This is a genomic window from Roseospirillum parvum (assembly GCF_900100455.1).
GTDB lineage: Bacteria > Pseudomonadota > Alphaproteobacteria > Rhodospirillales > Rhodospirillaceae > Roseospirillum > Roseospirillum parvum.
Genome location: NZ_FNCV01000007.1, coordinates 1 through 115343, shown reverse-complemented (window position 1 = coordinate 115343; position 115343 = coordinate 1). Strand labels below are relative to the sequence as shown.

Genomic DNA, 115343 nt, shown 5'->3' with positions numbered 1-115343 from the left:
GATTGGCCGGCCAGCCTCTGCCCGACAGCGTGCGCCGCGTGCTGAGCTGCGGCGCCCCCCTCTACCCGGACATCGCCCGACGCTTCCTGGCCGGCGCGCCAGGGGTCGGCCTGACCGTGGTCTACGGCTCGCCCGAAGCCGACCCCATCGCCCACCTGGCCCTCGAAACCCTGGCCGAGGACGCCTGGACCCGCGCCGCCGGCGGTGGCGGCCTGCCAGTCGGCCGACCGGTGCCCGACATCCGCCTGCGCCTGATCGACGGCGAAATCACGGTCTGCGGCAACCACGTCAATCCGGGCTACCTCGACCCGACCCGCGACGCCGAAACCAAACTGCGCCAGGGCAACACCATCTGGCACCGCACCGGCGACATGGGCCGCATCGACCCGCTGGGCCGCCTGTGGCTGCTCGGCCGCAAGGACGACAGCCGCGACGGCCTCGCCCCACTGGCCGTGGAAGCCGCCGCCCGCCTGTGGCCCGGCGTGACCAACGCCGCCCTGCTCGCCGACCCCGACCAACGCCCCAAACTGGCCCTCAGCGGCGATGCCCACCACCTGAAAACATGGCACAGCAACGCCCAACGCCTGGGCGACCTGGAAGTCCACCACCTGCCCACCATCCCCATGGACAAACACCACCCCCCCAAACCCGACCTCCCCACCCTGCGCAAACTGCTCCCCTGAGCCTCGGCAAACGGCCTGTGGCGGCCCACGCAAAGGGGCGCTGCCCCTTTGAACCCCGCTGGGGAGGCCGGGAGGCCTCCCCAGACCCCACCATGAGTCAAAGCCGTGAAGAGGGGGGTGTATCCGAGCGCGCTCGGATACACCCCCCTCTTCACGGCTTTAAGTCGCGGCGGGGGTCCGGGGGGGCCCCTGGTCCCCCCGGCGGGGGTTCCAAGGGGGCAGCGCCCCCTTGGCATGGGTCGCCACACGCCGTCTGTCGGGGGTCAGGTGAGCAGGTCGGGCAGGGGGAGGAAGGTCAGGGGGGTTGTGGTGTTGATGGGGGGGCTGTCGGCGGGCAGGTCGATCAGGCCGTCGGCCATGGCCAGGCCGGAGAGCATGGCCGAGCCTTGGTTGGTCAGGGCGTGGACCCTGTTCTGGTTGTCCAGTCGGGCGCGCAGGAAGGTTCGGCGGCCGGCTTTGGCGGCGATGGGGGCGGCGGCGGGCAGGGTCAGCCGGCGGGGTTCCAGGGGCTGGCGTCCTTGCAGGGCGAGGACCAGGGGGCGGCCGATCATCAGGGCGGTGACCATCACCGAGACCGGGTTGCCGGGCAGGCCGAGGAACAGGGTGTGGCCGATGCGGCCCAGGGCCAGCGGCTTGCCGGGTTTGATGGCCAGTTTCCACAGGCCGAGGCGACCGATGCCGGTGAGGGCCTGGCGCACGTGGTCGGCCTCGCCCACCGAGACGCCGCCCGAGGTGACGATCAGGTCGACCTCGGGCGCGGCCTCGGCCAGGGCGGCGGTGATGGTTTCCCGGTGGTCGGGCAGGATGCCGAGGTCCTTTACCGTGCAGCCCAGGCCGGTCAGCAGGGTGGCCAGGGTCAGGCGGTTGCTTTCCGGGATGGCGCCTTCGGGGCAGGGCTGGCCGGGCTCGACCAGCTCGTCGCCGGTGGCGAAGACGGCGACGCGCACCGGCCGGCGCACGGTCAACTGGCCGACCCCGAGGGCGGCGGCCAGCCCGATCTGGGCCGGGCCGAGGCGCACCCCGGCTGGCAGGGCGGTCTGGCCGGCGGTGAATTCCTCGCCGGCGCGGCGGATGTTGGCGCCGGCCTTCAGGGTCGGCGGCAGGTGGACGTGGGCGCCGTCGAGCCGGCAGTGCTCCTGCATGGCCACGGCGTCGGCGCCGGCTGGCAGCGGCGCCCCGGTCATGATGCGCACCGCCGTGCCGGCCTCCAGCGGCGCCCCGGCGGGCTGGCCGGCCAGGATGCGGCGGACCACCGGCAGCGGGCCGGTGGGGGCGTCGGCGGCGCGGGCGGCGAAGCCGTCCATGGCCGAGTTGTCGAAGCGCGGCTGGTTGGTGGGGGCGATCAGCGGGTCGGCCAGCACCTGCCCGGCTGCCTCGGCCAACGGCAGGCGGCGGGTTTCGGGCAGCGGCGGCAGGTCGGCCAGACGGGCCAGCAGATGGTCCAGCGGCCAGCCACCGGGCGGTGCCTCGGGCGAGTCGGGAAAAAGCGGGTCGGGAAACTGGGGGTGGGGAAACTGGGAGTCGGTCATGGGGCCCGAGTGTGGCCCCGTCGCGACGCCTCGGCAAGGCTCCTGCCCTTTTCCCCTGAAAGCAGCGCGGGTACAGTCGGGGGGCCTGTTGTTTCGCGCCCGGGAGCCGACCCATGATCCGCGACGCCCTGATCCTGGCCATCGACCAGGGGACCACCAGCACCCGGGCGATGATCTTCGACGGCTTCGGCCAACCCATCGCCAGCGCCCAGAAGGAGCTCGATCAGCATTATCCGGGCGATGGCCTGGTCGAGCACGAGGCGGAGGACATCTGGTCGGACACCCTGGCGGTGTGTCGCCGCGCCCTGGCCCAGGTGGCGGTGGACAAGGTGCTGGCGGTGGGCATCACCAACCAGCGCGAGACCGCCGTGCTGTGGGAGCGCGCCAGCGGCCGGCCGCTGCACCGGGCGATCGTCTGGCAGGACCGGCGCGGGGCGCCGCTGTGCCAACGGCTGGTCGCCGAGGGGCATGAGGAGATGATCCGCCAGCGCACCGGACTGGTGGTCGATTCCTACTTCTCGGCCACCAAGCTGGCCTGGCTGCTCGACACCCTGCCCGGGGCGCGCGAGCAGGCGGCCCGGGGCGAGCTGTGTTTCGGCACCGTGGAAAGCTTCCTTGTGTTCCGCCTGACCGGCGGCGCGCTGCACGCCACCGACGCCACCAACGCGGCGCGCACCATGCTGTTCAACATCCACACCCAGGACTGGGACGACGACCTTCTGGCCCTGTTCGAGGTGCCGCGCGCCGTGCTGCCCCGGGTGGTCGACTGCGCCGGCCGCTTCGCCGACACCGAGGCCACGTTCTTCGGCCGGCCACTGCCCATCTGCGGGCTGGCCGGCGACCAGCACGCGGCGATGATCGGCCAGTTGTGCACCGAGCCGGGGATGGTGAAATGCACCTTCGGCACCGGCGCCTTCATCCTGGGCAACACCGGGGCGACGCCGCTCAGCTCGCGCAACCGGTTGCTGACCACCCTGGCCTACCGGCTGGCGGGCACCCCGACCTATGCCCTGGAGGGCAGCATCTTCAACGCCGGCACCGCCATCAAGTGGCTGCGCGACGATCTGGGGGTGCTGCGCGAGGCCTCGGAAAGTGCGCGTCTGGCGGCCGAGCTGCCCGACAACGGCGGGGTCTACATGGTGCCCGCCTTCACCGGCCTGGGCGCGCCGTGGTGGGAGCCCGGGGCGCGCGGCGCCATACTCGGCCTCAGCCGCGCCTCGGGGCGGGCCCATCTGGCCCGGGCGGCGCTCGAATCGGTGGCCTTCCAGACCGCCGACCTGCTCGCCGCCATGGCCGACGATGGCCTGCCCGATCCGCCGGGCCTTCGGGTCGATGGCGGCATGGCGGCCAATGACTGGATGCTCGGCTTCCTGGCCGGGCTGCTGGAGCGCCCGGTCAGCCGGCCGGCCTGCATCGAGACCACGGCGCTGGGCGCCGCCCTGCTCGCCGGACTGGGGGCGGGGCTGTATCACGGGCTTGCCGACATGGCCTCGGCGTGGCGCGATTCCCGGACCTTTCAGCCCCGCATGGAGGCCACCCGCCGCCGCGAGCTGCTGGCCGGCTGGCGCGAGGCGGTCCGCCGGGTCTTGCCGGCCGGGTGAGCCCCGCGCCCTCGCCCATACTACATCTAAGGCGCGAGTAATCCCACCCCCACCCCATCTTGAGGCTTATTCGGCAATGCCGCGGGTCCGTCCCGGGCCGGAGGTCGAGGTCCATGGCGCGGGCCCACATTTCCGTTTTTCAGCGGCGCGGGCTGATGTACAATTCAGCGTCTTTGTATCTTGTCTCTTCTTGAGGGTTCGTGAACGTGTCTGATTTTGATCGGGGTCCCGCCGGGGCGGGGGCGGGGGTGTCGGCCCAGGTTAAGTGGTTCAATGGAACCAAGGGCTTTGGGTTCGTGGCACCGAGTGACGGCTCGGCTGACGCCTTTCTTCACATTTCGGTTCTGGAGCGGGCCGGCGTGCGCGATGTCGCCCCCGGCACCACCCTGGTCTGCCGGGTCGAGCCCGGGCCGCGCGGCCCTCAGGTGAGCGCCATCGTCGACATCGACGAGAGCACCGCCACGGCGCCGGCCGGCGGCCCGCCGGGGGGCGGCGCCTACCGGCCCGACGGCGGCGACCTGGAGACGGTCGACGGCGAGGTGAAGTTCTTCTCGGCCGAGAAGGGCTTCGGCTTCGTGGTCCCGGATCTGGGCGGCAAGGACGTCTTTGTCGGGCGCAATGCCCTGCAACGCTCCGGCATCCAGAACCTGGAGCCCGGCCAGCGGGTGCGTCTGGCTACCCGCATGGGCAAGAAGGGCCCGATGGCCGAGCAGATCTCGCTGATCTGACGAGGCTCGGGACCCAGCCCCCCCGAACCGCCCGGCAACGGAGCGGCGGGGAGGGCGTTTGCGGAAGGCCGCCCGCCAGGGCGGCCTTTTCTGTGTCTGTCCGGGGCCGACGGAGGTCCGTCTACCCGCAGCCGGCCGGGGTGCAGCCGTCGCCGAGGTCGGCCGGTTCGACGGCGGAGTCGGCGGCCTGCCCCGCGCCATCGGCCAGCACATGGCCGCGTTCCGGCGTCGGGCGGTAGACGGTCAGGCCCTTGAGGCCGCGTCCGTAGGCCTCGCGGTAGAGGTCGCGGAAGGCCTCGAAGGGCATCCCGGCCGGCACGTTGACGGTTTTCGAAATGGCGCTGTCGATCACCTGCTGGGCCGCCGCCTGCATGGCCAGATGGTCCTCGGGCTTGAGGTCGGCGACGGTGACGAAGGCCTCCGGCAGCGGCGCCTCGGGGCCATGCATGTCGCGGAAGCGGCGGTAGGCGTGATCGACCAGCTCCACCTCGTCGGCCGTGCCGTCGGGATTGAGCAGGCGGCGCCGCTGGCGCAGGCTGAAGATGGGCTCGATGCCCGACGACACGTTGTCGGCAACCAGCGAGATGGTGCCGGTCGGGGCGATCGAGGTCAAAAGGGCGTTGCGGATGCCGTGCGCCGCGATGCCGGCCCGGATGTCGGCCGAAAGGTGGGGGATCGTGCCGGCGGCCAGATACCGCGCCCGGTCGAACAGCGGGAAGGGCCCGCGCTCGCGGGCCAGCTCGATGCTGGCCCGGTAGGCGGCGTCGCGCAGGGCGCTCAGCCACTGGGTGGTCAGCCGCACCGCCTGGGGGCTGCCATAGCGCACCCCGAGCAGGGCCAGCGCATCGGCCAGCCCGGTCACCCCCAGGCCCATGCGCCGCTTGGCCTTGACCTCGGCCCGCTGGGCGGGCAGCGGGAAGGGCGACAGGTCGATGGCGTTGTCCAGCATGCGCACGGCGGTGGCGGTCAGCCGGGCCAGCGCGTCGAGGTCGAGGTGGGCCTGTGGGGTGAACTGGTCGACCACCAGCCGGGCCAGGTTGACCGAGCCGAGCAGGCAGGCTCCGTAGGGCGGCAGGGGCTGTTCGCCACAGGGGTTGGTGGCCCGGATGGTCTCGGCCCAGGACAGGTTGTTGGCGGCGTTGACCCGGTCGATGAAGATCACCCCGGGCTCGGCGCTGTCGTAGGCGGCGCGGCAGAGCCGGGCCCACAGATCGCGGGCCGGCAGGGTGCGCCACACCCGACCGGCGAAGACCAGCGGCCAGTCGGCGTCCTCGTCCAGGGCCCGCATGAAGGCGTCGGGGACCAGCACCGAGAGGTTGAACATGGTCAGCCGGCCGGCGCCGCGCTTGGCCTCGATGAAGGCCTCGATGTCCGGGTGGTCGATGCGCAGGGTGGCCATCATGGCGCCGCGCCGGGCCCCGGCGCTCATCACCGTGCGGCACATGGCGTCCCACATTTCCATGAAGGAGACCGGGCCCGAGGCCTCGGCTCCCACCCCGCCGACCGCCGCCCCCCGGGGCCGGATGGTCGAGAAGTCGTAGCCGATGCCGCCGCCCTGCTGCATGGTCAGGGCGGCCTCTTTCAGATGATCGAAGATGCCGCCCAGGGAATCGGGGATGGTTCCCATGACGAAGCAGTTGAACAGGGTGACCCGCCGGCCGGCCCCCGCCCCGGCCTGGATGCGCCCGCCGGGCAGGAAGCGGAAATCCTCCAGCGCCGCCTTGAAGCGCTGCGCCATGTCGGCCCGCCGGTGGGGCGACTCGGCCTCGGCCAGGGCGCCGGCGATGCGTTCCCAGGTTGCCTCGATGTCCGCCTCGGCCCGGCCGTCGGGGTGGGTCAGGCGGTACTTTTCCGCCCACACCCGGCGCGACACGGCGGACATCGCCTCAGCCATGAGGGGCCTCGCGGGGACCGGGGAGCTTGGCCCCGGTGGCCTCGATGCGATCCTGAAGCTCGGTCAGGTAGGCCCGCCGATCCAGCCCCTTGCCGACCGGCGGCATGGGCGGCAGGAACTCGATGACCACGTGGCCCGGCTTCTTGATCCACGCCTCGCGCTTCCAGACGTGGCCGGTGTTCAACGCCACCGGGATCACCGGCACCTCGGGGAAGCGCGCGGCCAGCGCCACCACGCCGGGATGGTAGGGCTTGCGCTCGCCGGGCGGGGTGCGCGTGCCCTCCGGGAAGATGACCACCTGGGCGTCGCGTTCGAGCGCCTTTTCCGAGTGCCGAAGCATGGTCTTCATGGCCGAGGCGCCGCCCTTGCGGTCGATCGGGATCATCCCGGCGCGCAGCATGTAGAACCCGACGAAGGGAATCCACACCAGCTCCTTCTTGAAGATGTAGACCGGAAAATCGAGCAGGGCGTGGAACAGGAAGGTGTCGAAGGCCGACTGGTGGCGCGAGGCGATGATGGCCGGCCCCGGCGGCACGTTCTCCAGCCCCCGAACCTCCCAGGTGATGCCCAGGATGTAGCGCGCCATGCGCCGCATGCCGGCCATCCAGAAGCGCATGAAGGGCAGGAACCAGCGGGTCGGCAGCAGCAGGCCGGGGATGTACAGGGTGGCCAGGACCAGGGTCCAGGCCCATTGGGCGGCAAGGTAGACGAAGGAGCGCAAGGCGGTCATCGGACGCGATCTTCACGGGTTGGCGATGGGGGGCGCCGTCAATCCCAGCAGGTGGCGGCCCCGGGTCAGCAGATATTTCGTGTATTCGCCGGCCAGAAGCAACGAGGTTCCCGGCCAGCGCCACCAGTCGCCCTGGCGCACCGAGGCGGGAAACACCGGGTGCGGCACGATGCGCACCCCGGGCAGGGCGCGGCGCAACTCGAACAGGCTGCGCGGCATGTGATAGGCGGCGGTGACCAGGATCAGGCCGTCGATGCCGCGCCGGCTGGCCCAGGCCGCCACCTCGGCGGCGTTGCCCGGGGTGTTGCGGGCGGCGTGGCCGATCTCCAGGCGCCCCTCGGCCAGCGCCGCCTCGGCCGCCGGGCCAAGCTGGTGGGCCAGGGTGGCGGCATCGACCGCCCGGTTGACGCCGGAGATGAAAAGCACGCGCTGGCCATCCTCGGCCAGCAGGTCGACCCCGGCGGTCAACCGCTCGCTGCCCCCGGTCAGCACCACGATGGCGCTGCCCGGCGGCGGCGCGCGGTGGTGCCAGGTGTCCTCGCCGGGCAGCGCGGCGACGAAGGCGAACAGCCCGGCCAGCCACGCCCCGGCGATGACCAGGGCGGCGGCCAGCCCGGCCTTGACCAGCGCCACCAAGGGGCCGGTCGGGCGACGCGGGGGAGGCGCGGCCAAGGGCGAAGGGTGGGGCACGGGCAACCTCGTCAGGGCAGGCGGGTGAGCACCCGCAGCACGGTCAGGCGGGCCGTCAGCATGGCCAGCACGCCGCTGGCCAGGGGCAACGCCAGGACCGGCCACAGGTCGGCCACGCCGAGGTGAAGCTCGGGGATCAGCGCCCCTTCCAGTCGCCCGGCCAGCCAGCCGAGGACGATCAGGGCGGGCGCCGCCAGGGCCAGCCCGACCACCCCGCCAAACAGCCCCAGGCGCAGCCAGCGCCCGGCGTACTGGCCGGCGATGTAGCCATCGTGCGCCCCCACCTGATGCAACACGGCGATCTGCTCGCGGTGCACCGAGAGGCTGGCATGGGTGGCATGGACCACGGTGGCGGCGGTGGCGGTCACCACCAGGGCCATCACCGCCAGGGCCAGCAGGCGCAGGCCCTGGGCCAGCCCGGTCAGGCGGGACAGCCACAACTGGTGGGCATCGACCGTGACATCGGGGGTGAGGGCGCGCAGGCGGCCGGTCAGGGCCTCCACGTCCAGTTCCGTCCCGTCGTCGAGCCTGACGTCGATCAGCCGCGGCAGGGGCAGGTCGCGGACCAGCGGATCGTTGCCCAGCCAGGGGGCGACCAGCCGGGCCAGTTCACTTTCCGACAGCACCTCGGCGCGGACCACCCCGGGGGTGGCCTCCAGGGCCTTCAGGATCTCGCCGAGGCGCACCTCGGTGGCGGTGCGGGCCGCCTCGTCGGCCCCGATGACCGGCATCACCTGGACCGTCAGGGTGCCCGCCGCCTCGGCCCGCCAGCCGTCGATCAGCGCCTTCAGGCCCAGCGAGGCGGACAGCCCGAGCGCCGCCATGAAGACCATCACCGCGACCAGCCAGGGCAGGAAGCGGCTGCCGGCGTCGCGGGCGATCATCAGGTCGGTGCGCAGCGAGAACAGCATCGGGGCCGGGTTTCCTTGGTGATGTTCTTGCCAAACTGGGGTGATGTTCTTGCCAAACTGGGCCGATCTTGGCCGATCTGGGCCGATCCGGTCAGGTGGGGTCGCGGCGCAGGGCACGGCGCCAAGCGGCGCCGCTACGCGGCGCCGCATCGGGAGAGGCATTGGCGCCGCCGCGCGGCGCCGCATCGGGAGAAGCATTGGCGCCGCTGCGCGGCGCCGCATCGGGAGAAACATTGGCGCCGCTGCGCGGCGCCGTGTCGGGAGACGTATTGGCGCCACCCTGCGGAGCCATTTGGGGAACAGGACCGGCCCCGCCCGGCGGGACACCACCGGCCGGTCCGGCATCGGCCAGCGGCGGCAGGCGGGTCAGTCGGCCCTGTTCCAGGTGCAGGCGGGGAAAGCGGAAGGTGCGCACCACCGATTCGTTGTGGGTGGCGATGACCACCGTGGTGCCCAGCTTGTTCAGTTCGGCAAACAGATGCAACAGGCGCACGGCGATGCGGTCATCGACGTTGCCGGTCGGCTCGTCGGCGAGCAGCAGTTGCGGCCGGTTGATCACCGCCCGGGCGATGGCGACCCGCTGCTTCTGCCCGCCGGAGAGCACCGAGGGTCTGGCGTCCAGATGGTCGGCCAGACCGACCCAGGCCAGAAGTTCGGGCACGTGGCGGCGGATCTCGCCCTCGCCCACCCCGGCGACGCGCAGCGGCAGGGCCACGTTGTCGAGCGCCGACAGGTGATCGAGCAGGCGGAAGTCCTGGAACACCACGCCGATGCTGCGCCTCAGGGCCGGGTAGGTCTGGCGCGGCACCAGGGCCAGATCGCGCCCGAACATGGACAACCGGCCGCGCGACGGGGTGCGGGCCAGATACATCAGCGAAAGCAGCGAGGACTTGCCGGCCCCGGACGGTCCGGTCAGGAAGTGGAACGAGCGCCCGGGCAGGGTGAACGAAACGTCCTGGAGGATTTCCGGGCCGTTGCCATAGCGCAGGCCAACCCCCTCCATGGCCACCACGGCCTCGCCGCCGGCCCCGACAGGGGGAACGGTGGAAGCCTCGGCGGCGGAGCGGGTGGCGGGGTTTCCCCAGCGGGGGTCGGGGCGCACGGCGCGGCAGCTCTTGATATCGGTGGGCGGCTGGGCCGGCAGGACCGGCCCCTGGTCAGGCAGGTTTACATGGGCGCCCGCCCGCCGTCCACCCGGGCGACCCCCGCCTGGCCGGCGGGCCGGGGCAAGGTGGGGACAGGGTGGGGACAAGGTGTCGCGGTTGTGTCGGCCATCACAGCCTCCTATAAAGGCTCTGGTAAGACATGCCAGCCCATAGTTGCCGGGGTGGGATGACCTGGGCGCCCGAAGGTGCCCATGCCCCCCCACGACAGGAACGTTCCAGGCCGAAGTGGACATCTCTTCGGCGGTCAAGAGACGGCGTGGATGCCAGGTCCACGGCGCACTGGCGGAGCCCACCGGGCCCGACCGCGCCGGGGGGCGCGCGGGGACCACGCGACGGGGTGCCATGATCATCCAGTGCCCGAACTGTCAGGCCCGTTTCTCGCTGCCCGATCACGCCCTCGGAGCGGCGGGCCGCTCCCTGAAATGCGCCCGTTGCGGCCACCGCTGGCACCAGCCCCCAACCACCGAGACCGACTCGCCGCCGCGCCAGCCCCCGGCGCCGCCCCCGTCGTCGCCGGTCGAGGCGCCGCCGGCCGACTGGGCCGCCGCCGAGGCCGCCCCGCCCCGGCCCGACGTGCCGTTGCAGTCGGAAGACGACGAACCGACCGACCTTGAAGCCCTCTCGGCAATGTTGGCCGCCGGCCAGAGCCGCGACGAGGGCGACGACGAGATGACCGACTTCGAGGCCCTCGGCGATGACGATGACGAGGCCCTGCGCAACATCCTCGGCGGCGACCGTCCCTCGCCCTTCGCGGAGAAGAAGAAGTCGCGCTGGTGGCTGTGGCTGCTGCTGACCGTGCTGCTGGTCGGCGGCGGCGGGGCGGCGGGCGGCTACTTCCTGCGCACCACCGTGGTCGAGACCTGGCCGGCCACCGAGGCGGTCTACACCCGGCTCGGCATCCCGGTCGAGGTGCTGGGCGCCGGGCTCAGCTTCCAGGGCTCGCGGCACGAGTTCCTGCCGCTGGACAACGGCAAGCAGCTGGTGGTGACGGGGACCATCGTCAACCTCTCGGAAGTGCCGCGCGAGGTGCCGTTCATCCGCCTGATGATGTTCGACAAGCAGGACCGCATCCTGCAGGACGTGCTGACCCAGCCGCCGACCGACAGCCTGGAGCCGGGCGCCACCGCCCAGTACCGCATCGCGCTGGACAACCCCTCCGACGCCGCCAGCCGTTACGAGGTGGATTGGAGCCCGGGGCCGCAGGGAACGGGAGAGGACTGAGAGCCCAGGGATGGGGCCTGGTCACGCAACATTGGCCTCCCATCCCCGTGCGCCCGGACTGCGCGCCTGGACTGTGCGCCTGGACTGTGACCATTGCCCGGGGACAGACGCGTCCACTCTCCCGGACCTGCCCGAAAGATCCCACCGCCGCGCCCGGTCCCGCCGCCCGGCGGTGACCGGATCGCCGTTGCCGCCGGCAGGTTCTGGGCCCGGCAGGTTCTGGGCGATGTCGTTCTCCAGGCGCCGGGTCGGGGTTCCATCAGCTCGGCCCGGAGGCCGAGGGTTGACGCGCTTGACCGCGATCCGCTGTGATGCCGGTGACGCACAGCGACCTGTCCCGCCCGCCGACTGACCGGTGGGGGGCATCGCAAGGGGGAGGACCGCCGGCCGATGGATTTTGCCCCGTCGCCCAGGGTGAGCGACCTGCGCCGACGCCTCGGCGCCTTCATGGAGGCCCATGTCCATCCGGCCGAGGACGAGGTGGCGCGGTGGCTGGAGTCGCGGCCCGACCGCTGGGCCGCGCCGCCGCCCCAGATCGAGGAGCTGAAAAGGCGCGCCCGGGCCGAGGGCCTGTGGAACCTGTGGCTGACCGAGCCCGGGGTGTACGATGCCCAGGCCCCCGGCCTGACCCATCTGGAATTCGCCCCGTTGGCCGAGATCATGGGCCGTTCGCCGCTGGCCCCGGAGGTCTTCAATTGCGCCGCCCCGGATGTGGGCAACATGGAGTTGCTGCGTTGCCACGGCTCGGCGGAGCAGAAGGTGCGCTGGCTCACGCCCCTGCTGGCTGGCGAGATCCGCTCCGGATTGGCGCTGACCGAACCGGCGGTGGCCTCGTCGGACGCCACCAACATCGAGGGGCGGATCGAGCGGCTGGGCGATCACCTCATCCTCAACGCCCGCAAGTGGTGGGTGACCGGGGCCGGCGATCCGCGTTGCCGGGTGCTGCTGGTGATGGGCCGGATCGATCCGGCGGCGCCGCCGCGCCGACAGCACGCCATCCTGTTGGTGCCCATGGATGCTCCTGGCGTCAGCGTCCGGCGTGCCCTGCCGGTGTTCGGCTTCGACCACGCCCCGCAGGGCCACATGGAGGTCCACTTCGAGAATGTGCGGGTGCCGGCCGATCATCTGGTCGGGGCGCCGGGCGAGGGCTTCGGGATCGTTCGCGAGCGTCTGGCCCCGGTCCGTGTGCACCAGTGCATGCATCTGATCGGCATGGCCGAGCAGGCCCTCGCCCTGGCCTGCCGGCGGGCCCGCGCGCGGGCCGTTCTGGGCAAGCCGTTGGCCGACCAGGGTGGGGTGCTGGAGCGCCTCGCCGACAGCCGGGTTGAGATCGATCAGGCCCGCCTGCTCACCCTGCGCGCCGCCTGGACCCTGGACACCCAGGGCGCCACCGAGGCGCGCCGCGAAATCGCCATGGCCAAGCTGGCGGTGCCCGCCATGGCCTGCCGGGTGATCGACCGGGCGATCCAGATCCATGGCAGCCTGGGCCTGTGCGAGGATACCCCGCTGGCCCGCGCCTACGCCTGGGCCCGCGCCCTGCGGCTGGCCGATGGGCCGGACGAGATGCACGCCGCCCAGCTCGGCCGCCTGGAACTGGCGCATCATCAATAGGCGCGCCCGGCGCCCTCCGGTGATGCTTGTCGGCCGGCCCGGCTGCGGGTAGGGTCTGGCGACTCCCCGGACGGCGGGGAGTCCCCGCATCCCTTCAACTGGCGTCCATTCGGGAAGGCTTTTCCATGTCGATCATCGCCGAGCGTCTCTCCGCCATCCAGCCCTCGCCGACCATCGCGGTCACCACCAAGGCCGCCGAGCTGCGCGCCGCCGGCCGCGACGTGATCGGCCTGGGCGCCGGCGAGCCCGACTTCGACACCCCGGAGCACGTCAAGGAAGCCGCCCGGCAGGCCATCGCCGCCGGCAAGACCAAGTACACCCCGGTCGCCGGCACCCCGGAGCTGCGCCAGGCGATCTGCGACAAGCACCGCCGCGACAACGGCCTGCAGTACACGCCGGACATGATCAGCGTCGGCTGCGGCGGCAAGCAGACCATCTACAACCTGATGATGGCCACCTTGAACCCGGGCGACGAGGTGGTCATTCCGGCCCCCTACTGGGTCAGCTATCCGGACATCACCCTGCTCGCCGGGGGCACGCCGGTGGTCATCGCCGCCGGCCAGGAAGCCGGCTTCAAGATCAGCCCCGAGGAACTGGACAAGGCGATCACGGCGAAGACCAAGTGGGTCGTCCTCAACTCGCCCAACAACCCGACCGGGGCCGCCTATTCGGCCGACGAGCTGGCGGCGCTGGGCGCCGTGCTGGAGCGTCATCCCCACGTCTGGGTGATGAGCGACGACATGTACGAGCATCTGGTCTACGACGGCTTCACCTTCGCCACCATCGCCCAGGTGACCCCGTCGCTGTTCGAGCGCACCCTGACCTTGAATGGTGTCTCCAAGGCCTGGGCGATGACCGGTTGGCGGCTCGGCTGGGCGGCCGGGCCGGTTGACGTCATCAAGGCCATGAACAAGGTGCAGAGCCAGTCCACCACCCATGCCTGCTCGATCAGCCAGGCTGCCGCGGTGGCGGCGCTGAACGGGCCGATGGATTTCCTGGCCGAGCGCAACGCCACCTTCGTCCAGCGCCGCGACATGGCGGTGGAGATGCTGAATGCCGCCCCCGGGCTGTCCTGCCACAAGCCGGAGGGGGCGTTCTACGTCTATCCGTCGTGTGCCGGGGCAATCGGCAGGAAGACCCCGGCTGGCAAGGTCATCGACAGCGACACCACCTTCGTGGCCGAACTGCTGGAGGCCGAAGGGGTGGCCGCCGTGCCGGGCAGCGCCTTCGGTCTGGCGCCGTACTTCCGGGTTTCCTACGCCACCGCCACCGAGACCCTGAAAGAGGCCATGAGCCGCATCCAGCGCTTCGCGGCCAGCCTGGGGTGAGCAAGGGGGCGCTGCCCCCTTGACCCCCGCCGGGGGGACCGGGGGCCCCCCCGGACCCCCGCCATGACTTAAAACCCCACCGAGGGGGGCAAGCCCCCTCGGTGGGGTTTTGATTCAGGGTGGGGTCTGGGGAGGCCCCCGGCCTCCCCAGCGGGGTTCAAAGGGGCGGCGCCCCTTTGCCGACCCTCAGACTTCGCCGCGTTCCGTCAGCCGTTCGACCAGCTCCGCCGGCACGGAAACGGGCCGGCCGGTGGTCTGGTCGGTGTTGACCCAGACCACCTCGCCGGTGGTCAGCAGGCGGTCGCTGTCGGCCAGGAAGATGGCCTGGGCGAAGGTCAGGCTGCTGCGCCCCAGGCGGCCGATGCGCACCCCGATGTCGAGCACATCGTCGAAGCGGGCCGGGGCCTTGTACTCGACCACGCTGCGCACGGTGTGGAAGTCCTCGCCCGTGCGGTCCACCTGCCCGATGTAGTCATAGGGCAGGTGGCGCATGAACTCGGTGATGGCGCAGTCGAAGTAGGTCAGATAGTGGGCGTTGAAGACCACCTTCTGCCCGTCGATCTCGCTGTAACGCACCCGGGTCTGCCAGAAGAAGCGGAAATCGGCCCGGGTGGGCAGGGTGTCCGTGCTCATTGAGCCCTCGGCTTGCGGGCATGGACCACCTTGGTCATGCCGGGGATCAGGCTCATGGTGCGGATGCTGGTGAAGCCGCTCTTCTCCAACAGGTCGGCCAGGAAGCCCGGGGTCAGCGAGGCGGCGCGCGGCGTGAACACCATGTGCTGCAAGGCCCACATGGCGGCCAGCGGCGGACCGGCCCGATCATCCTCGACCATGAAGTCGTGCAGGATGATGGTGCCACCCGGGGCCATGCGGTCGAACGCCGTGTCGAGCAGGCCGGGGATGGAATCGCCGGGCACGCCGCTCATCAGGTACGACATCAGGATGGCGTCCTGCTGGCCCGGCCACTCGGTCTTCAGCGCGTTGCCGCCGATGAAGCCGATGCGCTTGGCAAGGTCGGCCTCGGCAACCAGCTTCTCGCCCAGCTTGATGACGTTGGGGAAGTCGAGCACGGTGCAGGTCAGCTCGGGATAGCGCTTGGCCATCATCATCGAGAAGGCCCCGGTGCCGCCGCCCACGTCCAGCAGGGTCTTGGCCTGCGAGAGGTCGATGCGCTTGGCGACCACCGCCCCCGGACCCAGCGAGCCATGATGCTGGCTTTCGCTGAACAGGCGGGCCTGCTCCGGGTCGGCCATCCAGGTCTCGTAGTCCTCGTACTTGATGCGCTCGGTCTGGCCTTTCAGCGCGTCGACCAGATGCTCCATGAACGGGTACATCTGGCGGTCGATCTGATAGCACAGGTAGTCGCCGTAATAGTTGGGCTTGCCGCGCACCAGATAGGTGTCTGACTCGGAGGCGTTCAGGTAGGTGTCGTCTTCCTTTTCCAGAAGATCGATGGCGACCAGCCCGGTGAGCAGGGTTTCAAGCTGCGGCGCGTCGGCCTCGGTCAGGTTGGCCAACTCCTCCAGGGTGCGCGGCTGCTCGGCCAGGCGGTCGAAGACGCCCAGGTGCAGGGCCGAGAACAGCGCCTTCGAGGCCATGAAGCCGAAAGCAATGCCGGAGATTTTTTCAACGTCGCCCAAAGGTTTCATGGGAAGCCCTTTCGTTGTTGATGGCCAGTGCGTCGGAAAAATGACAAGGTCGGTCCAGAACGGACCCGGCGCACCGCTTGTCCTGCTGCCCTGTGACTGATTCCAGGGCGCACACCACGCCGGCCGTTTTTGCCGTCCGGAATGGCGCTAGATCAGGGTGTGTGGGTGATACTTATGACACCCCAGGACTATGCTTTTTGTAACCTTGAAAATGTTCGGGCTTTGGCGTATGGTGCGCGGCTCTCTTGATCGCTGCACCGCACAACGAGCCGGCGCCCGCCGGCCCGCTTCCGGCTGCCAGAATGGGTTGCCCCAATGGGTTGTCGGCGCGGTTGCCCTGAACGCCCCTCGGGGGGTATCAAGAATTGGGCGCGGCACGTCATGGGCCGTGCCATCCAGACGCGGGCGTGGCGAAATCGGTAGACGCAGCGGGCTTAAAACCCGTTGCCTTTCAAAGGCATGGGGGTTCGAGTCCCCCCGCCCGCACCAAACCCCACCCGGGCCGAGGCCCCGTCATCCTGCCCGTGAGCCGGCCGGCTCTTCGGGAGGCTGATCAGGCGGTTTCGGGCGGCTTGGTGGCCAGGGTTTCCAGCATCACAAGATTGCCGACCAGGGGGGCGGCCAGCCGGTTGAGCCAAGGCTGCCTCAGCGCCGCGCCAAGCAGCCGGCGCAGGGCGCGGGGGCCGTCGTAGGCATCCTGATCGCCCAGGTGGACAAAGAATCGCTGAAGCGTGAGGTCACGCACGGCGCCGATGTGGCGACGCGCCAGCCGGCGATGGTGCCAGGGCCATCTGAGATGAAGATGTCCCGGCACGGGCCGGCCGATGATCCGGCCAGCCCGGTGGTACAGCGGCTTCGGCAGGTAATGGATGAGCCAGGTGCGGGTGTGGGAGTCATAGGGCACCAACCGGTGCGGCACGTAGTGAAGGGCGATCCCTCCGGCCACCAGAACCCGCCCTTCCTCGGCGTAATAGGCGTCCAGTTGGGCGTCCGTCACATGCTCCAGGACCTGCTGGCTGAACACCGCGTCCACGCTGCCCGTGGGCAGGGGCAGGTGAGTTCCGTCGTAGCCCAGCAGGCGGGGTTCGGCATGGCCGAAGCGTTCGGCCGCGATGGCATTGAGCTGGCGGTGGTAGGGGAGGTCGCCCATGTCGACCCCCCAGAAATCGGTGTATCCCAGCACGGCGAGATAGAACAGATTGCGTCCGCCCCCGCATCCGTGGTCCAGCAGGCGGTACTCGGAGCGCTCGCGCGGGCCACGGGCCTGCTCCAGGTGCTCCAGCAGGAGCTTGAGGTGGTAGGGTGGGTTGTGCCGCGTGGCCTCGACGGCGCGGGTGAACTCGGCCCACAGGGCGTCGGCCTCGGGGCCGGTCGGGGGCGCGCTTTGCAGGTTCTTGAAGCAGCGCCCGATGTCACTCCAGGCCATGGCGGCGTTCTCTCTTTCGGGGTTCAGGAACTGCCCGTGCTTCGGATGGCTGGCGGCAACGACTTGCGACAGGAGGCCGGGAACAGGGCAGGCCATTCCGTCTTGTGTCACCCGGCCCCAGGATTGACGGCTGGGCCTTGAGCGATACCGGTCGGCCCGCACCCACGGCAGGGGTTTGAGCGCGTCCAAAAATATCCGATTTGTCCCGGATCGACCAGGGTCGGTGGATAATTATGTTGGGAGGGCACGCCGGCGCGGCTCTCCGCCCGGTTCCCTCAAGCCCCCAACACATCCCTCAGGCCGGCGACCAGCGCCTCGGCCAGGGGGGCGGCGTGGGCGAAGGCGGGGCGTGGCGCCAGGGTGATCGGGTCCATGTACAGCGGGCGGGCCACCTCGACCTGCACGGCGTGCACCTTGTGGCCCGGGCGGCCATAGTGCTGGGTGGTGTGGCCGCCGGCGTAGGGCCGGTTGCGGACCACCCGGAAGCCGGCCCCCTTCAGGCGCTTTTCCAGCCCCGCCACCAGCTCCGGCGCCGCCGAGGCGCCGTGGCAGTCGCCCAGCACGATGTCTGGCCCCTCGCCGCCACGTCCGGCCCCGCCGGGCATGGAGTGGCAGTCGATCAGCACGCACAGCCCGAACAGGTCCCGCGTCTCGCCGATCAGTCCGCCCAGGGCCTGATGATAGGGCCAGTAGAAGTCGGCCAGCCGGGCCTCGCCCTCGGCCACCGGCAGGCGGTGGTCATAGATTGGCTCGCCGCCGGCGACCACCCGGGCCAGGGTGCCCAGGCCATGGCGCACGCGCAGCGAGCCGCTGTTGGCCTGATCGGGCAGTTGCCCCTCGAACAGCGCCGGGTCCCACTCGTAGGGCTCGCGGTTGACATCGACCAGGGTGCGCGGGAAGCGGGCCGCCAGCAGCGGCGCCCCCAGGGCGGGCACGGCGGCCATCAACAGGTCCATGTAGGCATCCTCGCTGTGCCGCAGGCGGTCCAGCGAAACCCGGCTCTGGGCCAGGAATTCCTCCGGGTAGAGGCGGCCCGAATGGGGCGAGGCGAAAACCGCCGGCAGGCTGTGCGGGGCGGGGCGGGTCAGGCCGAGCGGGGTTGCCACCAGTTCGGCCAGGGGCAGGCGGCGCGGCCGCCAGTCGGTGGGATCGACCTCGGGCCGGGTGGGGGAGGAGGGCGGCCGGGCGTCCATTGCCGTCAGCGGTTCAGCAGGTTGTCGAGCACGCCGCGGATGATCTGCTCCTCGGGGCTGGCCGCCGGGGCGGCTGGCTGCTGGGGCGTCTGGCGGGTCGCCTGCCCGGTGTCGATGCGGATGCGCTCCGGATCGTCCAGGGTGCCGGCGATCTCGATGCCCACCGTCCGGGGCACCTTGACCTGGCTGGCCAGCAGTTGGGTCAACAGGTTCTGCGACAGGTGGGCCTGCCCGGCGGCGTCGATCCGCCAGTCGACCAGATCGGCCGTGCCGGCCAGCTCGCCGGTGTAAAGGTTGGAGGCCAGATCGAGCCCGGGGAAGCGGACCACCCCCTGGTTCACCGTGAACGGCCCGCTCAGCGAGGCCAGCCCGGCTCCGGCGCCGCTGCCCAGGGCGCCGGCCAGATGGTTGAGGGCGCCCAGGGCGGCGAGCGCCCCGGCCTCGTCCTCCTGGCGGATTTCCAGCGCCTTCAGGGCCAGCTCGCCGTCGCCGCCCAGGCCGCCCACCCAGTCGGCCAGCGAGCCGCCGGCGGTGGACAGGCGGGCCGACAGATCAACCCGCCCGCCGGCCCCGGCGCGCCCCCCGGTGGCGACCAGGGCGCGGGCCAGATCCATGTCGGAAAGCGTGAAATCGGTCCCCAGGGTGCTGTGACGGGCCCCCTTGAGGCGCGCCGTGGCGCTGAGTTGGCCGCCGTAGAGGGTGCCGGCGATGCGGGTCAGGTCGAGGGTGGCGTCGCTCAGGTGGGCGGTGATCTCGGCATCGCCCAGGGTCAGCCCGCCCAGGCCCAGGCTGACCGCGGCCAGTTCCAGGTCGGCGTCGAGGCGGCCCAGGGCGGCCAGATCGATCGGGGCCTCGGACCAGCGACCGCCGCCGGCCGCCTGGGCCACCTGATCGGCTTTCGGCGCCGGGCGCTTCCAGGCGGCGGGGACGAGCAGGCCCTGCGGCGCCGTGTCGTTGTCGGCCGTGTCGCGCGGGGCGGCGCGGAAGCGGTCGAGGTCCAACTCGTGGGCTTGCAGGCGGCCCGACAGGTGGGGGCGCGCCCCGTCGGCCAGGGTGACCGAAAGGTTGCCGGCCAGCCGGGCCGGGCCGGCCTGCAGGCGCAGATCGTCGAGATCGAAGGCGGCCGGCCGGCCGTGCGCCCGGGTGCTCAGGGCCAACGCCCCGAGTGGCCCCTCGGCGGCCCGGTAGCCCGGCTCGAACAGGCCGATCAGGTCTTCCAGGCTGGCGTGGCTGGCCTCCACGGCGAGGTCGAAGCCGGGGCTGCGGTGCAACTGGCTGAGGCTGCCGTTCAGGCGGACCACCGCCCCGGCCAGCTCGTTGTGGCTGTCCACGGTGAGGGCGGCGAGGCTGCCGTTGAGGGTGCCGGCCAGGGCCAGCGGGGCCAGCCGCTCGGCCGGCAGCGGCAGGGCGAGGCCGAGCCGCTCGACCAGTGCCTCGGGGCGCGGGCTGCGCAGGGCGTAGGCCAGATCGTGGAAGCGCGGCGCGGCGCCGAAGCCGGACAGGCCGCCATGGAAGCTGGCCTCGGCGCCCTCGCTGGTCAGGGTCAACTGGCTCAGGTCCAGGCGCCCCTGGACCAGACTGCCCTCGGCGGCCAGATCGCGGAAGCCCTGGTGGCGCCAGGTCAGCCGCTCCAGGCTGAGCTTGAAGTTGGCGTCCAGGTCGTTGAGCACGCCCAGCCCGGCCAGCAGGGGCGGTCCGGCGATGCCCGGATCGGCGGGGGAGGGGGTCCCCGGGGCGGGGGAGCCGGCATCGGTGGTCGGTTCTGTTGTCGGTCCGACTGTCGGCTGGTCGTTGGCGGTCGGCTGGCTCGGCGGCAGGTAGGAGTCCACGTCCAGCCGGTCGACCGCCAGATTGATCCCGAGCGCCGGACGCGGCCCGGGGATCAGGGTCATGGCCCCGGACAGGCTGGTCGAATCGAGCCTCAGGCGCAGGTTGTTGACGGCCAGCCGCTGCGGCCCGCCGGCCACCCCGGCGCTCAGGGTGAAGCCGAGCAGGCGATCATCGGGTACCGGGGCGGTGTCCACGCCCAGCCAATCGAGCAGGCGCGACAGGTTGGCCCCGGTGGCCTCCACGGTGGCGTCCAGGTGGGGCTGGCCGTCGCGCGCCCCCAGGAAGCCGAACACGGTGACATCGGCCCCGGCGGGCAGCAGGGCGGCCCCCTGGTGCAGGGTGATCTCGCCATCGGCCAGGGCGGCGTCCAGGCGCACCTGGCGGATCGGCTTGCCGTGCCAGAGCAGGGCATCGACCGCCACCTCGGCGCTCAGGGCAAGGTTGGTCGGCAGCGAGAAGTCGGCCGGGGGGGCCGCCGTGTCGGCTGCCGGGCTGGCCGAGGGCGCCGGCTTGGCCGCCGTCGTGCCGCCTGTCTTGTGGCCGCTGCCGGGCGTCGCGCCGAGCAGGGTGTCCAGGTCGAGGCGGGTGAAGGCCAGCCGCAGGGTGCCCCGGGGGACATCGCCCGACCACTCCAGGCCGCCATCCAGCCGCCCGTCGACCCGCGACTCGCCCTCGCCCAGCGAGAGGGTGGCGCTGTCCAACCGCGCCTTCCTGGGGTCGATCTCCAGGGTGCCGTCCAGGGCCAGCGGGGCCGAGGGCAGGTTCGGCGGCGCGGCGCCGAGCAGCGGCGCGAGGCGGGCCGCCAGCGCCGCCGGATCGGCGCTGCGCGCGCTCAGGGTGCCGCGCAGGGTGCGCCCGGCCGACAACTCGGAGAGCAGGCCGCTGACCGCCACCGTGTCGTCACCATCGGGATGGCCACCTTGGGGCAGGGACAGGGTGAGGCTCAGCGGCACCGCGTTGTCGCCGCCCAGGGCCCCGGTCTTCAGGTCGACGCCGAGCGGCAGGTCGCCCAGGCGGGCCTGCCCGGACAACTCGAAGGGGCCGCTCAGCGAGCCGGCGGCAAGCCGGGCGTTGATGTCGCCCACCGTCACCTGGCGCCCGTTGGCCAGGTCGCGGTAGGTCAGGGTGCCGTCGGCCACCTCCAGGCGGTCGAGACGGATGTCGAGGTCGCCGCCGGGCAGGGCGGGCGCCTCTTCGGCCTCGGGATGCAGCAGGCCGCCGGCCCGCCGGCCGCTGTCCTGGCCGGCCACCGGCGCGTCGCCAGCGGGGGCCGGCTGCCAGCTCAGGCGGCCGTCGGGGTGGCGCTCCAGGTGGACATCGGGCCGCTCGATTCGCACCGAGGCGACCTGGATGCGGCCGCGCAACAGGGGCGCCAGGGCGACATCGACGCGGGCCCGCTCGATGCGCGCCAGATGGGGCGCCGGGCTGCCCGGTGGCGCCGCCAGCACCACCTGCCCGGCGCTCAGGGTGGGGCGGGGCAGCAGGCTGGCCGACAACTCGCCCTCGATGGCCAGCGGCTGGCCGAGGGCCCGGCCAAGCTGCTCGGCCACCGGCTCCTTGTAGCGGTTCCAGTCGATCAGCGAGGGGGCGGCCAGCAGCCCGGCCAGCGCCACCAGCAGCACGGCCCCGAGGACGATCAGCAGGCGGCTCACGGGTTTATTCCTTCACGCCTCGGGGCGCCGGCCGGTCCTCAGACCGCCACCCCCAGCTCGCCGGCCAGCCGGTCGAGGCCGCGGGTGAAGCCGTCGAACAGCTCTTCCACCTGGGCCGGCTCGATGATCAGCGGCGGGCAGGCGGCGACCGTGTCGTTGGCCAGCGGGCGCAGCAGCACGCCTTCCTCCTGGCACAACTGGGCGGCCCGGGCGCCGATCTTGCGGGCGGCGTCGAAGTTGCGCTTCCCGGCCTTGTCCTCGACCAGCTCGACGGCGCCGATCAGGCCCACGCCGCGTGCCTCGCCGACCAGCGGGTGCTCGCCCAGGGCCATCAGGCGTTCCTGGAAGCGGCCCATGACGGCGCGCACGTGGCCGACGATGTCGCGCTCCTGGTAGATGTTCAGGGTTTCCAGGGCGACGGCGGCCGACACCGGGTGGCCGGTGTAGGTGTAGCCGGTGCCGAAGGTGCCGGCCTCGGCGCTGCCTTCCTTCAAGACCTGATAGATCTCGTCGCTGACCATGGCGCCGGCGATCGGCAGGTAGCCCGAGGAAAGCTGCTTGGCCACCGTCAGCATGTCCGGCTTCAGGCCATAGGTCTCGCAGGCGAACATGTTGCCGGTGCGCCCGAAGCCGCAGATCACCTCGTCGGCGATGAACAGCACGTCGTGCTTTTTCAGCACCGCCTGGATTTTCTCGAAATAGGTGGCCGGCGGCGGCATCACCCCGCCGGCGCCCATCACCGGCTCGGCGATGAAGGCGGCGACGGTGTCCGGGCCCTCGGCGACGATCATGTCATCCAGCATCTGGGCCAGCCGGCTGGCGTAGTCTTCCTCGCTCTCCCCCGGCTCGGCGCCGTGGTAGGGGTGGGGCGCCTCGGTGTGCAGGAAGCCGTCCAGCGGCAGATCGAAGAACTTGTGGGCGTAAGCGAGCCCGGTCAGGCTGGCCGAGGCCAGGGTGATGCCGTGGTAGGAGCCCTTGCGGGCGATGATCTTCTTCTTCTCGGGCCGGCCGCGCACGTTGTTGTAGTAGCGCACGATCTTGACCTGGGTGTCGTTGGCCTCGCTGCCCGAGTTGGTGAAGAACACCTTGCTGATGCTGTCCGGGGCCAGCGAGATCAGCTTCTCGGCCAGATCGATCACCGCCGGGTGCGAGCGGTGGGCGAAGCTGTGGGCATAGGGCAGCTTGCGCATCTGCTCGTAGGCCGCCTTGGCGAGGCGCTCTTCCGAGAAGCCGAGGCCGGTGCACCACAGGCCGGCCAGCCCTTCCAGGTAGCGTTTGCCGGAATCGTCGAAGACGTAGACCCCCTCGCCGCGCTCGATGATCAGCGGGCCCTGCTCCTCGTGGGCCTTGAGGTTGGTGTACGGGTGCAGGTGATAGCGAACGTCGCGGGCGTGCGGCGAGTTGGGCTGAAAGGTCATCGCGGCGGGCTCCGGCAAAAGGGAAAACGCCCGGAAGACGCCCCTGGGGCGGCGTCCGGTCAGGCTTCCATGGTGTAGAGAGGCTTCCGGGGCCCGTCAAGGCGGGGTGGGGGGGCTACTCCACCGTCACGCTCTTGGCAAGGTTGCGGGGTTGGTCGACGTCGGTGCCTTTGTGGACGGCGATGTGGTAGGCCAGAAGCTGGATCGGCAGGGCGTACAGCAGGGGCGTGACGAAGGGATCGACGGCGGGCATCTCGATGGCATAGAGCGCCGTGTCGCCCATCCGCGCGATGCCGGCGGCGTCGCTGAACAGCACCACCCGGCCGCCCCGGGCGACCACCTCCTGCACGTTCGAGGCGGTCTTCTCGAACAGCCCGTCCGACGGCGCGATGACGATCACCGGCACGGTCTCGTCGATCAGCGCGATGGGCCCGTGCTTCATCTCGCCGGCGGCATAGCCCTCGGCGTGGATGTAGCTGATCTCCTTCAGCTTCAGCGCCCCTTCCAGGGCCAGCGGATAGCTCGTCCCGCGGCCCAGGTAGAGGACGTCGCGGGCCTCCGCCAGATCGGCCGCGATGTCGCGGATGCGCTTGTCGTGGTTCAGCACCTCGACGGCGCGCGAGGGCACCTCGGCCAGCGCCGCCGACAGCGCCGCCACCCGATCCGGCGCCACCGCGCCGCGCGCCTCGGCCAGGGCCAGCGAGAAGCAGGCCAGGACCATCAACTGGCTGACGAAGGTCTTGGTGGCGGCGACCCCGATTTCCGGCCCGGCGAGGGTCGGCAGCACCGCGTCGGCTTCGCGCGCGATGGTGCTTTCCGGCACGTTGACCACGCCGATCACCCGCTGCCCCTGGCTTTTGGCGTAGCGCAGGGCGGCCAGGGTGTCGGCGGTCTCGCCCGACTGGCTGATGAACAGGGCGACGCCGCCTTCGGGCAGGGGCGGGCAGCGGTAGCGGAACTCGCTGGCCACGTCGACCTCGACCGGCACCCGGGCGACGTGCTCGATCCAGTACTTGGCCACGCTGGCGGCCAGCGAGGCGGTGCCGCAGCCGATCAGGGTGACCCGCGAGATGTCCTTGAGGTCCATCCCCAGGTCGGGCAGGGTGATGGTCCGCTCGGCCGGGTTGAACATGGCGTTCAGGGTGTCGCCCATGACCTGGGGCTGTTCGAAGATTTCCTTGGCCATGAAGTGGCGGTGCTCGCCCTTGCCGATCATGGCGCCGGAGAAGGCGGTCTGCACCACCGGGCGCTCCACCGGGGCGCCCTCGGCGTCGAACACCCGGGCCCCCTCGGCGCTCAGCACGCACCAGTCGCCGTCCTCCAGGTAGGCGATGCGGCGGGTCAGCGGGGCCAGGGCCAGGGCGTCGGAGCCCAGGAACATCTCGCCGTCGCCGTGGCCGATGGCCAGCGGGCTGCCCCGCCGGGCGCCGATCAGAAGATCGTGCCGGCCGGCGAACAGCACGGCCAGGGCGAAGGCCCCCTCCAGCCGCTTCAGCGCCGCCGCCACCGCTTCCTCGGGGTCCATCCCCCGGCCCAGGTGATGGTCGATCAGGTGGACCACCGCCTCGGTGTCGGTGTCGGACTCGAAGACCTGGCCGGCGGCGGTCAGTTCCTCGCGCAGCTCCCGGAAGTTCTCGATGATGCCGTTGTGGACCACCGCCACCCGCGCCGTGGCGTGGGGATGGGCGTTGACCTCGTTGGGCACCCCGTGGGTCGCCCAGCGGGTGTGGCCGATGCCGATGGTTCCGGCCACCGGGGCCTCGTCCAGGCGGGCCTTGAGGTTGGCGATCTTGCCCTCGGCCCGGCGCCGCTCGATGCCGCCGTTGACCAGGGTGGCGATGCCGGCGCTGTCGTAGCCCCGGTATTCCAGGCGCATCAGGCCCTCGATCAGCAGCGGGGCGACCTCGCCCTGGCCGATGATGCCGACAATTCCGCACATGGTGGGATCGATCCTTGAGAATGGAGAACGGGATAAGGAAAAACGGTCAGTGGCGCAGCCGGCGCATGGCGGCGCGGAAGCGGGACGCCCAGCCCGGGCGCACCTGCTGGCGGCCCCGGGCCAGGCCCAGGGCGTCGGCCGGCACGTCCTCGGTGATGGTGCTGCCGGCTCCGACCATGGCGCCGTCGCCGATTTTCACCGGGGCGACCAGGGCGCTGTTGGAGCCGATGAAGGCGCCGGCGCCGATGTCGGTGTGGTGCTTGGCAAAGCCGTCGTAGTTGCAGGTGATGGTGCCGGCGCCCACGTTGGCCCCGGCGCCCACCCGGGCGTCGCCGATGTAGGTCAGGTGGTTGACCTTGGCCCCGGCCTCCACGCTGGCCTTCTTCACCTCGACGAAGTTGCCGATATGGGCCCCGGGGCCGATTTCGGCGCCGGGACGCAGGCGGGCATAGGGGCCGACGGTGGCCCCGGCCTCGACGGTACAGCCCTCCAGGTGGCAGAAGCCCTTGATGGTCACCCCGGCCTCCACCGTCACTCCGGGGCCGAAGACGGTGAACGGCCCCACCGTGACGTCCTGGCCGAGCCGGGTGTCGGCGCTGAAATGCACGCTCATGGGGTCGGTCAGGGTCACCCCGCCGGCCAGGGCGAGGTTGCGGGCCCGGGCCTGGAAAGCGGATTCGGCCAGCGCCAGGTCGGCCCGGTCGTTGACCCCCAGCAGCTCTTCCTCGTCGCCCTCGACCACCGCGCAGGGCAGGCCCTCGGCGCGGGCCAGGGCGACGATGTCGGTCAGGTAGTACTCGCCCTTGGCGTTGTCGTTGCCGAGTCCCTCCAGCCAGCCGGCCAACCGCGCCCCGTCGAGGCACATGACGCCGGAGTTGCACAGCGGCACGGCCAATTCCTCGGGGCTGGCGTCGCGCGCCTCGACGATGCGCTCCAGGCCGTGGCTGCCGGTGATCAGGCGGCCATAGGCCCCGGGCTCCTGGGGCCTGAAGCCCAGCACCACCACCGCCGGCCCGGCCCGGCGGGCTTCAAGCATGGCCGACAGGGTCTGTGGGCGGATCAGCGGGGTGTCGCCGAACAGGATGAAGACGTCACCTGGGCTCTCGGGCAGGGCCGGCAGGGCCTGGCGGGCGGCGTGCCCGGTGCCCAGGCGCTCGGCCTGGATGACCGTCGGGTGAGGGGCGACGGTGCGCGCCAACTCGTCCATGTCGGGGCCGATGACCACCACCGCCGGGTCGGGGCGCTGGCCGGCCGGCAGGGCCGCCAGGGCCGCCAGCACATGGCCGACCAGCGGGCGGTGGCCGACCGCATGCATCACCTTGGGGCGGCGCGACTTCATGCGCGTTCCCAGGCCGGCGGCGAGCACGATTGCGGCGGTGGGGCTGGCAGGGGTGGCGGTGGTGGGCACGGAAGCGGGGCTCCCCGGGTTCGAGGGCTTGACGGGTTGGCCGGGAGCGGGCAAGGGAGATCGACCCCACGCCCACCCGGCGATGCGGAACCTGCCACAGGCCGGGCCCCTGGCCCAAGTCACTTTGTGTTTCTCCAGGTTACAGAACCGGGTTTTACAGTCTGGGCACCTTCATCTTTCTGTCACGGATCCGCCACTGATGCCCGACTTTCCCATTTCGACCGTGGTCTTCGACCTGGACGGTACCCTGGTCGACAGCGCCCCCGACCTGCACGCGGCGGTCAACCAGGTGCTGGGCGGCGGGCTGGGGCGCCCACCGCTGCCCATCGAGGCCATCCGTGGCATGGTCGGCCAGGGGGCGCGCCGCCTGATCGAGCAGGCGCTGGAGGCCACCGGCGGCCCCGCCGAACCCGGGCTCGATGCCTGGACCGAACGCTTCCTCGACATCTATGGCGCCGACCCGGCCCGCCTGACCACCGTCTGGCCGGGGGTGATCGACCAGCTCGACCGCCTGGCCCGGCAGGGCGTGAAGCTGGCCGTGTGCACCAACAAGCCGGAGGCGGCCAGCCACACCCTGCTCAAGGCGCTCGGTCTGGCGGGCTATTTCGGGGCGGTGGTCGGCGGCGACACCCTGGCGGTGAGGAAGCCCGACCCGGCCCCCCTGCTGGCCGCCATCGAGCGGGTCGGCGGCGATCCGGCCGACGCCGTGCTGATCGGTGATTCCGCGCACGACGTGGCCACCGCCCGCGCCGCCGGGGTGCCGGTGATCGCCGTCAGCTTCGGCTATTGCAATATGCCGCCGGCCGAACTCAAGGCTGACCGGCTGATTGACGCCTTCGCCGAGCTGCCCGGCGCGCTGGCCGCCATCCGTGCCGCTTGACACTCCCGCCGCCCGACCGTATAAGTCCGGCCTTCCCCGACGGGGGCGCGTAGCTCAGCGGGAGAGCACTCGCTTCACACGCGAGGGGTCGCTGGTTCAATCCCAGCCGCGCCCACCATCCCGGCCGCTTTTCCCTGAAAAGACAAGCGGCTCTCCGTCACGGGACACCCGCCCGGGAGCCTCCGACAGGTGCCGCCCCTTGGGCCCACACTTTTAGTCGGATATCGTCCCGGACACCACCCGACGGCGCCAGCGTTACCATAACTCGAAAGGCCGCCCCCCACTGTGGGCGTGCCGAGGCCGCCGTCCCCACGAAAGACTCCCCCTAACTTGACATCCTTTGAAAGTCTCGGCCTCGCCGAGCCCCTGCTTCGCGCGCTCGCCGCCGAAGGCTTTTCCACTCCCACGCCCATTCAGGCCCAGGCCATTGGCCCGCTGCTCGAGGGCCGCGATCTGGTCGGCATCGCCCAGACCGGTACCGGCAAGACGGCGGCCTTCGCCCTGCCGTTGCTGCACCACCTGGACAGCCGCCCGGCCAATCCCAAAAGCGCCAAGGCCCTGATCCTGGCGCCGACCCGAGAGCTGGCCGCCCAGATCGCCGACACCTTCCGCACCCTGGGCCGTCACAAGCGTCCCTCGATCGCCCTGGTGGTCGGCGGGGCGCGGCCCGGGCCGCAGGTGCGCGCCCTGGCCCGGGGCGTCGATATCCTGGTCGCCACGCCGGGCCGCCTGATCGACCACATGAACAGCGGCGTGGTGAACCTGTCGGGCACCGGCCGCTTGGTGCTGGACGAGGCCGACCAGATGTTCGACCTCGGCTTCCTGCCGGCGATCCGCAAGATCATCGGCCGCCTGCCCACCCAGCGGCAGACCATCCTGCTGTCGGCCACCATGCCGGGGCAGATCCGCGCCCTGGCCGACGAGGTGCTGAGCGACCCGGTGGAAGCCTCGGTCGCCCCCGCCGCCCGGCCGGTGGAGCGCATCGCGCAAAGCGTCATCCATGTCGAGCGGGCCGCCAAGCGGGCCGCCCTGGTCGACCTTCTGCGCGACGGCGTGGAGCGGGCCATCGTCTTCACCCGCACCAAGCGCGGCGCCGACCGGGTCAGCGAGCACCTGGAGCGGGCCGGCCTCAACGCCGCCGCCATCCACGGCGACAAGAGCCAGGGTCAGCGCGAGCGGGCGCTGGGCGCCTTCCGCAACGGCCGGGTCGGCATCCTGGTGGCGACCGACATCGCCGCCCGGGGCATCGATGTGGATGGCGTCTCGCACGTCATCAACTTCGAGCTGCCCAACGTGCCGGAAGCCTACGTGCACCGCATCGGGCGCACCGCCCGGGCCGGCCGCGACGGCATCGCCGTGTCGCTGTGCGACGCCGAGGAGCGCGGCCTGCTGCGCGACATCGAGCGCCTCATCGGCAAGCCCATCGAGGCCACCGGCGATGTCCCGCCCGAGCCGGCCAGGGCGCCCCGCAAGGGGCCGCGCGGCAACGGCAAGTTCCAGGGCAAGCCGCAGGGCAAGCCGGGCGGCAAGTTCCAGGGCAAGCCCCAGGGCAACAAGCCCCAGGGCAAGAATCCGCAAGGCAAACCGGGCGGCGCGCAGGGCAGCCGGCGCCGCCCCGCCAACACCACCAACGACCAGGCCCGCGCGGCCTGATCCTTCCTTTACATATCCGAACACCCCCACACCCCCGAAACGTCCAAACAGGAGAGACGACAATGAGCACGGGTGCCGTCAAATGGTTCAATTCCACCAAGGGCTATGGTTTCATTTGCCCGGATGAGGGCGGGGCCGACGTCTTCGTCCACATCAGCGCCGTCGAGCGCTCGGGCATGGGCACCCTCAACGAGGGTCAGCGCGTGTCCTACGAGATCGAGGTGGACCGCAAGCGCGGCAAGTCCTCGGCCGTGAACCTGAAGGAGGTCTGAGCCCAGGCGCGGATTGCCGCGCCAGGGACCGACCCGACGAAGAGGGGCGCCGGTGCCAAGCCGGCGCCCCTTTTCCGTTTGGGGGGGAGGGGGCGCGGACGAGGTCGGTCGCCCGCAGCCTTGCCCCCCGCAGCCTTGCCGAGGGTGCCATCGGGCACCGGCCCGCCCCAGGACACGCCGCGTTTCACGCGCTGGCCTACCGCTCGCGCAGGCGCTCGGCCGTGCGCAGGTCGACGCCGACCAGCTTGGAAACCCCGCGCTCGGCCATGGTGACGCCGAACAGGCGGTCCATGCGGGCCATGGTCATGCGGTGGTGGGTGATGACCAGGAAGCGCGTCGCCCCGGCCGCCAACTCGCCGACCAGGGTGCAGAAGCGGTCCACGTTGGCGTCGTCCAGCGGCGCGTCCACCTCGTCGAGCACGCAGACCGGGGCCGGGTTGGTCAGGAACACGGCGAACAGCAGGGCAACGGCGGTCAGCGCCTGCTCGCCGCCCGACAGCAGTGACAGCACCTGCAACCGCTTGCCCGGCGGGCTGGCCATGATCTCCAGCCCGGCGAGCAGCGGGTCGTCGTTCTCGACCAGGCTCAAGTGGGCCTTGCCACCCCCGAACAGGCGGCTGAACAGGTTCTGGAAGTGGCGGTCCACCGCCTCGAAGGAGGCCAGCAGGCGTTGCCGGCCCTCGCGGTTCAATTCGCCGATGCCCTGGCGCAGGCGGGCGATGGCGGCGATCAGGTCGTCGCGCTCGGTGTTGAGGGTGGTGATCTGCTCGGCCAGTTCCCCGGCTTCCTGCTCGGCCCTCAGGTTGACCGGGCCGAGGGCGTCGCGGTCGGCCGACAGGCGGGCCAACTGGTGGGCCAGGGCGTCGACCGGCGGGGGATTGTCCGGGTCCTCCAGGGCCGCCCGCGCGGCCGCCTGATCGGGCGTGGCGTCGAGGCGTTCGGCGATGTCGCGGGCCACCTCGCGCACCGCGGCATCGGCGGTGCTGACCTGACCCTCGGCGCGGATGCGGTTCTCGCGCGCCGCCGCCAGGGTGCTTTCGGCCTGACGCAGGGCCTGATCGGCCCGGCTCAGGGCGGCGTTGCCCTGGGCCAGGGCGTCGCCGGCGGCGCGCCGCGCCGCCTCGGCTTCCTCCAGGCGGTCGACCAGGGCCGTCCGGTCGCGCTCGATGGCCTCCGGACGTCCCTCCAGGTTGGCCAGGGCCTCGGCCACGGTGGCGGCGCGGGCCGCCAACTCGGCCTCCTGGCTGGCCGCCTGGGCGCGCCGGCTCTCCCAGGCGGCGATCTCCTCGGCCAGCGCGGACAGACGACGGCGCCGGGTCTCGGCGGCGCGGGCCAGACCGTCGTGGCGGCTGCGCGCCTCGACCAGGGCGCCGCGCGCCTCGGCCACCTGTTGGCGCAGGGCGGGGAGCTCGGCGCTGGCCGGGCTGTCGGCGCCGAGGGCGGCGCGGGCCTGCTCGGCGGCGCTTGTCTCGGCCTCGGCCTCGGCCACCTCGTCGGCGGCCCGGCTGGCCGCCTCGGTCGCCGAGTCCAGGCGGCCCCGGGCCTGGGTGGCGGCGGCCAGATGCTTCTGTTCGACCCGCCGGGCCTCGGCCAGCGCCTGCTCGGCGGTGCTCAGGGTCTGGCGGGCGGCGCGGTCGGCCTGGGTCGCCGCCTGACTGTCGTCGGCGGCCCGCCGGGCCGCTTCGGCGGCGGCGGCGTGGGCGGTCTCGGCCTCGGCCAGATCGGCTTTCAGGCCGGCCAGCCGGTTCTTCTGGGCCAGTCGGGCCGCCGCCGCCGAGGGGGCGCCGGGGGCCCGGCGCAGACCGTCCCAGCGCCACAGCCCGCCCTCGGCGGTGACCAGCCGTTGGCCGACCGCCAGCGCCCCTTGCAGCCGCGCCGCCTGGGCCGCGTCGGCGGCGATGCCGACCTGAGCCAACCGGCGAGCCAGGACCGGCGGGGCGGTGATCACCTCACCGAGCGGGGTGACGCCGGGGGGCAGCGGTGGGGCATCGTCCAGCGGCGGCAGGGCGACCCAGCCGGCGGGGCCGTCCGGGGCCGCCTCCGGGGCCTCCAGATCGTCGCCCAGGGCGGCGCCGAGGGCCGCCTCGAAGCCGGCCCGGGCCTCCATGCGGTCGATCACCCCGGGGCCGGCCGAGGCATCGGACAAGGGCTCGGCGAGCAGCGCTTCCAGGGCCCCGGCCTCGGCCCTGAGGCGGGCCGCCTCGGTCTCCCGGGCACGGGCCGTATCGGCGGCCTCGCGGGCCGTGGCGGCGGCGGTCTCGGCCCGCTGGCTGGCCGCTTCCCGGGCGGCGCGGGCGGTGGCCTCGGCGGCTTCCGCCTGGGCGACGCCGGCCCCGCCCGCCTCGTTCAACTCGGCCAGGGCCAGGGCCGCCCGTTCGCGCTCCGCCTCGGCCTGGGCCCGGCGCTGCTCGAGCCGCGTGCGACGCTCGCCAGCCGCCTGGACCCGTCGCTCGGCGGCCTGCACCTGGGCGGCGTGCTGGGCGACCTGCCGCTCCGCCTCGGCCAGCCGGGCTTCCACCTGATTGAGCGTCTGACTGGCTGTTTTGAGGTCGCTGGCGGCCTGCCCGGCGGTGCCTGCCTCGGCCGCCTCGGCCTGTTCCAGGTCGGCCTTTTCGCCGGCCAGCCGTTCCAGCGCCTGGGCGGCGTCGGCGGCGCGGGCGCGCTCGCGCTCCAGGTCGGCGGCGATCTGGTCGCGGCGCCCCTCGTTGTCGCGCCGCGCCGCCGCCACCCGGCGGGCGTCCTCGGCCAGCCGGTCGCGTTCGAGGGCCAATCTTTGGCGCCGTGCCCCGGCCTCGGCTTCGGCCTTGCGCAGGGGCTCGACCGCCTCGGCCGCCTCGGCCTGGGCGGTGGCGGCGCGGCCGGCCTCGGCCTCCAGATGGCCGGCCCTGGTGGCGGCCTCGGCCAGGGCGCGGCGGGCGGCGTCCAGCTCCTGCATGGCTTGGCGCCAGCGCAGGTAGAGCAGGCGGGTCTCGGTCAGGCGGATGGAATCGGAAAGCTCCCGGTAGCGCGCCGCCTGACGGGCCTGGCGCTTGAGGTTGCCCAGTTGCCCATTCAGGGTGGAGAGCACGTCATCGAGCCGCGACAGGTTGGTTTCCGCCCCCTTCAGGCGCAACTCGGCCTCGTGGCGGCGGCTGTGCAGGCCGCTGATGCCGGCCGCCTCTTCCAAGAGGGCGCGGCGCTGGGCCGGCTTGGCGTTGATGATGGCGCCGATGCGCCCCTGGCTGACAATCGCCGTGGAGCGCGCCCCGGTGGCGGCGTCGGCGAACAGCAACTGGGCGTCCTTGGCCCGGATGTCGCGCCCGTTCAGGCGATAGGCCGAGCCCGAGCCGCGCTCGATGCGCCGGGTGACCTGCAACTCGTCGGCGTCGGCCAGGGAGCCTTTCAGCCCCCGTTCGCGGTTGTCCAGCCACACCGAGACCTCGGCCAGATTGCGCGCCGGGCGCTGGTCGGTGCCGCCGAAGATGACGTCGTCCATCTCCGAGCCGCGCATCTGGCGGGCCGAGCTTTCGCCCATCACCCAGCGCAGCGCCTCGACCAGATTGGACTTGCCGCAGCCGTTGGGACCGACGATGCCGGTCATCCCGGGCTCGATGAGAAGCTCGGTCGGCTCGACGAAGGACTTGAAGCCGCTCAGCCGAAGGCGGGTGAAGTGAACCACCGTCGCCAGTTCCCCCGCCAGTTCCCCAGCCTGCTCCCCAGCCTGGGAGAGCCGCTACTCGGCCGCCCCGCCCTTGGCCTTGAGCAGGGTGTTGAGCACCCGGGCGAAGTAGTCGTAGCCCTGGTTGCCGTTGTGCACCGTGCCGTCGATGACGAAGGCCGGGGTGCCGTCGATGCCCCACTTGGCCGAGGCCTCCTCGGACACTGTCGCGATCTCGTTGAACAGTTCCTCGTTGTTCATGCAGGCCTGGAGATCCTCCGGGGCCAGCCCGGAGAGGCGGGCGTAGCCGGCCAGCCGGGCCAGCGGATCGGCGGCCGACATCCAGCTCTGCTGGCTCTTGAACACCGCGTTGACGTAGGTGAAGTAGCTGCGCTCGGGCAGGCAGCGGCCGATCAGCGCGCCGGCCTGGGCCAGCGGGCCGATGGGGTAGTCGCGGAAGACCCAGTAGACCTTGCCGGTGTCGATGAACTCTTGCTTAAGGCGCGGCAGCACGTCGGTGTGGAAGTTGGCGCAGTGGCCGCAGGTCAGCGACGAGTATTCGGTGACGGTCAGCGGGGCGTTGGGATCGCCCAGGGCGCGTTCCTCATAGGCCGCGGCCGGCCGGGGAACGGCGGCCACCAGAACGACCAAAAACAGGGCGGGCAACAGGAGGCGCGACAGACTGGACACGGGTGGACTCTCCGATCACGGGTAGGAAAAGGGGCTCCCACATTGGCGGCGCATTGTGGCCTTTTTTGGCCGGCGCCAACAAGGGGGGTCAGCGTTGATCGCGGGCGGCCAGGGTGCGCCCCAGGCGGCCCAGGGCCTCCTTCACCGGGCCGTCGGGCAGATCGGCCAGGGACTGGCGCAGCCGGGCCTCGGCGGCCGGCGAGGGAACGGGCGGCGGCGGGGCGGGGCGGGGCGGGGTGATGCCGCCCTGGCGGAAGGCGAGGCGGGCCAGTGCCGGGCGCCCCAGGTAGGTGTTGACGCGCTCGATGATCTGCCGGTTGCGGTGTTCGAGCAGGGTGGCCACGGCGCCCGAGGTGACGGCCACGGTCAGGGTGCCGTGGCTTTTTTCGCCCCTTGGGAAGCTCAGGCGCAGGGGCAGGCAGAGGCGGGCCAGATCGGGCCCCACCATGGCCGGCCAGTCGGCCTTGAGGTCGGCCACCGAGAGGCCGCGCTTGCGCATCAGCGGCCGGGTCAGGCGCTGGCTGATCGCCGACAGGGCGCGCGGTCCGGCCAGGGTGGTGCCGGTGGTGCGACGGGGGGGGACGGTCGTGGGGTCGCTCATGGGGCGGAGTATATCCCGTTGTGGCACCGCCCGGCCAAGGCTACATGACGGGGATGAGCCCGCCGCCGCCCCGCCCCGACCGTGTTGCCCCGGCCCTTGCCCGGTGGTACGCCGCCAACGCCCGCGTCCTGCCCTGGCGGGCCCGCCCCGGCGAGGTTCCCGACCCCTATCGGGTGTGGCTGTCGGAGATCATGCTCCAGCAGACCACGGTGGCCACGGTGGGGCCCTACTTCCACGCCTTCACCGGGCGCTGGCCCGATGTGCACGCCCTTGCCGGGGCGGACGATCAGGCCATCCTCACCGCCTGGGCGGGGCTCGGCTACTACGCCCGGGCGCGCAACCTGATCCGTTGCGCCCGGGTGGTGGCGGGGGAGCTGGGCGGGCGCTTTCCCGACAGCGAGGCAGGGCTGGCCAAGCTGCCCGGCATCGGCCCCTACACGGCGGCCGCCGTCGCCGCCATCGCCTTCGACCGCCCGGCGGCGGTGCTCGACGGCAACATCGAGCGGGTGATGGCCCGCCTGTTCGCCGAGGAAACCCCGCTGCCCGCCGCCAAGCCCCTGTTGCGCCGCCATGCCGCCGCGCTTACGCCCACCGTCCGGCCCGGCGACCATGCCCAGGCGCTGATGGACCTGGGGGCGCTGATCTGCACCCCGCGCCGTCCCGACTGTCCGCGCTGTCCCCTGGTCGGCGACTGCCGGGGGCACGCCCTGGGCCTGGCCGCCGAGTTGCCGCGCCGGGCCCCGAAAAAGGCCAAGCCGACCCGCCTCGGGCTGGCCTATGTGGCGATTCGGGCGGGCGACGGGGCGGTGCTTCTGGGTCGCCGGCCGCCCAGCGGCCTGCTCGGCGGCATGGCCGAGGTGCCGGGCAGCGACTGGACGGAGCAAGGCGCGCCCGCCCCCCGGCCGCCGCTGTCGGCCGACTGGCGGCGGCTGTCCAGGACGGTGCGCCACACCTTCACCCATTTCCATCTCGAACTGACCGTGCTCCGGGCGAGCGTGGCCGCCGCCACGCCGGCCCCGGCGGGTCTGCTCTGGGTGCCGCCCCAGGCCCTGGCCGGGCACCCCCTGCCCACCGTCATGCGCAAGGTGCTCGCCGCCGGTCTGGACAGCCCGGGCGGGAAGCGGATACCCTCCCGTGTTCGAAATTCTTGACGCCCCTCGCGACGGAGCCCCCTGCCATGTCCCAGCGCACCCTTGACGGCGACAACCGGCTCAATCTGGCCGCCCACTGGATGCCCTTCACCGCCAACCGCCAGTTCAAGGCGGCGCCGCGCCTGCTCGTTTCGGCCAAGGACATGCACTACACCAGCCACGACGGGCGGCAGGTGATGGATGGCACCGCCGGCCTGTGGTGCGTCAACGCCGGCCACGCCCGGCCGCGCATCGTCGAGGCGGTGCAGAAGGCGGTGGCCACCCTGGACTACGCCCCGGCCTTCCAGTTCGGCCACCCGGGGGCCTTCGAGCTGGCCTCGCGGCTGGCCGACATGATGCCCGGCGATCTGGACCATGTGTTCTTCACCAACTCGGGCTCCGAATCGGTCGACACGGCGCTGAAGATCGCCCTGGCCTATCACCGGGCCCGGGGCGACTCGGCGCGCACCCGGCTGATCGGCCGCGAGCGGGGCTATCACGGGGTCGGCTTCGGGGGCATCTCGGTGGGCGGCATCGTCAGCAACCGCAAGACCTTCGGCCCGCTGCTGCCGGGCGTCGACCACCTGCCCCACACCTACAGCCTGGAACATCAGGCCTTTTCGCGCGGGGAGCCCGAGTGGGGGGCGCATCTGGCCGACGATCTGGAGCGCATCGTCGCCCTGCACGACGCCTCGACCATCGCCGCCGTGATCGTCGAGCCGATGGCCGGCTCGACCGGCGTGCTGCCGCCGCCCAAGGGCTATCTGAAGCGGCTGCGCGAGATCACCGAGAAGCACGGCATCCTGCTCATCTTCGACGAGGTGATCACCGGCTTCGGGCGCCTCGGCACGCCCTTCGCGGTGGACTGTTTCGGGGTCCAGCCCGATCTGGTGACCACCGCCAAGGGGCTGACCAACGGCACCCAGCCGATGGGCGCGGTGTTCGCCAGCGGGCGCGTCCACGACGCCTTCATGCAGGGGCCGGAGCACCTGATCGAGCTGTTCCACGGCTACACCTACTCGGCCCACCCGGTGGCCACCGCGGCGGCCCTGGCCAGCCTCGACACCTACCAGGAGGAGGGCCTCTTCCAGCGGGTCGCCGAGCTGGCTCCGATCTGGGAGGAATCGGCCCATGCCCTTAAAGGGCTGCCCCACGTCAAGGACATCCGCAACCTGGGGCTGGTCGCCGGCATCGAGCTGGAAAGCCGCCCCGGCGAGGTCGGCAAGCGGGCCTACGAGGTGATGGTGCGCTGCTACGAGGCCGGGCTGATGATCCGCGTGACCGGCGACATCATCGCCCTGTCGCCGCCCTTCATCATCACCCAGGGGCAGATCGCCGAGCTGTTCGACACCCTGGCCACGGCGATCAAGGCAACGCCCTGACCGTTGCGTTGCCACCACCATGGTGGCATAGTCGGGAAATGGAGAAGCGCAAGCCGACCTACGATCTGGCGGCCATCCAGGCCGCCATTGGGTCGGCGGACAGCTTGGCGATCACAGGCTCGGCTTATGCCGACGCTTTGGCATTGGGTTTCGGACGGGCGGCGATCGTGGATGTCATCCGTGGCATCACCCGGCCCATGTTCCGCAAGTCGATGACAACCCACGCCGACCATCGCCTGTGGCAGGACGTCTACCATGTCCCGGTCGATGATCTGTTGCTGTACGTCAAGTTTCAGGCCGACGTGGTGACCGAGTTCAGGGTGATGGCGTTCAAGGAGAAATGAACGTGGCCGAGAAGAAACGCTCCCTGCCGCCGACCATGCCGTGCCCCGAGACCGGTGTCACCTTGCGTCGCGATGTGCGGCCGTTCACGGTGCGCTACGGGGGGCGCGAGATGACGGTCGATCTTCCCGGCTATTACCCCGAGGGCGAGGGGGAATCGGTACATGTGGGCGACGATATGGCGGTCGCCGATGCGGCGCTGCGAACCCTGAAGGAACGGATCGACGGGGTGCCGTCGCCGGCCACCATCCGGCGCATCAGGGCCAAGCTGCGGCTCAGCCAGCGGGCGGCCGGGGCGCTGTTCAGGGTCGGTCCCAAGGCCTTCGACAAGTATGAACGCAACCTGATCGAGCCCAGCGGCCCGACCATCCAGTTGCTGACCCTGCTGGATCGTCATCCCGAACTGGCGGACGAACTGAGCCCACGGGAGCGTTGATCGCGTTTGAGCAAATCCCGAGCGATCCGCAACGGATCGCTCGGGATTTGCGCTGGCTTGCGGGCCCGCCCTCACTCGAACTCGAGGATGACCTCGTCGACGGCCAGGCTGGCCCCCGGCTCGCGGGCGATCGACTTCACCGTGCCGTCGCGCTCGGCCTTCAGCACGTTTTCCATCTTCATCGCCTCGACCACCGCCAGGCGCTCGCCGGCCTTCACCTCCTGACCCACTTCCACCTCGACACGGACCAGCAGGCCCGGCATCGGCGAGAGCAGGAAGCGCGACAGGTCGGGCGGCGCCTTCTTGGGCATCAGGGCGGCGTAGCCGGCGGCGGTGGCGGTCATGACCACGGCGCGGGCCTGGGCGCCGGCGTGGAACAGCCGGTAGCCCACCCCCTCGCGGTCGATCTGCACGCACACCGGGGCATCGTTCAGGCGCCCGAAGAAGCGCGGCTGGCCGAAGCGCCATGCGGTCTGCATGACCACGTCCTCGTCATCGACGTGGATCAGGAAGGCGCCGTCGTCGCGCATCCGGATGCGCACCGGGTGGTTGGTGTCGCCCAGGCGCACCACCCAGTCTTCCGGCGTCTTCTTCTCGTGCTTGGGGTGCTGGCCGGAGATGTGGGCGTCGCGGTCCATGTGCATGCGATGCACCACGGCGGCGACGGTGACCAGCACCGTGGGGTCGTCCGGCGGCAGGTCGGCGACGTGGAAGCCGTCCGGGTATTCCTCGGCGATGAAGTTGGTGGTCAGGTGGCCCTTGACGAAGCGCTCCTTGCTCATCACCGACGCCAGGAACGGGATGTTGTGCGAAATGCCCCGGATGTAGAACTCGTCCAGCGCCATGCGCATCTGGGCGATGGCCATCTCGCGCGAGGCGGCGTGGGTGATCAGCTTGGCCACCATGGGGTCGTAGTACATGCTGATCTGGCCGCCTTCCTCGACTCCCGTATCGACCCGCACATGGCCGGCCTGCTCCTCGGGCGGGATGAAACGGACCAGCCGGCCGATCGAGGGCATGAAGTTGCGGAAGGGGTCCTCGGCGTAGATGCGCGCCTCGATCGACCAGCCGTTCAGGCTCACCTGATCCTGGGTCAGGTCCAGCTTCTCGCCGGCGGCGATGCGGATCATCCATTCGACCAGATCAAGGCCGGTGATCATCTCGGTCACCGGGTGCTCCACCTGCAGGCGGGTGTTCATCTCCAGGAAATAGAAGTTGCGGTCGGCGTCGACGATGAACTCCACCGTGCCGGCGCTCTTGTAGTCCACCGCCTTGGCCAGGGCGACCGCCTGCTCGCCCATCTTTTGGCGCACCTCGGGAGTGAGGAAGGGCGAGGGGGCTTCCTCGATCACCTTCTGGTGGCGCCGCTGGATGGAGCATTCGCGCTCGCCCAGGTAGAGGCAGGTCTCGCCGTCGGAAAGCACCTGGATCTCGATGTGGCGCGGCTCGGTGATGAACTTCTCGATGAACACCCGCTCGTCGCCGAACGAGCTTTTCGCCTCGCTGACCGCCGAGGCGAAGCCTTCGCGCGCTTCCTCCACCGTGTGGGCGACGCGCATCCCCTTGCCGCCCCCGCCGGCGCTGGCCTTGATCATCACCGGGAAGCCGATCTCCTCGGCGATGCGCACCGCCTCGTCGGCGTCCTGGATGATGCCGATGTGGCCGGGCACGGTGCTCACCCCGGCCTTGGCCGCCAGCTCCTTGGAGGCGATCTTGTCGCCCATCGCCTCGATGGCCCACGGGCCGGGGCCGATGAAGGCGATGCCCTCGGCCGCCAGGGCCTCGGCGAAGGCCTTGTTCTCGGACAGGAAGCCGTAGCCCGGGTGGACCGCCTGGGCGCCGGTCTTCCGGCACGCCTCGACGATCCTGTCGATCACCAGATAGCTCTCGGCCGAGGCGGCGGGGCCGATGGCCACCGCCTCGTCGGCCATGCTCACATGCAGGGCGTCGGCGTCGGCCTCGGAATGGACGGCCACCGTGCGGATGCCCATGCGGCGGGCGGTCTTGATCACCCGGCAGGCGATTTCGCCACGGTTGGCGATGAGAATCTTGTCGAACACGGGCATGGTCTGGCCTTGTCTCGATGAAGAACGCGATGGAGGGCGGAAGGCGGGCGGGAGGGCGCGCCTAAAGCGGGATGTTGCCGTGCTTGCGCCAGGGGTTCTCGAGCTTCTTGGTCTTCAGCATGTTCAGCGCCTTGATCAGCCGGGCCCGGGTGTTCCTGGGCTTGATGATGTCGTCGATGAACCCGCGCGAGGCGGCGACGAAGGGATTGGCGAACAGGCGCCGGTATTCCTCGGTGCGCGCCGCGATCATGCCGGCGTCGCCGGCCTCCTGGCGGAAGATGATCTCCACCGCGCCCTTGGGCCCCATGACCGCGATCTCGGCACTCGGCCAGGCGTAGTTGACGTCGCCGCGCAGGTGCTTGGAGGACATCACGTCATAGGCCCCGCCGTAGGCCTTGCGGGTGATCAGGGTGACCTTGGGCACGGTCGCCTCGGCATAGGCATAGAGCAGCTTGGCGCCGTGCTTGATGATGCCGCCGTACTCCTGGGCGGTGCCGGGCATGAAGCCGGGGACATCGACGAAGGTCAGAAGGGGAATGTTGAAGGCATCGCAGAAGCGCACGAAGCGGGCCGCCTTCCTGGCGCTGTCGATGTCCAGGCAGCCGGCCAGCACCATCGGCTGGTTGGCGACGATGCCCACGGTGGCCCCTTCCATGCGCCCGAAGCCGGTGATGATGTTGCCGGCGAACCTGGCGCCCACCTCGTGGAAGTCGTGCTCGTCGACCACCTTCTCGATCAGCTCCTTCATGTCGTAGGGCTGATTGGGGTTGTCGGGGATCAGGGTGTCGAGCGCCGGCTCCTGGCGCTCCGAGGGGTCCTCGGTCGGCTTGACCGGCGGCGCCTCGCGGTTGGAGGCGGGCAGGAAGTCCATGAAGCGGCGCAGTTCGAGCAGCGCCTCCACGTCGTTGGCGAAGCTCATGTCGGCGACGCCGGAGCGCCCGGTGTGGGTGGCCGCGCCGCCCAACTCCTCGGCCGAGACTTCCTCGTGGGTCACCGTGCGCACCACCTCGGGGCCGGTGACGAACATGTAGGAGCTGTCCTCGACCATGAAGATGAAGTCGGTCATCGCCGGCGAGTAGACGGCGCCGCCGGCGCACGGCCCCATGATCATGCTGATCTGCGGGATGACGCCCGAGGCCATGACGTTGCGCTGGAACACCTCGGCATAGCCGGCCAGGCTGGCCACCCCTTCCTGGATGCGCGCCCCGCCGGAATCGTTGAGCCCGATCACCGGCGCCCCGACCTGCATCGCCTTGTCCATGATCTTGCAGATCTTCTCGGCGTGGGCCTCCGACAGCGAGCCGCCGAACACCGTGAAGTCCTGGCTGAAGACGAACACCTGGCGGCCGTTGATGGTGCCATGCCCGGTGACCACGCCGTCGCTGGGCACCTGGGTGTCGCCCATCCCGAAGTCGGTGCAGCGGTGGCGCACGAACATGTCCCATTCCTCGAACGATCCGGCGTCGAGCAGGACGTCGATGCGCTCGCGGGCGGTCAGCTTGCCCTTCTTGTGCTGGGCCTCGATGCGGCGCTCGCCGCCGCCCAGGCGGGCCGCGGCGCGGGTCTCTTCCAACTGGCGGATGATGTCGTGCATGGGGTCAGGGCCTGTTGACGAAAAGGTGGGGGCCTCGGCGGCGGAGCGGCCGGCCGGCGGGGGCGCGGCCGCCCTGGCGGGCAGGGCCGGCGGCCGGCACGGAGGGCGCGGATGGTGCGGAGTGATACCCGGCCCGTTGCCCGGGGGCAAGGGTCGAAGCGCCGCCGCGAGGCCGGGCGGGGTTGCCGGCGGGGTCCTTTTTTTTGTCCTGCCACTGGAAAAAAGCGCCGGCTCACCAACGTATTCCTGGAAGGGGTGGCGCATCACCGAGCCGCCTGGAGATGAACCGTGACCGAACGCGAGGACGGGGTGCCCGAAAGGCCGGATCCGGCTTCCAGGGCGCCGGGCGATGAGGGGAACGGCACGGCCGACCGGCCCGCGGCGACGGTCGGGGGCACGGATATGATCCCGCCGGTCGCCGGGGACGCCGCTGATTCCTCCCTCTCTCCCCCGCCCGACCACTCTTCCGCTCCCCCACCCGACCACTCTCCCACCCCCCCACCCGATCACTCTCCTACCCCCCCACCCGACCCGCCAGACGACGACCGTCTGGCGGCCGAGACCACCGACGATCTGGGCACGCCGATCCATGTGGTTGGCATCGGGGCCTCGGCCGGCGGCCTGGAGGCCCTCAGTCGGTTCCTGTCGGCCCTTGGGCCCGACCTGCCGGTGTGCTGCATCGTCGCCCAGCACCTGTCGCCGACCCACCACAGCCACCTTGTCAACCTGTTGCAGCGCGAGACCGACCTGCCGGTGCTCGAGGCGTCCGACCATCGGGTGCTGGAGGCCGGGCGCGTCTTCGTCTGCCCGGCCAACCGCGACATCTCGGTGGTCGGCAACACCATCCGGCTGGTCGAGCCGGCCCGCAGCCTGGGTCCCAAGCCCTCGGTCAATGCCCTGCTGGCCTCCATCGCGCGCACCTTCGGGCGGCGGGCGATCGCCGTGATCCTCTCCGGGACCGGCTCGGACGGGGCGCACGGGGTGCGCGCCGTGCGCGCCGCCGGCGGTCTGGTCCTGGCCCAGTCGCCGGACAACGCCAAGTACGACGGCATGCCCCGGGCCGCCATCGAGACCGGGCTGGTCGACCTGATCCTGCCCGCCGAGCGCATTGCCCGGGAGTTGCCCCGCCTGCTGCAACGCCAGCGGCAGATCGTCAGCCAGGAAATGGTGCCCGAGGAGTTGGCCGCCGTGGAGCGGCTGGTGCGGTGCCTGCGCAAGCGCTCCGGGGTCAACTTCGGGCGCTACAAACGGGCCATGGTGCTGCGCCGGGCGCGGCGGCGCATGCAGACCCTGGAGGTGTTCGACTTCCCCGCCTACGTCGATGTGGTCGAGAGCACCCCGCACGAGGCCGATCTGCTGTTCCGCGACATGCTGCTCTCGGCCGGCGGTTTCTTCCACGACGCCGATGCCTTCGGCGGTCTGGCGGTGGAGATCCGCAAGCTGGTCGAGAACCGCGACCCCGGCCAGGGGGTGCGGGCCTGGGTGCCGGGCTGCGCCTCGGGCGAGGAAGCCTATGCCATTGCCATGCTGGTCCATCGGGCCATCCGGCTGAGCGCCAGCGATGCCCAGGTCCAGGTGTTCGGCACCGACATCAACGCCGACATGATCGCCATCGCCCGCCAGGCCACCTATGCCCTGGCCAGCGCCGCCAGCCTGCCCGTGGAGTTGGCCGACGACTACCTGCACCGCCAGGGCGAGAACGTGCTGGTCGCCAAGCCGGTGCGCGACTGCGTCATCTTCGCCCGCCACGACCTGATCGAGGACCCGCCGTTCCTGCGGCTGGATCTGGTCAGTTGCCGCAACACCCTGGTCTACTTCGAGCCCGACCTGCAACGCCAGTTGCTGGAAATGCTGCACTTCGCCCTGGCCCCGGGCGGCCTGCTGTTCCTCGGCCGCTCGGAAAGCGTCGCCGCCGCCAACGACCTGTTCGAGCCGGTGGACACCCGGCTGCGCATCTTTCGCCGCCGGGTGCTGCCGCAGGGCAGGCAACCGGAGATTCCCCCCGCCGTGCGGCTGCCCAGCGGCGAGTCCGAGCCGGTGGTGGAGCGCCGCTCAAGGCCCGGCGACGTGCTCTCGCAAAGCCTGCTCGAAACCTTCGCGCCGCCCTCGGTGATCGTCGACGAGCGCCTGGAGGTGTTGCACGTGTTCGGCGACGTCTCGCCGTTCCTTTCCCCCTATGCCGGGGCGGCCGGGCTCAACGTGGTGCGGCTGGCCGGCGAGACCCTGCGCCCCACCTTGCGGGCCGGGCTGTCCAAGCTGTTCCGCGACGGCGCCCCGGTCGAGATCAGCGGCCTCAAGGGGCGCGCCGGCAACGGCTTCCGCATCCTGATGCGGCCGATCGGGGCCGGCCCGACCCGCCATCCGCACGCCGTCATCAGCTTTCTCGGCGAGACCCGGCCGGTTGTCCTGGCTCCCGGCGGCGAGGCGGGCGAGGCGCTCAGCCTGCGCGGTCAGGTGGCGCAGCTTGAGTCCGACCTTGAGACCTCGCAGGAGAACCTCAAGGCGGTGGTCTCGGAGCTGGAGACGTCGAACGAGGAACTGCTGTCCCTGAACGAGGAACTCCAGGCCAGCAACGAGGAGCTTCACTCGACCAACGAGGAGTTGGAAACCGCCAACGAGGAGCTTCAGTCGACCAACGAGGAGTTGATCACCGTCAACGAGGAACTGCTCGGCAAGTCGGAGGAGTTGGCCGCCGCGCAGAGCGACCTCGACAACATCCAGTCGACCATCGGGCTGGCCTTCCTGCTGATCGACCCCGACCTGCGCATCCGCCGCCTCAACGCCCAGGCGGGCGAGCTGTTCGGCCTGGACGAGGACGCGCTCGGGCAGGTGTTGGGGCAGGTGTTGGGCCAAGCGACGCAGGACGATCTGGGCGGCCGGTTGATCGACCGCCTGAGCCGGGTCATCGCCGGCGGGCCGCGCGACCAGTTCACCCAGGTTCTGCACGGGCGCGAGGTGATGGTCCAACTCTACCCCTACCTCGACCCCTCCGGGCGGCCGGTGGGCGCCGTGGTCACCGGCCTCGACCGCTCCGAGGTGGCCATCCTGCGCCGCCACCTCAACCAGGAGCGCGAAACCCTGGCCCGCACCCAACGCCTGGAGGGGCTGCTGCTCGACCTGATCGCGGTGCCGGTGGCGGTGTTCGCCCCGGACGCGCGGCTGGTCGAATGGAACCGGGCCTTTGCCCGGCGCATGGATGGTCCGGTGGCGGCCGGCATGGCCTGTCCCCAGGTGCTGGGGTGTGAGGACTGCGCCCAGGGCGGGGCGGCGGACGGGGGGTGCCTGCTGGCCCACCCGGAGCGCTGGGCCGGCGTCGAGTGGACCGAGATGGAGAGCCGGCGGGGCCGGGTCGAGATCCGCCGGGTTGGTGCCTCCGGCGCCCCGCCCGAACACTTCCTGGTCCGCTTCCTCGATCTCGACGGCTGAAGTCATCGGCTGAAGTCATCGGCTGGGGTCGCCGCTGGGCGTCGGCCTCCTGGCGCGGCGCTGGGCCAACAGGCCGCCGGCGACGATCAGCCCGCCACCCAGCACCGACAGTGCCGGCGGCAGGGTCGAGAACAGCAGCAGATCGATCCCCATCGCCCACAGCAGGCCGGAGAACTGCCAGGGCGCCAGACGCGACGCCTCGCCCCGATGCAGGGCGGCGTTGAGGCAGACCAGGCCGGCCGTCTGCACGACCACGAAGCCGACCGTGAGGCCCCAGGCCGGGGCCGGAACCGGCTGCCACAGCAGGAATGCCGGGACGAGCAGCACGAGGCTGCCGACCACCGCCACCTGGATCGCCCCGTCATGGCTCAGGGCGGCGTCGCGCAGCCGCCGGGTGGCGATCTGGTAGAGGGCGTAGGACAGCGCCGCGCCCAGGGCGGCGAGCAGGCCGAGCGCCGGTGGGCTGGCGCTCGGCCGGACGATCAGCAGCATGCCGAGGAAGCCGAGCAGGGTGCCCGCCCAGCGGCCGGCGGCGACCGGCTCGCGCAGCAGCCAGCCGCTGAGGGCGGTCAGCATCAGTGGGGTGAGGAAGCCCAGCGCCGCCGCGATGGTCACCGGCATGGTGCTGTAGGCGACGATGGTCAGCACGTTGGTGGTGACCAGGGCCGCCGCCGCGGCGCGTTGCAGCCAGGCCTTGCGGGGGGTCAGGATACGCCGCCAGGTGAGCCGGGCGGCCGGCCACCCGGTGGCCAGGCCGGCGGCGGCGAGGACCATCAGGCAGCGCAGGAAGGTGACCTGCAAGGGGGCCAGGCCATGGGTTTCCACCAGCACCTTGGTCAGGCTGTATCCGGCCACGTAGAACAGGCTCGATGCCAGGACCAGGCCGATGGCGAGGGACGCCGCTCCGCCCCCGTCGCGGAGCGCCGGCTTGACCCCGTCGCGCGGCGCCGGCCGGCCCCCTTCGCCCGTCGCGGGTGTTCCTGCCATCTTGCTGTCTCCCCATTCCCTGTCCGGCGCCGCGTCGCCTGATCGCTCCGAGCCGCAAGACGATGCGGACCGGTGGCGCGTGGCTTTGGGTGCGTCGGGGCAACTCTCGGGTTGGTGGAAAAAACTGGCAAGTGGCGCGATTGACACTTATCGTGAAGATCATGACAAAGCACGCCACCAGCAAGCCGCCCCACCGGGTGGCGGTGTTGGCCTACGACGGCCTGTGCACCTTCGAGTACGGCATCGCCGTGGAGGTTTTCGGCGCCGCCTGGTCCGGCGACCCGGCGCCCCCCTACACCGTCGCCACGGTGGCCGGCGAGCCCGGTGCGCTGCACGCCCAGGGCGGGCTGACGGTCACCCCCGGGGGCGGCCTGGAACTGCTGGAGGATGCCACGACGGTGATTGTGCCGGGCTGGCGGCGGCCCCATCACCAGGTGCCGGGGCGGCTTGCCGAGGCCCTGGCGGCGGCCCACCGGCGCGGGGCGCGCATGGTCTCCATCTGCGGCGGCGCCTATGTTTTGGCGGCGGCCGGGTTGCTGGCCGGACGCCGGGCCACCACCCACTGGCGGCTGGCCGACGATTTCGCCCGCCGCCATCCCGGCGTCGTCTTCGAGGCCAACGTGCTGTATGTCGACGAGGGGGACATCCTGACCTCGGCCGGCAGCGCCGCCGGGATCGACCTGTGCCTGCATCTGGTGCGCCGCGACCTTGGCCCGCAGGCGGCCAACGCCATCGCCTGCGGGCTGGTGGTGCCGCCGCACCGGGGGGGCGGTCAGGCGCAGTTCGTGCGCCGCCCGGTGGCCAGCGATGGCAGCGCCCGGCTGGCCGAGTTGCTCGACTGGATGCGCGCCTCGCTCGATCAGGACCTGTCGCTGGACCGCCTCAGCCGGCGCGCCGGACTGGCCCCGCGCACCTTCTTGCGCCGCTTCTCCGAGGCCACCGGCATGACCCCGGCCGAGTGGGTGACCGCCGAGCGGCTGGCCCACGCCTGCGATCTGCTGGAAACGACGCGGCTGGGCATGGAGGAGATCGCCGCCGGCTCGGGCTTCGGCTCGGCGGCGACGCTGCGCCACCATTTCCGCCGCCGCCTGTCGACCACGCCGACCCTCTACCGGGCCCAGTTCGCCCGCTGAGCGGCTGGCCGGGCGCGGCAGCGCCGCCGGTGGGTCAGGCCGGGGCGCCGGTCAGCCGGATGGTTTCGGGGCGGCCCGGGCCGAGGGGCATCGACCGGCCGCCGACCAGCACCGGGGTTCGCGGGTCCCAGTCGGGGCCGGGGGTCAGGGTCAGGCTGTCCGGGGTCTGCTCGACGCCCAGCCAGTGGCCCCGGAAGCGGACCCGGAAGGCGAGCCGGCGGACGCGCCGGTTGGCCACCGGATCGAAGTGCAGGCCCACGGTGTCGCCGGCGCGGCGCACCGCCAGCCCGCTGAAGCCGCGCATGACCAGATCGACCGTGCCGGCCATGGCGCCCAGGTGGATGCCCTCGGCGGTGGTGCCGCCCTGGACGTCGGTCAGGTCGCTGGCCAGGGCGGTCTTGAACATGCCCCAGGCGTCCTCCGGGTGGCTGCGCGCCATGACCCAGGCGTGGACCAGATAGGACAGCGTCGAGCCGTGCGAGGTGCGGGCCAGATAGGTGTTGATGGTGCGCTGCCACGCCTCGGGTCCGAAGGGCACGCCCAGGCGCTCCAGAAGGTGGCTCAGTTCCGGTTCCGGGAACAGGTAGCACAGCATCAGGGCGTCGGCCTGCTTGGACAGCTTGTAGCGATTGGCCGAATCACCCTCGGCCTCGAGGATGCGGTCGAGCCGCTGGATGTCGCCGTAGCGGGCCCGGTAGCCCTCCCAGTCGAATTCCTTGAGCTCGGCGTAGCCCTCGAACTGCTCCAGCACCCCGTCGTCCATCACCGGCACGACCATCTTTTTGGCCATCTCGGCCCAGCGGTCGGGTTCCTCGGGGGCGATTCCCAGGCGGCCCATGATCTGGTCGCGCCGGGCCGCCTCCAGGCCGGCCAGCAGGTCGCCGGCGGTGCCCATCAGCCAGGCCACCAGCACGTTGGTGTAGGCGTTGTTGGACAGCGCGGTGCGGCCGGCCAGCCGATGCCCCTCGGGATAGCCGTCGTGGTACTCGTCGGGGCCCATCACCTGATGGATCGAATAGCGGTCGGTGGCCGGGTCGTGCTCGGCCAGGCTGGCGAAGAAGCGGGTGATGTCGATCAGCAGCTCGGCCCCGAAATTGTCGAGGAAGCCCTGGTCGCCGGTCGCCGCCAGATGGTTGGCCACGTTCACCGCGATGGCCAGGCTGACGTGGCGCTGGACCCAGGTGTTGTCGGGAATCCAGCGTCCGGAGCGCGGGTTGAGGTGCATCACCTGGCTTTCCTCGCGGCCGTCCGAGCCGCTCTGCCAGGGGAACATGGCGCCGCCGTGGCCGGCGGCGCGCGCCGCCGCCCGCGCCTTGGGCAGGCGCCGCGCCCGGTAGCGCAGCATGGCGGCGCTGATCTCCGGGAAGTGCAGGGTGAGGAAGGGCAGGATGAAAAGCTCGTCCCAGAAGACGTGGCCGCGATAGGCCTCGCCGTGCCAGCCGCGCGCCGGCACGCCGACATCGAGATCGGCCGAGTGGGGCGACAGGGTCTGCAACAGGTGGAAGATGTGCAGGCGCACGTTCATCTGCACGGTGGCCGGGTCGACCTCGGGGTCGTCGACCTCGAAGACCACGTCGGCCTGTTGCCACAGGCGCTCCCAGGTGGCGCCGTGGGCGGCGACCAGGGCGCTCGCCGGGGGGGCCTCGGCGACCGCCTCGCGGGCCGCCAGACCGGGCTCGGAAATGGCCGTGTCGCGGCTGGTGTAAAGGGCGGCCACCTTTTCGACGGTCACCGGCTCGCCGTGGGTCATCTGGACGGTCAGGGTGTGGCGCACCCGGCCGTCCTCGGCCAGGGCGTCGCGGCGCTCCACCGGGTGGGAGCGTCCCTCGGCGGTCAGCAGCCGGGTGCGGGCCGCCTGACCGACCCTCAGGCGGGCCTGGCTGAAGGTGCTGACCAGGGCGATCATTTCCTCCTCGCCGGGGCCGTCGGGGCCGTCGGTGTGGGCCTGGAAGGTGGCGGCGTCGGTGGCCTCGAGGTGGGTGCTGGAAAGCTGCCGGTAGCGTTTGACCCCGGCGTTGATGAGGTGCCCGTTGAGCCCTGAGTCGATGACCACCCGGCCCGACCAGTTGAGCGGCGTCAGGGTCAGTTCGAGGGCGGCCAGATGGGGCTGGTCCATGGACACCACGCGGGCCAGATGGAGCGCCGTCTCGCGGCCGGAGGGGTCGGTGGCGATCAGGCTGAGGTGCAGCACGCCGTGCCTGAGGTCCAGCCAGTGGCGCACCTCGCGCCAGGTGGTGTCGGCCAGATCGATCGGGTTCTCGCCGTCGAAATGCACCATCAGGCCCGACCAGTCGGGCAGACGGACCAGATCCTCGTTGACGATGTCGCGCTCGGCGATGCGGGTGATCAGCCGGTTGTAGCCGCCGGCCAGATAGGTCGCCGGGTAGTGGGTGTCGTCGCCGCGCTCCCAGGGCAGGGCGCCCCGGCTGACCATGTAGCCGTTGCCGATCGCGGTCAGAGCCTCGCGCAGGCCCTGCTGCTCCGGCGCGAACCCTTCATAGGCCAGGGTCCAGGCGGGGTCGCCAGGGTGGGGAAGGGCGGCGGTCCTCTCGGTCATCGGCGGTCGGTTTCCTGGGTGGGGGGGACGGGGGTGGGCGGCTCTAGCGGCCCAGACGGTCGAGGAAGGCCAGCACCTGGGCCGGATCATCGAGCCGGAAGCGGGCGTAGCTCTGCTTGGGGGTGCCGTCGTCCTCGGCCCAGTCGGCCGGGGCGCACAGCACGCCGAAGCCGGCGAAGTCGGGCAGCGCCTTGAAGGCGTCCTCGTCGGTGACGTCGTCGCCGAAGAACAGCGGGCAGTAGGCGGGATCGTTCAACTCCAGCGCCTGACGCAGGTGGCGCACGCACTTGCCCTTGTCCCAGTCGATGGCCGGCTGGAACTCGAAGACCTTCTTGCCCGGCTTCTCCTTGATGCCGGAAAAGCTGGCCAGGACCTGGTCGAGACCGGCCCGGAAGGCCGGGTAGTCGGCCTCGGCGACCTGCCGGTAGTGGGCGGCGATGGAGAACTTCTTGCGCTCGATCAGGGCCCCGGCGATGGGGTCCAGATGGCGCCTGAGGTGGGCCTCGACGCTGTCCAGAAGGCCGCCCAGGTCGGCGATGCCCTCGTGATCCAGCGTGCCGTGGCCGGGGATGGTCACGTCGAAGCCGTGCGAGCCGGCGTAGATCAGCCCGTCGATGCCGACCAGTTTCTCGACGTCCGGGCGGTCGCGTCCGGAGACCACGGCCACCGGCAGGCGCTTGGCCAGCTCGGCGACGATGGCCCGCCCGGCCGGGTCGAGCACGGCGTCCTCGGGGCGCGCCACGATCGGGGTCAGGGTACCGTCGTAGTCGAGGAAGATGGCCGGGGTGCGGCCCTCAAGGGCGGCGGTGAAGCCGGCGAAGTCGTCGAGCGCCGAGGGCAGCTCGGCGACCGGGGTCAGGGGCGGGGTGGGGCGTCGATCAGTCAAGGTTGAATTCTCCCAGGTCGGTGACCACCACGTCGGCGCCGCCGTCGAGCAGGGCTTGGCGGCCGGCCCCCCGGTCGATGCCGACGACCAGTCGGAAGCCGCCGGCCCGGGCCGAGCGCACCCCGGCCACCGCGTCCTCGAAAACGGCGGCGGTCGCCGGTTCGGCGCCGACCAGTCGGGCGGCGGCGAGGAAGGTTTCGGGCTGGGGCTTGCCGGGCAGGCCGTGCTCATCGGCGTAGACGCCATCGACGACGGCGTCGAACAGGGGCAAAAGGCCGGTGGTTTCCAGCACCCGCTGGCAGTTGCGCGACGACGAGTTGACGGCCATCGCCAGTCCCTTGGCCTTGAGGCGCTCGATCAGCCGCACCGAGGACGGAAAGACCTCCGCCCCCTGGGTGGTCAAAAGGTGGTTGAAGTGGATGTTCTTGCGGTTGCCCAGGCCACACACGGTCTCGGCCTCGGGTGCATCGTTGGGGCTGCCGTGGGGCAGCTCGATGCCCCGGCTGGCCAGGAACTTGGCCACCCCCTCGTAGCGCGGCCGGCCATCGACCAGGGTCATGTAGTCGGCCTCGGTGAAGGGGGCGAAGCCGGGGCCGTCACGGGTTTCCAGGTAGGCGTCGAACAGCGCCTTCCAGGCCCCGAAGTGGAGACGGGCGGTGGAGGTGACGACGCCGTCCAGGTCGAACACCAGGGCACGCAGGCCGAGGGTGTCGAGGCGGGGCAGTGGGTCGGTGGGGTGGCGCGCGTCGGGCATACGCTGTCTCGTCTGGGCCCCCTGGACACGGGTCGGCGGGAGGAAGGCGATGGCGATGGCGGGAGCGCACCCAGGGGTCGGCGGGGAGGGGTCCGGGTGGCTTGCGGGCTCGGTCACCGGGGCCCCTGGACGGGTCCGGCGGCAACCACCGGCACGGCGGCGTCATGGTGTCGCGCGCCGGGTGGTGTCGGGAAATCCTGATTGGGAAAGACTAACATTGATCGCCCCAGGCGCAAGGGGCTGGGGGTGACGAGGGCGTGACCATGCCCGGACCATGCCCGGACCATGCCCGGATCATGCCCGGTCCGGGGGCGCCGGAGCGGGGGACGGATCAGGAATCGTCCTGCTCCTGGCGCGCCTTCCAGGCGGCCAGCCGGCGTTCCCGCCACAGCTCGGCCAGCGCCTTGGCGCGGGCCAGATCGGCCACCCGGTGGGCCTGCTTCACGGTGCGTTCGCGGGCCAGTTCGGCGGCCCGGCGTTCCGCCTCGGCCTGCACGGCGGCGGCCCGGGCCTGGGCCTCGGCGCGGGCGGCGGCGGCGATCTCGGCGGCCACGGCGCGGCCGTCGTCGGTCGCCTGGGGTGCGGTCGGGGCGAGGGGACCGCGCGCCTTCTCGGCGTTCCACAGGCGCACCACCTTGGCCTGATAGCGCGCCCCCAGATGCGGCGTGCGCGAATGATAGTGCGCCGCCGCGGTGCGCCAACTGCCGCTTTCGGCGTACAGGCGGCTCAGGAAGTCGGCCGCGTAGGCGGCGTTGGTGTCGGGGTCGAAGGCGGCGTCGAGCGAGGCGAAGTGCTGCCCGTGGTAGCCCAGGTTGATCTGCAGGCAGCCGACGTCGATGTTGGTCTCGCCGGCCGCCTGCAGGCGGCGCACCTCGGCCAGGGCGGCGGCCTTGGTGGGGAAATACCTGCCCGGTCCGCCGTTGGTGACGGTCCACGGCCAGGCATAACTTTCCCCCCGGGCCGGGTCCCAGCGCCCCGATTCCGACAGCGCGATGGCCGACAGAAGGTGCTCCGGCAGGCCGTGGGCGGCCTCCTGCCGGGCCGCCGCGGCGCGGCACAGATCGGCCGTGCCGGCCCGCGCCGCCGCCGGGAGCAGGGCGGCAAGCAGGGCCAGGGCGAGGCAGAGCGGCGGAAGCAGGGGGCGGGCGGTGGTCATGGCGGGGAGTCCGGGTCGGGGGGCTTCAGTCCCCGGGTAATCAGCAAACGCCGTGCCAGGGGATGCCCAATCCCGGTCAATGAATGTTTTTTAGGCACGATTAAAAAATAGGCTTGCGAGGCCCGCCGGCCCGGTGATAGCTTTTGCAGTGCAGCACGGGAGCTGCCGGACCGGTGGGTCCCGGGTTGCGCTTTCTGGACGTTTCCTCCCTAGACTCCGAGCCGTGGGGCCTTGTCCCCACGGCTTTTTTTTGCCCGCGCCGGGTCCCGGCGTGGTGGTCCGGCGGGGCGAAAGCGGCTACACTTTCTCCTCTGCCAGCCGCCCGGGGCGGGTGAGGGACCCATGGCCCCGGTCGGTGCAGCCCATGTCCTTGGAGGGAAACCCACGTCATGGCCGATGCTGCCGCCCCGTCGTCCGCCGCCCAGCCTGCCAGCGGGGCCCCCGCCGCGCCGACGCCGGGCGGGCTGATCCACTGCGCCACCTGCGGCGGCCAGATGGCCGTCACCGCCGCCGCCTGCCCCCATTGCGGGGCGCCCAACCCGGCGGCCAGCATGGGGGTGTCGGACAAGGGCATGGTGCCGGCGGCGCTGCTCTGCTTCTTTCTCGGCTCGTTCGGCATCCACCGCTTCTATGTCGGCAAGATCGTCACCGGCATCCTGATGCTGCTCACCCTGGGGGCGTTCGGCATCTGGACCCTGATCGACTTCGTGATGATCCTGGTCGGCTCGTTCAAGGACAAGAACGGCCTGCCCCTGAAGCGCTAGAGCACGTCGCGTTTAAACGGGGTCGCAAAGTGACCCCGTTTAAACGGTTTAAACGCGGGGCCGTGCTCTAAATTATTGAATCGAGAGCGTTTTGCGAACCGGACCCCTGAAGACAGTGATTCCGTTCAAGCGCAAAACGCTCTAGGGGCTGGGCGCGGGGAGGCACACCGTGGCAATCGACGTCAAGGGTCCGGCCGGCATCCGCCCGGGCACCAAGTACTGCATGGCCTGCGGCACCGCCATGCCGAGCCTCGCCGCCGCCTGCCCCAGGTGCGGCTTCACCAACCCCAGCGGCCCGGCCGGGCCACCCCAGACGGAAAGCCCCAAGAGCTTCGGCGTGGCGGTGGCCCTGTGCGGCATCTTCGGGGTGGTCGGCATCCACCACTTCTATCTCGGCAACATCGTCCATGGGCTGATCGACCTGGGTCTGCTGGTTGGCGGCCTGTCGTTGATTTTCCTCGGCCAGATCACCCTCGACCCGATGCTGGTCGGCCTGGGCGTGGTGGTGCTGCTGATCGACGCCCTCCACAGTCTGGTGGTGATGGTCCGGCTGATCATCGGCAAGGCCCACGACGGCAAGGGACGCCCGGTGCGCTATCGCAGCCCCGGGTGAGGGGGGCGATTGCGCTTCGTCGTTTGCCAGACGGGCCGAAGTGTCCTAAGCCCTGGCCATGGAGTCTTGAAAATGACGCAAATCGTCGTCGCGATCCGTTCCGGATCGCTCGGGATTTGCTTTCACATTTCTGCCAGGAAACCGTTTCGTGCCCGTCACCAAAGCCCTGAAGTGGACCGGTCTGGCCGGTCCCGAGCAAGCCCCGGTTGCCGTGGTCGGCCTGGGTCACGCCGGCGTCCACTGGATCGCCGCCGTGTTCTACCTCGTGCTGCCCTTCATCACCGAGGACCTGGGGCTGTCCTACGCCCAGGCCGGCGCCCTGGTGGCGGTGTTCCACGCCACCAGCGTGGTGATCAACATCGCCTCGGGCTTCCTGGTCGACGTGACCGGGCGGCGGGTGCTGTGGCAGACGGTGGCCCTGATCGCCGGCGCCCTGGGGCTGGCCGGCTTCGCGCTGACCCGGGACTACACCGTGCTCGCCCTGCTGGTCGCCCTGATCGCGGCCAGCAACAACCTGTGGCACCCGGCGGCCATCTCCTGGCTGTCGCGGCGCTATCCGGCCAACCGGGGCTATGTGCTGTCGGTCCATGCCCTGGGCGCCAACCTGGGCGATGCCCTGGCCCCGCTGGCCGCCGGCGCCCTGCTCGCCGTGATGGCCTGGGGGCCGGCGGCGGCTCTGGCGGCGCTGCCGGTGGGGGCGGTGGCCTGGGTGCTGTGGCGCACCCTGGCCAGCCGCCGCACCGGAGCCGCCGGCGACCACCAGCAGGTCAGCCTGGCGGGCTATTTCGGCGGCATGGTGAAGGTGGTGCGTGACCGCGCGGTGCTCGGGCTGGCCCTGATGGCCGGCTTTCGCACCATGGCGCAAAGCGGGCTGCTCGCTTTCCTGCCGCTCTATCTGGCCAACGACCTGGGTCTGTCGCCGCTGGCCATGGGTGCCGCCCTGGCCGCCATGCAGGCCGGCGGGGTGATCGCCGGGCCGGCGGCCGGGGTGCTGTCGGACCGCATCGGCCGGCGACGCATCGTGATCGCCGGCCTGGGCCTGAGCACGGTGGTCATCCTGGCCCTGGCCCTGGCCGGACGGCCGGTGCTGTTCGTCGCCGGGGTGACCGTGCTCGGCTTTGTCATGTACGCCATCCGGCCGGTCATCCATTCGTGGATGATGGACATCACGCCGGCCAACCTGGGTGGCTCGGCGACCAGCCTGCTGTTCGGCGTGCAGGCCGGGCTGTCGGCCCTGGCACCGCTGATCGGCGGCCTGCTGGCCGATGCCTTCGGGCTGGTCACGGTGTTCTGGTTCCTGGCCGCCGCCATGCTGGTCAGCAACCTGATCGCCCTCAGGCTGCCGCCCGATCACACCCCCACGTCCGCCCAGGAGGCGTCTTGAGAATGGGACCGCGTCTGTCCGACTCCGTGCTGGAACGCCTGCTCGCCGAGGACCTGCCGCTGGGTGACCTGACAACGCGGGCCCTGGGCATCGGGCGCCGTCCGGGGCGCCTGAGCATGGCCGCCCGCGATCCCCTGGTGCTGGCCGGGCTGGACCCGGCGGCGCGGCTGTTCGGGCTGCTCGGGGCGCACGTCGAGCGGCGCGCCATGGACGGCGACCGGCTGGCCCCGGGCGACCCCATCCTTGCCGTCGAGGGCCCGGCCGAGGCTCTGCACGGCGCCTGGAAGGTGGCCCAGACGGTGCTTGAAACCAGCGCCGGCATGGCCACCGTGGCGGCCGACATGGTGGCCGCGGCGCGCGCCGTGAACCCGCGGGCGCGCATCGCCTGCACCCGGAAGACGCCGCCCGGCGGCCGCGCCCTGGCGGTGGCGGCGATCCTCGCCGGGGGCGCCGATCCGCACCGCCTGGGGCTGTCGGAGACGGTGCTGGTGTTCGCCGAGCACCGCGCCTTCCTCGACCCCGGCAAGCCGCTGGCCGAGTGGCTGGGCGCCCTCAAGGCGGCCTGCCCGGAAAAGCGCGTCGTGGTCGAGGTGACCGACGCCGACGACGCCGAGGCGGTGGCCCGGGCCGGCGCCGACGTGGTGCAACTGGAAAAGTTCCCGCCCCCGGCGGTGGCCCGGGTGGTGGCCCGGCTGGCCGAGGTGGCCCCGGCGACGGTGGTTGCCGCCGCCGGGGGCATCGGTCCCGGCAACGCCGCCGACTTCGCCCGGGCGGGGGCGACGGTGCTGGTCACCTCCACCCCCTACCGGGCGGCGCCGCGCGACGTTCAGGTGCACCTTCAGCCGGCCTGAGCCCCGGTGCACGGGCCCGGCTCAGCGCACCCCGAGGAAGCGCTGGAAGTTGGCGCAGGTGCTGTTGCGGGCCGGCGTGATGTTGCAGCCGCAGCCGAAATCACCCCAGTTGCGGCTGGTGCAGTCGCGCCCGCTGATGCGCTGGCGCACACCGCGCTGGATGCAGGTGTCCTGGGCCTGTTGCGGCGAGCCCATGGCGGTGAAGCCGCCGCTCGGCTCGACATAGAAGACCTGCGGGGAATTGATGTTGTGGCGCACGAAGGTGGGCCGGAAGCTGTTGGACGTGCACTCGGCGGCCTGGGCGATGGCGGGCGCGGCGACGGTGGCGGCCAGCAGCAGCGTGGCCAGCAGACGGATGCGCATGGATTTTCCCTCCCGGAAGGAACGGGCCCCTCGGCCGGGGTTCGGCTGGCGCGCCCGAAAGTCTCCCATTTATTCGGGGCGGCGCCGGGGGCAACGTTGAATATCTGGCCCCGGCGACGGGATGTTCAACCCCCGGGTGAGGACGACTCGTCCTCCGGTACGTGGGGCACCCCGTGTTCCGCCTGATGGGCCCGCACGCCCTCGGCCAGACGGCTCAGCGTCGGGTCGGCGATGCCCAGCTCGTCCAGGTGGGCCACGGTGTTGAACAGGTACTCCGAACAGGGGCCGAGGAAGCCGGCGGCGGTGGCGCAGTGGTGGACGATGGTCGCCTCCGGCAGGTGGCCGGCGTAGCGCGGATGGTCGTGGTTGATGACAAAGGCCAGGGCCGGGCGGGTGGGACCGCCGGGCGCCTCGGTGAAGGGCACCCAGCTCGGGCGGTAGGCGCCGGTGATCATCTCGCGCCGCCAGACGATGGCCAATTCCTCGTCCACCGCCTGGGGCGCCACCCGGTAGGCCACGCCCTGGCACGCGCCGCCGTTCTCCAGGCCGAGCACCAGGCCCAGCTTGTCCGGTGTGCCCCGGCCCAGCGAGGTCCACAGGCAGAAGGCGCGGTGGAAGCCCTCGATGGCGCCCAGGGCGTGCTCGGTGTAGTGGAAGGCCGGGTTCCAGATCAGCGAGCCGTAGCCGAACACCCACACCCCGTCGCGAATCGCCTCGGGCGGTGCCTGGGCCAGGGTGGCATGGCGCGAGGCGCACAGTTCCTCCTCGCTGAGCAGGGTGTCGCTGTCCAGGCCCATGTCGCGGATGCGCTGCTGCAGGGCGCCGGCCTTCAGGCTGTCGCGGGTCAGGGTCACGGTTGGAACTGCTCCTGCAGGATGCGTTCGGAGAGGTTGTGCTCCGGGTCGAACAGCACGTTGAGCGAGATGCCCCGGTCCTCGCGCACGGTCACCGAGCGGGCGTTGACCACTTCCGTGTAGTCGGCCACCGCGTTCACCGGGCGCTTGTCGGCTTCCAGGATGTCGAAGCGCACCTCGGCGGTGTGGGGCAGGATGGCGCCGCGCCAGCGCCGGGGGCGGAAAGCGCTGATCGGGGTCAGGGCCAGCACGTTGGCCTCGATGGGCAGGATCGGGCCGTGGGCCGACAGGTTGTAGGCGGTGCTGCCGGCCGAGGTGGAGACCAGCGCCCCGTCGCAGATCAGCTCGGGCAGGCGCACCTTGCCGTCGATGCTGATGGTCAGCTTGGCCGCCTGGCGGGTCGAGCGCAGCAGCGAGACCTCGTTGACCGCCAGCGCCTCGAACACCTCGCCGGCGCCATCGCGGGTGATCATGCGCAGGGGGTGCAGGACCACCGGGTGGGCCTGGGCCAGACGTTCGGGCAGGTCGTCCTCGGTGTAGTCGTTCATCAGAAAGCCCACCGAGCCCCGGTGCATGCCGTAGATCGGCGGGCAGCGGTCGAGGTGGGCGTGCAGGGTTTCCAGCATCAGGCCGTCGCCACCCAGGGCGACGATGACCTCGGCCGTGTCGGCGTTGGCGTTGCCATAGCGGGCAACCAGCCGGGCCAATGCCTCCTGGGCCGGTTGGGTGTCGGCGGCGGCAAAGGCGATGCGGGTCGGCGACATCGGGGCTCCGGGTCGGGCCAGCGGGAACGGCCCCCACTATAACCACCCCCCGGCCCCGCGACCAGCGCCGGCGGAGTCTCAGCCGCCGGTGTGGTTCATCTGGTGGTCGGGCGGGCGGCTGTCCATCAGGTGATGGGCCGGCTTGGCCCGCACCGCCTCGGCCAGGGCCCGGGCCAGGGTGGCCAGGTCGGCCCCGGCGCGGACCAGGGGTTTCAGGTCGTGGCTCGCCGGATGGCCCAGGCAGGGGTGCAGGCGGCCGGTGGCGGTCAGGCGCAGGCGGTTGCAGGCGGCGCAGAAGTCGGGGCCGGAGGGCACGATCAGGCCGACCCGGGGCGTTCCGCCAGGGCCGACCAGCCAGCGGGCGGGACCGGCGGCGGGGTTGTCGGCGGGGGTCGGCCTGAGGTCGAAGGTGGCCTTAAGGTGTTCGGCCAGGGGGGCGAGGTCGGGACCCGGCGCGGCGTCGGCCTGGGGGCCCAGCGGCATGGTCTCGATGAAGGCCACGGCGTGGCCCCGTGCGGCGGCGAAGCGGACCAGCCGGGTCGCCTCGGACAGGTCCAGCCAGGGCCCGGCGACGCAGTTCAGGCGCACCGCAAGGCCGGCCCGCTCGGCGGCGGCGAGGCCGGCCAGGGCGCGCCCCAGGTCGCCACCCCGGGTCAGCGCGCGGTAGGTGCCCGGGTCGAGCGAATCGAGCGAGAGGTTGATCCGCCGGATGTGGTTGGCGGCCAACCCGGCGGCGTGCGCGGGCAGATGGTTGGCGTTGGTGGTCAGGGTCAGCTCGTCGAGCCGGCCGTCGGCGACCAGGGCCCCAAGGTGCTCGATCAGGGTCATCACGCCGCGCCGGACCAGCGGCTCGCCGCCGGTCAGGCGGATCTTGCGCACCCCGGCCAGCGCCGCCGCCTCGGCCAGACGGGCCATCTCCTCCAGGCTCAACACCTCGGGGCGCGGCACGAAGCGGGTGTGCGGGGCCATGCAGTAGGTGCAGCGCAGGTCGCAGCGGTCGGTCACCGACAGCCGCAGGTAGGTGATGCGGCGGCCGCCGGGGTCGATCAGGCCGGGCTGGTGGGCGAGGTGGTTCATGCCTGGAAGGATACCCGACCGTGGGCCTGGGCGACAGCCCCGGCGGCGGGCCGATCCTGGACCGGGCGGCGGGGAGCGCCTACCATGGGCGCTTTCGAACGCCGTCCGCCACAAAGCCGAGCCGCCCCATGCCCGACGATCCCGAGCTTGCCCTGGCCCAGCTGCTGGCCACCCGCCTGTGCCACGACCTGGCCGGCCCGCTGGGCGCCGTCGGCGCCGGCGTGGAGTTGCTGGCCGAGGAAGGCGGCGCGCCCGATGCCGCCACCCTGTCGCTGATCGTCGACAGCCAGCGGGCGATGTCGGCCCGGCTGCGCTTTCTGCGCGCCGCGCTGGGCTGGACGGCCAGTGGCGCGCCGCTCACCGGGCCGGCCGGGCGCGACCTGCTGGCGGCGCTGCTGGCCCATCAGGTGCCGGCTGTGGAACTGGCCTGGGGGATCGATCCGACGGCCCCTTCGGGTGGGCTCCGGCTGGCTCTCAACGTGGCCCTGGTTGGCCTGGACACGCTGCCCGGCTGTCGCGCCCTGGCCCTGGCCGGCGATGCCCAGGGGCGCCTTGAGGTGAGCCTGGGCGGGGGCGCCGGGGCGCCGCGCGACAGCCTGCTCGAGGTGCTGCGCGGCCTTGCCCCGGGCGACGGGCCGCGCACCGCCCACGCCGCCTATACCCGGCGTCTCGCCCTGGTCGACGGCTGGACGCTGACGGCCAGCCCGACGGCGGCCGGCGCGCCGGGACTCGTCCTGGCGCTGACACGGCCTGGGTGAGCCGGCCAGCGGGTCGATGAACCCGACCGCCGCCGGCGGGAAATGCTTGGCCTTGGGGCCATCCAGTGCTTATGCTGCATGGGAAATGCCTGATGCGAACAGGGCGTGCGCCGGCACGCCGTGGCGCCATCGACCGGGAGGCCTGAACCGCCATGGACGATCTGCTCAGCGAATTCCTTACCGAGACCTCGGAAAGCCTGCAGACCATCGATGTGGAGATGGTCCATCTGGAGCAGAACCCCAACGACCGGGCGATCCTGTCGAACATCTTCCGGCTGGTCCACACCATCAAGGGGACCTGCGGCTTCCTCGGCCTGCCGCGCCTGGAAACCCTGGCCCACGCCGGCGAGAACGTGCTCGGCAAGTTCCGCGACGGCGAGTTGGAGGTGACCCCGGACGCGGTCACCCTGATCCTCAACTCGATCGACCGCATCAAGGAGATCCTGGGCCATCTGGAGGCCACCGAGACCGAGCCCGAGGGTGACGACCAGGACCTGATCCAGCAGCTCAACGCCGCCGCCGAGGGCAACCTGCCGGACGCCGCGCCGGCCGGGGCGCCGCCGGCCGCCGCCAGCGAACCGGCGGGGGCGGCTGTGGGGAGTGGCCCGGTGCTGGGTGACGGTGGCTTCCCGGTCGCCGCCGAACTGCTGGCCGAGGTCGAGCAGGCCCAGTCGCAGGGCGTCAAGGGCAAGTCGATGGCCGAGATGGAAGCCGAAATGGCGGCCGAGATGGCGGCCGAGAAGGCCGCCGCCGAAGCCGCCGCCCCGGCCGAACCGCCGCCGCCCCCGCCGCCGGCCCCGGTTGCCAAGGGCAAGCCGGCCGAGGAGCCGAAGGAAGAGGCGAAGAAGGAATCCTCGGTCGCCTCGCAGAGCATCCGGGTCAACGTCGACCTTTTGGAAAACCTGATGACCCTGGTTTCCGAGCTGGTGCTGACCAGGAACCAGCTTCTGCAGATGGTGCGCGGGCGCGACGATTCGGAATTCGCCGCCCCCTGTCAGCGCCTGTCGCACATCACCACCGACCTGCAGGAAGGGGTGATGAAGACCCGCATGCAGCCGATCGGCAACGCCTGGGCCAAGCTGCCGCGCATCGTGCGCGACCTGGGCCTGGAAATGCACAAAAAGATCGACCTGCAGATGTACGGCGCCGAGACCGAACTCGACCGTCAGGTGCTGGAGTTGATCAAGGATCCGCTGACCCACATGGTCCGCAACTCCGGCGACCACGGCCTGGAACCGCCGGCCGAGCGCCTCGCCGCCGGCAAGCCGGAGACCGGGGTCATCCAGCTCAACGCCTATCACGAGGGTGGCCATATCATCGTCGAGATTTCCGACGATGGCCGCGGCCTCAACCTGGACCGCATCCGGGCCAAGGTGATCGCCAACGGGCTGGCCAGCGAATCCGAGGTCGAGGCGATGGGCGACCAGCAGGTGGCCCAGTTCATCTTCAAGGCCGGCCTGTCGACCGCCGAGAAGGTGACCAACGTCTCGGGCCGGGGCGTCGGCATGGACGTGGTGAAGACCAACATCGAGAAGATCGGCGGCACCATCGAGTTGAAGACGACGCCGGGCAAGGGGTCGACCTTCACCATCAAGATCCCGCTGACCCTGGCCATCGTCTCCGCCCTGATCGTCGAGTGCGGCGGCGAGCGCTTCGCCATCCCGCAGATCAGCGTGCTGGAACTGGTCCGGGTGACCGAGAAGAGCGAGTTCCGCATCGAGACCATCAATGATGCCCCGGTGCTGCGCCTGCGCGACCGTCTGTTGCCCCTGGTCTCGCTGTCCACGCTGCTCAACCTGCGCAAGAAAGAGGTGGTGGAGGCGGAGCTGAAAGCCGCCGCCGAGGCGGCCAGTCGCGATGCCGAGGAGAAGCGTCAGGCGGTCGAGGCCCGGACCGGCGCCGACGCGGCGATCCTCAAGCTGGCCCAGGACGACGCCCAGAAGGCCCAGGATGAGGCGGTGCGCCTCAACGCCGAGGCCCAGCAGGCGGCCGCCGCGGCGCGCGAGACCTTCATCGTGGTCGCCCAGGTCGGCACCTACACCTTCGGCATCATCGTCGATCAGGTGTTCGACACCGAGGAAATCGTGGTCAAGCCGGTGGCCCCCATCCTGCGCCACATCTCCATGTTCTCCGGCAACACCATCCTCGGCGATGGCAGCGTCATCATGATCCTCGATCCCAACGGCATCGCCTCGGCGACCGGCGAGGTGTCGATGGGCAGCGGCCATGGCGAACAGCGCGAGGCGCGCCAGGAGCAGGCGGCCCGTGGCGAGGATCGGACCAGCCTTTTGATCTTCCGCGCCGTCAACCGCGATCTGAAGGCGGTGCCGCTGGCCCTGGTCGCCCGCCTGGAGGAAATCGACCTGGCCACCGTGGAGCATTCCTACGGCACGCCGGTGGTCCAGTATCGCGGCCAGTTGATGCCGCTGGTCACCATGACCGGGGCGGCCGAGCTGGCCGGCGAGGGCCGCCAGCCGCTGCTCGTCTTCTCCGACCGCGAGCGCTCCATGGGGCTGGTCGTCGACCAGATCGTCGACATCGTCGAGGACCGCCTGAAGGTGGAGCTGAAGGCCGACCAGCCGGGCATCCTCGGCTCGGCCATCATCAGCGGCAAGGCGACCGACATCATCGACACCGGGCACTACCTGACCAAGGCCTTCGGGGACTGGTTCGGCACCAACGACGGCGGCGACGCGGCCGAGGGGATGAGCGGCCCGCATATCCTGTTCGTCGACGACAGTCCGTTCTTCCGCAACCTTCTGACGCCCCTGCTGTCGGTCGCCGGCTACCGGGTGACCGCCGTCGAGGGCGCCGACAAGGCGCTGGATCTGCTGGGCAAGGGCGAGCGCTTCGCGGCCATCGTCAGCGATATCGAGATGCCGGGCATGAGTGGGTTCGAGCTCGCCAGCGCGGTGCGCGGCAGCGGCGCGACCTATGCCCGCATCCCCATGGTTGCGCTGTCCAGCCACGCCACCGAGCAGGATTTCGAACGTGGCCGCGAGGTCGGCTTCGACGACTACGTGGCCAAGTTCGATCGCGATGCCCTGATGCAGGTGCTGGCCGGACTGATCGGCCAGGGAGCCCCCTACACCGAGCAGGCCCGGGCCTGAGGTCGGCCCGGGAATGCAGCCTTGGCGCAGAACGTGTGTCTCCGGCGGCCGTTCTTGACCTTTGGGCGCAATTGGACTTTAAAGGTTGCGGGGTCGCCGGTGTGGTCGCAACCCGTTGCCCGCCGATCACTTGGCCCTGAGTGTGGGCCCAAAATGCGGACCCTGATGACCTTCGCGGATCGGATTTCACCCAGCGAGATCACCACCGGATCACCCAGTCAGCCCCAGGCGGGGGCGGGAAAGGCGGCATGAAGTCCTGTTTGATCGTCGATGATTCCAAGGTCATCCGCATGGTGGCCAAGAAGATCCTCCAGGAGTTGAGCTTCGAGACCCTGGAGGCGGCGGACGGCCGGGCCGCCCTTGATGCCTGCCAGCAGGCGATGCCCGATGCCGTGCTGCTGGACTGGAACATGCCGGTGATGAACGGCATCGAGTTTCTGCGCGAGTTGCGCAAGCTGCCCGGCGGCGGCGCCCCGGTGGTGGTCTTCTGCACCACCGAGAACGACATCGAGCACATCCAGGAGGCGATCGAGGCCGGGGCCAACGAGTACATCATGAAACCCTTCGACAGTGAGATCCTGCAGACCAAGTTCGTGCAGGTCGGTCTGTTGAGCTGACGGACGAAGGGATTTTCGGTTTGGCAGTGGTTTCCGGTTCCAGCAGCGGCGGCGCCAAGGACGACGGTCCGATCCGGGTCATGGTGGTCGATGATTCGGCTGTCGTGCGCGGGTTGGAGAGCCGCATTCTCCAGGCCGACCCGGGGATCACCGTGGTCGCCTCGGTGGGCAACGGTCAGGTGGCCGTGCAGGCCCTGGAGCGCCACGACGTCGAGGTGATCGTGCTCGACATCGAGATGCCGGTGATGGATGGCCTGACCGCCCTGCCGGAACTGCTGAAGCGCGATCCCAACCTCAAGATCATCATGTCCTCGACGCTCACCCTGAAGAACGCCGAGGTCAGCCTGACGGCGCTCAGCAAGGGGGCGGCCGACTACATCCCCAAGCCCACCGCCTCGCGCGACATGGGGGGCGGCCAGGACTTCGCGGTCGAGCTGGTCAGCAAGGTGAAAACCCTGGGCCGGGTGCGCCGCCAGCGGAGCGGCCTCGCCAAGCCGCTGTTCCCGCCACGCTCGCGCACCCCGGTCGGGACCCCGGCCACGCCGGCCGCGCCGGCCGTCTCGGCGCTGTCCCTCAAGGGGCCGCTCCAGTTGCGTCCGCCGCCCACCGAGCGGCCCGACCTGATCGCCATCGGCAGTTCCACCGGCGGCCCGCAGGCCCTGTTCAAGGTGCTGGGCGACATCACCGCCGCCGGTGGCGTGCCGCAGCCGATCATGATCACCCAGCACATGCCGGCCACCTTCACCACCATCCTGGCCGAACACATCACCCGCAGTGCCCGCATGAGCGCCAAGGAAGGGGTCGATGGCGAGCTGATCAAGGGCGGCCAGGTGTACGTGGCGCCGGGGGGGTTCCACATGGTCGCCAAGGCGGAGGGGACACAGCGCAAGCTGGCCCTCAATCAGGATCCGCCAGAGAACTTCTGCCGCCCGTCGGTCGATCCGATGTTGCGCAGCCTGGCCCAGATCTATGGTCGCCGGCTGCTGGTCGTCATTCTCACGGGCATGGGATCGGATGGTGCCAAGGGGGGCAAGGTTGTTGTAGACTCTGGGGGGTCCGTGGTCGCCCAGGACGAGGCGACCAGCGTTGTCTGGGGCATGCCGGGAGCGGCCGCCCAGGCGGGCATCTGCAGCGCCGTTCTGCCGTTGTCGGAAATCGGCTCCTACGTCCATCGTCTGGCCACGAAGCGTTAGCGGGCTGCTGGGTGCCATGAAGCCGGAAGACTTCGACTACCTGTCCAAGATGCTCCGTGACCGTTCCGGTCTGGTGCTGACCAAGGACAAAGCCTACCTGCTGGAAAGCCGGTTGATGCCGGTTGCCCGCAAGCGCGGCTACAAGGGGCTGGAGGACCTGGTCACCCAGCTGCGCAACCGCGACGAGACGCTGGCCAACGACGTCACCGAGGCGATGACGACCAACGAGTCGTTTTTCTTCCGCGACGTCAAGCCGTTCGACCAGTTTCGCCAGATCGTGCTGCCCAACCTGCTCAAGGCCCGGGCCACCCGCAAGAATTTCCGCATCTGGTGTGCCGCCGCTTCCAGCGGTCAGGAGCCCTATACCCTGGCCATGATCCTGAAGGAGGAGGCGGCCCGGCTGAACGGCTGGCGGCACGACATCCTGGGCACCGACCTGTCCAAGGAAATCCTCTCGAAGGCGCAACGCGGCATCTACTCGCAGTTCGAGGTGCAGCGCGGCCTGCCCATCCAGATGCTGGTCAAGTACTTCAAGAAAGCCGACGACATGTGGGAGATTGATCCCGCCGTCCGCTCGATGGTCCAGTACAAGCCGTGGAACCTGCTGCAGGACCTGAAGCCGCTGGGCAGCTTCGACGTGGTCTTCTGCCGCAACGTGCTGATCTACTTCGACCAGCCGACCAAGACCAAGGTTTTGAACAGCATCGCCGACCTGTTGGCCGACGACGGGGTGCTCTACCTCGGCGGGGCGGAGACGGTGCTCGGCATTTCCGATCGCTTCAAGCCCATTCCCGGCCAGCGCGGCGTCTACGCGGTGCAGAAGCCGGGCTATAGCGGCCCCTCGCTGGGGGCGGCGGCGGGCTGAACGTCAAGGAATCCGGGTCATGTCCTTGTTGCGCCGACAGTTGCTGGGGGGTGTGGGGGGGCTTGCCGCCCTGCTGGCGGCGGCTCCCGCCCGGGCCTTTCGCCTGCAGGCCCCGACCGTCGACGAGGCCCATGACATCGCCGCCAACCGCACCTGCCGCAGCGCCGCCGAGGCCTATCACCGGGCCCTGCTGAGCGAGGCCGAGGCGGCCCTCGACAGTCGCCCGGACCTCGACGAGGAGGCCCGCCGCGTCGCCCTGGCCGAGATGGCCTGCCCGGTCTGCGGCTGCACCCTGCTGGCGGCCGGCCACACCGACGGCTGAATCCACCGCCCGGCCGCCACCAGGGGCCAGGGTCAGGCCAGCGGCGGGGTTTCGGTCAGCCGGGCCCGGGCGCCGCTCATCTGGCGCATCAGGAAGTCGCGGAACGCCTCGACCCGCTTCAGGTGGCGCATCTCCTCCGGATAGACGAAGTAGATCTCGATCGGGTCGCCGCTCATCTGGGGCAGCACGCGGACCAGATTGGTGTCCTCCTGGCTCAGGTAGGCTGGCAGGGCGGCCAGCCCCAGGCCGCTCTGCACCGCCCGGTACATGCTGTAGATGTTGTTCACCCTCAAGACCGGCCGCACTGGCACGCCCGCCGTCTCGATGGCGCTGACGAACCAGTTCATGTTCTCCACCGGCGGGTGGAACTCGTCGCCGTAGATGATCACCTTGTGATCGGCCATGTCCTCGATGGTCTGCGGCGTGCCGTACTTGCGCAGGTAGTCGGGCGCCGCATAGACGTTGTAGGAGATGCTGCGCAGCACCCGCTTGACCAGATCGGGCTGGCGCGGGGCCATGAAGCGCACCGCCACGTCGGCCTCGCGCATGGCCAGATCCAGTTCGCCGTCGTTGAGGATCAGGGTCAGGTCGATTTCCGGGTATTCCTGGATAAAATGCTTCACCCGGGGGGCCAGCCAGACCGAGCCGAAGGCCACCGTGGTGGTCACCTTGAGGGGCCCGGTGGGCCGTTCGCGGCTTTCGGTAAGCTGGGTCTCGACCAAGGCCAGCTTGGTGAACACCTCGTGCACCGTCTGGTACAGAAGGTCGCCCTGCTCGGTCAGGATCAGGCCGCGCGCGTGGCGGTGGAACAGGCTCTGGGCCAGGCTTTCCTCAAGCCCGGAAATCTGGCGGCTGACCGCCGACTGGCTGAGGCCCAGGCGCTCCCCGGCGTGGGTGAAGCTGCCCGCCTCGGCCACGGCGTGAAAAACGCGAAGCTTGTCCCAGTCGAGACGGTTGCCCTGGCGGATCGGCATGAGCCGGCCATCCTCCCCTTTGCGGTCCCGGTTGACCCGGTTGCGGCTGATGTTTGTTCCCGGGGCCGGGCGATCCGCCCCCGGGGCCGTGGCGCGTGCCTCCCCTGACCGCGCCGTTCTGGAGCAAATCCCGAGCGATCCGGAACGGATCGCGACGACGATTTGCGGCAATATCAAGGCCTTAGAGCATGTTCCGTGCTTTATGAATCACGGAACATGCTCTAAGCATAACCCATCTGCGGGCCGGACCCAAAGCCCCGGTCCGGGGTGGCGGGTCAGTCGGCCTGGGCGGCCAGGAAGCGTTCGGCTTCCAGGGCGGCCATGCAGCCGGTGCCGGCGGCGGTGACCGCCTGGCGGTAGACGTGGTCCTGCACGTCGCCGGCGGCGAAGATGCCGGGCACGTTGGTGGCCGTGGAATCGGGCGCCGTGATCAGGTAGCCGTTGTCGTCCATGTCGAGCTTGCCGACGAACAGATCGGTGTTGGGGATGTGGCCGATGGCGATGAACACCCCATCGGTGGCCAGCTCGCGGGTGGCGCCGCTGGTGGTGTCCTTCAGGCGCACCCCGGTCACCTTGGGCGGCCCCAGGGTGCCCAGGATTTCCTCGACCACGGCGTTCCACACCACCTCGATGCGGTCGTTCCTGAACAAGCGGTCCTGGAGGATCTTCTCGGCCCGCAGCTCGTCGCGGCGGTGGATCAGGGTCACCTTGCGGGCGTGGTTGGTCAGGTACAGGGCCTCCTCGACCGCGGTGTTGCCGCCGCCGACCACGCACACCTCCTTGCCGCGGAAGAAGAAGCCGTCGCAGGTGGCGCAGGCCGACACACCGCCGCCCTGGAAGGTGGTTTCGCTCTCAAGGCCCAGCCAGCGGGCGCTGGCCCCGGTCGAGATGATCACCGTGTCGGTGATGAACACGTCGCCGCCGTCGGCGGTGCAGCGGAAGGGGCGGGTGGAGGTGTCGATGTCGGTGATCAGGTCGTAGATCACCCGCGCCCCCACGTGCTCGGCCTGGCGCTGCATCTGCTCCATCAGCCAGGGGCCCTGGATGACGTCGGCGAAGCCCGGGTAGTTCTCCACGTCGGTGGTGATGGTGAGCTGGCCGCCCGGCTGCAGGCCGGCCACCATGATCGGCTCGAGGCTGGCCCGGGCGGCATAGATGGCGGCGGTGCAGCCGGCCGGCCCGGAGCCGACGATCAGCACCTTGGTACGGTGTTCAGCCATGTTCTTGGAGGTTCCTGGAAGCCTGTCGGGAACGGAGGACGGCCCCGCCACCGGGAGGGCGGCGGGGCCGGTGGGGCCTTACAGGGCCTCGGCGTGTTCTTTCAGGTAGGCCGCCACGCCTTCCGGGCTGGCCGCCATGGCGGTGTCGCCCTTCTGCCAGCCGGCCGGGCACACCTCGCCGTGTTCCTCGTGGTATTTCAGGGCGTCGACCATGCGCAGGGCCTCGTCGACATTGCGCCCCAGCGGCAGGTCATTGACCGTGACATGGCGCACGATGCCGGCCTTGTCGATCAGGAAGCTGCCCCGGAAGGCGACCCCCACCTCGTTCAGCAGCACGCCGTAGTCGCGGGCGATGTTCTTGGTCAGGTCGGCCACCATGGGGAACTGCACGTTGCCCAGGCCGCCGTCGCTGACCGGGGTGTTCTTCCAGGCCAGGTGGGTGAAGTGGCTGTCGACGCTGACCGCCACCACCTTGCAGCCGGCCTCGGTGAACTTGGCCAGCCGATGGTCGTGGGCGATGATCTCGGACGGGCAGACGAAGGTGAAGTCCAGCGGGTAGAAGAACACCCAGCCGTAGCTGCCGCCCAGGAAGCTCTTCAGGTTGAACGATTCGTCGATGCTGTTGTTGGGCAGCACGGCCGGCGCGGTGAAATCCGGGGCCGGGCGGCCGACCAGGGTGGTGGGGCAAACGGCGCTGTCGCTCATCGAAAGGGCTCTCCTGCTCCTGGAACAAGGGAATCGTGGTCTGGCGGACATGGTCGCGCGGACGGGCCCGAAGAGACCGGGGCACGCTTCCAGAATTAGGCTCGAAGAGCCGCCCCTGCAAGGCGTCGGACGGCGAAAAACCGGTCCGCTGGCCAACCAGCCAGTGGATTGTTATCAGGCGTGGCGAAGATGCCGTATTGAAATTTCCCGCCCCGAAAACTACAAGGAAACATCCTTTCGCCGCGGTCCACCCCGCGATGCGCGAAAGCACCTCTTCCCAAGCGCTGAACGAGTGGAGCGAATGCATCGGGTCAAGCTGGACCGCATCGACCGCCGGATTCTGCGCGACCTGCAGGACGATGGCCGGATGACCAACGTGGAGCTGGCGCGCCGCGCCGGCATCTCGGCGCCGCCGTGCCTGCGCCGCGTGCGCGCCCTGGAGGAAGCCGGCATCATCCAGGGCTTCCATGCCGACATCGATCCGCCGGCCCTGGGCTACAATGTCACCGTGTTCGCCCATGTCGGCCTGAACAGCCAGGCCGAGGTGGACCTGAAGTCCTTCGAGGCGCTGTGCGCCGACTGGCCGGAAGTGCGCGAGTGCCACATGCTGGCCGGCGAGATCGACTTCCTGCTCAAGGTGGTGGCCCGCGACTGGGACGACTACCAGCGCTTCCTGACCACCCGCCTGACCGCCGCTCCCAACGTGGCCCACGTCAAGTCGGCGCTGGCCATCCGGGCCTCCAAGCGCTGCCCCGGCATTCCCATCGACGAGGACGAGGGCGAGCCTGTGTGAGGCACCGGCTCAGCCGGCGGGCGGGTCGATCTCGGCGATCAGCGGCCGGTGATCCGAGGCCAGGCGGGCCAGACGCCCGCCCAGGCGGCGCGGCCGGCGGCGCAGGCGGCCGGGCACGGTCCAGATGCGATCCAGCGCCAGCACCGGCAAAACGGCCGGAAAGGTCGCCCGGTTGCCCCACCACGGGGCCGGCAGCCCGGTCCGCCGACGCAGCCTGAGCAGGGCCGGCAGGTCGATGGCCCACAGGTTGAGGTCGCCGAGCACCGCCACCGGACCCTGGGGCGCCGCCCGCGCCACCTGCTCGGCCAGCCGGTCGAGCTGCCAGCGGCGCTCGCGCGGGCTCAGGCCGAGGTGGGTGGCGATCACCGTCAGCGGCCGCGCCCAGCCGGCATCGAGCCGGGCGACAATGGCGCCGCGCCGCTCCAGCGGCGGCCGGCTCAGGTCGATGCGCCGCCAGTCCAGGACCGGCCGCCGGGTGAGCAGCAGGTTGCCGTAGCCGAAGCCGCCCTCGACCAGGGTCCGGCCGGGCAGGGCGGTCATCCCGGTGGCCTCGGCCAGGGCGCGGAACTGGTCGTCATCGGCGCTTCCCCGGGGGCGGGCCGAGACTTCCTGCAGGGCTACCACGTCGGGCCCGGCGTGGTCGATCAGCGCCGCCGCCCGGCCGATGTCGCAGACCCCGTCGCGGCCCACCCCGGCGTGGATGTTGTAGGTCATCAGGCGGGTCATCGGGTGGCCCCGTCAGGCCGCCCGGTTGCGGGTCAGCAGCCAGCGCAGCAGGAAGGTCAGGCCGATCCAGCCGAGGATGCCGGCCAGCAGCAGGGCGACCCGCTCCGGCGTCGGCTGGCGGATCACCTCCATCAGGCTGCCGCCGAGCACCGACAGGGCGATCAGGCCCGGCGCCATGCCCAGCCCGGTGCCGACCAGGAAGTCGGACAGCCGGATGCGGCTCGCCCCGGCGGCCAAGTTGATCACCGTGAACGGCGCCACCGGCACCAGGCGCAGGCCGACCATGGCCATCAGGCCGTGCCGGCCCAGGGTGTGGTTGATGCGCTGCACCCGGCCCTGGCCCAGGCGGTCGATCAGGTCGCGGCCGACCAACTGGCCCAGCCCGAAGGCCAGTCCGGCCGACAACAGGGCGCCCAGGCTGGCATAGGCAAGGCCGCTCCACGGCCCGAAGGCGGCTGCCGTGGCGGTGATCAGCACGGTGACCGGAAAGCCGACCATGCCCAGCCCGGTGAACACGGCAAGCACCAGCAGCGGTGACAGCGGCCCGTTCTCCAGCCCGGCGAGCAGGCGCTCGGCCTCGCCGGCCGAGGTCGGAAAGCCGCCCAGCAGGTCGGGCGGGGCCAGCCACAGGCCGAGCGACAGGGTGCCCAGCACGGCGGTCAGGACGCCGAGGGCGATGCCCCGTCGGCGCCGGGGCGCGCCGGCCAGGCTGGCCTCCGCCGGTTCCGGTCGACGCAGCATGTGCGACCAGTCGATGGCCCGCTCCGGGTCGGCCAGCGGCAGCAGCGGCCCGGCCGCCTGACGCAGCGCCGGGTCGGGGTGCCGGATCGGGGCCAGCCGGCGCGGCCCCTGGGCGCCATCGACCAGGGCGATCAGCGAGTTCCCGTTGCCGGCCAGGGTCTCGGCCACCGCCTCGGCGGACAGCCCCAGGTGCTCGCCCAGCAGGCGGTGGCGCAGGGCCAGCACCTGGCGGCGATGGTCGGGAGTGTCGGCCAGCAGGGCCAGATCGGCCTCGGTGTCGAAGCCCATGGAGCGGTTGTTGATGTTGGCCGAGCCGACGCGCAGCCAGCGGTCGTCGATGACGGTCAGCTTGGCGTGGACCATCACCGCCCGGCCGTTGGGGTCCTCGGGGTCGGGCACCCGGGGGTGGAGCAGGCGGACCCGCCCGCCGCCCGCCTCGGTCAACTGGCGCGCCGCCTCGGCGCGGGCGGCGCCCATGGTCATGGCGGCCAGCCAGCCGTCGGCGTCGGCCGGGCCAACGATCACCACCTCCAGCTCGGGGGTGTCGCGCAGCCGCTCGGCCAGCGCCGCGACCAGCCGGCCCGAGGCCAGGAACTGGTTCTCGATGTAGATGTGCCGCCGGGCCTCGGCGATCTGATGCAGGAAGAGCGCCTCCACCTCGCGCACCTCGGGGTGGTCGGCGAAGGCCGGCGAGGTGCGCACCAGGTGCATCGCGGCGTCGGTGAAGTCGATGTGCTCGGCCGGCCACGGCGGCGGCCCGGTGCCGGTGTCGTCGGTGTCGTCGGCGGCCGCGGCGGCGCCCGGCGCGGGTTGGCCGGTGGCGGCCTGCCAGCGGGCCTCGACCACCTCGGCCAACTGGCGTGCCGCGCCGCCGTCGACCACCCAGGTCATGTCGTGGAAGGGATCGACCGGGCTGCCATCGGGGTCGGCGCGGCGCGCGTCGTCGGCGCTGTGCTGCGGGGTGTCCCAGCGCCTCAGGGTCAGGTCGAGGCCGCCGCAGAAGGCCAGCCGGCCGTCGACCACCACCAGCTTCTGGTGATGGCTGGCCCCCATCGGCACCCGGTCATCCAGGCAGAAGCGGATCGACTGGTCGGTGCGCCAGCCCAGGTTCAGGCTGGGCAGGGGTTCGCGCTCGGCGGCGTAGAGCGGCGCGTAGTCCCACAGCAGGATGCGGATGTCGAGCCCCGGGCGGGCCCGCGCCACATGGTCGAGGAAGGGGCGCAGGTGCAGCGGCGCCCCGTCGCGGGCCGTGCCGCCGCGCCACAGGGTGGCCGGATCGGCGCCGTCCGGCAGGTCCTCGGGACCGGCCAGCGGGGTCCGCCCGTCGACGTCCCAGCCGACGATCATGATCGACCGCTCGGCCGCCAGGATGGCCCGGCGCAGGGCGGAAAAGTAGGCCGCCGCGTCGATCAGCAGGCTGGCCCGGCGGGCCGTCACCGGCTGGCCGGGCAGGGGGGAGGAGGGGGCGTGGGGGGGCTGCGGGGAAAGGGGCATGGCCTCCGTGTCGGGCTGTTGTCGATCAGGCCGATGTGGGGCGCCGGCGCCGTGGATGCCACCCGCCAGCCGTTGGGGCGGCGGAAATGGTGCGCCGCAAAAAACGCTGGAAGGTCCTCGACGAATCTGGCAGAATGCCGACCGCGACTAGGGAAATCAATAGGTTAGGGGTCGGTTATGAAGGTTATCATTGCCGGGTCCCGGCACATCGAGGACTACGACGCCCTGTGCGCGGCGATCGACGCCTCGGGTTTCGAGATCACCGAGGTCTACTCCGGCGGCTGTCGGGGCGTCGATGCCATGGGCGAGCGCTGGGCGGCCGAGAACAACATCCCGCTGCGTCAGTTCCCCGCCGACTGGGCGGCTCACGGCCGCATCGCCGGCGAGTTGCGCAATCGCGAGATGGCTCGCGCCGCCGATGCCATGGTCATCCTGTGGGATGGCAAGAGCCCGGGCGCCAGTTGCATGTTCCGCGAGGCCTCGCGGGCCGGCATCCGCATCCACAACCAGGTCCATGGGCTGGACATGGCCGAGCTGGAAAGCACCGAGCAGGCCATCATGAGCCACTACTGGTCGGGCCGCGACCGGCTGATCTACGTGGAAGACCACTGGAGCTGGGAGCACCTGGGCGACGACGCCCCGGTGATCACCAACATCGCGGTGGAAAACCTGAAGGCCCTGGGCATGCTGGAAGAGGTCGTCTTCCGCGCCCTGAAGCCGGTGCCCGAAGCCCACCACCGCCACTGAGGCAGGGCGGCGACGGGCTTAGGCCCAGTTCAGCCGTCGGTCCGGGCCTGCCGGATCAGCTCGACCAGGGTCTCCTGGGAGATGGCGCCGGGCACGAAGGTGTCGCCGACCACGAAGGCCGGCGTGCCGCTGACCCCCAGCGCCCCGGCCAGGGCCCGGTTGGCGGCCAGCGCCGTCTCGATCCTGGCCTGCACCTGGGGGTCGGCCATGTCGGCCAGCAGACGCTCGGCATCCAGCCCGGCCTCGCCGGCCAGCTTGCCGATGGTCGCCTCGTCGTAGCCCCCGCGATGGGTCATCAGGGCGGCGTGCATGGCGGCGTAGCCGTCCTGCTCGCGGGCCGCCAGGGCAGCGGTGGCGGCGAGCACCGACTGCGGGCCCAGGATGGGCAGCTCCTTGACCAGCAGGCGCACCTTGCCATCGTCGCGCACCGCGTCGAGCACCGGCTGGAAGACCCGCTTGCAGTAGCCGCACCGGTAATCGAAGAACTCGACCACCGCCACGTCGCCGTCCGGGTTGCCCAACTCGGGGGTCGCCGGGTCGTCGAACAGGGCTGCTCGGTTGCCCTGGATGGCGGCTTGCGCGGCCTCCTGGCGGGCCTGCTCCTGGCGCGCCTCCAGGGCCTGGCTCATCTCGAGCAGGATCTCCGGGTTGGCCAGCAGGTAGTCGCGGACGATCTCCTCGATGGCCGCCTTCTCGGGCCCGCTGAACGGCGGGGCGTCGGCGGCCAGGGCCGGCCCGCTGGCCAGCAGGGCGAACAGGGCGGCGGTCGGAACGAGGCGGCGCGGCATGGTGGGGGAGGTCCTTGCTGACTGGGCTGACGGGGCGGGTGACGGGTGAGCCGGCACCATGACGCGCCCGGACCGCCCGGGCAAGTTACCGGGCGATCACAAGCGCGTCAGTGGAGGGAGATCGGCCTACAGCCCCCAGATGGGCCGCGTGCTGTTGCCCTGGCGCAGGTTGCGGTAACGGGCCAGGGCCCACAGCGGGAAGTAGGCGCTGTAGCCGTGGTAGCGCAGGTAGAAGACCTTGGGGAAGCCGACGGCGGTGAACTCCTCTTCCTCCCACTTCAGGCCCTGGCGCTCGCGCTCCAGAAGGAAGGCGATGCCCTTTTCCACCGCCTCGCCGTGCACCTCGCCGGCGGCCATCAGGCCGAGCAGGGCCCAGGCGGTCTGCGACGGGGTGCTCGGCTGGTCGCGGTGCTTGTGCTCCTCGCAGTAGGAGGCGCAGTCCTCGCCCCAGCCGCCGTCGGTCTGCTGGCGCGAGACCAGCCAGTCGACGGCGCGCCGGATGTAGGGCTGGTTCATGTCCTCGCCGGCGGCGTTCAGCGCCACCAGCACCGACCAGGTGCCGTAGATGTAGTTGGTGCCCCAGCGCCCGAACCAACTGCCGTTGTCTTCCTGCTCGGCCTTGAGGTAGGCGATGGCGCGCTGGATGCGTGCATCCTCGCGCGGCGTGCCGAGTTGGGCCAGGGCGGCCAGACAGCGCGCCGACACATCGGCCGAGGGCGGGTCGAGCAGGGCGCCATGGTCGGCGAACGGGATGTGGTTCAGGTGGTGGTGCTCGTTCTCGGCGTCGAAGGCGCCCCAGCCGCCGTTGTCCGACTGCATGCCGGCCATCCAGCGGGTGCCGCGTTCCACCGCCTGGCGCACCTTGCCGCCCAGGCCGACGCGGTCCAGCGCCGCCAGGACAACGGCGGTGTCGTCGACGTCCGGGTAGTGGGGGTTGTTGTACTGGAAGGCCCAGCCGCCGGGCTCCAGGCCCGGGCGGCGGGCCGTGTAGTCGCCGGCCACATCGGTGATCTGGCGCTCGACCAGCCAGTCGACGGCCTTGCGCAGCTTGGGATCGTTGGCGTCCAGGCCGGCTTCCATCAGGGCGTGGGCGGTCAGCGCGGTGTCCCACACCGGCGAGACGCAGGGCTGGCAGTAGGCCATGCCGTCGCGCTCGACGAGCAGGGTGTCGATGGACTTGCGGGCGATCACATAGTCCGGATGCTCGCGGTCGTAGCCCAGGGCATCGAACATCATCACCGTGTTGGCCATGGCCGGGAAGATGGCGCCGACGCCGTCCTCGCCGTTCAGCCGCTCGGTCAGCCAGGCGACGGCCTTTCTGATCGCCTTGTCGCGCGGCGCCGCCGGCAGCAACGGCTCGACCCGCCGGGCCAGCCTGTCGAGCCTGAGGATCATCGAGCCCAGCGCCGAGCCGGTGGGGTTGACGTGATAGCCCCGTTCGGCCTCGGCCGGCGTCACGAACAGCTCGGGCACGCCGACGCCCAGCGGGTTGGCCGCCTTGGCGCGCAGGGTGTAGAGCACCAGCAAGGGCACCATCACGGTGCGCGACCAGTAGGCCATCTTTTCCAGATGGAAGGGCGCCCAGCGCGGCAGCAGCAGCACCTCGACCCGCATCACCGGCACGGCGCGCCACGGCACCTGGCCGAACAGGGCCAGGGCGATGCGGGTGAACACGTTGCTCTTGGCGGCCCCGCCGTGGGCCAGGATGGCGGCCCGGGCACGGCGCATGTGCGCGGCCTCGGGATCGTCGCCGACCAGCTTCAGGGCGTAGTAGGCCTTCACCGAGGCCGACAGGTTGAAGGCCCCGTTGTGGAACAGCGGCCAGCCGTCATGGTCGTCCGACTGCAGTTGACGCAGGTAGACGGCCAGCTTCTCTTCCTGTTCCGGATCCGGGGTGCCCAGGTAGTGGTTGAGCAGGATGTATTCGGCCGGGATGGTGGCGTCGGCCTCCAGCTCGAACACCCAGTGTCCGTCGTCGCGCTGGTGGCGGCCGAAATCGGCCAGCACCTCGGCGATCGCCGCGTTGACGCGCGCCAGGTCGGGGCGGGCGTTTTCGTTGGCGGCTTCGGCGTGGGGGAATGGCTCGTCTGGGGCGACTTGGGGGGCCGGGCCGGGCATCTCCAGCGGACGGACCTGACCCGAAAGAGCGGCGCTGGTGCTCAAAACGATCCCTCTTTCAAGTGCGGCTGATCAAGGCTTCGGCTGATCAAACTTCGGCTGATCACGACGGTTGACGCGTGCCAGCCACGACGCCCCCCAACCGGTCGGCAAAAGCGACGGTTCAGCGGATCGTCGTGACGGGTGGTTGTTGTCCTCCCGTCCTTCCGGTTTTCCGGCGGCGAGGCCCTTGGACGTATCCGATCAGGTGGAAGTGCCTGATCGAGGCCGATTTGTTGCCGCCGGAGGAGCCGGCAGGTCCCCCAGGGTGTTCTTGGTTGTGCCCAAAAGCACCAGTTCTGTCAAGGAATTGTCAGTCACCCGGGGGACGCAGGCGGGCCTTCAGCACGGCCGGCAGGCGGCCCATCAGAAGGGCCAGCTTGGCCCGCTTGGAGAACCGGGGGCTGTGTTCCGGGCGCCCGAAGCCGACCGTTTCCAGCCGATCGAAGGTCGCCTTGTAGACGTCGCGCATGACCAGGGCCGGGAACATGGTGGCCGGGTCGGTGCGGGCCAGCAGGGCGTCGGCCTCATGGAAGTGGGCCCGGGCCCGCTCGGCCAGCCACGCGCCGGCGGCCGGCAGGCGGGGGTCGGCGAGCACCGTTTCGGGGGTCCAGGGCGCCGGGATGCCGGCGGCGGCCAGCGCCTCGGCGGGCAGGTAGAGGCGGCCGCGCGCCGCGTCCTCGGCCACGTCGCGCAGGATGTTGGTCAACTGCAAGGCCCGCCCCAGGTGGTGGGCGATGGGGTCGTTGAGCTCGGGCGGTGCTCCGAAAATGCGGTTGGACAGCCGCCCCACGGCGCTGGCCACCCGGTCGCAGTAAAGGTCGAGGGTGGCCCAGTCGGGGGCCACGATGGCCCCCTCGGCGTCCATCTCCATGCCGTCGATGACCGCCAGCAGATCGGCCTCGGGCAGCCCGAAGCGACGCCCGGGCACGACCAGGGCACGGGCCAGCGGATCGTCCAACTGCTGCGGCGCGGCCCAGGAAAGGGCGCGCACCCGGGCCCGCCAGCGGGTCAACTCGGCGCGCCGGGCCTCGGGGGTGCGGTGGTCGTCGTCGGCGATGTCGTCGACCAGCCGGCAGAAGCCGTAGAGGGCGAACATGCCCGCGCGGCGCGGCGCCGGCAGGGCCCGCATGGCCCAGTAGAACGAGGTTCCGGCGGCCTTCACCACGGCCTCGGCGCGGGCCGTGTCGGGGTCGGCGGGGGGCACGTCGCGCCGCGCCCCCGGCGGCGCGGTGCGGCCCTTCCAGGCGCCGCCCCGGCCGGCCCGGAAGCGGCGCGCCGAATCGAGCGTCATCAGGCTGTACATCACCCCGGCCAGGGGCAGCGCGGCGGCGCTGATCCAGGCCCCCACCGGGCCGGCGAAACGCCCGGCGGTGGGCCGGCCGGCGCGGACGATCAGCCCCCAGGCGGCCAGCCCGAGCAGCGCCGTGAGCGGCGCCCCGCCCAGCACCCCGGCCAGCGTGGCCAGGGGAGGCACCAGATACAAAAGCCCCATGCCGGCCACGGTGCCGGCCAGTTTCGCCGGGCTCTGGTCCAGCTCCACATAGGCGGTGCGGGCGACCATCTCCCAGATGCCGGCCAGCCCCGGATAGGGGCGCAGGCTTTTTACGTCGTCATCGAAGCCCAGCCAGATCGGCCCGCGCGCCTTCAACCGCCGGGCCAGAGCGCAGTCGTCGATGATCTGGTCGGCGATGGCAGGGAAACCGCCGGCCTCGGCCAGCCGCTGACGGTCGAGCAACAGGCAGCCGCCGGCGGCGGCGGCGGTGCGTCGGGCCGGGTCGTTGACCGCCGGGAAGGGGTAGAGCTTCTGGAAGAAGAAGACGAAGGCCGGGATCAGCAGCCGTCCCCACCCGCCGCCGGCATCGAGCCGCGCCATCACCGAGACCAGCCCCCGGTTGCCGGCCCGCGCCGCGCCGCGCAGGCGGGCCAGGGTGTTGGGGCCGGGGGCGATGTCGGCGTCGATCAGCCACAGCCAGCGCGGGGCGTCCGCGCCGGCCGCCCGAAGGCCGCTCTCCAGGGCCCACAGCTTGCCCGACCAGCCCTCGGGGCGGGGCGGGGCGGCGATCACCTCGACCCTGGCCCCCGGATGGTCGGCGGCGAGGCGGCGCGCCACCTCGGCCGTGCCGTCGGTGCTGTGGTCGTCGATCACCATCACCGAGAGCCGCGCCGACCCCGCCTGGGCGAGCACCGCGGGCAGGGTTTTCGGCAACAGGTCGGCCTCGTCGCGGGCCGGGATGAGGGCCAGCACCTCTTCCGCCGGCAGGTCCCCGGGCGCCTCGGGCAGGTCCTGGTCGGCCCGCCAGAAGCGGTCGCGCAAGGCCAGCAGACCGGCCCACAGCAGCAGCGAGAGCAGGGCGAGAAGGCTCAGCAGGGTCATCAAACGCTCACCAGCCCAGGGCGCAGCCGTCCTTGCGGGGGTCCGAGCCGCCCCACAGGACACCGCGCGCGCGGTCGATCAGAATGGCCTGGCCGCCGCCGATGGGCGCCTCGGCCCGGGTCACCACATGGCCCAGCGAGCGCAGCGCCTGCACCGTGGCCTCGGGAATGCCCCGCTCGACCTCGTGGCGCCCCGCGAAGTGGAAGGCCCGGGGCAGGTCCAGGGCGGCCTGCACATCCATCCCGAAATCCAGCCAGTTGGTGAGGAAATGCACGTGCCCGGCGGCCTGATACTGCCCGCCCATCACCCCGAACGGCATCAGCGGCTGATCGCCCTCCATGACCAGCCCGGGGATGATGGTGTGCATCGGCCGCTTGCCGCCGGCCAGCCGGTTGGGATGCCCCGGGGTGAGCACGAACCCCGCCCCCCGGCTGTGCAGGGTGATGCCCGAGCGCGGCCCGGTGATGGCGCTGCCGAAGGCATCGAAGATCGAGTTGATGAACGAGGTCGCCGCCCCGTCGCCGTCGACCACGCACAGATACACCGTGTCGCGGTGCGGCGGCCAGTCGAGGCGCGGCAACTCGCCCATCGCCTGGGCCGGGTCGATGGCCGCCCGGCGGTGGCGCGCATAGGCCTCGCCCAGCAGATCGTCCACCGGCACTTCGGCGTGCTCGGGGTCGGCGATGAAGGCGTTGCGATCCGCGTAGGCCAGCCGCAGCGCCTCGGCCTGAAGATGCAGCCGCATCGCCCCCAGCGGCGCCGAGCCGGCCAGATCGAAGCCCTTCAGGATGTTGAGGGCGAGCAGCGCGGTCAGCCCCTGGCCGTTGGGCGGACACTCCAGGATGCGCTTGCCGCCGTACTCGGTGGCGATGGGTTCGACGTACTCGCCCCGATGTGCGGCGAAATCCTCCGCCGCGTGCCAGCCGCCCCGGGCGGCCAGGGTGTCCAGCAGGTCCTCGGCGATCCAGCCCTTGTAGAAGGCATCCGGCCCCTGCTCGGCGATGGCCGCCAGGGCCTCGGCCAGGGGCGGGTTGGTGAACGTCTCGCCGACCCCGGGCGGCCGCCCGCCGGGCAACAACAACTCGCGGCTGACCGGGTCGCCGGCCAGCACCGGTACCTCCTTCGCCCAGTCATCCGCCACCCGGGGCGCCACCGGACACCCCGCCCGGGCCAGATCAATCGCCGGCGCCAGCAGCGCATCCAACCCCAGGCGCCCATGATCGGCCGCCAGACGGGCCCACGCCTCGACCGCGCCGGGCACCGTCACCGCCAACGCCGAGCGGTGCGGAATGGCCGACAACCCATTCAACTGCAACAGATCGGCATCGGCCGCCGCCGGCGCCCGGCCAGACCCGTTGTAGGCCACCGGCGCCCCACCCGCCGGGGCATGCAGGACGAAACAATCACCCCCGGGACCGGTCATGTGCGGCTCGGCCACCGACAACAACGCCACCGCGCAAATCGCCGCGTCCATGGAATTGCCACCACGCCGCAAAACCTCCAAAGCCGCCGCCGTGGCCAACGGATGCGACGTCGCCACCAAGCCATTGGTCGCCAACACCGGCGACCGACCCGGCACCTGAAAATCGCGCCCAACCCCCATCCCGAAAACTCCCAAAACCCAACAACCAACGCATTATCACCCCCACCCACCACCCTGTCGACCTCCCCGGACGATGAGCTTCGTCGCGCCAAGCCAAGGGGGCGCTGCCCCCTTGGAACCCCCGCCGGGGGAGCCTGGGGCCCCCCCGGACCCCCGCCGCGACTTAAAGCCGGGAAAGAGGGGGTGTCTGAGCGCGCGCGCTCAGACACCCCCTCTTTCCCGGCTTTGACTCATGGTGGGGTCTGGGGAGGCCTCGGGCCTCCCCAGCGGGGATTTCAAAGGGGCGGCGCCCCTTTGACGTGGCGCGGTGAAGCTCGCCGTCCCGGGGGGCTCGACAGGGTGGTGGGTGGGGGGTGATAATGCGGGGCCGGTTTGTGGGTTGGTGGGGCGACTCGTTGGAATCCGTGGACTGGTGGAGTGTATTGGTGTCATCCCTGGTGGGGAGTTTGGGGCGTCTTGGCCGGATCATCGAGGGAGCCCGAGGAGGGTGAGGTCGGGGTGGTTTCCGGTGACGGGGCTGCTTCTGACGACAGTTGGCTGGTCACGGCGGCCCGCGAGGCGTTGGACGCTTCCGAGGGGGCGGCGGTCGGGGTGACCTCGGCGGCGGTGGCGCCGGCCTTGCCTCGGCGTCGGCTGCGCTGGGTGGCAGTCGGGCTCAGTCTTTTGTGGCTGGGGGTGGTCGGCTGGTATGTGACGGTGGCGATCGGCTGGCCGACGCTGCTGGTCATGCTGCCGCACGAGTTGGCGGCCTTTGCCGGCGGGGTGGGGTTTCCGCTGGCGTTTCTGTGGCTGCTGGTCGGCTTTCTCGAGCGTGGCGACCGGCTGAGCCATGAGGCGGTCGAGTTGCGCCATCATCTGGCCCGCCTGACCTATCCCGACGCCCAGGCCGAGGGTCGCATCCGGGCGGTCACCCGGGCTCTGGCCGAGCAGGCGGCGATGCTGCATGCGGCGGGCGAGGCGGCGGCCGGGCAGGCCGAGGCGGCGCAGGCCACGCTGGCCCGCGAGCGGGCGGCGTTGAACGACAGCGCGCGCATTGTCGAGGATGGTCTGGGCCGTGCCGTGGCCGGGGTGGCCGAGCAGGTGTCGGCTCTGGACCGGGCGGTGTCGGCGGCCGAGAGTCTGAGCCGCACCCTGGCCGACACGGTGGGCCGGCACGGCGACGACATCAAGGGCTTCACCGACAGCGCCCTGGCCACCAGCCGCGAGTTGGCGACCACCATGGAGGTCCAGGCCGAGCGCCTGGAGGGCGCGGTGGCCGAGGCCGGGCGGCATCGCCAGGGTTTGGCCGATCTTCTGGAGCGCCAGACCTCCCTGGCCCGCGCGACCACCGAGGCGGCGGGCGCCTTCCAGAAGACCACCGATGGCCTGTCGCGCGTCACCGAGACGACGCTGGCCGCCCTGGGCCGGGAGTCGCAGGGTCTGGACAAGCTGTCGGAACGGCTGCTGGCCCGCCTCAAGCTGATCGAGGATACCCTGGGCCTGAAGGTCTCGGAGCTGGATCAGGCCGGCGAGCGGGCGGTGGAGCGTCTGGGCGAGATCGATTCGCGGCTTCAGGCGCAGAGTTCGGGGCTGGGGCTCTTGGTCGATCAGGCGGAGAAGCGCTTGGGCGAGGTCAGCCGCATCCTGGAAACCCAGGCCCAGGCGGTGGTCTCGCTGACCGGCGAGGCGCGCCAGGGGCTGGAGCGCTTCGCCGGCTCGGCCCGCCAGGGGGTCGACGATCTGACCGAGTCCGTGGCCGGTCTGGGCCAACGGGCCGATCAGGTGGAGGCCGCCCTCAGCCGCCACGCCATCACCCTGGAGGAGGCGGCCGAGCGGGGCCGCCAGCAGGCCGACGGGCTGCGCCACATCCTGCGCGGTCAGGCCGACGATCTGGCCGAAAGCGCCCGTCTGCTGGCCACCCAGGTGCAACTGGCGGAAAGCTCGCTGGAGCAGCAGTCGCGTCATCTGGCGACCACCGCCGAGGAATCGCTGGGCCGGGTGCGGCGCATCTCCGAGGCCATCCGGCAGGCCGCCCGCGAGCTGGCCGAGACCTCGGGCAGTGTCACCGCCGAGCTGGAGAGCGTCGGCGCCGGCCTGCGCCAGAGCGGCGAGGGGGTGGGCGCGGCGGCCAAGGCGGTGCTTGAGAAGACCCACGAGGCGGGGGCCGAGCTGTCCCGTCAGGCCGGGGTACTGGACGACGCCGCCGAGCAGGCGGTGGCCCGCATCCAGTCGGTGGACGGGGCGCTGGAGGAGCGCGCCCGGCGTCTGGCCGAGGCCGGCGATGCCACCGTGGAAATGATGCAGCAGGCCGGCAGTGGCCTGCACGACGTGCTGCGCCGGCTGGAGGCGGGGGCGGCCGGCAGTGCCGAGACCATCGCCCAGGCGGCCAAGGCCTTCGACGAGCAGACCCGCGACTTCGGCGAGGCGGCCCAGGCGGCGGTGCACCGCATCGAGCGCTTCATGTCGATGATGGAGATCGCCGGCGAAAGCTTCGGGCAGGCGACCGGCGAGGGGGCCAAGCAGGTCGAGGAGATGGGCCGCCGGCTGTCGGCGGCGCTGACCGACCTCAGGGCCGGCACCGGGCGCATGGCCGAGGACATCCGCAAGGCCAGCGGCGGCGTCGAGGGCCAGATCGAGGGCCTCGACGCGGCGGCGCGCGAAACCCTGTCGCGGCTCGAGGCGATCACCACCCTGCTGCGCTCGGCCAGCGGCGAGCTGACCAAGGCCGGCGACAAGCTGGCCGACAGCTCGGAGCGGGCCGGCGCCGCCTATGGCCGGCAGGCCGACGCCCTGAGCCGCGCCGCCAAGGAGGCCGAAACCCGCATCCGGGAGTTGAAGACCCTGAACGAGGAGGCCGACACGGCCAGCTTCCTCAACGATGCCTCCTACATCATCGAGCGCCTTCAGGCCCGCGCCGTGGACATCGCCCGCCTGTTCGAGCCGAAGATCGAGGAAGAGTTGTGGCGCCGCTTCTACAAGGGCGACCAGGGAGCCTTCCTGCGCCACATCACGCGCTCGCTGAGCAAGGCGCAACTGGCCGACGTGCGCTCGCTGTTCGAGGAGGACGGCGATTTCCGCACCTACGTCACCCGCTACATGAGCGAGTTCGAGACACTGATTCGCCGGGCCCGGGCGACCGACCGGGCCGACATCCTGACGGCGGTCTTGACCAACGGCGAGATGGGCCGCCTTTATGTGGTCCTCGGCCGCGCCCTGGGCCAGGAGTCCGGCGCCGCCACCTGAGGGGGGTGATCGTCCCCCGATCCCGCCACAAGGTTCGTTGTTGATGTCTTCGCTGACTGTCGTCATGGCCCAGGTTGATCCCACGGTGGGCGACCTCGACGCCAATCTGGCCATGCTGCGCGCCGCCCGCGCCGAGGCGGCCGGCAAGGGCGCCGATCTGGTGGTCTTTCCAGAACTGGCCCTGGCCGGCTATCCGCCCGAGGATCTGGTGCTGCGGGCCGGCTTCCGGGCCGCCTGCCGCGCCCATGCCGAGGCCCTGGCCGCCGACACCGCCGATGGCGGCCCGGCGGTCATCGTCGGCCTGCCGGTGGAGGGCCCCGGCGGACTGCCGATCAACGCCGCGATGGTGCTCGATGGCGGCCGGGTGGTGGCCACCGTCGGCAAGCGCCACCTGCCCAACTACGGGGTGTTCGACGAGGCCCGGGTGTTCGCCCCGGCCGCCGGCGCGCCACAGCCGGTCAGCGTGCGCGGCTGGCGCCTGGGGGTGATGATCTGCGAGGACATGTGGTTCCCCGATGTCGCCGCCGGGCTGGCCGCCGGCGGGGCCGACCTGCTGGTGGTGCCCAACGGCTCGCCGTTCGAGGTCGACAAGGGCGCCCAGCGGCTGGGCCACGCCCGGGCCCGGGTGGCGGAAACCGGCCTGCCGCTGCTTTACGTCAATCAGGTCGGCGGGCAGGACGAGTTGGTGTTCGACGGCGCCTCGTTCGCGGTGGCGGCGGACGGCCGGCTGATCGTCCGGGGCCCATCCTGGCAGAGCGCCAGCCTGCCGGTGGTCTTCGATCCGCCCACCGCCCCGGGGGCGACCGCGCCGGTGCCGCGCCAAGGCGCCATCGTCGCCACCGCCGAGCGCTGCGAGGACATCTACCGCGCCCTGATGGCGGGCCTGGCCGGCTATGTGGACAAGAACGGCTTTCCCGGCGTGGTGCTCGGCCTGTCGGGCGGCATCGACAGCGCCCTGTCGGCGGCGGTGGCGGTCGATGCCCTGGGGCCGGAGCGGGTGCGCTGCCTGATGATGCCCTCGCCGCACACCTCGCGCGAAAGCCTGGAGGACGCCGCCGGGGTGGTCCGGCTGCTCGGCTGCCGGCTCGACGAGGTGCCCATCGGTGGCGCCATGGAAACCTTCGACGGCCTGCTCAGGCCGCTGTTCGAGGACCGCCCGGCCGACGTGACGGAAGAGAACATCCAGGCCCGGGCCCGCGCCCTGATCCTGATGGCGGTGTCCAACAAGTTCGGCCACATGCTGCTGTCGACCGGCAACAAGAGCGAGATGAGCGTCGGCTACGCCACCCTTTACGGCGACATGTGCGGCGGCTTCAACGTGCTGAAGGACGTCTACAAGACCACCGTCTTCGCCCTGTCGCGCTGGCGCAACGCCCACTGGCCGCCCGCTGCCCTGGGTCCGGACGGCCCGGTGATGCCCCAGCGGGTGATCGACAAGCCGCCCTCGGCCGAGCTGCGCCCCGACCAGAAGGACAGCGACAGCCTGCCCGACTACCCGGTGCTCGATGCCATCCTGAAAGGCCTGATCGAGGGCGAGATGGGCCTCGCCCAGATGGCCGCGGCGGGACACGATCCGGCCGACGTGGCCCGCGTCTGGCGCCTGTTGCTGGGCGCCGAGTACAAGCGCCGGCAGGCCCCGCCGGGGGTCAAGATCACCCTGCGCAGCTTCGGCCGCGAGCGCCGCTATCCGATGACCAACGCCTTCCGGGGGGAGCACTGAGATGGCCGCTCCGGTAACCCGCTTCGCGCCCAGCCCGACCGGCCACCTGCATGTCGGCAACGCCCGGGTGGCGGTGCTCAACTGGCTGCTCGCCCGCCACGGCGGCGGCCGCGCCATCCTGCGCTTCGACGACACCGACCCGGCGCGCAGCGAGGACCGCTTCGCCCGCTCCATCGCCGACGATCTGGCCTGGCTGGGGCTCAGCTTCGATGCCACCGTGCACCAGCGCGACCGGCTCGACCTCTACCGCGACGCCGCCCGCCGGCTGGCGGACCAGGGCCACCTCTACCCGTGCTACGAAACGGCCGAGGAACTGGAGGACATGCGCCGTCGCCAGCGGCTGGCCGGCCGGCCGCCGGTCTACAACCGCGCCGGGCTCGACCTCTCGGCCGCCGAGCGGGCCCGCCTGGAAGCCGAGGGCCGGCGTCCCCACTGGCGCTTCAGGCTGGCCCGCCAGCCGGTGACCTGGACCGACCTGTGCGCCGGGGAAAGCCGAGTCGACACCAGCCACCTTTCCGACCCGGTGCTGATCCGCGCCGACGACAGCCCGCTCTACACCCTGCCCAGCGTGGTCGACGACCTGGAGATGGGCATCACCCACGTGCTGCGCGGCGCCGACCACGCCACCAACACCGCCGTGCAGATCGAGATCATCCAGGCCCTGGGCGGCACCCCGCCCACCTTCGCCCACATTCCCCTGCTGCTCGGCCCCGATGGCGGCCCGTTGAGCAAACGCGACGGCGGCGCCGGGCTGGCCGACCTGCGCGACCAGGGGATCGAGGCACTGGCCCTGTTCTCGCTGCTCGCCGGCCTGGGCCGCGACACCATGCCCGAGCCCATCAGCCATCCCGACGACCTGCTGCCCGGCTTCGACCCGGGCGCCCTGGGCCACGCCGCGCCGCGCTTCGATGTCGAGGCGGCGCGCCGGCTGAGCGCCCGCACCCTGCACGACACGCCCTACCCGGCGGTGCGCCAACGCCTCGCCGACCTCGGCCTGGGCGATCCCGGCGCCGCCTTCTGGGAGGTCATCCGCGGCAACCTGGAACGGCTCGACGACGCCGCCCACTGGTCGGCCGTCTGCTTCGGTGAGATCACCCCCGCCATCGACCCCGAAGACCGCGACTTCCTGGCCCAGGCCGCCACCCTGCTGCCCCCCGAACCGTGGACCGGCGAAACCTGGAAAACCTGGACCACCACCCTCAAGGAAACCACCGGCCGACGCGGCAAAAACCTCTTCAAACCCCTGCGCCGCGCCCTCACCGGACGCGACCAGGGACCCGAAATGGCCGCCCTGATGCCCCTCATCCCCCCCCACCAGGCCAAAACCCGCCTCGCCGGCTGAGCCTGTTGCGCCAGGCCAAGGGGGCACTGCCCCCTTGGAACCCCCGCCGGGGGAGCCTGGGGCTCCCCCGGACCCCCGCCGCGACTTAAAGCCGGGGAAGAGGGGGTGTCTGAGCGCCCGCGCTCAGACACCCCCTCTTCCCCGGCTTTGATTCATGGTGGGGTCTGGGGAGGCCTCGGGCCTCCCCAGCGGGGATTTCAAAGGGGCGGCGCCCCTTTGACGTGGTGCGACGGGCTCAACCGGTGGGGTGGGTCTTGACGTGGGGGTGGGGAGGGGGGACAACGGCGGCGTTTAGGATTTGGGTATTGGAGGGGTGATGACGTTGCATCTGTACAACACGCTGACCCGGTCGAAGGAGCCGTTCGAGCCGTTGGAGGTGGGTCATGTGCGGATGTATGTCTGTGGGCCGACGGTGTATGACCGGGCGCACATCGGCAACGCCCGTCCGGCGGTGGTGTTCGATGTGTTGGCGCGTTTGCTGCGGCATTTGTATGGGCGTCTGACCTATGTCCGCAACATCACCGACGTGGATGACAAGATCAACGCCCGCTCGGTGGAGAGCGGCGAGCCGATCGGCGAGTTGACCGCCCGCACCACCCGCTTCTATCACGAGGACATGGCGGCGTTGGGGGTGTTGCCGCCTGATGTGGAGCCCCGGGCCACCGAGCACATTGGCGACATGATCGCCCTGATCGAGCGTCTGGTCGTCGGCGGCCATGCCTATGCGGCCGAGGGGCATGTGCTGTTCTCGGTGCCCAGCATGGACGACTATGGCCAGCTTTCCGGGCGTTCGCGCGATGAGATGATCGCCGGGGCCCGGGTCGAGGTGGCGCCCTACAAGCGCGACCCGGCCGATTTCGTGTTGTGGAAGCCGTCGCCGCCCGAGTTGCCGGGGTGGGACAGCCCGTGGGGCCGGGGACGTCCGGGCTGGCATCTGGAGTGCTCGGCCATGTCCGAGCGCTATCTGGGGCAGAGCTTCGACATTCACGGCGGCGGCCAGGACCTGATCTTCCCGCACCACGAGAACGAGATCGCGCAGAGCCGCTGCGCCCATCCGGGCTCGGGTTTTGCGCGCTATTGGGTGCACAACGGCCATCTGATGGTCGAGGGCGAGAAGATGTCCAAGTCGCTGGGCAACTTCTTCACCGTGCACGATCTTTTGGACCAGGCCCCGGGCGAGGCGTTGCGCCTGTATCTGCTGACCGCCCACTACCACCAGCCGTTCGACTGGCGGGCCGAGGGGCTGGCCCAGGCCCGGGCGACGCTGGACCGTTTCTACCGTGCCCTGGAGCGGGTGGCCGAGGTGCCCTTGCCCGAGGCGCCGGTGGTGCCCGAGGGGGTGCTGGCGGCGCTGGCCGACGATCTCAACACGCCGCTGGCGATCAGCCGCATGCACGATCTGGCCGGGGCTTTGAACCGCGCCGGCACGGTCGAGGAACAGGGGCGCCTGAAGGCCGAGTTGCTGGCCGCCGGCGAACTCATGGGGCTGCTTGGCGAGGCGCCCGAGGCGTGGTTCCGCCGGGGTCTGAAGGCCGGGGCGCCCGATGCGGCGCACATCGAGGCCGAGATCGCCCGCCGCGCCGAGGCCCGCAAGGGCCGCGACTTCGCCACCGCCGATGCCATCCGCGACGCGCTGAAGGCGCAGGGGATCGAGCTTCTCGACAGTGCCGAGGGGACCACCTGGCGGGTTGTCGAGCCGGACGCGGGATAGGGAGCTTGGGCGTGCCGATTGGTGCGACAGGGGGGCGTGATGGCGGTTGACGGCAGGGCCTGTCTGGTTCAGACCGGGCGGGAAAATTGGCCTTGCGTCGGCGCCGCATTTATCCTGAAATCCCTGGTGGGCATAAGGTAAAATGCCCGCCCAAGGCTTGGGCTTGATTTCTTGCGGTCGGAATGTGGCCGCTGGGACGCTGGGGGGCGTTCTTGTCTGAAGGTGGACCTGGTGGCATTCGCCGAGATTCGGCCGGTCGTTGGATCGGTCACCCGGATTCTTCTGGTTGAAGACGACCCCGTCTTCGCCCGCGCCGTGGCCGTGCTTCTGGCCGAGGTTTCGCAGGGTCCCGCGGCTGTCCGCTTCGCGGTCGATCAGGTGGCCGATCTGCAGGCGGCGCGCCAGCATCTGAGCCACCATCGCCCCCACGCGGCGCTGCTGGACCTGGAGTTGAAGGACAGCGGCGGCCTGGACACCCTGCGCCGGCTGAAGGCCATGGCCCCCCGTCTGCCGGTGGTGGTGCTGACCGCCACCGCCGATCAGGGGCTGGCCCAGGAGGCCCTGCGCCTGGGGGCCCAGGACTATCTGGTCAAGGACGACGTGCGCGCCCCGGCCCTGGCCCGGGCCCTGACCTATGCCATCGAGCGGCAGCGCTCGCTGGACTGGATGGCGGTCGATGCGCGCCGCCTGACCGCCCTGCTCGACAGCCTCGGCCAGGCGGTGATCGGCCTTGAGGTTATGCGCGATGCCGACGGTGGCTGGCGCGAGCTGCGGCTGCGCATCCTCAACCGCAGGGCCGAGTCTTTCCTGGGCGACAGTGCCCGCAACCTGACCGGGGCGCGGCTCGACCGCGCCGCCCCGTTCCTGGCCCAGGCGCCCGGGCTGACCGCCCTTTTGAAGCGGGTCGCCGAGCGCGGCGAGCCCGGCGCCACCGAGGTCGCCCATCCGCAGGGGGGCTGGTTCAGGATTGCCGTCAACCGCCTGCAGGCCGAGCGCAACCTGGCCCTGATCCTGACCGTTGCCGAGATCACCGAGGCCCGCCAGCGCGAGGCCGAACTGCGCGCCGCCGTGGAGCGCGCCGAGGCCGCCGACAACGCCAAGAGTCAGGTGCTCTCGGCGATCAGCCACGATGTGCGCACGCCCCTGAACAGCATCGTCGGGTTCACCGACCTGATCCGGCTGGAGGCCTTCGGGCCGCTGAACCATCCCCAGTACGGGGCCTATGTGAACGACATCGCCGAGGCCGCCGGGCAGCTTCAGTCGGTGGTCGACGACATGCTGGAGCGGCGGCGCTTCGAGGAGATGCAGCGCCTGGAAGGGGGCTATCGCCACCTGATCGATCTGGCCCCCGACCTGATCGCCGTGGTCCGTGGCGCCGTGGTCGAGATGATCAACCCGGCCGGGGCGGCGCTGCTCGGCGTGTGGCCGGCCGAAACTCTGGTCGGCCGCCGGCTGACCCCCTACCTGGGCGGCGAGTGCCAGGTCTGGGCGGCGGAGAACTGGCAGACCCTGCTGGCCGAGGGCGAGGGGGGAGCCGGGCGCCGCGCCACCCGGCTGGTCAATGCCGCCGGCCAGACGGTGGACGTGGAACTGGCTGCCATGCCGTTCGACGATTCGACCGGGCCGGCCCGGCCCGGCGATCCGCCGGCGGTGATGATCGTCGCCCGCGATGTCACCGAGCGTCTGCGCACCACCCGCGCCCTGGAACAGCGCGAGGCCCGCCTGAGCCGCATTCTGGAGGCGATGGTCGATGGCCTTGTCATCTACGACGACCAGGGCGTGGTGGAGACCTACAACCCGGCCGCCGAGCGGCTGTTCGGTTACCCGGCCGAGCAGGTCATCGGGCGCGATGTCACCCTGCTGCTGCCCGAGGGGATCAGTCGTGGCGGCGCCCCGCTGAAGCTGAAGGGGCGCGGCCTGGACAGCGGCGGCGAGGTCAAGGGGCGCCGGATGGACGGCTCGGAGGTGCCGCTGGAGGTGACGGTCAGCGTCATGCGGCTGCAGGCCCGCACCCTGTTCATCGCCGTCATCCGCGACGTCACGGAGCGCCACCAGGTCGAGGAACGCCTGCGCTATCTGGCCACCCGCGACCCGTTGACCGGCCTGCCCAACCGCAGCCTGTTCGCCGACCATCTGGACCGTGCCCTGGCCCGCGCCGGGGCCCTGGAGCGTCGGTTGGCGGTGCTGCTGATCGATCTCGACCAGTTCAAGACCATCAACGACACCATGGGCCATCTGATGGGGGATCGGGTGTTGCAGGTGGTGGGGCGGCGGCTGGAGGCCTTCCTGCGTCCGGGTGATTTCGCGGCCCGGCATTCGGGCGACGAGTTCACCGTCATCCTCGATCCGGTGGACGATCAGGACCAGGCCAACCAGATGGCCGCCCGCCTGCTCGAACGGCTGGCCGAGCCGATGACCATCGACGGGCGGGAAATCTTCACCACGGGCTCGCTGGGGGTGATCGTCTACCCCGACGGCGGCGAGGATGGCACCACCCTGATGCGCCACGTCGACACGGCGGTCAACCACGCCAAGCTGGGGGGGCGCAACACGGTGCAGGCCTACACCGGGGTCCTGTCGGAAGGGTTGGCCCGCCGCCTGGAGCTGGAAAACGGCCTGCGCCGGGCCATCGAACGCGATGAGCTGCACCTGCTCTACCAGCCCAAGATGGACCTGACCCGGGGCCGGGTGGTCGGTGCCGAGGCCCTGCTGCGCTGGACCTCGCCGCACCATGGCGCCGTCTCGCCGGCCGAGTTCGTGCCCATCGCCGAGGCCTGTGGCCTGATCGGCACCATCGGCGACTGGGTCATCCGCCGCGCCTGCGCCGACATCCAAACCCTGGAAAAGGCGGGCAGCGAGCTGGTGCCGATCGCCGTCAACCTGTCGCCGCGCCAGTTCCGACGCCAGGACCTGCCGGGCGAGATCGCCGCCATCCTGGAGACCTACGGGGTGCGCTCGGACCAGTTGGAGCTGGAGTTGACCGAAAGCATGCTGGTCGAGGACGCCGAGACGGCGGTTGCCGCCTTGAGCGCCCTGAAGCAACTGGGCCTCAGGCTGTCCATCGACGATTTCGGCACCGGCTATTCGTCGCTCAGCTATCTCAAGCGCTTTCCCATCGACTACCTGAAGATCGACCAGAGCTTCGTGCGCGACATCCCGGCCAACAGCGACGACATGGCGATCACCAAGGCGATCATCGCCATGGGCACCAGCCTGGGCCTGAAGCTGATCGCCGAAGGGGTGGAAAGCGAGGATCAGGTGCGCTTTCTGGTCGGCAACGGGGTGCTGCTGGGGCAGGGCTTCCACTATGCCCGGCCGCTGGACCGCGACACCTTCGCCGCTTTCGTCGCCCGGGCCAACGGCGGCTGACCACGCCGCCGCGCCGCCCCTCTTGTGATCGGCCGTGGCCTGGGGCATCCTCCGCCCCTTGTTCCGATACCGGAACCCGATACAAGAACAGGGCAAGCCCGAGCCACCATGAGCCAAAGCGACCGCGTCTACCTGTACGACACCACCCTGCGCGACGGCGCCCAGACCATGGGCGTCGATTTCTCGGCCGCCGACAAGGCGGCCATCGCCCGCGAGCTGGACGCCCTCGGCATCGACTACATCGAGGGCGGCTGGCCGGGCGCCAACCCGACCGACGACGCCTTCTTCGCCGCCCTGCCGGACCTCTCCCGGGCCCGCCTCGCCGCCTTCGGCATGACCCGCCGGGCCGGCCGCAGCGCCGCCAACGATCCCGGGCTGTCGGCGGTGCTCGGGGTGGGGGCGCCGGTGGTCACCCTGGTCGGCAAGACCTGGGACTTCCAGTGCAAGGTGGCCCTGGGCATCGACCCGGACGAGAACCGGCGCATGGTCGCCGACAGCGTCGCCCACGCCACCACCCGGGCCGGCGAGGTGATGTTCGACGCCGAGCATTTCTTCGACGGCTACCGCGACAATGCGGCCTATGCCCTGTCGTGCCTGGAGGCGGCGCTCGAGGCCGGGGCGCGCTGGGTGGTGCTGTGCGACACCAACGGCGGCACCCTGCCCGAGGAGGTGGAACGCATGGTCGGCGAGGTGACCGCCCGCCTGCCCGGCGACAGGGTGGGCATCCACTGCCACAACGACACCGCCACCGCGGTCGCCTCCAGCCTGGCCGCGGTGCGCGCCGGGGCGCGTCAGGTCCAGGGCACGGTGAACGGCCTGGGCGAGCGCTGCGGCAACGCCGACCTGATCGCCATCATCCCCAGCCTGATGCTGAAAATGGGCTTCGAGACGGGCCTCGCCGGGCCCGATCTGGCCCGCCTGACCCAGGTCTCGCGCAAGTTCGACGAGCGCCTGAACCGGGCCCCCAACCGCCACGCCGCCTACGTCGGCGAATCGGCCTTCGCCCACAAGGGCGGCCTGCACGTCTCGGCGGTGGAGAAGGACCCGCGCTGCTACGAGCACATCATCCCCGATCTGGTCGGCAACCGCCGGCAGATCCTGGTCAGCGACCAGTCGGGGCGTTCCAACGTGCTGTCGCGCTTCCGCGAGATCGGCATCGAGGTGGAGCCCGACAACCCCAAGATCGCCCACCTGCTGGAAGAGGTGAAGCTGCGCGAGTTCAACGGCTATGCCTACGACGGCGCCGAGGCCAGCTTCGAGCTTTTGGCCCGCGAGGTGCTGGACGAGGTGCCGGTGTTCTTCTCGCTCAATTCCTTCCGGGTCATCGACGAGCGGCGCTGGAACGCCAAGGGCGAGCTGATCACCCTGTCGGAGGCCACCGTCAAGGCGACCATCCACGGCCAGCAGACGATGACCGTGGCCGAGGGCAATGGCCCGGTCAGCGCGCTGGACACCGCCTTGCGGAAGATCCTCATTCCGGTCTATCCCACCATCGCCGGCCTCAAGCTGGTCGACTACAAGGTGCGCATCCTCAACCCGGACGCGGCGACCAACGCCGTCACCCGGGTGCTGATCGAAAGCGCCGACGACCGGGGCGGCCGCTGGACCACCGTCGGGGTGTCGTCCAACGTCATCGATGCCTCTTACATCGCCCTGCGCGATTCGGTGATTTTCAAGCTGATGCGTGACGGAGAAACCGGAGAGTGAGTGACGCGCCCGTTCCCCCCGATGGTCAGCCCGGCAAGGGGGCCCGCCATCCCGCCCTGGTGATCATCCGGGTGATTGTCTTTTCCATCGTCCTGCTGGTGGTGGCGATGGGCATCGGTCTGGTCGTTTCCGATCCCGAGGCGCGCAAGCGCCCGACCGTGGATCGGGTGAGCGAGCTGTTCGACAAGCTGGCCTTCTCCGGCTTCGGGGTGGACGGGCCGGACGGCGACGGACCCATCCTGAGGCGCTGGGAAGAGCCGGTGCGCATCGTCGTCATGGGGCCGCGCCACGCGGTGATGCGCGGTCAGGTGGAAAGCCTGGTCCAGGCCCTCGACGCGCTCGACAGCCTGGACGTGGCGGTGAGCACCAGCCTGCCCTTCGACCCCGATCCCGAGGCCCGCGCCGAGGCCCTGGCGGGGGGCAATCTTAGCGTCATCTCGGTGCCGGCCGGGGAACTGGAAGCCTTCATCGCCGCCCAGGGCTACGGCGGTGACACGGCGCGCCAACTGGCCAGCGCCCGCTATCCCTGCCTCGTCCTGGGAGCCGAGGCGGGGCTCCTCACCTCGGCCACGGTGTTCGTGCGCGATGGTCTGAACGACGGGCGCATGAACCGCTGCCTGTTGCACAAGGTGTCGTTCGCGCTGGGCCTGAACGTCGACGACGACACCTTCTTCGAGGCCTTCCAGCCGCTGCCCGAGGGCGGCGTGGAACTGTCGCCGGTCGGCCGCCTCGCCGTGGGCATGGTCTACGGCCCGACCTTCAGCCCCGGCATGGCCCGCGAACCGGCCCTGGAACAGGCGCGCCGCCTGCTGGAGCGCCTCGACATTCCCGACAGCGACCGCCCGGGCGACCGCCCGGTGCTTGCCCCGCCCGCCACTCCACCCACCACCCCGCCCGCCGACCCGGTGATTGCCCCGCCCGCCGCTCCACCCGCCACCCCGCCCGCCGAGCCGACCGCCGATGGCGCCTGAGACGCCGGCCGAGCCCGAACCGATGCCGGCGCCCGCCGTCATCCTGGTCCAGCCGCAACTGGCCGAGAACGTGGGCACCACGGCGCGGGCCATGCACAACTGCGGCCTGGGCGACCTGAGGCTGGTCGAGCCGCGCGAGGACTGGCTGGGCGACAAGGCGGTGGCCGCCGCCAGTGGCGCCGACGCCGTGCTGCGCGCCGCCCGCGCCTATCCGACCACCGCCGCCGCCGTGGCCGATCTGCACCGTGTGCTGGCCACCACGGCGCGGCGTCGGGACATGGTCAAGCCCCTGACCACGCCGCGCCAGGCGGCCCAGACGCTGGGCGGGGTGATCGCCGCCGGGCATCGCGCCGGGGTGCTGTTCGGGCCGGAGCGGGCCGGCCTGGGCAACGACGACGTGGCGCTGGCCGATGCCATCATCGAGGTGCCGCTCAACCCCGCCTACCGCTCGCTCAATCTGGCCCAGGCGGTGCTGCTGGTCGGCTATGAGTGGTTCCAGGCCCACGGCGGGCCGTTCGACATGGCGCCGCCGGCCTCCGACAGCCCGCCGGCCACCCAGGCCGACCTGGACAACCTGCACCACCACCTGTTCCGGGAGTTGGAAGACTGCGGGTTCCTGCGCTCGGAAGAGAAGAGGCCGGGCATGAAGCGCAACATCCGCAACATCTTCCAGCGCGCCGGGCTGAGCGTGCAGGAAGTGCGCACCCTGCACGGCATCGTCAAGGAACTGCGCCACGGCCGCAGGTGACCGTAATCGGCCCCGACCCTGGCCAGTCGGGGCCGATCCCGGGCGGCGCACGGCGCGCCGACCCAGGCGTGGGCGGCGCACGGCGCGCCGACCCAGGCGTGGGCGGCGCACGGCGCGCCGACCCAGGCGTGGGCGGCGCTCGGCGCGCCGATCCAGGCGTGGGCGGCGCTTGGTGCGCCGCCTGCCGGGTCAGCGGCTGATCGGCTTGTACTTCAGGCGGTGGGGCTCGGTCGCCTCGGCGCCCAGGCGGCGCTTCTTGTCGGCCTCGTAGTCCTCGAAGTTGCCCTCGAACCACTCCACGTGCGACTCGCCCTCGAAGGCCAGGATGTGGGTGGCGACGCGGTCCAGGAACCAGCGATCGTGGCTGATCACGATGGCGCAGCCGGGGAAGTCGAGCAGGGCGGCTTCCAGGGCGCGCAGGGTGTCGACGTCCAGATCGTTGGTCGGTTCGTCGAGCATCAGCACGTTGGCGCTGGACTTCAGCATCTTGGCCAGATGCACCCGGTTGCGCTCGCCGCCGGAAAGCTGGCCCACCTTCTTCTGCTGGTCGGCGCCCTTGAAGTTGAACTGGCCGACGTAGGCCCGGCTGGGCACCTTGCGGCCGTTGCCCAGGTCCACCTCGTCCTGGCCCTCGGCGATTTCCTCCCACACGGTGACGTCGGCCTTGAGGCTGTCGCGGCTCTGGTCGACGTAGCCCAGGCGCACCGTCTCGCCCACCTTGATGGTGCCCTGGTCGGGCTTTTCCTGGCCGCTGATCATGCGGAACAGGGTGGTCTTGCCGGCCCCGTTGGCGCCGATCACGCCGACGATGGCGCCGGGCGGGATGCGGAACGACAGATCGTCGATCAGGTAGCGGTCCTCGAAGGCCTTGCAGACGCCCTGGGCCTCGATCACCTCGTTGCCCAGGCGCTCCGGCACCGGGATGACGATCTGGGCGGTGCCGGGCGCCTTGTCGCGCGATTCGGCGACCAGGGCGTCGAAGGCGCTGATGCGCGCCTTGTTCTTGGTCTGGCGGGCCTTGGGGCTTTGCCGGATCCACTCAAGCTCGGCCGAGATGGTGCGCTGGCGGGCCTTTTCCTCGCGCGCTTCCTGTTCCAGGCGCTTCTGCTTCTGCTCCAGCCAGGACGAGTAGTTGCCCTGGTAGGGAATGCCGCGCCCGCGATCCAGTTCGAGAATCCAGCCGGTGACGTTGTCCAGGAAGTAGCGGTCGTGGGTGACCGCGACCACGGTGCCCGGGTATTCCTCCAGGAAGCGTTCCAGCCAGGCCACCGATTCGGCGTCGAGATGGTTGGTCGGCTCGTCGAGCAGCAGCATGTCGGGCTTGGAGAGCAGAAGGCGGCACAGCGCCACGCGGCGCCGCTCGCCGCCGGAGAGCTTGGTCACGTCGGCGTCGGGGGGCGGGCAGCGCAGGGCGTCCATGGCGATTTCCACCTTGCGCTCCATGTCCCAGCCGTCGGCGTTGTCGATCTTCTCCTGCACCTCGCCCTGGCGGGCGATCAGCTCGTTCATTTCCTCTTCGCTCATTTCCTCGGCGAAGCGGGCGCTCAGGGTCTCGAACTCGTCCATCAGGGCCTTCAACTCGCCAAGGCCGTCCATGACGTTCTCGATCACCGTCTTGTCCGGGTCGAGCTGCGGCTCCTGGGGCAGAAAGCCGACCTTGACCCCGTCGGCGGCCCAGGCCTCGCCGTTGATCTCCCTGTCGAGCCCGGCCATGATCTTGAGCAGGGTCGACTTGCCGGCGCCGTTGTAGCCCAGCACGCCGATCTTGGCGCCGGGCAGGAACTGCAGGTGGATGTTCTTCAGCACCTCGCGTCCGCCGGGGAAGGTCTTGCTGACCCCCTGCATGTGATAGATGTACTGGTGGGCGGCCATGGATGGCTCCTCGTGGCAAAGCGTCGGGACGGGTTGTCTGGATGGGGTGCTTGTAGCGCACCGGGCCCCAGGCTGCAAAGGGGGCTGCGATAGAGAGAGCGGTGGACGCGCCGCTCAGCCGCCGCCGTCGAGGCTGGCCACCTCGGCCTTCAGGCGCTGGATGATCGCAAGCTTGCCTTCGCCCAGGTTGCGGGCCAGCGTCTGGCGCGCCTCGGGGCCCATGGCTTCCGGGTCGATGGGGCGGATCAGGGCCGACAGCAGAAGGCGGGTGCGCCGCTCGTTGATCAGGTAGCCGCGCCCCAGGCCGAAGCTGCGGTCGGTTTCCGTCAGGTTGTAGTTCATCTTGGTGATGAAGGTGGCCACCTTGCCCCGGAAGTTGCGCCCGAAGTGGGTGATCAGGCGGTAGGCGGTTTCCTGGAGGATGGTCACCACCTCGGGCTGGCGTTCGAGGTCGGCCCAGTCGAAGGCCATGCCGGCCTGCTCGATCAGCCGGCCCTTGGCGCGTTCGCAGGCGCGCTCCTGCCGGGTCACGAACTCGGCCCCCAGCACCCCGTGGGCCCACTGGAAGAAGGCCGGCAGGGCCTGGCGCGGCAGGCGTTCCGGGTCGTCGCGGCCCAACTCGCCGCGCGGCGTCAGGCGGTCCTCGAACAGGCCGACCAGCAGGCGGTGGAAGGTATCGCCCCTGAGCTCGTTCATCAGCGCCGCGCGCTGCCATTCCCGGCATTCCACCATCAGGCTGTCCAGGTAGGCCTCGACGTTGCTGTCGCGGCGCATCAGGTAGGCCTGGATGGCCAACAGGTCGACCGCGCCGACCCGGCCATCGGGCATGGCCCGGGCCCGGTCGAGCACCGCCTCGGCATACAGGCGCATGGCCTCGCGCAGGGCGCGGACGCAGGGATTGAGCGGCGGGCCGTTGTCGGTCGCTGGCCTGCTGTCGGGGGTGTCGTCGGGTGGGGGAGGGGGATCGGCGGCCACGGGGCGGTGGGGTCCTTACGGCGACGCCTCGCCGAGGCCCAGGCGGGCCGCGGCGACCACCGCGCCGGTGCGGTTGGAGACCTTGAGCGCCTTCAGGATGGCGGTGACGTGCAGCTTCACCGTGCCCTCGGAGAGGTTGAGGGCGCGGGCGATCTCCTTGTTCGACTTGCCTTGGCCGAGCAGCGCCAGCACCTGGCGTTGGCGCGGCGTCAGGTGGGCTGGCACGCTGTCCTCGGCCGGCGGCTCGGGGATCACCGGGCGCGGCGGGGCGGCGGGGGCAGCCTCGGGCATTCGGTTGGCGGGCGGGGCGGTGCCGCCGGGCGTGGGCACCGGCGGCGGGTCGCCGACCAGGGCCGGGGGCAGGTAGATGCCGCCCGAGATGACCAGCTTGAGGGCGCCGATCATCACCTTCGAACTGCTGGTCTTGGGAATGAAGCCGGCGGCGCCCTGCTGCACCGTCTCGACCACCAGGTTGCGGTCCTCCGAGGCCGAGAGGATGACCACCGGCACCTCGCCCAGCCGCGCCTTCAGCGCCGCCAAGCCTTCCGACCAGTGCATGTCGGGCATGATCAGGTCGAGCAGCACGAGGTCCAGCGGCGGCCCCTGCCCGATCTGGTCCAGGGCTTCCTCGTAGGAGGCCGCCTCGACGATGGTCAGGTCCTCCTCGAGCCCGGCCAGGACCAGACGCAACCCGTCGCGGAACAGTTCATGATCGTCGGCGATCAGGATGCGCACACCCAGAGAACCCCCCTGCCAGTCACCCCCAAGGACCGCGCTCCCGGTCCCGAAGGGGGCCTGGCGCAATCACACCTTTCCGCGCCCCATTCCTGCCCGGGGATGCGGTGCCTCTGTGATCTTTCGGCGACCCTTATCCTATTCCATTGGCTTGGCAAGTGCGACCCTCATATGATGACGGTTGTCCAAGTCCTCCCGCCGGTTTCCTGAACGGGAAACCGGGAGGCGTGGCAGGGAAGGTCCGATCCGGTGACGATATCCGACCATCCGAGTGCCGGCGTGATCGACGCCGCCACCCCGCTGGCCCACCTCGACCTGATCGCCCAGGTGACGGCGGAGTTCGCCCACACCCGCGATCCCAAGGGCTCGATCCTCTCCGGCCTGGTCCGGGTGAGTCGCATCCTCGAGGCCGAGGCCAGCTCGCTGTTCCTGCTCTCCAGCGATGGGGCCTTCCTGGCCTGCGAGGCGTGTTATGGGCCGGTCGACATCACCGGCCTGACCTTCCCCGCCGACAAGGGGGTGGTCGGCCGCGCCGTGCAGACCCGCAAGGCCCAGCTGGTGCGCGACACCGCCGACGACCCCGACTTCGGCACGGTCGACGTGGACGGCCAGACCGGCTTCGTCACCCGCTCCATCCTGGTCGCCCCGATGGTGGTCGGCGATCAGGTGCTGGGGGCGCTGGAAATCATCAACAAGAGCGGCCCCGACCCGCTGTTCGGCCCGGCCGATCAGGCGCTGCTCGAGGTCATGTCGGCCGCCGCCGCGCTGGCCGTGCACAACGTGGAGCTGACCGAACGGCTGGTCGAGCAGGAACGGCTGACCACCGAGCTGCATCTGGCCGCCGAGATCCAGCGCAAGCTGCTGCCCGAGGCGGCTCCCGGCGACTTCCCGGTGCATGGCGTCAACGTGCCGGCGCGCGGCGTCTCGGGCGATTTCTTCGACATCATCGAGCGTCCCGACGGGCGCATCTGGTTCTGCCTGGGCGACGTCTCCGGCAAGGGCATGAACGCCGCCCTCCTGATGGCCAAGACCTCGGCCATCGTGCGCTGCCTGTGCAAGGGCGAGGACGACCCCGGGCGGCTGCTCGGCCAGATCAATCATGAGCTTTGCGAAACCGCCGGCCATGGCATGTTCGTCACCCTGGTGGTCGGGCTGTTCGACCCGGTCAGCGGCGAGGTGGCGCTGGCCAACGCCGGCCACGAGCCGCCGCTGCTGGTCAACCGGGGCGGCCGCCTGCTGCGCGAGCTGCCGGCCGAGGCGCCGCCGCTGGGCATCCTGGAGGACGCCGCCGGGCCCGAGGGCTGGCCGGTCAGCCGCTTCCTGCTCGGCCGCGGCAGCCTGTACGTGTTCTCCGACGGGCTGACCGAGGCCCGCCCGCCGGGGCGCCCGGCGGGCAAGCCGGGGGGCGCGCGCGAGATGCTGGGTCAGCAGGGGGCGTTGGCCCTGTTCGCCGAGTTGGCCCACCTCGACCGCCGCACCCGCCTGATGGCCCTGGTCGAGCAGGTCATGGTGCGCGACACCCCGGCCCACGACGATTTGACCGTGCTGGTCATCGAACAGGATCAGCCATGATCCCGCCCGTCCCGCCGCGCACCACCTCCGGCCATTTGCTGTGGCGCGGCCGGGTCGCCGCCCGGGCGGCCAATCTGGCCGACATCCGCCGCGCCGTGGCCGGCGCCCTGGAAGGATTGCCGGCCGGCCCCGACTGGCGGCACGATCTGGTGCTGGCGGTCGACGAGGCGTGCCAGAACATCGTGCGCCATGCTTATGGTGGAAAAGAAACCGGTGACATAGTAATTGAAATGGCCTGGAAGGATGACACGGTGATCGTGACCCTGGTCGACTTCGCCGACCCGGTGGATCCCCACTGTCTGGTGATCCGCGACCCGGCGGAGGTGCGGCCCGGGGGCCTGGGGCTGCATCTGATCCGCGAGGTGACCGACCGGGCGGAATTTTTGTCGCCGCCCGCCGGGGCCGGCAATCTGCTCAGGCTGATCAAGCGGTTCGACCGTGAAGGGGGATGACGAGGTGATGGAGCTGTCGGTCAACGATCACGGGAACTTCGCGGTGGTCCATCTGAAGGGCGATGTGGACCTGCAAACCTCGCCCCAGGTGCGCAAGGGCCTGCTCGGCCTGCTCGAGGACGGGCGCCGGCCGGTGGTCGACCTGTCGGCGGTGACCTACATCGATTCCTCGGGCATCGCCAGCCTGGTCGAGGCCTATCAGACGGCGCGCAAGAAGGGCCTGTCGTTCAGTCTGGTCCAGGTCAGCCCGGCCGCCATGCGGGTGCTGCAACTGGCCCGCCTGGACAAGGTCTTCACCTTCCACGACACCGTCGAGGCGGCGACGGTCGGCGCCTGATCCAGGCCGGCCCGCGCCCCCACCCCCACCCCCAGCGACAGGAGACGCCGCCCGTGTCCGCCCTTCCGGCCAGAGCGAGCGCCTTCCTGGACCGTCTTGGCCGGGCCACCCTGGGGGCGGTCTCCGAGATCGGTTTCGCCGCCGTGCTGCTGGCCGAAAGCCTGATGTGGGCGGTGGTCGGCCGGCGCCGCCGCCAGCCGGTGCGCCTGGGCCTGATCTTCGCCGAGGCCATGGAGGTCGGCGTCAAGGCCGTCCCCATCGTCACCATCATGGCCCTGACCATCGGCCTGATGCTGGCCATCCAGTCGATCTATGCCCTCAAGACCTTCGGCGCCGAAAGCCGCGTGGTGTTCGGGGTGGCCCTGTCGGTGGTCCGCGAGTTCGCCCCGCTGATTACCGGCATCCTGGTCGCCGGGCGCTCCGGCTCGGCCTTCGCGGCGCGCCTTGGCACCATGCGCATCAACCAGGAGATCGACGCGCTGACCGTGATGGGCATCAACCCGGTGCGCTTCCTGGTCGCCCCGGCCCTGTTCGGCACCCTGCTGATGGTCCCGGCGCTGACCGTGTGGGCCGATCTGGTCGCCCTGTTCGGGGCCGGTCTCTACATCACCCTGGAACTGGGCATGGACATGGCCGCCTACGCCGATCAGGTGATCGAGGTGCTGGCGGTCAACGACATCGCCCACGGCCTGGGCAAAAGCGCCCTGTTCGCGGTGCTGATCGCCCTCATCGGGGTGGTCAACGGGGCCCTGGTCAGCGGCGGCGCCGAGGGGGTGGGACGGATGACCACCCGCTCGGTGGTGCACGCCATCACCGCCATTGTCATTACAGACATGGTGTTCGCCTTCGTGCTGACCCGCTAGGAGGCATCAAGACCGTGTCCGCCGCCGCCCAGACCGCCGCCGACCCAGGCCCGGACAACGCCCCGGTGATCGAGGTGCGCGGGCTGGTCACCCATTATGGGCCGCGCAAGATCCTCGATGGCATCGACCTTGAGGTGCAGCCGGGCGAGATCCTGGTCATCATGGGCGGCTCGGGCTCGGGCAAGTCGACCCTGCTCAACCACCTGCTGGGCCTGCTGGTCCCCACCTCGGGGGCCATCCGGGTGCTCGGCGAGGACCTCAACGCCATCGACGGGGTGGCCCGCACCCTGCTGCGCCAGCGCCTCGGCGTGGCCTTCCAGGGCGGCGCCCTGTTCTCTTCGCTGAGCGTGCTCGAGAACATCATGCTGCCGCTCATCGAGCACACCCGGCTCGACCGCAAGACCATGGAGATCATGGCCCGCCTGAAGCTGGAGGTGGTCAACCTGGCCGGCTTCGAGCACCTGATGCCGGCCGAGCTTTCCGGCGGCATGATCAAGCGCGCCGCCCTGGCCCGGGCCATCGTCATGGACCCCAGGATCCTGTTCTGCGACGAACCCTCGGCCGGGCTCGACCCGGTGGTGGCGACCGCCATCGACCAGTTGATCCTCGATCTGCGCGCCGCCATGGGCATGTCTGTGGTGGTCGTCACCCACGAGCTGGAAAGCGCCTTCAAGATCGCCGATCGCATCTGCGTGCTGGATCGCGGCAAGGTGCTGGCCGTGGACACGGTGGCGGCCATCCGGGCCAGCGACCATCCGCGCATCCGCAACCTGCTCAATCGCCAGGGGGAGGACCCCGATCTCGACGTCGATGCCTACCTGGAGCGCTTGACCGGCATCGATCTCTGAACCCACGGGAAGCCAGGACAACGGGGCGCCATGAAAACCTCTCGCATCAACTACGTCATGGTCGGCGGCTTCGTGCTGGCCATGCTCGCCGTGCTCATCGTCGCCCTGTCGCTGATGACCGGGCGGGTCGGCGGCACCCGCACCTACTACACCTACTACGACAACGTGGGCGGGGTGAAATACGGCACCAAGGTAACGGTCGAGGGCTTCCCGGTCGGCCAGGTGGCCGAGATCATTCCCGAGGTCGAAAGCCCCGGCACGGCGCCCCGCTTCAAGCTGCGCCTGGAGGTGGCCGAGGACTGGGTGCTGGCCTCCGACAGCCTGGCCCGCATCGCCGCCTCGGGCCTGCTGGCCGCCGTGGCCATCGACATCAAGGCCGGCGAGAGCGGCAAGCCGATCCCCGAGGACGGCGTCATCCCCTCGCAGCAGCGGGCCAACATGTTCGCCGCCCTCAACGAGGTGGCCTCGGAAATCACCGACCTCTCCCAGTCGTCGATCCGCCCCCTGTTGCAGAACCTCAACAACTATGTCGAGGCGCTGGGCGGCTCGCTGGTCGGCGACGCCCCGACCATCGTCGCCGACCTCAAGACCGCCGCCGCCGCCCTGGCCGAGAAGGTGCCGGAAATCAGCCAGTCGGTGGCCTCGTTCTCGCGCAACCTGGATCAGGACGTGCTGGGCCAGGGCAACCGCGACTCCCTGCGCAGCACCATCGAGAACACCCGCGTCGCCGCCGAAACCTTCGCCGCCCTGGCGCGGGACCTGCGCGACCTCAAGGGCGAGGTGGCGACCACCGTCGCCACCCTGGAACGCATGATCGGTAAGGCCGACCAGACCATGACCGGGGTCGCCGAGATGGTCGACGGCAATCAGGTGGCGGTGACCGACACCATCGAGGAAATGCGCTACACCATGAAGGCGATCAGCCGGCGCATCGACACCATCACCTACAACCTGGACGGCACGGCCCGGAACATGTTTGAGTTCAGCCGCTCCATCAGGCAGAATCCGGGCCTTCTCCTGGGCGGCTCGCCGCCCGCCGACGAGGCCAGCCAGTGACCGACCCGCGCCACCCGCTCCGCTCTCGCCTGCCGCTCGCCGGGCTTCTGCTGCTCGGCCTGCTGACCGCCGCCTGCACCCAGCCGCCGGTGCCGCGCGACACCTTCTATCGTCTCGACCCGCCGGTGCCCCAAAGGACCCAAGCCGCGTCGCAAACCGCGCCCCTGTTCAACGGCGTGGTCGAGGTGGGGCGCTTCACCGCCGATGGCGTGGTCGGCGAACGCTCGCTGGCCTTCTCGGAAAAAGGCGGCGAGCTGACCCGCTACAGCTACCACTACTGGGCCGAGCCGCCGACCGACCTTCTGCAACGCGCCCTGGCCGACCACCTGCGCGCCAGCGGCCTGTTCAGCCAGACCGTGACCCCCGAACTGCGCGTCCCCGCCGCCTACGAAGTCCAGGGCCGGGTGCGCCGCTTCGAGCAACTGCGCGGCGGCGAAACCACCCGCGTCGCCCTGTCGCTCAGCCTGTCACTGACCGATATCCACCACGGCCGGCTGATCCACCTCGGCACCTACGACAGCGAACAACCCGCCGCCGATGCCTCGCCGGCCGCCGCCGTCGCCGCCCTGCGCACCGCCACCGCCGAGGCCTTCCAACGCTTCACCGCCGATCTGCGACAGGCGGGCGCGCAGTAGGGCCGCCGCGTGGCGGCGACTTGGGGCGCTGCCCCAAACCCCGCCGGGGAGGCCTCGGGCCTCCCCGGACCCCACCATGACCTTGCCGAGCGCGCGGCGCGGCCTGTGCCACGGGGTGGGAGGGGTTCTCGGCAGGCCAGCGAAGCTGGCCTGCAACCAAACCACCGGCTGCCCGCGTCAATGGGGCCGCCGCGTGGCGGCGACTTGGGGCGCTGCCCCAAACCCCGCCGGGGAGGCCTCGGGCCTCCCCGGACCCCACCATGGCGTTGTCGAGCGCGCGGCGCGGCCTGTGCCACGGGGTGGGAGGGGATTTCAGCAGGCCAGCGAAGCTGGCCTGCAACCAAACAACCGCCTGTCAGCGTCAAGGCAGCCCGCGCATGACGGGTGTATTGTCGTTTTGTGGTTCCGCAGGCCGGCGCAGCCGGCCTGCTTTCAACCCCGCCAGCGCCATCCACAGCACAGGCGTGCTGCGCGCCAACGAATTGGCGGGGTCCGGGGGGACCCTGTCCCCCCGGCGGGGGTCTGGGGGCGGAGCCCCCGTTTTGCCTTGGGACGTGCGTGGAGCTTCGCCTCCCCCCCCCTATCCGATGTCCAGATACGCTTCGGTACGTTTCAGCAGTTCGGCCATGCGGGTGGGGGCCCAGGCCACGGCCTGGTTCAGGGGCAGGCCTTCGACGACCCGGAAGTAGGCGGTGGCGGCGACGATCAGGTCGCCGGCGCCGAGGGTGTTGCCGGTCACTGGCAGGGACTGTCCGGCGACGGGTGTGGGTGGGGTTTCCGGCTGGTGCAGGGTCAGGCCCTGGGCTCCGGCGGTGACCACCAGCGGCAGTTTCAGGGTATCGGCGGCGCCTTGTGGGCTGCTGACCTTGAGCAGGTCGCACAGGGCCTGGGCTTCGTCGTGGTTCATGAAGGCGGCTTCGGCGCCCGGGGCGGCGTGGGCCAGCCGGGGCAGGCGGCGGGCCCGGGCCTCGGAGTTGACGGCCAGGAAGAGGGGCAGGTTGGCGGCCAGGGTACGTTGGGCGATGTCGCGGCACAGGGCGTCGTCGAAGGCGAGGGTGAGGATGACGCCGTCGATGCCGTCCAGGGCCGCCTCGATGATCGCCTCGGGGAGGCGGATGGCCGGTCCCACGTTGTTGCCCAGGGAGCGGACCAGATCGCCGTCCTCGAACCAGCCGACGAAGATGGAGTCGGCCAGATCGGGTTGCTGGTGGAGCACTGCCTCGATGCCGGCGTCGGTCAGGGCGTCGCGGAACAGGCGGGCCAGCGGGCCATCGTTGACGGCTGCCAGCAGGCGGGGCTCGGTTTCGTGGGCCTTGAGGTCGGCCGCCATGTTGAAGGCGCCGCCGCCGGGCCGTGCCGCCACCCGGCCCTTGCGGCGTTTGGCGGTGCCGGGCTCGGTGGGCTCGGCGGTGACGTCGAGGTTGAGCGAGCCGCAGCACAGCAGGCGCGGCCGGTCGGGGCGCGCGCCGGTGTTCATCAGGCCCACCCCAGGCGCATCAGGAGCGCCTCGACCACCTGGCCGGTGGGATCGAGGCGGGGCGGCTCGGCGTCCAGCCTGACCGGCGCCCCCAGCGGGGCGGCCATGCCGGTGGCGTAGAGGGTCTGGTGGAGGCGGCGGTGCTTGGCCCGGGTCATGGCCGGGGGGGCGAACAGGCGGACCGGGTGGCCGCTGGCGCAGGCCTCGCAGACCATGGACACCGAATCGCCGGTGACCACCAGCACGTCGGCCCAGGCCAGATAGCCGAAGTAGGGGTTGTCGGCGTCGGTGCGGTCCCAGCGGAACAGGTGGTCGGGTGGCGGCAGGGCGGCCAGCAGGTCGTCGGCCGCCGCGCCGGTGCGCCGCGAGGTGGTGACCATCAGGCTGCCGCCCAGCTCCTGGCACAGGGCCTTCACGGCCCCGGCCAGATCGCGGGCCAGGGCCGGGGTGAACGGCTTGCCCTTGGTGCCGCCGCCGACGATCAGCGCGATGCGGGGGGCCGGCAGGTCGCCCAGGGGCTGCGCCCAGGCGGCGCGGGCGGCCTCCAGGTGATCCGGTGTCACCCGGTGCGGGGCGCCCAGCAGGCGCATCACGTTGGGCGGCGGGTTGGCGAGCCTGTCGTGCTCGGGCACGGCGATCATCTCGAAGCTGCCGGCGCCGGCGTGGCCGGGCCACATGATCTGGGCCAGCCGGGTGGCGCCGATGCTTTGCCGCTTGATCCAGCGGGCCAGCGGTGCGGTGCGGCGCCCGGCGCCGATGACCAGGGCCGGCCAGGGCGGGGCGAGGTCGGCCTCGGCCAGCCCCAGGCGGGAGGCGCCGCGCAGCCGGTTGGGCAGGGCGGCGAGGCGGCTGTAGGCGATGTCCTTGCGCACCACCCTGCGGCCGGTGCGGGCGGCCAGCGCCTCGCCGACGCCCAACGCCTGGGCGACGTTGCCGGCCCGGTCGTCGGCCAGCACCCAGATGTCGTCGCTGGTTTGCGTCATGTCCACGCGGCGGGGGCCCTAGCTGGCGGTGAAGTCGGGGCGGCGCTTGTCGCGGAAGGCGGCCAGCCCTTCCGCGTAGTCGTTGGTTTCGAGGAAGCGGTAGGCCTCGCCCAACTCCTCGGGCGGCACCTGGGCGGCGGCGGTCAGGCGGCGGACGAACTGCTTGTGCCAGCGGTTGACCAGCGGCGCCCCCTCGGTGATGCGGTGGACCCGGGTGGCCACTTCCTCGTCCAGCGCCTCGTCGGCGAAGACCTGGTTGAGCAGGCCCATTTGCTGGGCCTCGGCGGCGCCGACGATGCGGGCTTCCAGCAGCAGCTCCAGCACCTGGGCGGGGCCGCAGTGGGCGAGCAGGCCGGCCAGCTCGGGGTGCGCCATGACCACGCCGATGCGGTTGATCGGCACCCCGAAGCGGGCTCCTTCATTGGCGTAGCGCAGGTCGGCCATGGCGGCCAGTTCCAGCCCGCCGCCGACGCAGGTGCCGCGAATGCGGGCCACCACCGGGTGCGGACAGTCGCGCACGGCGGCCAGGGCGCGGCGCATCACCAGATCGTAGTCCTTGGCCTGCTCCGGGGTGGCGCGCACGGTGTCGAACTCGTCGATGTCGGCCCCGGCGGCGAAGGCCTTGCCGGCCCCGGTGAGGATGACGCAGCGCACCGAGTCGTCGCCGGCCAGGGTCTCGAAGTGCTCGGCCAGGCCTTGCCACATGGGCAGGGTCAGGGCATTGAGGCGCTCCGGCCGGTTGAGGGTGACGGTGGCCAACGGGCCGTCGCGGGTGAGGTCGATCAGGCCGGACATGGCGGGCTCCGAAGGTTGGGGGCGGCAAGCCGATTGAGGCGCCCGAGATTTACCCCTAAACAGGGGAGCACGCAAACACCGCCCGTCTCTGCTTCAAGGAGCCCCCCCATGGATCGCCCCGCCCATTCCCCCGACCACAAGGCCGCCGGCCTGACCGTGGCCCGCATCCTGTGGGAAATCGGCGCAGTCAACTTCCGGCCCGAGGACCCCTATACGCTGACCGCCGGCTGGGCCTCGCCGGTCTACATCGACTGCCGCAAGGTGATCAGCTTTCCGCGCGCCCGGCGCCGCATCACCGAGCTGGCCCGCGCCGCCATCGAGCGGGAGATCGGCTTCGAGCGCCTGGATGCCGTGGCTGGCGGCGAGACGGCCGGCATCCCCTACGCCGCGTGGCTGGCCGACGCCCTGATGCTGCCCATGCTGTACGTGCGCAAGAAGCCCAAGGGCTTCGGCCGCATGGCCCAGATCGAGGGCGACATGGCCGAGGGCGCGCGGGTCCTGCTGGTCGAGGATCTGGCCACCGACGGCGGCAGCAAGCTGACCTTCACCCGCGCCCTGGACGAGGCCGGGGCGGTCTGCCATCACGCCTTCGTGGTGTTCTTCTACGGCGTCTTCCCGGGCGCCCTGGGCAGCCTGGAGGAGGCCGGGGTCAGCCTGCACTATCTGTGCAACTGGTGGGACGTGCTGGAGGTGGCCGAGCATGACGGCCGCTTTGACCGCGAGACCCTGGACGCCGTGCGCGCCTTCCTCAAGGACCCCATTGCCTGGAGCGCCGCCCACGGCGGTCGTGGCGCCGAAGGGTAAGAAGTCGGCCGTGGCGCCGAGGCGTAAAGAGTCGGCCGGGGCGCCGAGGGGGAGACGGGATCATCCCTCGGGCGCGGCCATCTCGTAGACCGTGGTGTGTCGGACGGTCCGGTCCTCCAGGTCGAGGTCGGTCGGCACGTCGTAGGCGGCCAGGGCTTTCAGGCCGGTTTTCGGCAGGTAGGCCCGGCCCGGGTCGGCGAGCAGCACCCGGGCGCCCTGGGCCACCCGGGCGCCCAGCCAGGCGGTCAGGCGTTCGGCGGTGGGGCGCTCGTAGCAGATGTCGGCGGCCAGGATCAGGTCCCAGTCGGATGACGCGCCCAGGGCATCGTCGAGCCCCACCACCGACAGCCGGTTGGCTTCGGCGTTGAGGTCGAGGGCGAGGCGGGCGAAGGGGTCGATATCGGCCCCGGTGACGCGCCCGGCGCCGGCCCTGGCGGCGGCCAGGGCGACCAGCCCGCCGCCGCAGCCCAGGTCGAGCACGCGCCGGCCGGCGACCACCCGCGGATGATCCAGCACGAAACGGGCCAGCGCCTGCCCACCGGCCCAGGCGAAGGCCCAGTAGGGCGGCGGCAGGCCCTTTTCGGCCAGGGCGTCCTCGCTGGCCTGCCACAGCTCCAGCGCCCGGTCGGCCAGATGCAGCCGGATCTCCGGAACCAGCGGCGCGCTGCCCAGGCGCGTCTGGGCGCGGATGAAGGCGGCCCGGTCGAACGGCGTGTCGGCCAGGGTCAGCCGCCCCCTTGCAGGGCGCCGACCACGATGGCCAGCAGGACCAGGGCGCCGAAGTGGCGGTTGGACTTGAAGCGGGTCAGGCAGTTCAGGCCATGGTCGATGTCCACCGTCGCCACCTGCCAGACCAGATGCCCGCCGGCCACCGCCAGCAGCGGGTAGAACAGCCAGCCCATGCCGGCGGCGGCGCCGGCCAGGGCGATCAGGGCCAGACAGGCGGCGTAGGAGAAGACCAGGAAGGGCACGGTGCGTCCGCCCAGGGCCAGGGCCGAGGACTTGACCCCGATCAGCGCGTCGTCCTCCTTGTCCTGGTGGGCGTAGATGGTGTCGTAGCCCAGGGTCCAGAAGATGCCGGCCACATAGAGGATCAGCGCCGGCCAGCCCAGGCTGCCGGTGACGGCGGTCCAGCCGACCAGGGCCCCCCAGTTGAAGGTCAGGCCCAGCCACAGCTGCGGCCAGTAGGTGATGCGCTTCATGTAGGGGTAGGGGAAGACCAGCATCAGCGACGCCGCGCCCACCGCGATGGCCCAGGTGTTGAGCTGCACCAGCACCCCCAGCCCGACCAGCAACAGGCCGATCAGGAAGAGCAGGGCGGCCTGCACGCTGACCTGTCCGCTGGGGATGGGCCGGCCGGCGGTGCGCGCCACCTTGCCGTCCACATGGCGGTCGGCCAGATCGTTGACCACGCAGCCGGCGCCGCGCATGACCACCGAGCCAATGACGAACAGGATCATCAGCCCCAGGTGCGGCCAGGCGCTGCCGGCGGCCGGCGCGGCGAGGGCGGTCGACCACAGGCAGGGGAACAGCAGCAGCCAGGTGCCGATCGGCCGGTCGAGCCGCATCAGCTTCAGGTAGGGGCGGGTGAACGGCGGGGCCTGGCGGTCGATCCAGGTGTCGGTCGGCATGTCGCCGATCAGGTTGGGGCCGTCCAGGTCGGGGCCGCCCGGGTTGTCGGCTGGGGTGGGGTCGCTTGACGGCGCGGCGCCGGGCGCGCCACTTTCAGGCGATGCCTTTCGAGGCGTTTCCCCGGGCGCTCCGTTGGGCGATGCCGGCTGCGTGGCGCCGGAGGCGTGGGTCTCCGCCATCGGTGTCTGATCCCCCTCGCTGCCGCCGCTGTGCCGGCGGGTATGGATTGGCCCGGACGCGGGCGGGGGGACTTTACGTCGCCCGTGGCGGCCGGCTCAAGGGGGCAGTGGTTAACAGGAGGGCGGGATGACAGGCCGCGAGGACGAGGGCGAGGGCGACGACGGGAACGGGAACGGGGGCGAGGGCGCGGCGGCGCGGCCGCGCCTGCGGCTGTGGCTGGACGCGCCGCTGGCCGAGGGGGCCGAGGTGCCGCTGAGCCCGGCCCAGACCCACTATCTGGTCAGCGTCATGCGGCGCGGCCCGGGCGACGCGGTGGCCCTGTTCAACGGCCGCGATGGCGAATGGCGGGCGCGCCTCGCAACCCTGGACCGCAAGCGCGGCGGCACGGCTTGCCTCGAGGTCAGGATGCGCCCGCCGCACCCCGAGCCGGGGCCGTGGCTGCTCATCGCCCCGGTCAAGCGCCAGGCCCTGGACCTGACGGTCGAGAAGGCCACCGAGCTGGGCGCCGGGCGCCTGCTGCCGGTGCTCACCCGGCGCACCAACAGCCAGCGGGTGAAGACCGACCGGCTGCGCGCCATCGCCACCGAGGCGGCCGAGCAGTGCGGCCGTCTGACCGTGCCCGAGGTGGCCGAACCCCAACCGCTGCCCGAGGTGCTGGCCGACTGGCCCGCCGGGCGGCGTCTGCTGCTGCTTGACGAGACCGGCGGCGGGCGGCCGCTCGGCCACTGCCTGGAGCGGGCGGACGCTGCCGATCCGGTGGCCTTCCTGGTCGGGCCGGAGGGCGGCTTCGACAACTCCGAGCTTGACGCTGTGCGGCAACTGCCGTTTGTTCAACCAGTTGATCTGGGCCCGCGCATCCTGCGCGCCGAGACCGCCGCCCTGGCCGCCCTGGCCGCCTGGCAGGTGTTGGCTGCCGGGCGCGGCGGTTTGCGTTCGTCTGACCTGTCCGCCTGACCTGTCCGCCTGACTTGTCCGCCCCCCTTGCCTGCGTGGTTGTTCGCCGATGCCTGACACCTCTCCTCCCATCAGCGGCAAGGCCGATCTGGTCGGCTTTCTGGAGTCGGGCGCCAAGCCGGCTGATCAGTGGCGCATCGGCACCGAGCACGAGAAATTCGCCTACGACCTGGAAACCCTGGGCCCGGTGCCCTACGACGGGCCGCGCGGCGTCAAGGCCCTGCTCGAGGGGCTCTATCCGCACGGCTGGGAGCCGGTTTACGAGGGCGACAACGTGATCGCCCTGAAGAGCGACCACCACAACTCGGTGTCGCTGGAGCCCGGCGGGCAGGTCGAGCTGTCCGGGGCGCCCCTGAAGAATCTCCACCAGACCTGCGACGAGGTGACCAGCCATCGGCGCATCGTCAAGGAAGTGGGCGCGGCGCTGGGCATCGGTTTCCTCGGCCTGGGCTTCCACCCGGCCTGGAAGCGCGAGGACATCCACTGGATGCCCAAGGGGCGCTACGCCATCATGCGCCGCTACATGCCCACCGTGGGCAGCCTGGGCCTGGACATGATGCTGCGCACCTGCACCGTGCAGGTGAACCTGGATTTCGCCGACGAAGCCTCGATGGTCGAGATGTACCGCGTCTCGGCCGCCCTGCAACCGGTGGCCACGGCGCTGTTCGCCAACTCGCCGTTCACCGAGGGCGGGCCCAACGGCTACCTGTCGTACCGCATGCACATCTGGACCGACACCGACGCGGACCGCTGCGGCATGCCCGAGTTCGTGTTCGAGGACGGCTTCGGCTTCGAGCGCTACGTGGACTACCTGCTCGACGTGCCGATGTACTTCGTCAAGCGCGAAGGCCGCTACATCGACGCCGCCGGCCAGTCGTTCCGCGACTTCATGGCCGGCAAGCTGCCCGCCCTGCCCGGCGAACTGCCGACCATGGCCGATTTCGAGGATCACCTGAGCACCGTCTTCCCGGACGTGCGCCTGAAGCGCTACCTGGAGATGCGCGGCGCCGACGGCGCCCCGTGGAGCCGCCTGTGCGCCCTGCCGGCCCTGTGGACCGGGCTGCTCTACGATGCCCAGTCCCGCGGCGCGGCGCTGGAGCTGATCGCCGGCTGGACGGCCGAGGACCGGGCCCACCTGCGCCGCGAGGTGCCGCGTCTGGGGCTGGCCACGCCGTTTCGCGGGGCCACGGTGCGCGAACTGGCGCTGACCGTGCTGGGGCTGGCCCGCGAGGGGTTGGCCCGACGCAACATCCCCAGCGCCCTGGGCAACGACGAGCAGCACTATCTGGACCCGTTGCAGAAGGTCGCCGACAGCGGCCAGACCCCGGCCGAGGAGTTGCTGGAGGCATTCCATGGCCGATGGACCGGCACGGTCTGCCGGGTGTTGGAGGAATACGGCTACTGAGGCCGGACAACGGCCCACACTTCCAGGAGGTTCGACCAAGCGATGACCCAGCCCGCCGGAAAGGCCCGCATCTGCCGTTCGCTGGACGAGGTGCGGGCCGAAATCGACCGACTTGACCGTCTGATCGTGCCCCTGCTCGCCGAGCGGGCCGGCTACGTGGCCCAGGCCGCCGGCTTCAAGCCAACCCGGGCCGACGTGGTGATCCCGGCGCGCATCGAGGACGTGGTCGCCAAGGCCCGCGAAACGGCGCGCGGTTTGGGGATGGACCTGACCCTGATCGAGGACATCTATCGCAGCCTGATCGATGCCCACATCCGGTTCGAGCAACGCGAGTGGGACTTGCGAAACGCTCCAGTCAGCCAATCCTGTGGTGGTTAATCCCGTTCTTTTTCAACGCACAATGGCGGCGATCCAGGTTTCCCCGACGATCTGGCAATGCTAGTGTCACCGCTGTGGACCTTGTGTTGAAGCGGCGAGTGCCCGGGATTGAATGCCTGACCGACATTCCGGCGCCGGCCGTGCCCCCCGTGACACGCCGACCCAGTCTCTCTTCACCCGCCGTGGCTTAAAGAATACCACCTGATCGGAACGCCTCGCCGTTCCGGACAGGGGGGCGTTGCTGTTTTCAAACGAAAGCATGGCGCGTTCGCGCCCGGCCGGCAAAACGCCGTCGCGATGAAAGGCGCGGCGTTTGCGCAAAAGGGGGCCCCGGCCGCACCCGCGACCGCGTCATCAACCAACGAGGTGATAGGTCATGGCCTTCCGCTTGCGCATCAATGGGCGCGTTTATCTGGGCTTCGGAATTGTCCTGTTGTTCCTGGTGGTGGTGTCGGCCACCTCCCTGTGGGTTTTCCAGTCCGTTTCCTCCCGCTTCTCCGGTTACGCCGACGCCGCCATCCTGGCCGTTGATTCGATCCAGCTCGACCGCGACGTGGCCCGACTGGATCGCCGGGTGACGGAGTATCTCGATACCCCCGACCCGGCGCTTGCCGAGGAACTGCAAGCCAACAGCGCCGAATTGGCGGCGGACCTGGACGAACTGGCCACGGTTGCCAAGGGCCAGCCTCAGGAAGTGCACGTCACCTCGTTGCAGGCCGCCCTGGCGGCCTATCAGGAAAGCCTGGGGCCGGCGCTCGAATTGGCGGCCGAGCGCGACGAGGTGGTCCTGCGACGCATGGTTCCGGCCGGCGCCGAGTTGATCACCAAGGCCGAGCAGCACATGACCCAGGCGCAGGCCGGCGATTCGCTCATCCGTCTGGCCCATGCCGCCGCCCTGGCCGGCGAGATTCACAAGGCCCAGGCGGCCACCGTTGCCTTCATACGCAGCCGCTCGGAAGAGCACTTCAACCTGGTCTGGGAGCATCTGCTGCAGGCCGAGGACCATCTTTACGATCTGACCGACGAGTTGGACGCGGCGGGCCGCTCCGACGACGCCATGATCGACCTCTACGACGGCTACGTGAACGAGTTGAACACCCTCTCCGGGTTGCTCGGCCAGCTCACCTCGCGCGAGCAGGAGTTGGCCGACTACGGCGATCTCATCGTCGGTGCCGCCGAGGCGGTGGTCGATGGGTCGTTGAAGCAGGCCGCCGCCATTCGCGCCGAGACCCGCCGGGAACTGGACAACGCCTTCCTGGTGGTCAGCGGGGTGGGCGGGGTGTCGCTGGTGCTGGGTCTGCTTGCCGCCTTCCTGATCGCCCGCGGCATGGTCGGCCCGCTGGAAGCGATGACGGCCGCCCTGAAGCGCCTCGCCGGCGGTGACCACGAGGCCGAGATCCCGGCCAAGGAACGCACCGACGAAATCGGCGACATGGCCGCGGCGGCCCAGGTCTTCAAGGACAACGCCATCGAGGTGGAGCGTCTGCACGCCGCCGAGGAAGCCCAGCGGCTCCGGGTCGAGCAGGAACGTCGGCGGGCCGTGCGCCAGATGGCCGACGAACTGGAACAGTCGATGGGCGGCATGATCAAGGGCATCGGCGAGGCGGCCAGCGACATGCAGGGCGTGGCCCGGTCGATGGCCGAAAACGCGGTCGACACGGTTGGCCGGGCCGACAGTGTCGCCCAGTCCACCGGCGAGGCCGCCGCCAGCGTGGAAACCGTGGCCTCGGCGGCCGAGGAACTCTCCGCCTCGATCGGCGAGATCGGCCAGCAGGTTTCGCTGTCCACCCAGATCGCGCGCGATGCCGTCAGCCGGGCCGGCCAGGCCACCCAGGAGGTGCGTGGCCTGCTCGATCAGGCCAACCGGATCGGCGAGGTGGTCAAGCTGATCACCGACATCGCCGAACAGACCAACCTGTTGGCGCTGAATGCCACCATCGAGGCGGCGCGGGCCGGTGATGCCGGCAAGGGCTTCGCGGTGGTCGCCGGCGAGGTGAAGAACCTCGCCACCCAGACCGGCAAGGCGACCGACGAGATCAGCGAGCAGATCGAGGCGGTGCAGACGGCGTCGGCCTCGGCCGCCCAGTCGATCGAGGACATCGCCCAGGTCATCAATCGCATCGACGAGATTGCCCAGGCCATCTCGGCGGCGGTCGAAGAGCAGGGCGCGGCGACCCGGGAGATCGCCGACAGCACCCAGCGCGCCTCGGGCAGCACGCACACGGTCAGCGATCACATCGGGGGCGTGCGTGGCGCCGCCCAGGAAACCGGAGAGGGGGCCGAGAAGGTGCTCTCCGCCGCCGGTCAGCTGGGGGTCCAGGCCAACAACCTGCGCAGCCGTCTGAACGATCTGGTGAGCACCCTGCGCGCCAACTGATCGCCGGCTTTCGGGCAACAAGCAAAAGCAAGCACAAACAAAAAACCCCGGCCGTCAATGGCCGGGGTTTTTCCGTTGTTCTAGAGCGGTGAGCCTTTAATCTGACGCATATCCGGCGTGCTTGAGGTAGTTCCAGCATTCGTCTGGAGTGTAGAGGTCGCAGATATCGCCGAG

The 115343-nt window shown here is 71.1% G+C and carries 91 protein-coding genes, 2 tRNA genes and 1 pseudogene (1 of these 94 running past the window's edge); 49 read left to right on the top strand and 45 right to left on the bottom strand.

All coding sequences use genetic code 11. The annotated features are described in order from the left end of the window. Positions 1-683: the final stretch of an AMP-binding protein gene (locus tag BLR95_RS11375; RefSeq protein ID WP_092620011.1), read on the top strand. It extends 733 nt beyond the left edge of the window; only the last 683 of its 1416 coding nucleotides appear in the window; its start codon lies off the left edge, out of view; it ends in the stop codon at positions 681-683. A 263-nt stretch (positions 684-946) separates the two neighbouring features. Here the strand turns inward: BLR95_RS11375 and BLR95_RS11370 are convergent, their stop codons facing one another. Then, on the bottom strand, positions 947-2212 hold the full coding sequence (locus BLR95_RS11370) for a molybdopterin molybdotransferase MoeA (protein WP_092620008.1): 1266 nt from the start codon (positions 2210-2212) through the stop codon (positions 947-949). Positions 2213-2325: 113 nt separating this feature from the next. Here BLR95_RS11370 and glpK point away from each other — a divergent pair, with 113 nt between their 5' ends. Both glpK and BLR95_RS11360 read left to right on the top strand, forming a co-directional pair. Further along, positions 2326-3813 carry a glycerol kinase GlpK gene (gene glpK, locus BLR95_RS11365; protein ID WP_092620004.1) on the top strand — a complete coding sequence of 496 codons (1488 nt, stop codon included), beginning with the start codon at positions 2326-2328 and terminating at the stop codon, positions 3811-3813. A 200-nt stretch (positions 3814-4013) separates the two neighbouring features. After that, on the top strand, positions 4014-4541 hold the full coding sequence (locus tag BLR95_RS11360; RefSeq protein ID WP_342719920.1) for a cold-shock protein: 528 nt from the start codon (positions 4014-4016) through the stop codon (positions 4539-4541). A gap of 121 nt (positions 4542-4662) precedes the next feature. Here the strand turns inward: BLR95_RS11360 and BLR95_RS11355 are convergent, their stop codons facing one another. From BLR95_RS11355 to BLR95_RS11335, 5 genes and pseudogenes are all read right to left on the bottom strand, one after another. Next, positions 4663-6435, bottom strand: a complete 1773-nt coding sequence (locus BLR95_RS11355) for an adenosylcobalamin-dependent ribonucleoside-diphosphate reductase (RefSeq protein WP_092620001.1) — start codon at positions 6433-6435, stop codon at positions 4663-4665. Then, complete coding sequence (locus BLR95_RS11350) at positions 6428-7165, bottom strand: lysophospholipid acyltransferase family protein (RefSeq protein ID WP_092619998.1); 738 nt, start codon at positions 7163-7165, stop codon at positions 6428-6430. The genes BLR95_RS11355 and BLR95_RS11350 overlap by 8 nt, the downstream gene beginning before the upstream one ends. A 12-nt stretch (positions 7166-7177) precedes the next feature. Further along, positions 7178-7798 (bottom strand): YdcF family protein, encoded by a 621-nt coding sequence (locus BLR95_RS11345; RefSeq protein ID WP_245689473.1) that lies wholly within the window; start codon positions 7796-7798, stop codon positions 7178-7180. A gap of 68 nt (positions 7799-7866) precedes the next feature. Beyond that, positions 7867-8766: a cell division protein FtsX gene (locus BLR95_RS11340; protein ID WP_176787801.1), complete on the bottom strand. Its 900-nt coding sequence runs from the start codon at positions 8764-8766 to the stop codon at positions 7867-7869. Positions 8767-9109: 343 nt separating this feature from the next. Then, positions 9110-9769, bottom strand: a pseudogene (locus BLR95_RS11335) (cell division ATP-binding protein FtsE); the annotation flags it as partial. A gap of 505 nt (positions 9770-10274) precedes the next feature. On the opposite strand from BLR95_RS11335, the gene BLR95_RS11330 reads away from it, so the two are divergent. The 3 genes from BLR95_RS11330 (at position 10275) to BLR95_RS11320 (ending at position 14092) form a co-directional block, all read left to right on the top strand. Beyond that, complete coding sequence (locus BLR95_RS11330; RefSeq protein ID WP_092619989.1) at positions 10275-11153, top strand: DUF3426 domain-containing protein; 879 nt, start codon at positions 10275-10277, stop codon at positions 11151-11153. 390 nt (positions 11154-11543) lie between these two features. After that, positions 11544-12764 (top strand): acyl-CoA dehydrogenase family protein, encoded by a 1221-nt coding sequence (locus BLR95_RS11325; protein WP_092619986.1) that lies wholly within the window; start codon positions 11544-11546, stop codon positions 12762-12764. A 125-nt stretch (positions 12765-12889) separates the two neighbouring features. Continuing rightward, positions 12890-14092, top strand: a complete 1203-nt coding sequence (locus BLR95_RS11320) for a pyridoxal phosphate-dependent aminotransferase (RefSeq protein ID WP_092619983.1) — start codon at positions 12890-12892, stop codon at positions 14090-14092. A gap of 186 nt (positions 14093-14278) precedes the next feature. On the opposite strand, the gene BLR95_RS11315 is transcribed toward BLR95_RS11320, so the two are convergent. Together BLR95_RS11315 and BLR95_RS11310 are read right to left on the bottom strand one after the other, a co-directional pair. After that, complete coding sequence (locus BLR95_RS11315) at positions 14279-14725, bottom strand: acyl-CoA thioesterase (protein ID WP_092619980.1); 447 nt, start codon at positions 14723-14725, stop codon at positions 14279-14281. Further along, the gene (locus BLR95_RS11310; RefSeq protein WP_092619977.1) at positions 14722-15741 is read right to left on the bottom strand and encodes a methyltransferase; all 1020 of its coding nucleotides are present in this window, start codon (positions 15739-15741) and stop codon (positions 14722-14724) included. The genes BLR95_RS11315 and BLR95_RS11310 overlap by 4 nt, the downstream gene beginning before the upstream one ends. 401 nt (positions 15742-16142) lie before the next feature. On the opposite strand from BLR95_RS11310, the gene BLR95_RS11305 reads away from it, so the two are divergent. Then, positions 16143-16230, top strand: a tRNA-Leu gene (locus BLR95_RS11305). 64 nt (positions 16231-16294) lie between these two features. On the opposite strand, the gene BLR95_RS11300 is transcribed toward BLR95_RS11305, so the two are convergent. The 6 genes from BLR95_RS11300 to glmU all read right to left on the bottom strand — a co-directional run bounded on the left by BLR95_RS11300 (position 16295) and on the right by glmU (position 26607). After that, on the bottom strand, positions 16295-17167 hold the full coding sequence (locus BLR95_RS11300; RefSeq protein WP_176787800.1) for a class I SAM-dependent methyltransferase: 873 nt from the start codon (positions 17165-17167) through the stop codon (positions 16295-16297). A gap of 275 nt (positions 17168-17442) precedes the next feature. Beyond that, a complete protein-coding gene (locus BLR95_RS11295; protein ID WP_092619971.1) occupies positions 17443-18360 on the bottom strand; it encodes an N-formylglutamate amidohydrolase in 918 nt (305 codons plus the stop codon). Between the two features lie 5 nt (positions 18361-18365). Beyond that, a complete protein-coding gene (locus BLR95_RS11290; RefSeq protein ID WP_092619968.1) occupies positions 18366-21842 on the bottom strand; it encodes an AsmA family protein in 3477 nt (1158 codons plus the stop codon). Between the two features lie 38 nt (positions 21843-21880). Next, entirely contained in the window at positions 21881-23260 is a 1380-nt protein-coding gene (locus tag BLR95_RS11285) for an aspartate aminotransferase family protein (protein WP_092619965.1), read from the bottom strand. A 115-nt stretch (positions 23261-23375) separates the two neighbouring features. Next, the gene (gene glmS, locus BLR95_RS11280; protein ID WP_092619962.1) at positions 23376-25199 is read right to left on the bottom strand and encodes a glutamine--fructose-6-phosphate transaminase (isomerizing); all 1824 of its coding nucleotides are present in this window, start codon (positions 25197-25199) and stop codon (positions 23376-23378) included. Positions 25200-25245: 46 nt separating this feature from the next. Continuing rightward, the gene (gene glmU, locus BLR95_RS11275; RefSeq protein WP_281241296.1) at positions 25246-26607 is read right to left on the bottom strand and encodes a bifunctional UDP-N-acetylglucosamine diphosphorylase/glucosamine-1-phosphate N-acetyltransferase GlmU; all 1362 of its coding nucleotides are present in this window, start codon (positions 26605-26607) and stop codon (positions 25246-25248) included. A gap of 199 nt (positions 26608-26806) precedes the next feature. On the opposite strand from glmU, the gene gph reads away from it, so the two are divergent. The 4 genes from gph to BLR95_RS11255 all read left to right on the top strand — a co-directional run bounded on the left by gph (position 26807) and on the right by BLR95_RS11255 (position 29412). Beyond that, complete coding sequence (gene gph / locus BLR95_RS11270) at positions 26807-27487, top strand: phosphoglycolate phosphatase (protein WP_092619956.1); 681 nt, start codon at positions 26807-26809, stop codon at positions 27485-27487. A 43-nt stretch (positions 27488-27530) separates the two neighbouring features. Continuing rightward, positions 27531-27605: transfer RNA gene (locus tag BLR95_RS11265), tRNA-Val, on the top strand. 212 nt (positions 27606-27817) lie between these two features. Further along, positions 27818-29140, top strand: a complete 1323-nt coding sequence (locus BLR95_RS11260) for a DEAD/DEAH box helicase (RefSeq protein WP_092619953.1) — start codon at positions 27818-27820, stop codon at positions 29138-29140. A gap of 62 nt (positions 29141-29202) precedes the next feature. Further along, the gene (locus BLR95_RS11255; RefSeq protein ID WP_092619950.1) at positions 29203-29412 is read left to right on the top strand and encodes a cold-shock protein; all 210 of its coding nucleotides are present in this window, start codon (positions 29203-29205) and stop codon (positions 29410-29412) included. Between the two features lie 196 nt (positions 29413-29608). Here the strand turns inward: BLR95_RS11255 and BLR95_RS11250 are convergent, their stop codons facing one another. The 3 genes from BLR95_RS11250 to BLR95_RS11240 all read right to left on the bottom strand — a co-directional run bounded on the left by BLR95_RS11250 (position 29609) and on the right by BLR95_RS11240 (position 34340). After that, complete coding sequence (locus BLR95_RS11250; RefSeq protein ID WP_092619947.1) at positions 29609-33070, bottom strand: chromosome segregation SMC family protein; 3462 nt, start codon at positions 33068-33070, stop codon at positions 29609-29611. Between the two features lie 54 nt (positions 33071-33124). After that, positions 33125-33739, bottom strand: coding sequence for a DsbA family protein (locus BLR95_RS11245; protein ID WP_245689471.1), 615 nt, complete (start codon positions 33737-33739; stop codon positions 33125-33127). Positions 33740-33827: 88 nt separating this feature from the next. Then, positions 33828-34340 (bottom strand): DUF721 domain-containing protein, encoded by a 513-nt coding sequence (locus BLR95_RS11240; protein WP_092619944.1) that lies wholly within the window; start codon positions 34338-34340, stop codon positions 33828-33830. A gap of 53 nt (positions 34341-34393) precedes the next feature. Between BLR95_RS11240 and BLR95_RS11235 the strand changes: the two genes are divergently transcribed. The 4 genes from BLR95_RS11235 to BLR95_RS11220 are packed head-to-tail and all read left to right on the top strand — an operon-like array spanning position 34394 to position 37630. Beyond that, entirely contained in the window at positions 34394-35491 is a 1098-nt protein-coding gene (locus BLR95_RS11235) for an A/G-specific adenine glycosylase (protein WP_092619941.1), read from the top strand. 26 nt (positions 35492-35517) lie between these two features. Continuing rightward, a complete protein-coding gene (gene aptA / locus BLR95_RS11230; RefSeq protein ID WP_092619938.1) occupies positions 35518-36852 on the top strand; it encodes an omega-aminotransferase AptA in 1335 nt (444 codons plus the stop codon). Between the two features lie 38 nt (positions 36853-36890). Then, the gene (locus BLR95_RS11225) at positions 36891-37196 is read left to right on the top strand and encodes a type II toxin-antitoxin system MqsR family toxin (RefSeq protein WP_092619935.1); all 306 of its coding nucleotides are present in this window, start codon (positions 36891-36893) and stop codon (positions 37194-37196) included. Positions 37197-37198: 2 nt separating this feature from the next. Next, positions 37199-37630, top strand: a complete 432-nt coding sequence (locus BLR95_RS11220) for a type II toxin-antitoxin system MqsA family antitoxin (RefSeq protein WP_245689469.1) — start codon at positions 37199-37201, stop codon at positions 37628-37630. 71 nt (positions 37631-37701) lie between these two features. On the opposite strand, the gene BLR95_RS11215 is transcribed toward BLR95_RS11220, so the two are convergent. Continuing rightward, positions 37702-39690, bottom strand: coding sequence for an acetyl-CoA carboxylase biotin carboxylase subunit (locus BLR95_RS11215; RefSeq protein ID WP_092620291.1), 1989 nt, complete (start codon positions 39688-39690; stop codon positions 37702-37704). A 67-nt stretch (positions 39691-39757) separates the two neighbouring features. Continuing rightward, positions 39758-41290, bottom strand: coding sequence for an acyl-CoA carboxylase subunit beta (locus BLR95_RS11210; protein ID WP_092619932.1), 1533 nt, complete (start codon positions 41288-41290; stop codon positions 39758-39760). Between the two features lie 402 nt (positions 41291-41692). On the opposite strand from BLR95_RS11210, the gene BLR95_RS11205 reads away from it, so the two are divergent. Further along, a complete protein-coding gene (locus tag BLR95_RS11205; protein ID WP_143130985.1) occupies positions 41693-44716 on the top strand; it encodes a chemotaxis protein CheB in 3024 nt (1007 codons plus the stop codon). A 15-nt stretch (positions 44717-44731) separates the two neighbouring features. On the opposite strand, the gene BLR95_RS11200 is transcribed toward BLR95_RS11205, so the two are convergent. Next, a complete protein-coding gene (locus BLR95_RS11200; protein ID WP_092619926.1) occupies positions 44732-45703 on the bottom strand; it encodes a DMT family transporter in 972 nt (323 codons plus the stop codon). 161 nt (positions 45704-45864) lie between these two features. Between BLR95_RS11200 and ftrA the strand changes: the two genes are divergently transcribed. Next, positions 45865-46836: a transcriptional regulator FtrA gene (gene ftrA / locus BLR95_RS11195; protein WP_092620288.1), complete on the top strand. Its 972-nt coding sequence runs from the start codon at positions 45865-45867 to the stop codon at positions 46834-46836. 34 nt (positions 46837-46870) lie between these two features. Here the strand turns inward: ftrA and BLR95_RS11190 are convergent, their stop codons facing one another. From BLR95_RS11190 to BLR95_RS11175, 4 genes are all read right to left on the bottom strand, one after another. After that, positions 46871-49393, bottom strand: a complete 2523-nt coding sequence (locus tag BLR95_RS11190; RefSeq protein WP_092619923.1) for a glycoside hydrolase family 65 protein — start codon at positions 49391-49393, stop codon at positions 46871-46873. A gap of 43 nt (positions 49394-49436) precedes the next feature. Then, positions 49437-50279 carry a trehalose-phosphatase gene (otsB, locus tag BLR95_RS11185; protein ID WP_092619920.1) on the bottom strand — a complete coding sequence of 281 codons (843 nt, stop codon included), beginning with the start codon at positions 50277-50279 and terminating at the stop codon, positions 49437-49439. Then, complete coding sequence (locus BLR95_RS11180; RefSeq protein ID WP_092619917.1) at positions 50272-51033, bottom strand: beta-phosphoglucomutase family hydrolase; 762 nt, start codon at positions 51031-51033, stop codon at positions 50272-50274. Before BLR95_RS11180 ends, otsB begins: the two co-directional genes overlap by 8 nt. 331 nt (positions 51034-51364) lie before the next feature. After that, on the bottom strand, positions 51365-52189 hold the full coding sequence (locus BLR95_RS11175) for a transglycosylase SLT domain-containing protein (protein ID WP_092619914.1): 825 nt from the start codon (positions 52187-52189) through the stop codon (positions 51365-51367). A gap of 389 nt (positions 52190-52578) precedes the next feature. Between BLR95_RS11175 and BLR95_RS11170 the strand changes: the two genes are divergently transcribed. The 4 genes from BLR95_RS11170 (at position 52579) to modD (ending at position 55801) form a co-directional block, all read left to right on the top strand. After that, on the top strand, positions 52579-52953 hold the full coding sequence (locus tag BLR95_RS11170; RefSeq protein ID WP_218119540.1) for a TM2 domain-containing protein: 375 nt from the start codon (positions 52579-52581) through the stop codon (positions 52951-52953). A gap of 169 nt (positions 52954-53122) precedes the next feature. Then, the gene (locus BLR95_RS11165) at positions 53123-53566 is read left to right on the top strand and encodes a TM2 domain-containing protein (RefSeq protein WP_092619911.1); all 444 of its coding nucleotides are present in this window, start codon (positions 53123-53125) and stop codon (positions 53564-53566) included. Positions 53567-53714: 148 nt separating this feature from the next. Continuing rightward, positions 53715-54950: an MFS transporter gene (locus BLR95_RS11160; RefSeq protein WP_176787799.1), complete on the top strand. Its 1236-nt coding sequence runs from the start codon at positions 53715-53717 to the stop codon at positions 54948-54950. 2 nt (positions 54951-54952) lie between these two features. Further along, the gene (gene modD, locus BLR95_RS11155; protein WP_092619905.1) at positions 54953-55801 is read left to right on the top strand and encodes a ModD protein; all 849 of its coding nucleotides are present in this window, start codon (positions 54953-54955) and stop codon (positions 55799-55801) included. A 21-nt stretch (positions 55802-55822) separates the two neighbouring features. Here modD and BLR95_RS11150 read toward each other — a convergent pair whose 3' ends face one another. From BLR95_RS11150 to moaA, 4 genes are all read right to left on the bottom strand, one after another. Then, complete coding sequence (locus tag BLR95_RS11150; protein ID WP_092619902.1) at positions 55823-56164, bottom strand: hypothetical protein; 342 nt, start codon at positions 56162-56164, stop codon at positions 55823-55825. A 125-nt stretch (positions 56165-56289) separates the two neighbouring features. Continuing rightward, on the bottom strand, positions 56290-57018 hold the full coding sequence (locus BLR95_RS11145) for a gamma-glutamylcyclotransferase (RefSeq protein WP_092619899.1): 729 nt from the start codon (positions 57016-57018) through the stop codon (positions 56290-56292). Continuing rightward, on the bottom strand, positions 57015-57782 hold the full coding sequence (locus BLR95_RS11140) for an NAD kinase (RefSeq protein WP_092619896.1): 768 nt from the start codon (positions 57780-57782) through the stop codon (positions 57015-57017). The genes BLR95_RS11145 and BLR95_RS11140 overlap by 4 nt, the downstream gene beginning before the upstream one ends. Positions 57783-57860: 78 nt before the next feature. Beyond that, positions 57861-58859, bottom strand: coding sequence for a GTP 3',8-cyclase MoaA (moaA, locus tag BLR95_RS11135; protein WP_218119539.1), 999 nt, complete (start codon positions 58857-58859; stop codon positions 57861-57863). Between the two features lie 128 nt (positions 58860-58987). Between moaA and BLR95_RS11130 the strand changes: the two genes are divergently transcribed. The 6 genes from BLR95_RS11130 (at position 58988) to BLR95_RS11105 (ending at position 65724) form a co-directional block, all read left to right on the top strand. Continuing rightward, positions 58988-59617 carry a histidine phosphotransferase family protein gene (locus tag BLR95_RS11130; protein ID WP_092619893.1) on the top strand — a complete coding sequence of 210 codons (630 nt, stop codon included), beginning with the start codon at positions 58988-58990 and terminating at the stop codon, positions 59615-59617. A gap of 152 nt (positions 59618-59769) precedes the next feature. Continuing rightward, positions 59770-62727 (top strand): hybrid sensor histidine kinase/response regulator, encoded by a 2958-nt coding sequence (locus tag BLR95_RS11125; protein WP_092619890.1) that lies wholly within the window; start codon positions 59770-59772, stop codon positions 62725-62727. Positions 62728-62975: 248 nt separating this feature from the next. Beyond that, the gene (locus BLR95_RS11120) at positions 62976-63344 is read left to right on the top strand and encodes a response regulator (protein WP_092619887.1); all 369 of its coding nucleotides are present in this window, start codon (positions 62976-62978) and stop codon (positions 63342-63344) included. An 80-nt stretch (positions 63345-63424) separates the two neighbouring features. Beyond that, positions 63425-64537: a protein-glutamate methylesterase/protein-glutamine glutaminase gene (locus tag BLR95_RS11115; protein WP_092620282.1), complete on the top strand. Its 1113-nt coding sequence runs from the start codon at positions 63425-63427 to the stop codon at positions 64535-64537. Positions 64538-64553: 16 nt separating this feature from the next. Beyond that, a complete protein-coding gene (locus BLR95_RS11110) occupies positions 64554-65402 on the top strand; it encodes a CheR family methyltransferase (protein WP_092619884.1) in 849 nt (282 codons plus the stop codon). A gap of 19 nt (positions 65403-65421) precedes the next feature. Continuing rightward, positions 65422-65724: a hypothetical protein gene (locus tag BLR95_RS11105; protein ID WP_092619881.1), complete on the top strand. Its 303-nt coding sequence runs from the start codon at positions 65422-65424 to the stop codon at positions 65722-65724. Between the two features lie 32 nt (positions 65725-65756). Here BLR95_RS11105 and BLR95_RS11100 read toward each other — a convergent pair whose 3' ends face one another. From BLR95_RS11100 to BLR95_RS11090, 3 genes are all read right to left on the bottom strand, one after another. Further along, entirely contained in the window at positions 65757-66698 is a 942-nt protein-coding gene (locus BLR95_RS11100) for a LysR family transcriptional regulator (protein WP_092619878.1), read from the bottom strand. A 275-nt stretch (positions 66699-66973) separates the two neighbouring features. Further along, positions 66974-67918, bottom strand: coding sequence for a thioredoxin-disulfide reductase (gene trxB / locus BLR95_RS11095; RefSeq protein ID WP_092619876.1), 945 nt, complete (start codon positions 67916-67918; stop codon positions 66974-66976). Positions 67919-67996: 78 nt separating this feature from the next. Beyond that, positions 67997-68623, bottom strand: coding sequence for a peroxiredoxin (locus tag BLR95_RS11090; protein WP_092619873.1), 627 nt, complete (start codon positions 68621-68623; stop codon positions 67997-67999). A gap of 301 nt (positions 68624-68924) precedes the next feature. Here BLR95_RS11090 and BLR95_RS11085 point away from each other — a divergent pair, with 301 nt between their 5' ends. Then, positions 68925-69416, top strand: a complete 492-nt coding sequence (locus BLR95_RS11085) for an Lrp/AsnC family transcriptional regulator (protein ID WP_092619870.1) — start codon at positions 68925-68927, stop codon at positions 69414-69416. Between the two features lie 9 nt (positions 69417-69425). Here the strand turns inward: BLR95_RS11085 and BLR95_RS11080 are convergent, their stop codons facing one another. Next, positions 69426-70142: an endonuclease/exonuclease/phosphatase family protein gene (locus BLR95_RS11080; protein ID WP_092619867.1), complete on the bottom strand. Its 717-nt coding sequence runs from the start codon at positions 70140-70142 to the stop codon at positions 69426-69428. Positions 70143-70154: 12 nt separating this feature from the next. Then, positions 70155-72377: a VTT domain-containing protein gene (locus BLR95_RS11075; protein ID WP_092619864.1), complete on the bottom strand. Its 2223-nt coding sequence runs from the start codon at positions 72375-72377 to the stop codon at positions 70155-70157. Between the two features lie 177 nt (positions 72378-72554). Here BLR95_RS11075 and BLR95_RS11070 point away from each other — a divergent pair, with 177 nt between their 5' ends. Further along, entirely contained in the window at positions 72555-73124 is a 570-nt protein-coding gene (locus BLR95_RS11070; protein WP_092619861.1) for a DUF2493 domain-containing protein, read from the top strand. A gap of 29 nt (positions 73125-73153) precedes the next feature. Here the strand turns inward: BLR95_RS11070 and BLR95_RS16255 are convergent, their stop codons facing one another. The 4 genes from BLR95_RS16255 to BLR95_RS11050 all read right to left on the bottom strand — a co-directional run bounded on the left by BLR95_RS16255 (position 73154) and on the right by BLR95_RS11050 (position 80049). Next, the gene (locus tag BLR95_RS16255; protein ID WP_092619858.1) at positions 73154-73912 is read right to left on the bottom strand and encodes a DsbA family protein; all 759 of its coding nucleotides are present in this window, start codon (positions 73910-73912) and stop codon (positions 73154-73156) included. A 126-nt stretch (positions 73913-74038) separates the two neighbouring features. Further along, on the bottom strand, positions 74039-76075 hold the full coding sequence (shc, locus tag BLR95_RS11060; RefSeq protein ID WP_245689467.1) for a squalene--hopene cyclase: 2037 nt from the start codon (positions 76073-76075) through the stop codon (positions 74039-74041). 307 nt (positions 76076-76382) lie between these two features. Then, positions 76383-78446 carry a presqualene diphosphate synthase HpnD gene (hpnD, locus tag BLR95_RS16105; RefSeq protein WP_092619855.1) on the bottom strand — a complete coding sequence of 688 codons (2064 nt, stop codon included), beginning with the start codon at positions 78444-78446 and terminating at the stop codon, positions 76383-76385. 7 nt (positions 78447-78453) lie between these two features. Continuing rightward, the gene (locus BLR95_RS11050; protein ID WP_092619852.1) at positions 78454-80049 is read right to left on the bottom strand and encodes a gamma-glutamyltransferase family protein; all 1596 of its coding nucleotides are present in this window, start codon (positions 80047-80049) and stop codon (positions 78454-78456) included. Positions 80050-80547: 498 nt separating this feature from the next. On the opposite strand from BLR95_RS11050, the gene BLR95_RS11045 reads away from it, so the two are divergent. From BLR95_RS11045 to BLR95_RS11010, 8 genes are all read left to right on the top strand, one after another. Then, positions 80548-83271, top strand: a complete 2724-nt coding sequence (locus BLR95_RS11045) for a coiled-coil domain-containing protein (RefSeq protein WP_143130984.1) — start codon at positions 80548-80550, stop codon at positions 83269-83271. 43 nt (positions 83272-83314) lie between these two features. Then, entirely contained in the window at positions 83315-84991 is a 1677-nt protein-coding gene (locus tag BLR95_RS11040; RefSeq protein ID WP_092619846.1) for an NAD+ synthase, read from the top strand. A gap of 1 nt (position 84992) precedes the next feature. Beyond that, a complete protein-coding gene (locus BLR95_RS11035) occupies positions 84993-86333 on the top strand; it encodes a glutamate--tRNA ligase (protein ID WP_092619843.1) in 1341 nt (446 codons plus the stop codon). A 316-nt stretch (positions 86334-86649) separates the two neighbouring features. Continuing rightward, positions 86650-88044 (top strand): cysteine--tRNA ligase, encoded by a 1395-nt coding sequence (gene cysS / locus BLR95_RS11030; protein ID WP_092619840.1) that lies wholly within the window; start codon positions 86650-86652, stop codon positions 88042-88044. 231 nt (positions 88045-88275) lie between these two features. Beyond that, positions 88276-91413, top strand: coding sequence for an EAL domain-containing protein (locus BLR95_RS11025; protein ID WP_176787797.1), 3138 nt, complete (start codon positions 88276-88278; stop codon positions 91411-91413). A 108-nt stretch (positions 91414-91521) separates the two neighbouring features. Further along, a complete protein-coding gene (cimA, locus tag BLR95_RS11020; RefSeq protein ID WP_092619834.1) occupies positions 91522-93120 on the top strand; it encodes a citramalate synthase in 1599 nt (532 codons plus the stop codon). Continuing rightward, positions 93117-94091 carry a DUF2927 domain-containing protein gene (locus BLR95_RS11015; protein WP_092619831.1) on the top strand — a complete coding sequence of 325 codons (975 nt, stop codon included), beginning with the start codon at positions 93117-93119 and terminating at the stop codon, positions 94089-94091. The genes cimA and BLR95_RS11015 overlap by 4 nt, the downstream gene beginning before the upstream one ends. Then, positions 94081-94839 carry an RNA methyltransferase gene (locus tag BLR95_RS11010; protein WP_245689465.1) on the top strand — a complete coding sequence of 253 codons (759 nt, stop codon included), beginning with the start codon at positions 94081-94083 and terminating at the stop codon, positions 94837-94839. The genes BLR95_RS11015 and BLR95_RS11010 overlap by 11 nt, the downstream gene beginning before the upstream one ends. A 189-nt stretch (positions 94840-95028) precedes the next feature. Here the strand turns inward: BLR95_RS11010 and ettA are convergent, their stop codons facing one another. The 3 genes from ettA to BLR95_RS10995 all read right to left on the bottom strand — a co-directional run bounded on the left by ettA (position 95029) and on the right by BLR95_RS10995 (position 98421). Next, entirely contained in the window at positions 95029-96711 is a 1683-nt protein-coding gene (gene ettA / locus BLR95_RS11005; protein WP_092619828.1) for an energy-dependent translational throttle protein EttA, read from the bottom strand. A 114-nt stretch (positions 96712-96825) separates the two neighbouring features. Beyond that, complete coding sequence (locus BLR95_RS11000) at positions 96826-97686, bottom strand: hypothetical protein (RefSeq protein WP_092619825.1); 861 nt, start codon at positions 97684-97686, stop codon at positions 96826-96828. A gap of 15 nt (positions 97687-97701) precedes the next feature. Continuing rightward, positions 97702-98421: a response regulator gene (locus tag BLR95_RS10995; RefSeq protein WP_092619822.1), complete on the bottom strand. Its 720-nt coding sequence runs from the start codon at positions 98419-98421 to the stop codon at positions 97702-97704. Positions 98422-98670: 249 nt separating this feature from the next. On the opposite strand from BLR95_RS10995, the gene BLR95_RS10990 reads away from it, so the two are divergent. The 7 genes from BLR95_RS10990 to BLR95_RS10960 are packed head-to-tail and all read left to right on the top strand — an operon-like array spanning position 98671 to position 104184. Then, entirely contained in the window at positions 98671-99993 is a 1323-nt protein-coding gene (locus BLR95_RS10990) for a PP2C family protein-serine/threonine phosphatase (protein ID WP_092619819.1), read from the top strand. Next, the gene (locus tag BLR95_RS10985; protein ID WP_092619816.1) at positions 99990-100445 is read left to right on the top strand and encodes an ATP-binding protein; all 456 of its coding nucleotides are present in this window, start codon (positions 99990-99992) and stop codon (positions 100443-100445) included. The genes BLR95_RS10990 and BLR95_RS10985 overlap by 4 nt, the downstream gene beginning before the upstream one ends. After that, positions 100432-100782: an STAS domain-containing protein gene (locus BLR95_RS10980; RefSeq protein ID WP_245689464.1), complete on the top strand. Its 351-nt coding sequence runs from the start codon at positions 100432-100434 to the stop codon at positions 100780-100782. Before BLR95_RS10985 ends, BLR95_RS10980 begins: the two co-directional genes overlap by 14 nt. Before the next feature lie 53 nt (positions 100783-100835). Beyond that, complete coding sequence (locus tag BLR95_RS10975; RefSeq protein WP_245689463.1) at positions 100836-101645, top strand: MlaE family ABC transporter permease; 810 nt, start codon at positions 100836-100838, stop codon at positions 101643-101645. 14 nt (positions 101646-101659) lie between these two features. Further along, entirely contained in the window at positions 101660-102493 is an 834-nt protein-coding gene (locus tag BLR95_RS10970; RefSeq protein ID WP_092619810.1) for an ABC transporter ATP-binding protein, read from the top strand. A 30-nt stretch (positions 102494-102523) separates the two neighbouring features. Then, positions 102524-103549: an MlaD family protein gene (locus BLR95_RS10965; protein ID WP_092619807.1), complete on the top strand. Its 1026-nt coding sequence runs from the start codon at positions 102524-102526 to the stop codon at positions 103547-103549. Beyond that, positions 103546-104184 (top strand): ABC-type transport auxiliary lipoprotein family protein, encoded by a 639-nt coding sequence (locus BLR95_RS10960; protein WP_092619804.1) that lies wholly within the window; start codon positions 103546-103548, stop codon positions 104182-104184. Before BLR95_RS10965 ends, BLR95_RS10960 begins: the two co-directional genes overlap by 4 nt. 580 nt (positions 104185-104764) lie before the next feature. Here the strand turns inward: BLR95_RS10960 and BLR95_RS10955 are convergent. From BLR95_RS10955 to BLR95_RS10945, 3 genes are read right to left on the bottom strand one after another with little or no spacing between them, the layout of a single operon-like run. Beyond that, on the bottom strand, positions 104765-105661 hold the full coding sequence (locus BLR95_RS10955; RefSeq protein ID WP_143130983.1) for a carbohydrate kinase family protein: 897 nt from the start codon (positions 105659-105661) through the stop codon (positions 104765-104767). Next, complete coding sequence (locus BLR95_RS10950; protein ID WP_092619798.1) at positions 105661-106644, bottom strand: mitochondrial fission ELM1 family protein; 984 nt, start codon at positions 106642-106644, stop codon at positions 105661-105663. The genes BLR95_RS10955 and BLR95_RS10950 overlap by 1 nt, the downstream gene beginning before the upstream one ends. A gap of 18 nt (positions 106645-106662) precedes the next feature. Further along, positions 106663-107439: an enoyl-CoA hydratase/isomerase family protein gene (locus BLR95_RS10945; RefSeq protein ID WP_092619795.1), complete on the bottom strand. Its 777-nt coding sequence runs from the start codon at positions 107437-107439 to the stop codon at positions 106663-106665. 108 nt (positions 107440-107547) lie between these two features. Between BLR95_RS10945 and BLR95_RS10940 the strand changes: the two genes are divergently transcribed. Then, complete coding sequence (locus BLR95_RS10940; RefSeq protein WP_092619792.1) at positions 107548-108243, top strand: orotate phosphoribosyltransferase; 696 nt, start codon at positions 107548-107550, stop codon at positions 108241-108243. A gap of 60 nt (positions 108244-108303) precedes the next feature. Here the strand turns inward: BLR95_RS10940 and BLR95_RS10935 are convergent, their stop codons facing one another. Together BLR95_RS10935 and ubiA are read right to left on the bottom strand one after the other, a co-directional pair. After that, positions 108304-108771 (bottom strand): class I SAM-dependent methyltransferase, encoded by a 468-nt coding sequence (locus BLR95_RS10935; RefSeq protein WP_342719958.1) that lies wholly within the window; start codon positions 108769-108771, stop codon positions 108304-108306. 197 nt (positions 108772-108968) lie between these two features. Further along, positions 108969-109874, bottom strand: coding sequence for a 4-hydroxybenzoate octaprenyltransferase (gene ubiA / locus BLR95_RS10930; RefSeq protein WP_218119538.1), 906 nt, complete (start codon positions 109872-109874; stop codon positions 108969-108971). 307 nt (positions 109875-110181) lie between these two features. On the opposite strand from ubiA, the gene BLR95_RS10925 reads away from it, so the two are divergent. From BLR95_RS10925 to BLR95_RS10910, 4 genes are all read left to right on the top strand, one after another. Then, positions 110182-111009, top strand: coding sequence for a 16S rRNA (uracil(1498)-N(3))-methyltransferase (locus BLR95_RS10925; protein ID WP_092619786.1), 828 nt, complete (start codon positions 110182-110184; stop codon positions 111007-111009). A gap of 49 nt (positions 111010-111058) precedes the next feature. Then, a complete protein-coding gene (locus BLR95_RS10920) occupies positions 111059-112414 on the top strand; it encodes a glutamate--cysteine ligase (protein ID WP_092619784.1) in 1356 nt (451 codons plus the stop codon). 42 nt (positions 112415-112456) lie between these two features. After that, on the top strand, positions 112457-112792 hold the full coding sequence (locus BLR95_RS10915; RefSeq protein WP_092619781.1) for a chorismate mutase: 336 nt from the start codon (positions 112457-112459) through the stop codon (positions 112790-112792). Between the two features lie 376 nt (positions 112793-113168). Continuing rightward, positions 113169-115169: a methyl-accepting chemotaxis protein gene (locus BLR95_RS10910; protein WP_092619778.1), complete on the top strand. Its 2001-nt coding sequence runs from the start codon at positions 113169-113171 to the stop codon at positions 115167-115169. Positions 115170-115343 lie beyond the last annotated feature (174 nt).

Coding starts and splice junctions, on each gene's coding strand:
- BLR95_RS11370 (WP_092620008.1), bottom strand. CDS start 2,212: ATGACCGACTCCCAGTTTCCCCACCCCCAGTTTCCCGACCCGCTTTTT.
- glpK (WP_092620004.1), top strand. CDS start 2,326: ATGATCCGCGACGCCCTGATCCTGGCCATCGACCAGGGGACCACCAGC.
- BLR95_RS11355 (WP_092620001.1), bottom strand. CDS start 6,435: ATGGCTGAGGCGATGTCCGCCGTGTCGCGCCGGGTGTGGGCGGAAAAG.
- BLR95_RS11350 (WP_092619998.1), bottom strand. CDS start 7,165: ATGACCGCCTTGCGCTCCTTCGTCTACCTTGCCGCCCAATGGGCCTGG.
- BLR95_RS11340 (WP_176787801.1), bottom strand. CDS start 8,766: ATGCTGTTCTCGCTGCGCACCGACCTGATGATCGCCCGCGACGCCGGC.
- BLR95_RS11330 (WP_092619989.1), top strand. CDS start 10,275: ATGATCATCCAGTGCCCGAACTGTCAGGCCCGTTTCTCGCTGCCCGAT.
- BLR95_RS11325 (WP_092619986.1), top strand. CDS start 11,544: ATGGATTTTGCCCCGTCGCCCAGGGTGAGCGACCTGCGCCGACGCCTC.
- BLR95_RS11320 (WP_092619983.1), top strand. CDS start 12,890: ATGTCGATCATCGCCGAGCGTCTCTCCGCCATCCAGCCCTCGCCGACC.
- BLR95_RS11315 (WP_092619980.1), bottom strand. CDS start 14,725: ATGAGCACGGACACCCTGCCCACCCGGGCCGATTTCCGCTTCTTCTGG.
- BLR95_RS11310 (WP_092619977.1), bottom strand. CDS start 15,741: ATGAAACCTTTGGGCGACGTTGAAAAAATCTCCGGCATTGCTTTCGGC.
- BLR95_RS11300 (WP_176787800.1), bottom strand. CDS start 17,167: ATGGCCTGGAGTGACATCGGGCGCTGCTTCAAGAACCTGCAAAGCGCG.
- BLR95_RS11295 (WP_092619971.1), bottom strand. CDS start 18,360: ATGGACGCCCGGCCGCCCTCCTCCCCCACCCGGCCCGAGGTCGATCCC.
- BLR95_RS11285 (WP_092619965.1), bottom strand. CDS start 23,260: ATGACCTTTCAGCCCAACTCGCCGCACGCCCGCGACGTTCGCTATCAC.
- glmS (WP_092619962.1), bottom strand. CDS start 25,199: ATGTGCGGAATTGTCGGCATCATCGGCCAGGGCGAGGTCGCCCCGCTG.
- gph (WP_092619956.1), top strand. CDS start 26,807: ATGCCCGACTTTCCCATTTCGACCGTGGTCTTCGACCTGGACGGTACC.
- BLR95_RS11255 (WP_092619950.1), top strand. CDS start 29,203: ATGAGCACGGGTGCCGTCAAATGGTTCAATTCCACCAAGGGCTATGGT.
- BLR95_RS11240 (WP_092619944.1), bottom strand. CDS start 34,340: ATGAGCGACCCCACGACCGTCCCCCCCCGTCGCACCACCGGCACCACC.
- BLR95_RS11235 (WP_092619941.1), top strand. CDS start 34,394: ATGAGCCCGCCGCCGCCCCGCCCCGACCGTGTTGCCCCGGCCCTTGCC.
- aptA (WP_092619938.1), top strand. CDS start 35,518: ATGTCCCAGCGCACCCTTGACGGCGACAACCGGCTCAATCTGGCCGCC.
- BLR95_RS11225 (WP_092619935.1), top strand. CDS start 36,891: ATGGAGAAGCGCAAGCCGACCTACGATCTGGCGGCCATCCAGGCCGCC.
- BLR95_RS11210 (WP_092619932.1), bottom strand. CDS start 41,290: ATGCACGACATCATCCGCCAGTTGGAAGAGACCCGCGCCGCGGCCCGC.
- BLR95_RS11205 (WP_143130985.1), top strand. CDS start 41,693: ATGATCCCGCCGGTCGCCGGGGACGCCGCTGATTCCTCCCTCTCTCCC.
- BLR95_RS11200 (WP_092619926.1), bottom strand. CDS start 45,703: ATGGCAGGAACACCCGCGACGGGCGAAGGGGGCCGGCCGGCGCCGCGC.
- ftrA (WP_092620288.1), top strand. CDS start 45,865: ATGACAAAGCACGCCACCAGCAAGCCGCCCCACCGGGTGGCGGTGTTG.
- BLR95_RS11190 (WP_092619923.1), bottom strand. CDS start 49,393: ATGACCGAGAGGACCGCCGCCCTTCCCCACCCTGGCGACCCCGCCTGG.
- BLR95_RS11180 (WP_092619917.1), bottom strand. CDS start 51,033: ATGCCCGACGCGCGCCACCCCACCGACCCACTGCCCCGCCTCGACACC.
- BLR95_RS11175 (WP_092619914.1), bottom strand. CDS start 52,189: ATGACCACCGCCCGCCCCCTGCTTCCGCCGCTCTGCCTCGCCCTGGCC.
- BLR95_RS11170 (WP_218119540.1), top strand. CDS start 52,579: ATGGCCGATGCTGCCGCCCCGTCGTCCGCCGCCCAGCCTGCCAGCGGG.
- modD (WP_092619905.1), top strand. CDS start 54,953: ATGGGACCGCGTCTGTCCGACTCCGTGCTGGAACGCCTGCTCGCCGAG.
- BLR95_RS11150 (WP_092619902.1), bottom strand. CDS start 56,164: ATGCGCATCCGTCTGCTGGCCACGCTGCTGCTGGCCGCCACCGTCGCC.
- BLR95_RS11140 (WP_092619896.1), bottom strand. CDS start 57,782: ATGTCGCCGACCCGCATCGCCTTTGCCGCCGCCGACACCCAACCGGCC.
- moaA (WP_218119539.1), bottom strand. CDS start 58,859: ATGAACCACCTCGCCCACCAGCCCGGCCTGATCGACCCCGGCGGCCGC.
- BLR95_RS11130 (WP_092619893.1), top strand. CDS start 58,988: ATGCCCGACGATCCCGAGCTTGCCCTGGCCCAGCTGCTGGCCACCCGC.
- BLR95_RS11125 (WP_092619890.1), top strand. CDS start 59,770: ATGGACGATCTGCTCAGCGAATTCCTTACCGAGACCTCGGAAAGCCTG.
- BLR95_RS11120 (WP_092619887.1), top strand. CDS start 62,976: ATGAAGTCCTGTTTGATCGTCGATGATTCCAAGGTCATCCGCATGGTG.
- BLR95_RS11115 (WP_092620282.1), top strand. CDS start 63,425: ATGGTGGTCGATGATTCGGCTGTCGTGCGCGGGTTGGAGAGCCGCATT.
- BLR95_RS11110 (WP_092619884.1), top strand. CDS start 64,554: ATGAAGCCGGAAGACTTCGACTACCTGTCCAAGATGCTCCGTGACCGT.
- BLR95_RS11105 (WP_092619881.1), top strand. CDS start 65,422: ATGTCCTTGTTGCGCCGACAGTTGCTGGGGGGTGTGGGGGGGCTTGCC.
- BLR95_RS11100 (WP_092619878.1), bottom strand. CDS start 66,698: ATGCCGATCCGCCAGGGCAACCGTCTCGACTGGGACAAGCTTCGCGTT.
- trxB (WP_092619876.1), bottom strand. CDS start 67,918: ATGGCTGAACACCGTACCAAGGTGCTGATCGTCGGCTCCGGGCCGGCC.
- BLR95_RS11090 (WP_092619873.1), bottom strand. CDS start 68,623: ATGAGCGACAGCGCCGTTTGCCCCACCACCCTGGTCGGCCGCCCGGCC.
- BLR95_RS11085 (WP_092619870.1), top strand. CDS start 68,925: ATGCATCGGGTCAAGCTGGACCGCATCGACCGCCGGATTCTGCGCGAC.
- BLR95_RS11080 (WP_092619867.1), bottom strand. CDS start 70,142: ATGACCCGCCTGATGACCTACAACATCCACGCCGGGGTGGGCCGCGAC.
- BLR95_RS11075 (WP_092619864.1), bottom strand. CDS start 72,377: ATGCCCCTTTCCCCGCAGCCCCCCCACGCCCCCTCCTCCCCCCTGCCC.
- BLR95_RS11070 (WP_092619861.1), top strand. CDS start 72,555: ATGAAGGTTATCATTGCCGGGTCCCGGCACATCGAGGACTACGACGCC.
- BLR95_RS16255 (WP_092619858.1), bottom strand. CDS start 73,912: ATGCCGCGCCGCCTCGTTCCGACCGCCGCCCTGTTCGCCCTGCTGGCC.
- hpnD (WP_092619855.1), bottom strand. CDS start 78,446: ATGACCCTGCTGAGCCTTCTCGCCCTGCTCTCGCTGCTGCTGTGGGCC.
- BLR95_RS11050 (WP_092619852.1), bottom strand. CDS start 80,049: ATGGGGGTTGGGCGCGATTTTCAGGTGCCGGGTCGGTCGCCGGTGTTG.
- BLR95_RS11040 (WP_092619846.1), top strand. CDS start 83,315: ATGTCTTCGCTGACTGTCGTCATGGCCCAGGTTGATCCCACGGTGGGC.
- BLR95_RS11035 (WP_092619843.1), top strand. CDS start 84,993: ATGGCCGCTCCGGTAACCCGCTTCGCGCCCAGCCCGACCGGCCACCTG.
- cysS (WP_092619840.1), top strand. CDS start 86,650: ATGACGTTGCATCTGTACAACACGCTGACCCGGTCGAAGGAGCCGTTC.
- cimA (WP_092619834.1), top strand. CDS start 91,522: ATGAGCCAAAGCGACCGCGTCTACCTGTACGACACCACCCTGCGCGAC.
- BLR95_RS11010 (WP_245689465.1), top strand. CDS start 94,081: ATGGCGCCTGAGACGCCGGCCGAGCCCGAACCGATGCCGGCGCCCGCC.
- ettA (WP_092619828.1), bottom strand. CDS start 96,711: ATGGCCGCCCACCAGTACATCTATCACATGCAGGGGGTCAGCAAGACC.
- BLR95_RS10985 (WP_092619816.1), top strand. CDS start 99,990: ATGATCCCGCCCGTCCCGCCGCGCACCACCTCCGGCCATTTGCTGTGG.
- BLR95_RS10965 (WP_092619807.1), top strand. CDS start 102,524: ATGAAAACCTCTCGCATCAACTACGTCATGGTCGGCGGCTTCGTGCTG.
- BLR95_RS10955 (WP_143130983.1), bottom strand. CDS start 105,661: ATGAACACCGGCGCGCGCCCCGACCGGCCGCGCCTGCTGTGCTGCGGC.
- BLR95_RS10950 (WP_092619798.1), bottom strand. CDS start 106,644: ATGACGCAAACCAGCGACGACATCTGGGTGCTGGCCGACGACCGGGCC.
- BLR95_RS10945 (WP_092619795.1), bottom strand. CDS start 107,439: ATGTCCGGCCTGATCGACCTCACCCGCGACGGCCCGTTGGCCACCGTC.
- BLR95_RS10940 (WP_092619792.1), top strand. CDS start 107,548: ATGGATCGCCCCGCCCATTCCCCCGACCACAAGGCCGCCGGCCTGACC.
- ubiA (WP_218119538.1), bottom strand. CDS start 109,874: ATGCCGACCGACACCTGGATCGACCGCCAGGCCCCGCCGTTCACCCGC.
- BLR95_RS10925 (WP_092619786.1), top strand. CDS start 110,182: ATGACAGGCCGCGAGGACGAGGGCGAGGGCGACGACGGGAACGGGAAC.
- BLR95_RS10920 (WP_092619784.1), top strand. CDS start 111,059: ATGCCTGACACCTCTCCTCCCATCAGCGGCAAGGCCGATCTGGTCGGC.
- BLR95_RS10915 (WP_092619781.1), top strand. CDS start 112,457: ATGACCCAGCCCGCCGGAAAGGCCCGCATCTGCCGTTCGCTGGACGAG.
- BLR95_RS10910 (WP_092619778.1), top strand. CDS start 113,169: ATGGCCTTCCGCTTGCGCATCAATGGGCGCGTTTATCTGGGCTTCGGA.